The 91,949-nt window shown below is 70.8% G+C and carries 76 protein-coding genes, 2 tRNA genes and 2 pseudogenes; 54 read left to right on the plus strand and 26 right to left on the minus strand.

Translation table 11 applies throughout. The features are described 5' to 3' along the window. The 11 genes from ACFVWD_RS28095 to ACFVWD_RS28145 form a co-directional block, all read left to right on the plus strand. Positions 1–1,087, plus strand: a 1,087-nt coding sequence (locus ACFVWD_RS28095; RefSeq protein WP_389600016.1) for an SPFH domain-containing protein, incomplete at its 5' end; no start/stop codon positions are given. Between the two features lie 154 nt (positions 1,088–1,241). After that, entirely contained in the window at positions 1,242–1,895 is a 654-nt protein-coding gene (locus ACFVWD_RS28100; protein ID WP_389600017.1) for a lytic polysaccharide monooxygenase, read from the plus strand. A 129-nt stretch (positions 1,896–2,024) separates the two neighbouring features. After that, positions 2,025–2,519 carry a DUF3592 domain-containing protein gene (locus ACFVWD_RS28105; RefSeq protein ID WP_389600019.1) on the plus strand — a complete coding sequence of 165 codons (495 nt, stop codon included), beginning with the start codon at positions 2,025–2,027 and terminating at the stop codon, positions 2,517–2,519. A 26-nt stretch (positions 2,520–2,545) separates the two neighbouring features. Next, positions 2,546–4,210: an AMP-binding protein gene (locus ACFVWD_RS28110; protein WP_389600021.1), complete on the plus strand. Its 1,665-nt coding sequence runs from the start codon at positions 2,546–2,548 to the stop codon at positions 4,208–4,210. Between the two features lie 348 nt (positions 4,211–4,558). After that, the gene (locus ACFVWD_RS28115) at positions 4,559–5,755 is read left to right on the plus strand and encodes an MFS transporter (protein ID WP_389600122.1); all 1,197 of its coding nucleotides are present in this window, start codon (positions 4,559–4,561) and stop codon (positions 5,753–5,755) included. Next, positions 5,709–8,936 carry a type I polyketide synthase gene (locus tag ACFVWD_RS28120; RefSeq protein ID WP_389600022.1) on the plus strand — a complete coding sequence of 1,076 codons (3,228 nt, stop codon included), beginning with the start codon at positions 5,709–5,711 and terminating at the stop codon, positions 8,934–8,936. The genes ACFVWD_RS28115 and ACFVWD_RS28120 overlap by 47 nt, the downstream gene beginning before the upstream one ends. Continuing rightward, the gene (locus ACFVWD_RS28125) at positions 8,933–14,650 is read left to right on the plus strand and encodes a MupA/Atu3671 family FMN-dependent luciferase-like monooxygenase (protein WP_389600024.1); all 5,718 of its coding nucleotides are present in this window, start codon (positions 8,933–8,935) and stop codon (positions 14,648–14,650) included. The genes ACFVWD_RS28120 and ACFVWD_RS28125 overlap by 4 nt, the downstream gene beginning before the upstream one ends. Before the next feature lie 6 nt (positions 14,651–14,656). After that, positions 14,657–15,949, plus strand: coding sequence for a M18 family aminopeptidase (locus ACFVWD_RS28130; RefSeq protein WP_389600026.1), 1,293 nt, complete (start codon positions 14,657–14,659; stop codon positions 15,947–15,949). Between the two features lie 40 nt (positions 15,950–15,989). Then, positions 15,990–16,712 carry a thioesterase II family protein gene (locus ACFVWD_RS28135; RefSeq protein WP_389600028.1) on the plus strand — a complete coding sequence of 241 codons (723 nt, stop codon included), beginning with the start codon at positions 15,990–15,992 and terminating at the stop codon, positions 16,710–16,712. A gap of 5 nt (positions 16,713–16,717) precedes the next feature. Beyond that, positions 16,718–17,566: a mycofactocin-coupled SDR family oxidoreductase gene (locus tag ACFVWD_RS28140; RefSeq protein WP_389600030.1), complete on the plus strand. Its 849-nt coding sequence runs from the start codon at positions 16,718–16,720 to the stop codon at positions 17,564–17,566. A gap of 213 nt (positions 17,567–17,779) precedes the next feature. Then, positions 17,780–20,326, plus strand: a complete 2,547-nt coding sequence (locus ACFVWD_RS28145; protein ID WP_389600031.1) for an amino acid adenylation domain-containing protein — start codon at positions 17,780–17,782, stop codon at positions 20,324–20,326. A 33-nt stretch (positions 20,327–20,359) separates the two neighbouring features. Here the strand turns inward: ACFVWD_RS28145 and ACFVWD_RS28150 are convergent. The 6 genes from ACFVWD_RS28150 to ehuB form a co-directional block, all read right to left on the minus strand. Beyond that, positions 20,360–20,433: transfer RNA gene (locus ACFVWD_RS28150), tRNA-Lys, on the minus strand. A 102-nt stretch (positions 20,434–20,535) separates the two neighbouring features. After that, positions 20,536–21,294, minus strand: a complete 759-nt coding sequence (locus ACFVWD_RS28155) for an IclR family transcriptional regulator (RefSeq protein WP_389600032.1) — start codon at positions 21,292–21,294, stop codon at positions 20,536–20,538. Positions 21,295–21,510: 216 nt separating this feature from the next. Next, positions 21,511–22,326, minus strand: coding sequence for an ectoine/hydroxyectoine ABC transporter ATP-binding protein EhuA (ehuA, locus tag ACFVWD_RS28160; protein ID WP_389600033.1), 816 nt, complete (start codon positions 22,324–22,326; stop codon positions 21,511–21,513). After that, positions 22,316–22,966 carry an ectoine/hydroxyectoine ABC transporter permease subunit EhuD gene (gene ehuD / locus ACFVWD_RS28165; protein WP_389600035.1) on the minus strand — a complete coding sequence of 217 codons (651 nt, stop codon included), beginning with the start codon at positions 22,964–22,966 and terminating at the stop codon, positions 22,316–22,318. Before ehuD ends, ehuA begins: the two co-directional genes overlap by 11 nt. Beyond that, positions 22,963–23,682 (minus strand): ectoine/hydroxyectoine ABC transporter permease subunit EhuC, encoded by a 720-nt coding sequence (gene ehuC / locus ACFVWD_RS28170; RefSeq protein ID WP_389600037.1) that lies wholly within the window; start codon positions 23,680–23,682, stop codon positions 22,963–22,965. The genes ehuD and ehuC overlap by 4 nt, the downstream gene beginning before the upstream one ends. Continuing rightward, a complete protein-coding gene (gene ehuB, locus ACFVWD_RS28175; protein WP_389600039.1) occupies positions 23,679–24,608 on the minus strand; it encodes an ectoine/hydroxyectoine ABC transporter substrate-binding protein EhuB in 930 nt (309 codons plus the stop codon). Before ehuB ends, ehuC begins: the two co-directional genes overlap by 4 nt. Positions 24,609–24,715: 107 nt before the next feature. Between ehuB and ACFVWD_RS28180 the strand changes: the two genes are divergently transcribed. After that, positions 24,716–25,210: a DUF3830 family protein gene (locus tag ACFVWD_RS28180; protein WP_389600041.1), complete on the plus strand. Its 495-nt coding sequence runs from the start codon at positions 24,716–24,718 to the stop codon at positions 25,208–25,210. 20 nt (positions 25,211–25,230) lie between these two features. Here ACFVWD_RS28180 and ACFVWD_RS28185 read toward each other — a convergent pair whose 3' ends face one another. Then, positions 25,231–26,646 (minus strand): amidase, encoded by a 1,416-nt coding sequence (locus ACFVWD_RS28185; protein WP_389600042.1) that lies wholly within the window; start codon positions 26,644–26,646, stop codon positions 25,231–25,233. Between the two features lie 29 nt (positions 26,647–26,675). Continuing rightward, entirely contained in the window at positions 26,676–27,599 is a 924-nt protein-coding gene (locus ACFVWD_RS28190; RefSeq protein ID WP_217566777.1) for a D-2-hydroxyacid dehydrogenase, read from the minus strand. A gap of 308 nt (positions 27,600–27,907) precedes the next feature. Between ACFVWD_RS28190 and ACFVWD_RS28195 the strand changes: the two genes are divergently transcribed. The 3 genes from ACFVWD_RS28195 to ACFVWD_RS28205 all read left to right on the plus strand — a co-directional run bounded on the left by ACFVWD_RS28195 (position 27,908) and on the right by ACFVWD_RS28205 (position 30,845). Beyond that, a complete protein-coding gene (locus tag ACFVWD_RS28195; protein WP_389600124.1) occupies positions 27,908–28,723 on the plus strand; it encodes a decarboxylase in 816 nt (271 codons plus the stop codon). Next, the gene (locus ACFVWD_RS28200) at positions 28,720–29,451 is read left to right on the plus strand and encodes a decarboxylase (protein ID WP_389600044.1); all 732 of its coding nucleotides are present in this window, start codon (positions 28,720–28,722) and stop codon (positions 29,449–29,451) included. The genes ACFVWD_RS28195 and ACFVWD_RS28200 overlap by 4 nt, the downstream gene beginning before the upstream one ends. A 299-nt stretch (positions 29,452–29,750) precedes the next feature. Next, positions 29,751–30,845, plus strand: a complete 1,095-nt coding sequence (locus tag ACFVWD_RS28205) for an LLM class flavin-dependent oxidoreductase (protein ID WP_389600045.1) — start codon at positions 29,751–29,753, stop codon at positions 30,843–30,845. 53 nt (positions 30,846–30,898) lie between these two features. On the opposite strand, the gene ACFVWD_RS28210 is transcribed toward ACFVWD_RS28205, so the two are convergent. Next, on the minus strand, positions 30,899–32,968 hold the full coding sequence (locus ACFVWD_RS28210) for an EAL domain-containing protein (protein WP_389600047.1): 2,070 nt from the start codon (positions 32,966–32,968) through the stop codon (positions 30,899–30,901). A 365-nt stretch (positions 32,969–33,333) separates the two neighbouring features. Here ACFVWD_RS28210 and ACFVWD_RS28215 point away from each other — a divergent pair, with 365 nt between their 5' ends. Beyond that, the gene (locus ACFVWD_RS28215; protein WP_389600125.1) at positions 33,334–35,004 is read left to right on the plus strand and encodes a M6 family metalloprotease domain-containing protein; all 1,671 of its coding nucleotides are present in this window, start codon (positions 33,334–33,336) and stop codon (positions 35,002–35,004) included. A gap of 69 nt (positions 35,005–35,073) precedes the next feature. On the opposite strand, the gene ACFVWD_RS28220 is transcribed toward ACFVWD_RS28215, so the two are convergent. From ACFVWD_RS28220 to ACFVWD_RS28250, 7 genes are all read right to left on the minus strand, one after another. Then, positions 35,074–35,147, minus strand: a tRNA-Lys gene (locus ACFVWD_RS28220). Beyond that, positions 35,138–35,773, minus strand: a complete 636-nt coding sequence (locus ACFVWD_RS28225) for a bifunctional DNA primase/polymerase (RefSeq protein WP_389600049.1) — start codon at positions 35,771–35,773, stop codon at positions 35,138–35,140. The genes ACFVWD_RS28220 and ACFVWD_RS28225 overlap by 10 nt, the downstream gene beginning before the upstream one ends. Positions 35,774–35,967: 194 nt before the next feature. Next, positions 35,968–36,351: a hypothetical protein gene (locus ACFVWD_RS28230; RefSeq protein WP_101404994.1), complete on the minus strand. Its 384-nt coding sequence runs from the start codon at positions 36,349–36,351 to the stop codon at positions 35,968–35,970. Between the two features lie 171 nt (positions 36,352–36,522). Next, complete coding sequence (locus tag ACFVWD_RS28235; protein WP_389600050.1) at positions 36,523–37,857, minus strand: AAA domain-containing protein; 1,335 nt, start codon at positions 37,855–37,857, stop codon at positions 36,523–36,525. Further along, positions 37,854–39,458: a hypothetical protein gene (locus ACFVWD_RS28240; protein ID WP_389600052.1), complete on the minus strand. Its 1,605-nt coding sequence runs from the start codon at positions 39,456–39,458 to the stop codon at positions 37,854–37,856. Before ACFVWD_RS28240 ends, ACFVWD_RS28235 begins: the two co-directional genes overlap by 4 nt. Next, positions 39,449–40,636, minus strand: coding sequence for a hypothetical protein (locus ACFVWD_RS28245; protein ID WP_389600127.1), 1,188 nt, complete (start codon positions 40,634–40,636; stop codon positions 39,449–39,451). Before ACFVWD_RS28245 ends, ACFVWD_RS28240 begins: the two co-directional genes overlap by 10 nt. After that, entirely contained in the window at positions 40,587–41,585 is a 999-nt protein-coding gene (locus ACFVWD_RS28250; protein ID WP_389600054.1) for a phosphatase PAP2 family protein, read from the minus strand. The genes ACFVWD_RS28245 and ACFVWD_RS28250 overlap by 50 nt, the downstream gene beginning before the upstream one ends. A gap of 275 nt (positions 41,586–41,860) precedes the next feature. On the opposite strand from ACFVWD_RS28250, the gene ACFVWD_RS28255 reads away from it, so the two are divergent. Continuing rightward, positions 41,861–42,457, plus strand: a complete 597-nt coding sequence (locus tag ACFVWD_RS28255; RefSeq protein ID WP_389600056.1) for a histidine phosphatase family protein — start codon at positions 41,861–41,863, stop codon at positions 42,455–42,457. A gap of 20 nt (positions 42,458–42,477) precedes the next feature. Here the strand turns inward: ACFVWD_RS28255 and ACFVWD_RS28260 are convergent, their stop codons facing one another. Beyond that, complete coding sequence (locus tag ACFVWD_RS28260) at positions 42,478–43,926, minus strand: hypothetical protein (RefSeq protein ID WP_389600058.1); 1,449 nt, start codon at positions 43,924–43,926, stop codon at positions 42,478–42,480. Between the two features lie 285 nt (positions 43,927–44,211). On the opposite strand from ACFVWD_RS28260, the gene ACFVWD_RS28265 reads away from it, so the two are divergent. Continuing rightward, positions 44,212–44,658 carry a hypothetical protein gene (locus ACFVWD_RS28265; RefSeq protein WP_389600059.1) on the plus strand — a complete coding sequence of 149 codons (447 nt, stop codon included), beginning with the start codon at positions 44,212–44,214 and terminating at the stop codon, positions 44,656–44,658. 74 nt (positions 44,659–44,732) lie between these two features. Next, entirely contained in the window at positions 44,733–45,650 is a 918-nt protein-coding gene (locus ACFVWD_RS28270) for a spermidine synthase (RefSeq protein ID WP_389600061.1), read from the plus strand. Positions 45,651–45,731: 81 nt separating this feature from the next. Here the strand turns inward: ACFVWD_RS28270 and ACFVWD_RS28275 are convergent, their stop codons facing one another. Continuing rightward, on the minus strand, positions 45,732–46,259 hold the full coding sequence (locus tag ACFVWD_RS28275) for a hypothetical protein (protein WP_389600128.1): 528 nt from the start codon (positions 46,257–46,259) through the stop codon (positions 45,732–45,734). A gap of 119 nt (positions 46,260–46,378) precedes the next feature. Between ACFVWD_RS28275 and ACFVWD_RS28280 the strand changes: the two genes are divergently transcribed. From ACFVWD_RS28280 to ACFVWD_RS28290, 3 genes are all read left to right on the plus strand, one after another. Next, a complete protein-coding gene (locus tag ACFVWD_RS28280; RefSeq protein ID WP_168508839.1) occupies positions 46,379–47,080 on the plus strand; it encodes a response regulator transcription factor in 702 nt (233 codons plus the stop codon). After that, positions 47,077–48,453, plus strand: coding sequence for a sensor histidine kinase (locus tag ACFVWD_RS28285; protein ID WP_389600062.1), 1,377 nt, complete (start codon positions 47,077–47,079; stop codon positions 48,451–48,453). Before ACFVWD_RS28280 ends, ACFVWD_RS28285 begins: the two co-directional genes overlap by 4 nt. A 206-nt stretch (positions 48,454–48,659) precedes the next feature. Next, on the plus strand, positions 48,660–50,135 hold the full coding sequence (locus ACFVWD_RS28290) for a cellulose binding domain-containing protein (RefSeq protein WP_389600064.1): 1,476 nt from the start codon (positions 48,660–48,662) through the stop codon (positions 50,133–50,135). A 17-nt stretch (positions 50,136–50,152) separates the two neighbouring features. Here ACFVWD_RS28290 and ACFVWD_RS28295 read toward each other — a convergent pair. The 5 genes and pseudogenes from ACFVWD_RS28295 to ACFVWD_RS28315 all read right to left on the minus strand — a co-directional run. Continuing rightward, positions 50,153–50,314: pseudogene (locus tag ACFVWD_RS28295) on the minus strand (hypothetical protein); the annotation flags it as partial. A 63-nt stretch (positions 50,315–50,377) separates the two neighbouring features. Continuing rightward, positions 50,378–51,814, minus strand: a complete 1,437-nt coding sequence (locus ACFVWD_RS28300) for a GH1 family beta-glucosidase (protein ID WP_389600066.1) — start codon at positions 51,812–51,814, stop codon at positions 50,378–50,380. Positions 51,815–51,947: 133 nt separating this feature from the next. Beyond that, complete coding sequence (locus tag ACFVWD_RS28305; protein WP_067380947.1) at positions 51,948–52,856, minus strand: carbohydrate ABC transporter permease; 909 nt, start codon at positions 52,854–52,856, stop codon at positions 51,948–51,950. 12 nt (positions 52,857–52,868) lie between these two features. After that, on the minus strand, positions 52,869–53,879 hold the full coding sequence (locus ACFVWD_RS28310) for a carbohydrate ABC transporter permease (protein ID WP_389600130.1): 1,011 nt from the start codon (positions 53,877–53,879) through the stop codon (positions 52,869–52,871). A gap of 5 nt (positions 53,880–53,884) precedes the next feature. Further along, positions 53,885–55,216: an ABC transporter substrate-binding protein gene (locus tag ACFVWD_RS28315; protein ID WP_389600068.1), complete on the minus strand. Its 1,332-nt coding sequence runs from the start codon at positions 55,214–55,216 to the stop codon at positions 53,885–53,887. Between the two features lie 432 nt (positions 55,217–55,648). On the opposite strand from ACFVWD_RS28315, the gene ACFVWD_RS28320 reads away from it, so the two are divergent. Both ACFVWD_RS28320 and ACFVWD_RS28325 read left to right on the plus strand, forming a co-directional pair. Continuing rightward, on the plus strand, positions 55,649–56,704 hold the full coding sequence (locus tag ACFVWD_RS28320; protein ID WP_389600070.1) for a LacI family DNA-binding transcriptional regulator: 1,056 nt from the start codon (positions 55,649–55,651) through the stop codon (positions 56,702–56,704). A 36-nt stretch (positions 56,705–56,740) separates the two neighbouring features. Then, positions 56,741–57,571, plus strand: coding sequence for a serine/threonine protein kinase (locus ACFVWD_RS28325; RefSeq protein WP_389600072.1), 831 nt, complete (start codon positions 56,741–56,743; stop codon positions 57,569–57,571). Between the two features lie 2 nt (positions 57,572–57,573). Here ACFVWD_RS28325 and ACFVWD_RS28330 read toward each other — a convergent pair whose 3' ends face one another. Further along, positions 57,574–58,089, minus strand: coding sequence for a GNAT family N-acetyltransferase (locus ACFVWD_RS28330; protein ID WP_389600074.1), 516 nt, complete (start codon positions 58,087–58,089; stop codon positions 57,574–57,576). Positions 58,090–58,493: 404 nt separating this feature from the next. On the opposite strand from ACFVWD_RS28330, the pseudogene ACFVWD_RS28335 reads away from it, so the two are divergent. Next, positions 58,494–58,643: pseudogene (locus ACFVWD_RS28335) on the plus strand (AraC family transcriptional regulator); the annotation flags it as partial. Here ACFVWD_RS28335 and ACFVWD_RS28340 read toward each other — a convergent pair. Continuing rightward, positions 58,625–58,852, minus strand: coding sequence for a hypothetical protein (locus ACFVWD_RS28340; RefSeq protein WP_389600131.1), 228 nt, complete (start codon positions 58,850–58,852; stop codon positions 58,625–58,627). The pseudogene ACFVWD_RS28335 and the gene ACFVWD_RS28340 sit on opposite strands and share 19 nt — an antisense overlap. Positions 58,853–58,872: 20 nt before the next feature. Continuing rightward, positions 58,873–59,109, minus strand: coding sequence for a DNA-binding protein (locus tag ACFVWD_RS28345; RefSeq protein WP_389600076.1), 237 nt, complete (start codon positions 59,107–59,109; stop codon positions 58,873–58,875). A 493-nt stretch (positions 59,110–59,602) separates the two neighbouring features. Here ACFVWD_RS28345 and ACFVWD_RS28350 point away from each other — a divergent pair, with 493 nt between their 5' ends. The 29 genes from ACFVWD_RS28350 to ACFVWD_RS28490 form a co-directional block, all read left to right on the plus strand. Further along, complete coding sequence (locus ACFVWD_RS28350) at positions 59,603–60,532, plus strand: ParB N-terminal domain-containing protein (RefSeq protein ID WP_389600078.1); 930 nt, start codon at positions 59,603–59,605, stop codon at positions 60,530–60,532. A 385-nt stretch (positions 60,533–60,917) separates the two neighbouring features. Then, entirely contained in the window at positions 60,918–62,189 is a 1,272-nt protein-coding gene (locus tag ACFVWD_RS28355) for a TrpB-like pyridoxal phosphate-dependent enzyme (protein WP_389600080.1), read from the plus strand. Between the two features lie 48 nt (positions 62,190–62,237). Further along, positions 62,238–63,275, plus strand: a complete 1,038-nt coding sequence (locus tag ACFVWD_RS28360; RefSeq protein WP_389600082.1) for a BtrH N-terminal domain-containing protein — start codon at positions 62,238–62,240, stop codon at positions 63,273–63,275. Further along, entirely contained in the window at positions 63,272–65,344 is a 2,073-nt protein-coding gene (locus ACFVWD_RS28365; RefSeq protein ID WP_382238553.1) for a molybdopterin-dependent oxidoreductase, read from the plus strand. Before ACFVWD_RS28360 ends, ACFVWD_RS28365 begins: the two co-directional genes overlap by 4 nt. Beyond that, the gene (locus tag ACFVWD_RS28370; RefSeq protein WP_389600084.1) at positions 65,337–66,026 is read left to right on the plus strand and encodes a class I SAM-dependent methyltransferase; all 690 of its coding nucleotides are present in this window, start codon (positions 65,337–65,339) and stop codon (positions 66,024–66,026) included. The genes ACFVWD_RS28365 and ACFVWD_RS28370 overlap by 8 nt, the downstream gene beginning before the upstream one ends. Further along, complete coding sequence (locus tag ACFVWD_RS28375) at positions 66,023–66,700, plus strand: hypothetical protein (protein ID WP_389600085.1); 678 nt, start codon at positions 66,023–66,025, stop codon at positions 66,698–66,700. Before ACFVWD_RS28370 ends, ACFVWD_RS28375 begins: the two co-directional genes overlap by 4 nt. Then, positions 66,687–67,673: a BtrH N-terminal domain-containing protein gene (locus ACFVWD_RS28380; protein ID WP_389600087.1), complete on the plus strand. Its 987-nt coding sequence runs from the start codon at positions 66,687–66,689 to the stop codon at positions 67,671–67,673. The genes ACFVWD_RS28375 and ACFVWD_RS28380 overlap by 14 nt, the downstream gene beginning before the upstream one ends. Next, on the plus strand, positions 67,670–69,040 hold the full coding sequence (locus ACFVWD_RS28385) for a phenylacetate--CoA ligase family protein (RefSeq protein WP_389600089.1): 1,371 nt from the start codon (positions 67,670–67,672) through the stop codon (positions 69,038–69,040). Before ACFVWD_RS28380 ends, ACFVWD_RS28385 begins: the two co-directional genes overlap by 4 nt. Further along, positions 69,037–69,285, plus strand: coding sequence for a ferredoxin (locus ACFVWD_RS28390; RefSeq protein WP_389600091.1), 249 nt, complete (start codon positions 69,037–69,039; stop codon positions 69,283–69,285). Before ACFVWD_RS28385 ends, ACFVWD_RS28390 begins: the two co-directional genes overlap by 4 nt. Before the next feature lie 7 nt (positions 69,286–69,292). Beyond that, on the plus strand, positions 69,293–70,759 hold the full coding sequence (locus tag ACFVWD_RS28395; RefSeq protein ID WP_389600092.1) for a hypothetical protein: 1,467 nt from the start codon (positions 69,293–69,295) through the stop codon (positions 70,757–70,759). 11 nt (positions 70,760–70,770) lie between these two features. Then, positions 70,771–72,273, plus strand: coding sequence for a 4-hydroxyphenylacetate 3-hydroxylase family protein (locus tag ACFVWD_RS28400; protein WP_389600094.1), 1,503 nt, complete (start codon positions 70,771–70,773; stop codon positions 72,271–72,273). After that, positions 72,270–75,305, plus strand: coding sequence for a flavin reductase (locus ACFVWD_RS28405; protein ID WP_389600096.1), 3,036 nt, complete (start codon positions 72,270–72,272; stop codon positions 75,303–75,305). The genes ACFVWD_RS28400 and ACFVWD_RS28405 overlap by 4 nt, the downstream gene beginning before the upstream one ends. Then, a complete protein-coding gene (locus ACFVWD_RS28410; RefSeq protein ID WP_389600098.1) occupies positions 75,302–76,363 on the plus strand; it encodes an AMP-binding protein in 1,062 nt (353 codons plus the stop codon). The genes ACFVWD_RS28405 and ACFVWD_RS28410 overlap by 4 nt, the downstream gene beginning before the upstream one ends. A gap of 69 nt (positions 76,364–76,432) precedes the next feature. Beyond that, positions 76,433–77,371 (plus strand): carbon-nitrogen hydrolase family protein, encoded by a 939-nt coding sequence (locus ACFVWD_RS28415; RefSeq protein WP_389600100.1) that lies wholly within the window; start codon positions 76,433–76,435, stop codon positions 77,369–77,371. Then, positions 77,368–78,156, plus strand: coding sequence for a carbon-nitrogen hydrolase family protein (locus tag ACFVWD_RS28420; protein WP_389600101.1), 789 nt, complete (start codon positions 77,368–77,370; stop codon positions 78,154–78,156). Before ACFVWD_RS28415 ends, ACFVWD_RS28420 begins: the two co-directional genes overlap by 4 nt. A 1-nt stretch (position 78,157) precedes the next feature. Further along, complete coding sequence (gene mfnA, locus ACFVWD_RS28425) at positions 78,158–79,339, plus strand: tyrosine decarboxylase MfnA (protein WP_389600103.1); 1,182 nt, start codon at positions 78,158–78,160, stop codon at positions 79,337–79,339. Further along, a complete protein-coding gene (locus tag ACFVWD_RS28430; RefSeq protein ID WP_351423406.1) occupies positions 79,336–80,190 on the plus strand; it encodes a carbon-nitrogen hydrolase family protein in 855 nt (284 codons plus the stop codon). The genes mfnA and ACFVWD_RS28430 overlap by 4 nt, the downstream gene beginning before the upstream one ends. Beyond that, the gene (locus tag ACFVWD_RS28435; RefSeq protein ID WP_389600105.1) at positions 80,187–80,966 is read left to right on the plus strand and encodes an ABC transporter permease; all 780 of its coding nucleotides are present in this window, start codon (positions 80,187–80,189) and stop codon (positions 80,964–80,966) included. The genes ACFVWD_RS28430 and ACFVWD_RS28435 overlap by 4 nt, the downstream gene beginning before the upstream one ends. After that, on the plus strand, positions 80,959–81,933 hold the full coding sequence (locus ACFVWD_RS28440) for an ABC transporter ATP-binding protein (RefSeq protein WP_389600107.1): 975 nt from the start codon (positions 80,959–80,961) through the stop codon (positions 81,931–81,933). Before ACFVWD_RS28435 ends, ACFVWD_RS28440 begins: the two co-directional genes overlap by 8 nt. Continuing rightward, entirely contained in the window at positions 81,930–83,309 is a 1,380-nt protein-coding gene (locus ACFVWD_RS28445) for a coproporphyrinogen-III oxidase family protein (protein WP_389600108.1), read from the plus strand. The genes ACFVWD_RS28440 and ACFVWD_RS28445 overlap by 4 nt, the downstream gene beginning before the upstream one ends. Next, a complete protein-coding gene (locus ACFVWD_RS28450) occupies positions 83,299–84,003 on the plus strand; it encodes a class I SAM-dependent methyltransferase (protein ID WP_382080648.1) in 705 nt (234 codons plus the stop codon). Before ACFVWD_RS28445 ends, ACFVWD_RS28450 begins: the two co-directional genes overlap by 11 nt. Further along, the gene (locus ACFVWD_RS28455) at positions 84,003–84,842 is read left to right on the plus strand and encodes a carbon-nitrogen hydrolase family protein (RefSeq protein ID WP_351423420.1); all 840 of its coding nucleotides are present in this window, start codon (positions 84,003–84,005) and stop codon (positions 84,840–84,842) included. The genes ACFVWD_RS28450 and ACFVWD_RS28455 overlap by 1 nt, the downstream gene beginning before the upstream one ends. Positions 84,843–84,848: 6 nt before the next feature. Further along, positions 84,849–86,342, plus strand: a complete 1,494-nt coding sequence (locus ACFVWD_RS28460) for a B12-binding domain-containing radical SAM protein (protein ID WP_389600110.1) — start codon at positions 84,849–84,851, stop codon at positions 86,340–86,342. Beyond that, positions 86,339–87,100, plus strand: coding sequence for a DNA alkylation repair protein (locus ACFVWD_RS28465; RefSeq protein WP_389600112.1), 762 nt, complete (start codon positions 86,339–86,341; stop codon positions 87,098–87,100). Before ACFVWD_RS28460 ends, ACFVWD_RS28465 begins: the two co-directional genes overlap by 4 nt. Further along, positions 87,097–88,137, plus strand: coding sequence for a DUF4872 domain-containing protein (locus ACFVWD_RS28470; RefSeq protein WP_389600114.1), 1,041 nt, complete (start codon positions 87,097–87,099; stop codon positions 88,135–88,137). Before ACFVWD_RS28465 ends, ACFVWD_RS28470 begins: the two co-directional genes overlap by 4 nt. A 15-nt stretch (positions 88,138–88,152) precedes the next feature. After that, entirely contained in the window at positions 88,153–88,566 is a 414-nt protein-coding gene (locus tag ACFVWD_RS28475; protein ID WP_351423431.1) for a pentapeptide repeat-containing protein, read from the plus strand. Continuing rightward, positions 88,563–90,350 (plus strand): carbamoyltransferase, encoded by a 1,788-nt coding sequence (locus tag ACFVWD_RS28480; RefSeq protein WP_389600116.1) that lies wholly within the window; start codon positions 88,563–88,565, stop codon positions 90,348–90,350. Before ACFVWD_RS28475 ends, ACFVWD_RS28480 begins: the two co-directional genes overlap by 4 nt. 80 nt (positions 90,351–90,430) lie before the next feature. Then, the gene (locus ACFVWD_RS28485) at positions 90,431–91,417 is read left to right on the plus strand and encodes a BtrH N-terminal domain-containing protein (RefSeq protein ID WP_389600118.1); all 987 of its coding nucleotides are present in this window, start codon (positions 90,431–90,433) and stop codon (positions 91,415–91,417) included. A 198-nt stretch (positions 91,418–91,615) separates the two neighbouring features. Further along, positions 91,616–91,949, plus strand: a 334-nt coding sequence (locus tag ACFVWD_RS28490) for a hypothetical protein (RefSeq protein ID WP_389600120.1), incomplete at its 3' end; no start/stop codon positions are given.

Here is a 91,949-nt window from a genome sequence, read left to right on the forward strand (position 1 = left end):
GCTCATCCACAACGAGGCGACCACCGAGATCCCCGTTCATCTGCTCTTCCGGGACGACCCCGAACCGGTGTCCGTGCCGCTCTCGCCCGCCGTGGTGGGGCGGCGGCGCGGCACGGGCGAACAGCCCCGGATCCGGCGTCCCCTGCTGGGCCGGGCCCCGCGCCCGGTGCCGGAGGTCGACCCCGAACTGGTGGAGCGCCCCGCACGGGTGCTGCCCGGAGTGGCGGGTGTGCTGGCCGGGGCCTGCGGGGTGGCCGGATGTGTACTCACCACCTGGTGGTCGGGTGTGCTTCCGCACAGCGCGGGGAGGGTGATCGGGCTGCCCTGGTACGCGGGCGCCGGGATCGGCCCCGCGCAGTGGGCCGCGTACGCCGGGGCCGGCGCGCTCGGACTGTTCGGGTTCGGCGGGCTCTCCCGCGGCCGGACCGGGCGGGCCTGGGTGCTCGGCCTCTTCGGCCGCTACCGGGGCACGGTCCGGCGCACCGGGCTGTTGTGGATCAACCCGATGGTGCTGCGGCGCAGGGTCGACGTACGGCTGCGGCACTGGCGCAGTGAGCCGATGTCGGTGGTCGACGCGAACGGGGTCGCGCTGCGGGTGGTGGTGCTCGTGGTGTGGCGGGTCAAGGACACCGCGCGGGCCGTGCTCGGCGTCGAGGACCACGAGACGTATCTGCGCGAGTGCGTGGAGGCGGCGATGTCGCGGATGCTCTCGCAGCTGCCGGCCGAGGCGCCGCCCGCCGTCATCAAGGACGTGGCGACTCTGCGCAACACGGACGTGGTCGGCGAGGTGCTCACCGGGATGATCGCCGCGGACACCGCGCCGGTCGGCCTGGAGGTGTTCTCGGCGCAGCCGACCCGGATCGAGTACGCCCCCGAGGTCGCGGCCGTGATGCAGCGCCGCCGGATCGCGACCCTGGACGCCCAGCACCGCGACACCGTGCTCACCTCCGTCGTCGACTCCGTCGAGGACACGGTGACCCGGCTGACCATGCGCGGGCTGGTCGAACTCGACGACTACGAGCGCAAGGCACTGGTGAAGGACCTGACGGTGGCGTTCTACACGGGGCACAGGGAGGCCTCGCCGTGACGGGGACCGACAACGGGGCCGTGACGGGGACCGACAGCTTGGTAATTGGTCTGGACATGTTCAAGTCGCGGCAATAATCTGGGACTTGGTCTAGACCTGAAAATCGCGCGCACGGCTCACGAGAACCTCCCCCACGTCCTCCAGGAGCGGCAGCATGCGCATACGGACGACCAAGACCCATGCGGCAAGGGTCCGTGCCACCAGGAAAGCCAAGTTGTACGCCGCTGTCGTGGGCCTCGCCACGGCGGGCACGTTCGTGCTCTCCACCGGCGGAGCCGACGCCCACGGCTACACCGACCAGCCCCTCAGCCGGCAGAAGTTGTGCGCCGCCAACGGCGGCAGTGTCGCGGGCTGCGGCGACATCCAGTGGGAGCCCCAGAGCGTCGAGGGCCCGAAGGGCTTCCCGGCGGCGGGTCCCGCGGACGGACAGATCTGCTCCGCGAACCACACCAACTTCGGCCAGCTCGACCAGCCCAAGACCCCCTCGGGTGCGGCCTGGCCGACGACCAAGGTCACCGGCGGGCAGAGCTACACCTTCCGCTGGCAGTTCACGGCCGTGCACGCCACGACCGACTTCAAGTACTTCGTCACCAAGTCCGGCTGGAACCAGAACCACGCACTGACCAGGGCGGACCTGAACACCACCCCGTTCCTGACCGTCCCGTACAACGGGCAGCGCCCGCCGTCCACGCTCAGTCACACCGGCACGCTGCCCTCCGGACTGAGCGGTCACCATGTCATCCTCGGCGTGTGGACGATCGCCGACACCGCGAACGCGTTCTACTCGTGCGCGGACGTCACGTTCTGAGTGCGTCCCGACCGGAAATGTTCTGAGCCTCTCTTGAGGAGCTCGCGCACCCCCCACGGGTAGGTTCCACGCACGTCGACATGACCATGACGGCGTGCGTGGAGCTGTACCGGACAACGGGGGAATGTCGTGGACGTGTTCTTCTATGCCGTGCCAGGGCTGATCATGGCCGTTGCCATATTCATGGCGGTCGCGGTGATCCGTCGCTCACTGGACATGAACCGGGCCTGGAGCAGCGGGCTGACCGCCGAGGCGCGCTGCTTGCGGTCCTTCACGACGACCAGCGGCGGCATGGGCGACACCTCTGTGAGTACGACCCTGCACCACGTGTACGAGTTCATGACGCGCGACGGCCGCACGGTCCGCTTCGAGGAGCCGAACGGCCCGGCGACGATCATCGAGGGCGACATCGTCCCCGTCCACTACATCGCCGAGCGCCCGGAGAAGGCCACGGCTCACACGCCGAGCCGGGGCAAGCTGGCCGCGGGAACCGTGGGCATCCTGGTCTTCTGCACGGTGATCGTCCTCTTCTGCATCGGCTTCATGGTGGGCGTCCACGGGTTCTTCTCGATGGACGACTCGTCCGGCGGAGACGACTTCGAAGGCACGGGCCTCCCCTTCTGACAGCCCGTCAATTATCGTGCGCCCCCATGGGGTCCATGAGGCGTACCGTCGCGGAACTCGTACAGGAACGGTGGGGCGACCACCGGCCGGGACTGTGGTTCGAGGGGCGGGTGCTGAGCCATCACCGGGTGGCCGCGGGCGCCGCGGCGCGGGCGGCGCTCCTCGCCGACCTGCTGCCGCCGGGCGCCGCACCGCACGTCGGGGTGCTGCTCGACAACACCCCCGAATATCCGCTCTGGTTGAGCGCGGCGGCCCTCTCCGGTGCCGCCGTCGCCGGGATCAACCCGACCCGGCGCGGCCCCGAACTGGCCCGCGACATCCTGCACACCGAGTGCCGTGTCCTGGTCACCGAGCGGACCCACCTGCCGCTCCTCGACGGCCTCGAACTGCCCGGCGTACGCGTCCTGGTCACCGGCACCGAGGCGTACGGGGAACTCCTCGCGCCGTACGAGGGCGCGAAGCCGGACGCGGCGCCCTCCGTGTCGCCGGACGCCCGCCTCCTCCTCTACTTCACCTCCGGCTCGACCGGCGCCCCCAAGGCCGCGATCTGCACCCAGGGACGGCTGGCCGCCGCCGGGCGCTCGCTCGTCGAGCAGTTCGGGGTGCGCCCGGACGACACGCACTACATCTGCATGCCGATGTTCCACGGCAACGCGGTGATCGCCGACTGGGCGCCCGCGCTGGCGGCGGGCGCGGGGATCGCGCTGCGGCGGCGCTTCTCGGCGTCGGGGTTCCTCGCGGACGTACGGGCCTGCGGGGCGACGTACTTCACCTATGTGGGCCGCGCGGTGCAGTACCTGCTGGCCACGCCCGCCCGCGGCGACGACCGTGACAACCCGCTGCGGATGGGCTTCGGGACGGAGGCCGGGGCCGTGGACGCGGCCGCCTTCGAGAAGCGCTTCGGGGTACGGCTGGTGGAGGGGTACGGCTCGTCCGAGGGCGGCGCCGCCATCCAGTGGACGCCCGGCGCCCCGGCGGGCGCGATCGGGCGGGCGGCGCCCCGCGACGACCTCGCGGTGGTCGACCCGGAGACAGGGGCCGAGTGCCCGCCCGCCGTCTTCGCCGAGGACGGGAGGCTTCTCAACGGGGACGAGGCGATAGGGGAGTTGGTGAACCGCGGACCCAACCCCTTCGAGGGCTACTGGTGCAACCCCGCCGCGGACGCCGACCGCCGCCGCGAGGGCTGGTACTGGACCGGCGACCTCTTCTACCGCGACAGCGACGGCTTCCTCTACTTCGCCGGGCGGGCCGACGACCGGCTGCGCGTCGACAGCGAGAACCTCGCCGCCGCGATGATCGAGAACATCCTCACCCGCCACGAGGACGCCGCCGCCGTGGCGGTGTACGCGGTTCCGGACCCGGTGGCCGGGGACCAGGTGATGGCGGCGATCGCGCCGCGTGAGGGGGCCGGATTCGACCCGTCGGCCTTCGCGGCCTTCCTCCTCGCCCAGCCCGACCTGGGGACGAAGATGGCACCCCGCTTCGTCCGGATCGTGAAGCGGATGCCGGTCACCGCCACCAACAAGATCCACCGGGTGGGGCTGCGCCGCGAGGGCTTCCGCTGTGCCGACCCGGTGTGGTGGCGGCCGCCGGGGGAGTCCGCGTACCGCAGACTGCGCGAGCCGGACATCGACGGGCTGCTGGCCGAGTACCGGGCGCGCGGACGCGAGAAGTTGCTGCCGACCGGGTAGATTCCGGGCGCGCTTCCCGCGCGGGGGGTGCCCGCCGGCCGGAACTTTCGGCGACCCGGCGGACGTCCCGTCTCAGGGAGTCCCGGGACAGAGGAATCCCCTCCGCCCCACAGGGGGAGGATGCCTCCGGACACCTGTGCCGTCCGCGCCGAGGAAAGCCGAAGAAAGAGGGAACATGCGTCACCTGATCCGGGTCGTGAACATCGCCGGTGCCGCACCGCCATCCGGCGCGTGGGGGCGGGCGGCGGTCCGGGGACGGCTCGTGGCGCGGCACCGGTGACGGCCGAGGGGCGCTACCGCGTCCTGGTCGCCGGCTACTCCGTCTCCTCGTACGGCACCTTCCTCAACATGGTGGCGCTCAACCTGTTCGTCTACGCCACCACCCACAGCGCACTCGCCATCGGACTGTTCATGGCGGTGCGGCTGGGCGCGGGGTTCCTGGCGGGGACGGTCGCGGGGCGCGTGCAGGCCCGGTTCGGGGTCAAGCCGGTCATGCTGTGGGCCAATATCGCCCAAGCCATTGTCATGTTCCTGCTGGTAGTGACGCCGGACGGGGGACTGCGGACCGGCGTGCTGTTCACGGTGTCCGCGGCCGTCGGGGCGTGCAGCACCGTGTTCATGGTCGCGCTGCGCAGCTCCATCCCCGACCTGGTCGGCGCGGACCGGCGCGCCTGGGCCAACTCACTGATGGTGGGCGGGCGTTCGCTGGCGATGGTCGCCGGGTTCGCCTCGTCCGGTGTGGTGGTGCCCTGGCTCGGCTTCACCGCCGCGTTCCTGGTGGACGCGGCGAGCTTCGTGGTGTGCGCGGCGGCGGTCGCGTGGCTGCCGGGCATCGAACGCGCCCCCGAGCCCCCGCGGGCGCCCGACGAACCCCGCGAGAAGCGCGGCGTGTGGGCCGCGACGACGGCGCTGGCCACCGTGCCCGCGCTCGGCCTCATGATGTGTCTGCGCACCGTCGACGCCCTCGGCTCCTCCTCGCACAACGCGGCCCTGCCCGTCTACTCCAGCACGCTCCACCCGGACGACCCGGCCGCGTTCGTCAGCCGCTTCTGGCTGTTCTGGGCGCTGGGCAACGTCCTGGCCCAACAGGTCATCCAACGCTGGGCCAAACGCTCCGGACGGGCCGTCGGCGCACTCGGTTTCGGTCTCGGCACCATCGTCATGTCCTCCGCGTTCATCCTCGGCTTCGCCGGGTTCCCGATGGCGGCGACCGTGCTGATCGCCCTCGTCGCGGGCGCCGCGGACGGGCTCACCGAGGTGTCGTACACCTCGCATCTGCAGACCCTGCCGGAGACCCTGCGCGGCCACGCCTTCGGGCTCACGGCGACGGTCGAGAACCTCGGCTTCGGGATCGGCATGATCGGGGTGTCGGCGGCTCTCGAATCGTTCTCCGCGTTCACCGTCGTGGCCTGGTCGCACGGCCTCGCCATCGTGGTCGCGGGGATCTACCTGCTCCGGTTGTACGCGGTCCACGGCGCCGGCAAGGAGGGGACGAGCGGTGCGTACGGCAGTCGTCGGGATGGCGCTGAGATTTCCGGGAGCTGACACCCCCGACGGGTACTGGCGGGACATCCGGGCGGGCGTGACGCATGTACGGCGGTTCACCGACGCCGAGCTGGCGGCGGCCGGGTTCGCCCCCGAGGAGTACGGCGCGCCCGACTTCGTGGCCGCGAGCGCCCCGCTGCCCGGCATCGACGGCTTCGACGCGGCCTTCTTCGGGATGAGCGCCCGCGAGGCCACGGTCACCGATCCGCAGCAGCGGCTGTTCCTGGAGTGCGCGCACCACGCCCTGGAGGACGCGGGGTACGCGCAGCCGCGCGCCGGGGTGCGGATCGGGGTGTGCGGGAGCACCGGCTACCGGCTGTACTCGCTGCACAGCTACCTCGCCAACAACCTTGCGGAGGAGTCGGGTTCCGGCGACTGGCAGCGGCAGAAGCAGGCGCAGGTCGGCAACTACCCCGATTTCGCGGCCCCTCGGGCGGCCCACCGGCTCGGACTGACGGGTCCGGCCCTGAACGTGGCCACCGCCTGCTCGTCGTCCCTGGTGTCCGTCCATCTCGCCCGCCAGGCCCTGCACTTCGGCGACGCGGACCTCATGGTCGTCGCCTCGGCCGCCCTGCACGTGCCCCAGGTCACCGGGCACCGGCACGTACGCGGCTCGACGATCTCGCGCTCCGGGACCGTGCGCGCCTTCGACGCCGACGCGGACGGCACCGTCGGCGGCAACGGCGTCGCCGCTGTCGTCCTCAAACCGCTGGAGAGGGCGCTCGCCGACGGCGACACCGTGTATGCGGTGATCGCCGGGTCCACCGTCACCAACGACGGCGCCGACCGGGCCGGGTTCGCCGCGCCGGGCTCCACCGGCCAGCGCGACGCCGTGCTCGGCGCGCTGCGCGCGGCCGGGGTGCCCGCCGACTCCGTCGGCTACCTGGAGGCGCACGGCACCGGCACGCTCAAGGGCGACCCGATCGAGTTCGCCGCCCTCACCGAGGCGTTCCGGCTGCACACCGACCGCACCGGCTTCTGCGCGCTGGGCTCCACGAAGTCGGCGATCGGCCACCTGGACAGCGCGGCCGGTCTTGCGGGGCTGATCAAGGCGGTGCTGGTGCTGCGGCACGGGGAGATACCGCCGCTGGTGAACCACACCCGCCCCAACCCGGCCCTGGACGTGACCGGGAGCCCCTTCGTCCTGCCCACCCGCGCGCTGCCCTGGCCCGCCGAGGAGGGCCGCCCGCGCCGGGCCGGGGTGCACTCCATCGGGATGGGCGGGACGAACGCCCACGTGATCCTGGAGGAGGCGCCGACCCCGGCCCCCCGCCCGCCGGACCGTGGGCAGGCCCCCGCACTGCTGCCGCTGTCCGGCCACACCCCCGAGGCGCTCCTCGCCTCCGCACGGGCCTTCCGCGACCATCTCACCGAACACCCCGGGACCGACCCCGCAGACCTGCTCCTCACCACCGCGCTCGGGCGACGGCATCTGGAACACCGGCTGGTGGTCACCGCCGCGGCCGGCGACACGGCGGCGGCGCTGGACGCCTTCGTGCGGGGCGAGGCGGGGGCGTACGCGCACGGCGTCGCCGGGGCGGAGGCGGGCGGCGGACCGGTGTTCCTCTTCACCGGCCAGGGCAGCGGGTACGACGGGATGGGCGCGGCGCTCGCCGAGCGGTTCCCGGTGGTGGCCCGCACGTTGGAGGAGTGCGCGGGGATCCACCGGGACGAGACGGGCGAGGAGGGATTCCTCGACCGGTTGCTGGGCGGCGCCGACGGTGGTCCTCCGGAGGCGGCGCGGGCCCGGGCCCCGGAGGGAGTGCGGTCCTGGGACCCGGAAGGAGCGCGGGTCTGGGACACCGCCTTCGCTCAGCCGGCGCTGTTCGCCCTGCAGGTCGCGCAGGCGCGGCTGTGGCGGCGGTTCGGCGTCGAACCGGTCGCGGTGGCCGGGCACAGCGCCGGGGAGTACGCGGCCCTGTGCGTGGCCGGGGCGCTGACGCTGGAGGACGGGCTGCGGCTGGTCTGCGAACGGGGGCGGCTGATGCGCGACGGCGCCCCGGCTGGGGGCATGCTCGCGGTGTTCGCCGCCGAGGACGTCGTACGGGCGCTGGTCACCGAGGTCGACGGACTCGAACTCGCCGTGGTCAACGGGCCGGGGCAGTACGTCGTCGGCGGACCGCCCGAGGCGGTGGCAGCCGCCCGCGCCCGGCTCGCGGAACGCGGCACGCCCGCGGAGCCTCTGCCGGTGGACCGCGCGTTCCACACCGCCCTGCTCGACCCGGTCCTGGCGGAGTTCCGGGACGCCTGCGGAAAGATACGACTGCGGCCCACCAGGACCGAGTTCGTCAGTGGTCCGGACGGGGTCCGGCACCCGGCGGGCTGGCTGCCGGACGCCGACCACCTCGTACGGGGGACGCGGCGGCCGGTGGACTTCGCCGCCGTACTGCGCACGCTGGAGCGGACACCCGGGCGGCCGGTCCAACTGGAGATCGGCCCCGACGCGCCCCTCACCGGGCTCGTCCGGCGCGCCCGGCCGGACACCGCCACCGTCCCCACCCAGCGCCGCGACGACCGTGGCCTGGGCACCCTCTGGGCGGCCGTCGCCCGGCTGCACTGCGCGGGCCACCGGCTCGACTGGGCGGCCCTGCTCGACGGCTGTGACGCCCGCCGGATCCCGCTGCCGCCGTATCCCTTCCAGCACCGGACGTACTGGACAGGACCGCCGCCCACCCCCTTGGCCGACGACCGCAGGACGGAGGACGGCATGACCGAACAGGCCGTACTGGAACGGGTGCTGGCACTCAGCGCTCGCCATCTCGGATACGCGCCGCAGGAGATCACGGCGGAGCGGACGTTCGTCGGGCTCGGCGCGGACTCGCTCCAGCTCATAGGAATGGTGCGGCAGCTGGAGGCCGAGTTCGGGATCGAGATCGGAATGCGGGAGATCCTGGAGGAGGCGGGGACCCCACGGCTCGCGGCCCGGTTGATCGCGGAGCGGACGGGGCAGGGGGCGGCCTCCGCGGGTGTCACCCCGGACGACGAGCCCGTGCATGTCACCCCCGCCGACGAGCCCGTCCACGCCACCCCCGACGAGGAGCCCATCCACGCCACCCGTGCCGAGGTCGAGGAACTCGCCCGCCAGATACGCCAACTCGCCGAGACCCAGACCAGAATGCTCGGTCAGCTCTCCGAGGCCGTGGCCCTGCTCACCGAGGGCCGCAAGGCGGTCGGAGAATGACCACGGCCCGGACCAGCCCCGAGTCGCAGGCGAGCGCCGAGGCCGTCGCCCGAACCGTCGCCGCCTCCGGACGGCTCGACGAACTCCTGACGGCGGCCCGTCACCGCACCGAGCCCCCCGCCGAGCCGCCCGCCGGGCAACCCGCCGAGCCGCCCGCCGGGCAACGCGCCGAGCCGCCCGCCGGGCAACGCGCCGAGCCGCCCGCCGGGCAACCTCTCCCCCACGGCCCCCACGGCCCCCACGGCCCCCACGGCCCCCACGGCCCCCACGGCCCCCACATCACCCTCCCCCCTGACTCCGGCATGTCCGGCACCGGTGCGAGCGAGGCCCAGCGGGCCCACGCCGACGACCTGGTCCGCCGCTTCACCGAGCGGACCCGCACGTCGAAGGAGCTGGCCCAGCGGCACCGGACGGTGCTGGCGGACAGCCGGGCCGTGGTCGGCTTCCGGCGGGCGACGAAGGAGATGCAGTACCCGATCGCGGCCCGCTCGGCGCACGGCGCCCGGCTGACGGACGTCGACGGCAACGACTACACCGACATCACCATGGGCTTCGGCGCGCTGCTGCTCGGCCACGAGCCCGCGCCGGTGACGGAGGCCGTCCGCCGTCACCTCGCCGACGGACTGCGCCTCGGCCCGCGCTCCGAGGACACGGGCGTGGCCGCCGAACTGCTCGCGGAGCTCACCGGCATGGAGCGGGTGGCGTTCGCGAACTCCGGCACCGAGGCCAACTCCGCCGCCCTGCGGCTCGCCCGCGCGGCCACCGGACGCGACCGCGTGGTCATGTTCCGCGGCTCCTACCACGGCCACATCGACTCGGTCCTCGGCCGCCCGGGTCCCGACGGCCGCCACGCCGTCCCCGTCTCGCGCGGCATCCCCGCGAGCGCGGTGTCCGAACTCCTCGTCCTCGAATACGGCAGCCAGGAGAGCCTGGACGTCGTCGACGAACTCGGCGACACGATCGCCGCGGTCCTCGTCGAACCGGTCCAGTGCCGCAACCCCGCCCTGCGCCCCGTCGCCTTCCTGCGCGCGCTGCGGGAGCTGACCACCCGGCGCGGAATCGTCCTCCTCTTCGACGAGATGCTCACCGGCCTGCGCCCCCACCCCCGCGGCGCCCAGCACCACTACGGCGTCGTCCCCGACCTCGCCACCTACGGCAAGGCCCTCGGCAGCGGTCACTCCATCGGCGCGATCGCGGGCCGCGCCGACCTCATGGACGGCATCGACGGCGGCTTCTGGCGGTACGGGGACGACAGCCGCCCGACGCGCGACACGACCTTCTTCGGCGGTACGTACATCCAGCACCCCCTGTCGATGGCCGCCGCCCGCGCCGTCCTCACCCACCTCAAGGAGCAGGGCCCGGGGCTCCAGCAGACGCTGAACGCCCGCACCGACGCGCTCGCCGCCGACCTCGACGACTTCTTCCGCGCCGAGGAATTCCCCCTGGAAACAGCCCACTTCGGGTCCATGTTCCGCTTCACCCACCGCGCCGACATGGAACTGCTCTACCACCACCTCCTCCTGCGCGGGATCTACGTCTGGGAGTGGCGCTCCTTCTACCTCTCCACCGCGCACACCGACACCGACGTCGAACGGATCGCGGACGCGGTGAAGGACTCACTGCGGGAGCTGCGCGTGGGCGGCTACTTCCCGACGACGGGCCGCCGCAGCCGAAGTCACGGCCATGGCAACGCCTCCGAGCGGCCCGCCCCCGACTTCGGCCTCTACTTCTTCGGCGACCACCCCGACGGCGAGGACAGCGCCCAGGCCTACGAACGGCTGATCGAGACCGCACGCTTCGCCGACACCCACGACTTCAGCACGCTCTGGCTGCCCGAACGCCACTTCCACTCCTTCGGCGGCCTCTTCCCCAACCCGTCCGTCCTGGCCGCCGCGCTCGCCCGGGAGACCCGCCGCATCCGTCTGCACGCGGGCTCGGTGGTCCTCCCGCTGCACGACCCCGTGCGGATCGCCGAGGAGTGGGCCGTGGCCGACAACCTCTCCGGCGGCCGGGTCGGCATCGGCTGCGCGAGCGGCTGGCACGCGAACGACTTCGCCCTCCACCCCGACCGCTTCACCGACCGCACCGAGATCGCCTTCCGACACCTGGAGGACGTAAGGCGGTTGTGGCGCGGCGAGAGCGTCGCGCGCCGTACCGGCGAAGGGCACCCCATCGACGTACACCTGCACCCGCGGCCCGTGCAGGAGCTGCCGCCGATGTATCTGGCGACGTCCGGGCGGCGTGCCTCGTACGAGGAGGCGGCCCGCCGCGACCTCGGGATCGTCACCAACCTCATGAACCAGACGGTCGAGCAGCTCGCGGCGAACATCCGCCACTACCGTCGGCTGCGCGCCGAGAGCGGCCTCGACCCCGACGCGGGCCGCGTCACCGTCCTGCTCCACACCCACCTCGCCGAGGACCACGCCGCCGCCCGGGCCGCCGCGCGCGAGCCGATGAGCCGCTATCTGCGCTCCTCCCTCCAGATGCGTTCCGCCGCGAGCGCTCTCGGCGGACGCCCCGAGGACGTGGCCGACGCGAGCGAGGCCGACCTCGCCTACCTCTTCGACCGCGCCTACGACCGCTACTGCGACCAACGGGCCCTGATCGGCTCCCCGGACACCTGCGCGGCCACCGTCGACGCGCTGCGGGCCGCGGGTGTCGACGAGATCGCCGCCCTGGTCGACTTCGGACTGCCGCCGGAGGAGATGCGGGCGGGCCTGGAGCAGCTGGACGTCCTGCGCCGCCGCTACCACGAGCCCCCGACGGAGGTACGCGAACGGCGGGCTGCCGCGACCCCCGCCCAGCGCCGCCTCTGGCTCGCCGCCGCACTGATCGCCAACCCGGCCGCGTACAACGAGATCCAGGGCGTACGGCTGCGGGGTCCGCTGGACGTCGAGGCGCTGCGGACCGCCGTGGACGGCCTCGTCCGCCGCCACGACGGGCTGCGGACCGCGTTCGTGGCCGGGGGAGACGGGGTCTTCCAGGTCGTACGGGAGGACCGGGACCGGGCGCGTCCGGCCCTGATCGTCGACGACGTCCGGGGCCGGGACGCCGACGAGGTGATCCGGGCCGCCCTGCGGGAGGAGAGCACCCGCGCGTACGACCTCGCGTCGGGGCCGCTGTTCACGCCCCGGCTGCTGCGGCTCGCCGACGACGACCACGCGCTGATCCTCGGCATGCACCACCTCGTCACCGACGGCCACTCAGCCGGGCTGGTCGCCGCCGACCTCGGGGAGTTCTACCGGGCGGCGGTGGAGGGGCGCGCGCCCCGGTTCGAGCGGCCCGCCGGGAGCACGCTCGACACGATCGCGGCGACCGGGGGAGCGGACGACCTGGACTGGTGGCGCGCCCACCTCGGGGACGGGCCGGGCGCGCCCGCGCTGCCTACGGACCGGCCGCGCACCCGTACCGTCACCGGACGCGGCGGGGCCGTGGGGCTGCGGCTCGGCCCGGAGCGGGCGGGGCGGCTGCGGGAGTGGAGCGGGCGGCAAGGGGCCACCCTGTTCGCGACGCTGCTCACCGCCTGGCGGATCGTGCTGCGCCAGTACGCCGGACAGGACGACTTCGTCATCGGGTCCACCTTCGGCCGCCGCACCCCCGAGACGCGTGACACCGTCGGCTTCCACGTGTCCCTGCTGCCGCTGCGCGGGGCCCTGACCGACGGCACGACACTCACCGACGCCGTACGCGCCACCCGGGACACGCTCTTCGCCGCCGACGCCCGCCAACACGTCGACCTGGACGCCCTGTCGGCGTCCCGCCACCCCGACCCGGGCAACCCGCGCCCCCTCGTCACCGTCTCCGCGGACCTCGACACCACGCCCCTGACCGCCCTCGCCCTGCCGGGCCTGCGCGCCACCCCTCTCGACGGCGGCACCGAGTCGGCACCCCTCGAACTCGCCCTCATGGCGACCCGGCTCCCCGACGGAGACCTCGACCTGCGCCTGCGCTACGACGCCGACCTGTTCGACGAGGAGACGGCACGGGGGTGCCTGGACCGTCTGGAGAGCGTGCTGACCACCATGGCGGCGGGCGCCGCGGAGACGGTCGGCGACCTGACACCGGGTTTTGCCACCCCGGGCACCCCCGACGGTGCCCACCGCCTCCGTACCCTCTGGCAGCACACACTCGGCCCGGTCGGTGATCTCACCCTGGACGCCAACTTCTTCGAACTCGGGGGGAATTCGATCGGCGCGATCAGACTGGTGAACCGGGTCCGGGACGGCTTCGGCGTGGAATACCCCTTGGCGGACTTCTTCGCCGACGCCACGCTGGGGGCGATGACCGCCCGGCTCGCGCCACCCCGGGGCGTGACCGTGGTGGACACGGCGCCCGTCAGCGACCAGCAGGCCCGCATGATCGCGGGCGTCCTGGGCATGCCCCGCCCCGAGGTGTGGAACATCCCCACCCGGATCCGTTTCACCGGCCCCCTGGACGTGGCCGCCCTGCGCACCGCGGTGGCCGGGCTGCTCGACCGCCACCACGGACTGCGGTGCCGCTTCGTCCCCGGAGACGGGCCGTCGGTGCCGTCGTACGGAACGGACGACGGCACCGGCTGGCGGCAGGAGGTTCTCGACGTGCCGCCCCCGGCCCTTCCCGTCGAGGACCTCACCGGCATCGCGGCGGAGTCCGAACGGCTCGCGCGCGCGGAGGAGTTGTGCCGGGAGGCTGCCGCGACGCCCATCACGGTGACCGGCGGTGTCCTGCCGGTCCTGCCCGTCCTGCGGCTGCTGCGCGTCGCGCCCGACCGGTGGACGCTGATGTTCGTCGTGCACCACATCTGCGTCGACGGCTGGTCCCTCTCCCTCCTCCTGGACGAGCTCGCCGCGCTCTACACGGCCGCCGCCGCGGGCCGCCCGCACGGTCTGCCCGAACCGGCGGCGCAGTGCACGGACTACGCCCGCTGGCAGCGCGAGCACGCCGACCCGGCCGAGGAGGCCCGCAGGACGGCGTACTGGACCCGGTATCTGGAGGGGATCCCGGCCACGGTCGAGATCCCCGGCGACCGGGCCCGGCCCGCCGTGCCGAGCGGACACGGCGACACCCTGCGCGGTAGCGCGTCCGGTGAACTGCGCAGAGCCGTCGAGAAGTTGGCGGCGGCCCGGCACACCACGCCCTTCGGGGTCGCGGCCACGGCGCTCGGCGTACTGGTCGCCCGCCGGTCCGGGGTGCGGGACATCGCGATGGGCACGCCGTACGCCCACCGCGAGCGCAGCGCCTTCGAGTCGATGGTCGCGCTGACGTCGACCGGCGTGGTCGTCCGGGTGACGCCCGACCCGGACGAGACCCGCGGCGCCCTCGTGGAGCGCACCGGTGCCGGCGCCCTGGAGGCGACGGCCCACGTCCTGCCGACCGCGCGGATCGTGCGCGCCCTGCGCGAGAGCGGCGCCCGCGCGGTGCCCGAGCGCTTCCCGCTGACCATCGCCTTCCAGAACTCCCTGGACACGGACATCGAGATCCCCGGACTCGACGTCGAGGTCGACGACCTCGCCCCGCCCGTGTCCCGCGGTGACCTCTCCTTCGGTCTCGCCCCGCGCCGCGACCCGGCCAAGGGCTACCGCACCTTCCTGGAGTACTCCGCCGATCTGTGGGACCCCGCCACGGCTCAGGAGCTGCTCGACGACTGGCAGGCCGTCCTCGCCGAACTGTGCACTCGGCCGGACGCGCCCGTCGATTCACTCCTCAACCCTCTCCAGCCCCTCCGAAAGGCGTGAGCGCCCATGTCCCCCACACATGACCGCAGTCACAGCGACGATCTGCTCTCCTTCATCCGCTCCAGCCCCTCGCCCTACCACGTGGTCGCGAACGCGGCCCAACGCCTGGAGAAGGCGGGCTTCCAGGAGCTGCGCGAGACCGACGACTGGACGGCCGGTGCCGAGGGCGGCCGGTACGTCGTCCGCGCCGGAGCACTGCTCGCCTGGTACGTACCCGCGGGCGCCCCGGCCCGCACCCCGTTCCGGATCGTCGGCGCCCACACCGACTCCCCGAACCTGCGGATCAAGCCCGAGCCCGACACCGGCTCCGCGGGCTGGCGGCAGATCGCCGTGGAGATCTACGGCGGTGTCCCCCACAACACCTGGCTCGACCGCGACCTCGGCATCTCGGGCCGGCTGACACTGCGCGACGGAGCCAGCCGCCTCGTCTGCGTCGACCGGCCGCTGCTGCGCGTGCCCCAGCTCGCCATCCACCTCGACCGCGCCGTCAACGAAGGCGTCGCTCTCGACCCACAGCTGCACATGACCCCGCTGTGGGGGCTCGGCCCCGCCCGGCCCGGCGCCCTGCTCGCCCGGGTCGCCGCCGAGGCGGACACCGACGTCGCCGAGGTCCTCGGCTGGGACCTGATGCTGCACGACATCCAGCCGCCCGGCTACCTCGGCGCCGACGAGGAGTTCCTCGTCTCACCGCGTCTGGACAACCAGATCTCCGTGCACGCGGGCGTCACCGCACTGGTCGCCGCCGCCACCGCCGCCCGGCCGCCCGCCCACATCCCGGTGCTCGCCGCCTTCGACCACGAGGAGGTCGGCAGCGGCTCCCAGTCGGGAGCCCAGGGCCCCCTGCTGGAGCGGGTGCTCGGCCGGTCCGTCGCCGCGCGCGGCGGCAGCGCCGAGGACTTCAACCGGGCCCTGGCCGGCGCCTTCTGCGTCTCCGCCGACATGTCGCACGCCGTGCACCCCAACTACGCCGAACGCCACGACCCGGACCACCACCCCCTCCCCAACGGCGGCCCCGTCGTCAAGGTCAACGTCAACCAGCGGTACGCCACCGACGGCACCGGAGTCGCCGCCTTCGCCGCGGCCTGCGAGCGCGCCGAGGTGCCCTGGCAGCCGTTCGTCTCCCACAACGCCATGCCGTGCGGCACCTCGATCGGCCCGATCACCGCGGCCCGGCTGGGAGTCGCCACCGTCGACGTGGGCGTACCGGGGCTGTCGATGCACTCCGCGCGGGAGCTGTGCGGGGCGCAGGACCCCGGTCTGCTGGCCCGGGTCCTCACCGAGTTCGTCACCACGGGCTGAGCCCGGGCCCCTTTGTATCCGGAACCGAGACTCGGGAGCGATGTCAGCAGTGGAAGAGACCCACCTCGTCTGTCTGCCCTTCGCCGGGGCGGGCGCGTCCTTCTTCAAGCCGTGGCAGGACCGGGCGCCCGCGGACCTGCGCGTCCTGCCGGTGCAACTCCCCGGCCGCGAGGAGCGGTTCGTGGAGGAGCCCCACACGGACGCGCTACGGGCGGCCGCCGAGGCGCACACCCAGGTGACCCGGCAGCTCCCGGAGGGCGCGCGGGTGGCGGTGTTCGGGCACAGCCTCGGCGCGGTGCTCGGCTTCGAGCTGGCACACCGGCTGGAGGCCGAGCCCGGCGTCCGCCTCGACGCCCTCGTCGTCAGCGGCGCGCCGGGCCCGTGGAGCGGCCGCGCGGACCGGGCGAGCGGTCTGCCCGACGCGGAGTTCCTGGCTCGGGTGCGCACCTTCGCGGGGTACGCGCACCCGGCCCTGGAGCACCCGGAGATGCGCGAGCTGCTGCTCCCGCTGCTGCGGGCCGACGTACGGATGCACGAGACGTACCGGCCCGCCTCCGACCGCCCGCTCGCCGCCCCGGTCCTCGCCCTGCGCGGCCGCGACGACGAGCTGGTGAGCGCGGCCGAGGCCGCCGAATGGTCCCGCGCCACCACCGGAAAGCTCACCACGGCGGAGCTGGACGGCGGCCACATGTACCTGACGGAGAACCCGGGCGCCCTCCTGCGCCTGATCGGGGCCGAACTCCGCGCCGGACGCGCCCGGTGAGCGCGGTGAACCCTGTGAGCTCGGGCGGTCCCAGGCTCTCGGGCAAGGTCGCCCTCGTCACCGGCGCGGCCCGCGGCATCGGCCGGGCGACCGCCGTCGCGTTCGCCCGCGAGGGCGCCGATCTGATGCTCGTGGACATCGCGGCGGACCTCCCGGGTGTGCCGTATCCGCTGGGCTCCGAGAGCCAGTTGGCGCACACGGCGGAGCTCTGCCGGGAGACGGGCGCCGCCGTCCGTACGGCCCGGGTCGACGTACGGGACCTGGCCGCGGTGGAGACGGCGGTGAAGGAGACGACGGCCCGCTTCGGACGGCTCGACGTCCTCGTCAACAACGCCGGGATCGCCGCCCCCTCCGGCCGGGCCGCCCACGAGATCGAGGAGCACGAGTGGCAGCTGATGCTGGACGTGGACCTCTCCGGGGCCTGGCGCACGATCCGCGCGGCGGGCGCCCTGATGACCGCGCGGGGCGCCGGCTCGATCATCAACATCGCCTCCACGGCCGGGCTGGTCGGCTACCGCCACTTCGCCGGGTACGTCGCCGCCAAGCACGGCCTGATCGGCCTGACCAAGGCGGTCGCCCTCGACTACGCGCCCCGCCGGGTGCGCGTCAACGCCATCTGCCCCGGCTCGGTCCGCGACGACCCCCGTGTGGAGGGCCGGATGCTCGCCGAGATCGCCCGCGCCCTGGACGTGCCGGTCGCCGAGCACGAGCAGACCTTCGTCCAGGCCCAGCCCATGAACGCCCTCGTCGAACCGGACGACGTCGCCACCGCCGCCCTCTGGCTCGCCTCCGACGAGTCCCGCCAGGTGACCGGCACCGTCCTCACGGTCGACGGAGGCTTCTCGGCCCGCTAGGCCCTGTCGTCAAATTCCCGTCTGCCCCGCGACGCCATGCACGTACTCTCGCCGCACCGGGCACAGACCCAAGTACATCCAGTACGAGGGCCTGTGCCCGGCACGCCGACAGTACGCACCTGACGCCGCAGGGCCCGCCCTCCGGGCGGACGACGGGAATGTGACGACAGGACCTAGGCCCTGTCGACCTAGCCCCACGGTTGGAGACCGAACGTGACGTGTCACGCCCTCGCCGCGCGCCTTCCCGCCGCCGTCGATCCCGGGCCCCTCCTCGACGCGGCCGTACGCGGCTGGTGGCCCGAACTGCCCGAGCGGTGGCCGGTGTTGTGGAGCGACACGGTGCCCGCGCGGTTCGCCGCACACCGGCTGCGCACCGAACTCCACCGGCCGCTGGACCCATCGGGCCCGGCGTTCCGCGCGGTCCTGCTGCGGTACGAGGACGGGGGCACGGGATACGAGGACGGGGGCGCCCACCTTGTGCTGGTGGCCGACCACGCGGTGCTGGCCCCGGCCGCGCTCCAGGACATCGCGTATGTCCTGCTCGGTCACCGCCCGGCCACCGAAGTGACCGCTCCCCTCGGCTGCGACGAGCCCCCGAAAGGCCCACACAGGCCCAGTATCGACTGGGCGACGGGCGAGGAGGGGGCCGGTGACCGGACGGGCGTGGTCACCGTCCCGGTACCGGCCGGGGCCCCTGCCGCGGCCCTGGTCCTCGCACGCTACGAGCACCGCGACCCGGGGGAAGGACTACCTGCGTACGCCACGGTCCTCGACGAGGTGGGCCCGGTGGACCCCGCCTTCAGTCACCGACTCCCGTTCCAGTCGGCCCCCTTCCCCCTCACCCTCGTCCCGCGCGGGACCACCGTCGATCTGCACCACCAGCTCCGGCACATCGACGAAGCCTCCGCCCGGGCCTTCGTCCGCCACCTCACCCACGTGCACGGTCAGCTGGGCCACCGCCCCCTCGCGGAGATCGAACTGATCCCCCGCGAAGAGGCGGAGCGCCTGCTCCCGCCGCCCGCCGGCATACTCGGGCCCGCTGTTCCCACCCGTATCGACACCGCCTTCGACGCCCGCGCCGACCGCCACCCCGACGCCCCCGCCCTCACCCACGACGGCACCACGACGACGTACGGGGCACTGCGCGAGCGTGCCGAGCGCCTCGCCGCCGGACTGCGCGCCGCCGGGGTACGCCCCGGTGACCGGGTCGGCATCCGGCTGGAGCGGGGCGCCGACCTGGTGGCGACGATGCTCGCGGTGCTGAAGGCGGGCGCGGCGTACGTACCGATGGACCCGGCGCACCCCGAGGAGCGCCTCGACCGCACGGCGCGCGACGCGGGCGTACGGCTGGTGGTCCGGGACACCGCGCCCTACCTGGGCGCCGCGCGGACCGACCGGCTGCCGCAGGGCTCCCCGCGGGATCCCGCCTACGTCATCCACACCTCCGGTTCGACCGGTCGCCCCAAGGGCGTCGTCGTCCCCCACGCCAATGTCCTCGCCCTCCTCGACGCCACCCGCGAGGACTTCGCCCTCACCGCCGACGACACCTGGACGTTCTTCCACTCCGGCGCCTTCGACTTCTCGGTGTGGGAGATCTGGGGCGCCCTGCTGAACGGCGCCCGGCTGGTGGTCGTGGACCACTGGGTGGCACGCTCGCCGGAGGACTTCCACGCGCTGCTCGTACGGGAGTCGGTGACCGTCCTCAGCCAGACGCCGTCGGCCTTCGGGCAGTTGCGGGCGGTGGACCGGAGCGCGAAGGAACGGCTGTCGGTGCGGCTGGTGGTGCTGGGCGGGGAGGCGCTGGACACCCGGCCGCTGCTCGGCTGGTTCGACCACTACCCGGAGGACCGCTGCCGCCTGGTCAACATGTACGGGATCACGGAGACCACCGTCCACGTCACCGCGGCGACCGTCACCCGGCGCGAGGCTCTGGCGGCCTCCCGCTCGGTGGGCCGCCCGCTGCCCGGCTGGTCGGTGTCGGTGCGCGACGAGCGGGGGCACCCGCTGCCGACGGGCGCGGCGGGGGAGATCTGGGTGGGCGGGGCCGGACTCGCCCTCGGTTACCTGGGGCGGCCCGAGCTGACGGCCGAGCGGTTCGTGAACGATCCGTACGGACCTGGCCGGTGGTATCGCAGCGGTGACCTGGGGCGGCTGCGCGCCGACGGTTCACTGGAGTACCTGGGGCGGATCGACAGCCAGGTGAAGGTACGCGGATACCGGATCGAGCCCGACGAGATCCGGGCGGTGCTGCTGGAGGACCCGGTGGTCACGGCGGCGGCGGTGGTGCTGAGCGGGGATGCCTTCGAGGACGCGGCGGGGGTGCGGATCGACGCGTATGTCGTGGCCGACGGGGACACCGGCGACGTACGCCGTCGGGCCGCCCGGCTGCTGCCCGACCACATGCTGCCGACGACCGTCACCTGCGTACCCGCGCTGCCGCTCACCCCGAACGGCAAGCTGGACCGCGACCGGCTGGCGGCGACGGCACCCACGAGGCCCGTACCGGTGCCCGCGCCCACCGGAGACGTGGTGACGCCCCCCACCGGAGACCTGGTGACGGCCCTCGCCGGAGTCTGGGAGGAGATCCTCGGTGTCCCCGTCGGCCCGGACGACAACTTCTTCGAGCTCGGCGGGAACTCGCTCTACGCGATCCGTGTCGGCACCGCCCTGCGGGAACGCGGGCTGCCCGCGCTCCCCATGCGGCTGCTCTACACGACCCCGACGGCCCGCGCCCTCGCCGAGGCGCTGGGACATGTTTGAAGGCCCCCCACAACCGTGGAGGGCCTTCTCATGTGCGCCGCCAGGGACTCGAACCCCGGACCCGCTGATTAAGAGTCAGCTGCTCTAACCAACTGAGCTAGCGGCGCATGACTCCCGCCTCCCGCTCTCGCGGTCGGCGACAAAAGAAATACTACCTGGTCCGGACGGGTGCTTTCGACCACCCAGGGCCTGATCCAAAAGAGCAGGTCCTAGATGGCCAGGGAGAGCAGGACGGGGGTGGCTCCGCGGTTGAGGGTGTCGGCGGCGCGGCGCAGGCGGTGGGCGTGTTCGATCGGGAGGGAGAGGGCGAGACAGCCGACCGAGGAGCCCGCGGTGATGGGGACGGCCGCGCAGACCGTGCCGATCGCGTACTCCTGGAGGTCGAGCACCGGCACCGTGGCCGGCTGGGCGTCGAGCCGGGACAGCAGCAGCCGCTCGTTGGTGATGGTCCGCGAGGTGAGGCGGGCCATCTTGTGGCGGGAGAGATGGTCGCGCCGGGCGTTCAGGTCGAGCTGGCCGAGGAGGCTCTTGCCGACCGCGCTGGCGTGGGCCGAGGAACGGAAGTCCACCCATTCGTTGACCGCGGGGGTCGCGGGACCCTCGGCGCACTGGGTGACGTGCACCTCACCGTCGATGTAGCGGCTGATGTAGATCGCGGCGCCGACCGAGTCGCGCAGCCGGTCGATGGTCTGCTGGAGCTTCTCGCGCAGCGCCTGGTCGCGACCGCGGGCGGAGCCCAGCCGACCGAGGGCGGCACCGGCGACGTACGCGCCGTCGATGACCTGCTCGACGTACCCCTCCCGGCGCAGCATCCGCAGCAGTACGGTCAGGCGCTCCGTGCCGAGGCCCGTCTGGCGGGCCAGCTCGACGTCGGTGACGCCGCCGGAGTGCCGGGCCACCGTCTCCAGGACGCGCAGGGCGTCCTGGGCCGAGTGGTACGGCGCGGTCGGCTCGTTCATCAGCGCCACGGTTTCCCCCTGCGCTTTTTGGGCCATCGGTCCGGACAGCTGAGCTCCTCCACGATAACTGTCAAACGCTCGGTGGGGAGGGGCTGTTGGCGAGAAAGTCGGCGCGCTCCGGTTCGCTCAACAGGAGTGCGACACTCTGGCATATGCCGAGGTCATGGCCCAGTGGGCATGCCACGCGGTCCGGACCTCGCACCTTGTCGCGTTCACTGCTTGTAGTCAAAGGATCGCGCTGAGGAATTCCCGGGTCCTTTCGTGCTCCGGATCGGTGAAGATCCGGTCGGGCGAACCGGACTCGATGACATGGCCGGAATCGAACATCAGCACCTGGTCCGAGATGTCGCGGGCGAAATTCATCTCGTGGGTCACACAGAGCATGGTGATGTCGGTGGTGCGGGCGATGTCACGGAGGACGTCGAGGACGCCCGTGACCAGCTCGGGGTCGAGCGCGGACGTCACCTCGTCCAGAAGCAGCACCTGGGGCCGCATCGCCAGCGCCCGTGCGATCGCCACCCGCTGCTGCTGTCCGCCGGACAACTGACTCGGGTAGGAGTCGCACTTGTCCGCGAGACCCACCATCTCCAGCAGCTCCCGGGCCCGCGCCTCGGCCTCGTCCCTGGACAGCCCGAGGACGGTGACCGGTGCCTCGGTGATGTTGCGGAGCACCTTCATGTTCGGGAAGAGGTTGAACTGCTGGAAAACCATCCCGATCTTCTTGCGGACCTCCCGGATCTGCTTCTCGGGGGCCGGGTGGAGCCGCTCACCGGCGACCGTGATCGTGCCCTCGTCGGGCTTGGCCAGGGTCATCAGCAGCCGCAGGATCGTCGTCTTGCCGGAGCCGGACGGGCCGATCAGGGTGACGTGCTTGCCGGAGTCGACGCGGAAGTCGAGGCCGTCGAGGACGGTGTTGTCCCCGAAGCGCTTGGTGACCTTGTCGAAACGGATCAGCTCGCCGCCGTCCACCGGCGGATTGGCCGTGTTGTCGGCTTTCTCCGCAGGGTTCGTAGAGGTGTCGAGGGGGGTGTCAGCGGACAAGACGTCGCTCCAGGGCTCGCAGAAGGAGTGAAGCCGGACAGGAAATGAGGATGAAGGCCACGCCGATGACCGTGAGCGGCTCGGTGAACTGGAAGTGCTCCTGCGAGTACAGCCGCGCCTCACCGAGCATCTCCAGCACGGTGATCGCCATCAGCATCGGGGTGTCCTTGAGCATCGAGATGACGTAGTTGCCGAGTGCGGGCACCACCCGGCGGATCGCCTGCGGCAGGATCACCGCGGTCCAGGTGCGCCGCAGCGGCAGATTGAGCGCGGTGGCCGCTTCCCACTGGCCGGCCGGCACGCCCTCGATACCGGCCCGGTAGACCTGCATCGTGTACGTCGAGTAGTGCAGCCCGATCGCGACGACACCGGTGGTCAGCGCGGAGAACGTGATGTTCCACTCGGGCAGCACGTAGAAGAGGAAGAACAACTGCACCAGCAGCGGGGTGTTGCGGATGAACTCCGTGACGACCCCGACCGGCCAGCGCACCCAGCGGGTGGGTGTGCGCATCAGCAGCGCCCACACCAGACCCAGGGCGAAGGAGATCACCGAGCCGAGGGCCAGTGCCTGCAGGGTGACCAGCAGTCCGTCCCAGAAGTGCGGCATGAAGTCGCGCACCGCGCCCCAGTCCCAGTTCATGCGGCACCTCCCGTCGCACCGACGCCCGTGGCTTCCGCGCGCCGCAAGGTTCTTGTGGCGGGCTGGGGCGCCTTGCCGATCCCGGCCTTCAGCCGCCGCTCCAGCGCCCGCATCAGCCGGGTGATCACGAAGGCGATCGCGAAGTAGATCAGCAGGACGTACGCGTAGATCTCTGCGCTCTCCTGGAGCGCGAGCCGCACGAGGTTGCCGCTGAACGTCAGATCGCCCATGCCCATGATCGACACCAGGGCCGTGCCCTTGAGCAGTTCGACCAGCAGATTGCAGAAGGAGGGGATCATCTCGGGTACCGCCTGCGGCAGCAGGATCAGCCGCATCCGCTGCCAGGGCGTGAAGCTGAGCGCGATGCCGCCCTCGCGCTGGGCGGGGTCGACGGCGTTCAGGGCGCCGCGCACGATCTCACTGCCGTACGCCCCGTAGGTCAGCCCCAGCGCCAGCGTGCCCGCCCACATCGGGACGAGCTGCCAGCCGAAGGCGAGCGGCAGCACGAAGTACACCCAGAAGATCATGATCAGGGCGGAGGTGCCGCGGAACACCTCGGTGTAGACGCCCGCGAGGAAGCGGACGATCCACCGCCGCGAGGTGCGCGCGACACCGACGGCGAACGAGACGGCACCGGCCACCAGCGAGCTGAGGAACAGCAACTGGACGGTGACCCAGACACCTTTGAGTACGAGTTCCCAGAGTCCCGAGGTCATCCGCGGCAGAGCTCCTTCGCGGTCATGTCGGTCATCTCGGCCCGGGTGAACCCGAAGGGCCGCAAAATGCGGAACAACTCCCCGCCGGCCTTCAGCTTCTTCAGTTCCACGTTGAAGGCGTCGCGCAGCCGCGTCTCGGCGGAACGGAACGCGAAGCCGCCGCCGTCGACGTGCGGTTTGCCTTTCACCAGGGGCGTGAACGGCTTCGTGCTCTCGGCCTTGCGGGACTTCCTGGCCACCTCGCGCGTGGTCAGCGCGGTCCCGGCGAAGACGTCGACACGGCCTGCCTCGACCGCGTTCAGCCCGGCGACCTGATCCGGCACGATCAGGATGTCGCTCTCCTTGTACCCGGCCTCGACGGCGTACTGGATCTCGGCGTACCCGGTGCCGGTCGCGAATCTGGCCTTCTTCGCCACGACGTCCTTGTAGTCGTGCAGGCCCTTCGGATTGCCCTTGCGCACGATGAAGGCGTCCAGCATCTGGTAGTCCGGGTCGGCGAAGACGACCTGCTGACAGCGTTCCGGGTTGATGTACATCCCCGCGGACACGACGTCGAACTGCTGTGAGTTGAGCCCGGGAATGAGCGAGCCGAACTCGGTCGGCACGGGCTGCACCCGGTCGACGCCCAGCCGCTTGAAGATCACCTTGGCGAGTTCGGGTGCCTCGCCGGTCAGTTCACCGTTCCTGTCGATGTAGCCGAACGGGATCTCACCGGCTATGCCCAGCCGTACGACGCCCTGCGCCTTGAGCCGGCCGAGGAGATCACCGCCGTTGTCGGACGCGGTGGCGACCCGGGTGCAGCCGGCGGCGCCCAGCGCGCCGACGGCACCGAGCGCGGAGACACCCGCGAGCAGCGACCGCCGACTCGGACTTCGCTTCTCCGTGTCGGTCCCGTCATTCCCGTCATTCCTGAGTGGTGGAGCCATGGCCGCGCGGCTACCCGAGAGCATGCGAAGTATTCGGATCGATTTCGGCCCCGTACGACGGTGAGTGACGTCGAGGCACCCTTGACTGCGGGGAGACCATGGAATGCATGGCTGATCGATTCATCGAGGTCTCGCTGGTCAAGCGAGGAATCCACTGCACGGCGAAACTGCTGGACGACCGGGCGCCGATCACCTGCGCGGCGGTGTGGGACGCGCTTCCCCTGGGCGGCGACGTCTACCACGCGAAGTACGCACGCAATGAGGTCTACGCCCTTTTCCCGCCTTTCGCGAAATCGGAGCCACCACTGGAAAATCCGACAGTTACCCCCATTCCCGGAGACCTCTGTTATTTCGCCTTCGCGGGCACGGAACTGGGCACCAAGGCCTACGGCTACGACACCGACGTACGCCCCGGCACCACGGTCGTCGACCTCGCCCTCTTCTACGAACGCAACAACCTGCTGCTCAACGGGGACGTGGGCTGGGTCCCGGGCATCGTCTGGGGCCAGGTGACCGAGGGCCTGGAGGCGATGGCCGAGGGCTGCAACGACCTCTGGCGCTCGGGCGCCCAGGGCGAGACGCTCAGCTTCCGCAGGGCGTAGGGCGTGGTGGGGCGTGGGGCTCAGGGGCGTCCCTGGAACCCCGTCGGCGGAGCCACCCCCGCGGTGCCCGTCTCGTACAGGGCGTGTGCCGTGCGCAGGACGAGGTCGTCGCGGTGGCGGGCGGCGACGATCTGCAGGCCTACCGGGAGGCCGTCGCCGTCCGTGCCGACCGGGACGCTCGCGGCGGGCTGCTGGGTCATGTTGAAGGGGTACGTGAACGGGGTCCACCCCGTCCAGCGGCGGTGGCCGGAGCCCGGCGGCACCTCCACCCCCGCCGCGAACGCCGTCAGCGGCAGGGTCGGCGTTACCAGCACGTCGTACGACTCGTGGAAGCGCCCCATCCGCCGTCCGAGCTCCATCCGGACGTCCACCGCCGCCAGGTAGTCCAGCGCGCTGGACCGGGCGCCCCGCGCGCAGATCTCCCGCAGCCCCGGGTCCAGCGACTCCCGCTGCCGCGGCCCGAGCCGCTGGGCCACCCGGGCCGCACCGCCGAACCACAGGACGTGGAAGGCCTCCACCGGGTCGGTGAGATCGGGGTCGGCCTCGGTGACGTACGCGCCGAGCCCCGCGAGCCGCTCCACCGCCCGCCGCACCGCCGCCGCGACGGCCGGCTGGACCGCGACCTGTCCGCCGAGGGACGGCGAGTACGCGACCCGCAGCCCGCGCACCCCACCCTCAAGGGCCTCGACGAACGACCCGTCCACCGGCCCGAGCGCCGACCAGTCACGGGCGTCCGGACCGCTGATCACGTCCATCATCAGCGCCGCGTCGGCCGCGTCCCGTGTCATCGGCCCCACGTGCGAGAGCGTCCCGAACGCGCTCGCGGGGTACAGCGGCACCCTCCCGTACGTCGGCTTCAGACCGAAGATCCCGCAGAACGCGGCCGGGATGCGCACACTGCCGCCCCCGTCCGTGCCCAGCGCCAGCGGTCCCGCCCCGAGCGCGACGGCCGCCGCGCTGCCGCCGCTGGAGCCGCCCGCCGTGCGCGTGACGTCGTACGGATTGCGGGTGACCCCCGACAGCGGCGAATCCGTGACGCCCTTCCAGCCGAACTCGGGTGTCGTCGTCTTCCCGAGGAACACCGCCCCGTGCTCGCGCAGCCGGGCGACGGACGGCGCGTCCTCGTCCCAACTCCCCTGTGGATCAACGGTCTTGGAGCCACGCAGGGTCGGTCCGCCACGCAGCAGCAGGATGTCCTTGACGGAGACCGGTACCCCGTCCAGCAGCCCGGCCGGCTCACCCCGCCGCCAGCGGTCCGCGGACCGCGCCGCCCGCGCGAGGGCCGCGTCCGCGTCGAGACGTACGAACGCGTTCACGGCCCGCTGGATCTCCACGGCCCTGCGCAACGCCGCCCGCGTGGCGTCCACGGGGCTGAACTCGCCCTTGCGGTAGCCGTCGAGGAGTTGTACCGCGGTCAGCTCGACGAGTTCCGGCATCGGCCCCTCCAGAGGAAGTCGAGGAAGTCTCAGTGTCCCGGTACGTATCCGCGCTTCTTGTCGACCACGTTCGGCAGCGGTCTGCCCGCCTCCCAGCGCTCGTACATCTCCACGAACTGCGCCCCGAGTTCGTCCCGCCAGCCGACCGTGTCCCCGCTCATGTGCGGCGACACGATCAGCCCAGGGACACCCCACAGCGGGCTGTCCGGGCCGAGCGGCTCGTCCTGGAACACATCGAGGGCCGCGCCCGCGATCCACCGCTTCGACAGCGCCTCGGCGAGCGCGTCCTCGACGACCAACTGTCCCCGGCCGACGTTGATGAAGCGCGCCGAGGGCTGCATCATCCCGAAGCGCCGCGCGTCGAACATGCCGTACGTGGCCTCCGTGAGCGGCGCCGCCGACACCACCCAGTCGGCGCGCGCCATCAGCCGGTCGAGCTCCTCGGGCCCGTGGATCCCGGTGCGCGCGGTACGCCCCACCAGGGCCGTCGTCACCTCGAGCGCCTTGAGCGTCTTGACGATCGTCCGCCCGATCGGCCCGGAACCGACCACACACGCGCGCGTGCCCGCCACCCGCTGCGACTCCCGGTGCCGCCACTCCCGCTGCCGCTGCAGGTCCCACGTCCTCGGCAGGTCCTTGGCCATCGCGAGGACCAGCGCGGCGACGTACTCGGCGATCGGCCGGTCGAAGATCCCGCGCGCGTTGGTCACCACCGTGTCGGACGCGGCGAGTTCGGGACACATGAGGTGGTCGACGCCCGCACTCGCCGTGTGCACCCAGCGCGGCCGGGGACCCTCGCCGGGCCAGGCGCGGCGCACCGCGTGCGAGGTGAAGTCCCAGACCAGCAGTACGTCCGCGCGCGGCAGCCGCTCGGCCAGCGTCGACTCGTCGGCGTGCTCGATCCGCACCCGGCCGGTGAGTCTGCCGAGGCGCGGGAGCGGCTCGGCGTCCAGGACGAGGAGGGTGGTGCGGGATCCGGCGCCGGACCCGGATGCCGGGGCCGACGCGGATACGGGGCGGGGCGGGCGAGGGAAACCGTTTCGCAATGCGAGTCCGCTTTCCTGAGAGTTCCGAAGAGTCCCGAAGGGTTTCGGAGGCTTCCTGAGTTCCTGAGAGGACGAACCCGCGGGGCGGGTGGGGGTGGCCGGAGCCGTCTGAGATGCGCGGATTGACCACGCTCGCACCCGAACCTACCTTCGTCAACACGGACGCACACACGGTCCGTTGCCCCTTCGTCTCCCTTCGTGAGGCCGGTGCTGCCATGGACGTCTCCTTTCTCGGCGGCCCCCGCCCACAGCGCGGGATCGGCGTCGTCGCCCCCTTCGACTTCGCCCTCGACCGCGAGCTGTGGCGCTGGGTCCCCGACGACGTCTCCCTGCATCTGACCCGCACCCCGTTCGTGCCGGTCGAGGTGAGCCTGGACCTGGCCCGCCTGGTCTCCGAGCACGAGACGCTCGGCGACGCGGTCCGCGCGCTGAACGCGGTCGCGCCCGAGGTCGTGGCGTACGCGTGCACCTCCGGAAGCTTCGTCGGCGGGGTCGCGGGCGAGCGGGCGATGTGCGAGGCGATGACCCGGGCGGGGGAGGTGGCGTCGCTGACCACCTCCGGCGCACTGCTGGAGGCGCTCACCGAGCTGGCCGCCCATCGCATCGCTCTCGTCACCCCCTACACGGTCTCGGTGACCCAGTCCCTGGAGGAGTACCTCGCCGAGGCGGGCGTCCATGTCACCGGGCGCGCCTTCATGGGCCTGACCAGGCACATCTGGAAGGTTCCGTACCGTGATGTGGTCGACATGGCCCGACGCGCGGTGCGGGGCGAAGGGGCCGACGCCCTCTTCATCAGCTGCACCAACCTGCCGACGTACGACGTCATCCCCCAGCTGGAGGCGGAACTGCGCATACCGGTGATCTCGGCCAACCAGGTGACGATGTGGGCGGCACTGCGTCACCTGGGTACCCGGGCGGTGGGTCCCTATCAGCGGCTGATCTGGGGGCACCTCCCGAGTCCTTCAGACTGTGGGGGACAGTCCGCCCGCGGGGGACCCGTACTGCCGGAAGAACAGGAAGGTTGGGCATGACCGCACTCGGATTCCTCTACCCGGGCCACTCGGCCGAGGACGACTACCCGCGCATCGAACAGCTCCTGGGCAGCGACGTCCGCCTGCAGCTGGTCCACACGGACATCGGGGAGGACGCCCACCGGATCGACGCGCTGCGCGAGATGGGCTCGGCGGCCCGGCTCTCGGCGGGTGTCGAGGAGCTGCGGCTGTCCGGCGCTGAGGCCGTGGTCTGGGCGTGCACCAGCGGCAGCTTCGTGTACGGCTGGGAGGGCGCCCACGAGCAGGTACGCGCCCTGGCCCGGGCCGCCGGGCTGCCCGCCTCCTCCACGTCCTTCGCGTTCGCGCACGCCGTCCGGGAGATCGGGGCCCGGAGGGTCGCGATCGCGGCGACCTATCCGCAGGACGTGGCGGACCTTTTCGCCGCGTTCCTTCGGGAGGCGGGGGTGGAGGTCGTGTCGAGCAGGGCCTCCGGGATCATCACGGCGGCGGAGGTCGGGACCTGGGGGGAGGCGGAGGTCCTCGACCTCGCCCGGGCCGGCGACCACCCCGACGCGGACGCCGTCCTTGTCCCCGACACGGCCCTCCACACGGCGGCGCACCTGCCGGCCCTGGAGAAGGACCTCTCCAAGCCGGTCCTCACCGCCAACCAGGTCACGGTCTGGGAGGCCCTACGCCTCGCCGACCGCAAGGTGAACGCCCCCACCCTGGGCACCCTCTTCACAAAGGAGCCCATCATCCAGGTGTAACGCCCAGCGTTCGAGACCGAGGCCCGCACCATTCAGCCCGTCCGGCGTTTGAGGACGAGCCCTTCGGGCGATGCGGGGGTCCAGGGGGCGCAGCGCCCCTGGCGGGGTGGAAGGGGCGGAGCCCCTGGGGATGATGGGGTCCCCCCTGCTCGAGCGAAGTCGAGAGCTTGGGGGAGGGTAGGGGCGGCGGGGGCGAGAGACCCTCCCCGCGTACCGGGGCGCGGTGCCGGGAATAAGCGGGGACTGTCTCCTGTTGGCGCTCAGAGGACAGCAACACGTACGCAACAGGAGGCACCCCGGTGGACGACACGGACGAGATCCGAGGCACCGCGCAAGGCACCGCGCCCGTACCCCTCTCCGTACTGGACCTGGTCACCGTGGGCGCCGGCCGCACCGCGACCGACGCCCTGCGCACCAGCGTCGCCATCTCCCGCCTCGCAGAGTCCCGCGGCTTCCACCGCTACTGGGTCGCCGAACACCACTCCATGCCGGGCGTGGCCTCCTCCTCACCCGCGGTGATCCTCGCGCACCTCGCCGCCCACACGACCCGCATCCGCCTGGGCTCGGGCGGCGTCATGCTCCCGAACCACGCCCCCCTGGTGATCGCGGAGCAGTTCGGCACGCTGGAAGCCATGGCCCCGGGCCGAGTGGACCTGGGCCTGGGTCGGGCCCCCGGCACCGACGGCGCCACGGCCGCCGCCCTCCGCCGCACCGACCGCCTGAACGAGGGCGCCGACGACTTCCCCGAGCAGCTCGCGGAGCTGACCCGCTTCCTGGACGACGACTTCCCGGCCGGCCACCCCTACGCCCGCATCCACGCGGTCCCGGGCCCCGTCCAGTCGACCTCCCCGGGCGGCGTACAGTCCCCGCACCGCCCCCCGATCTGGCTCCTCGGCTCCTCCGGGTTCAGCGCCCGCCTGGCCGGCGTCCTCGGCCTCCCCTTCGCCTTCGCGCACCACTTCTCGGCCCAGAACACGATCCCGGCGCTGGATCTCTACCGTGAGTCCTTCCGGCCGAGCGCCGTGCTGGACGCCCCCTACGCCCTGATCGGCGTCTCCGCCCTCGCCACGGACGACGAGAAGGAGGCCCGCCGCCAGGTCAGGGCCGCGGCCCTGAACATGGTCCGTCTGCGCACCGGCCGCCCGGGTCTCGTCCCGACCCCCGAGGAGGCGGAGGCGTACGACTTCAGCCCGATGGAACGTGAGTTCGTCGACTCCTGGAACGCCAACGTCATCCACGGCACCGCGGACGAGGTCCGCGCCGGCCTCGACGACCTCCAGAAGCGCACCGGCGCCGACGAGCTGATGCTCACGGGCAACGCCCACGGCGGCGACGTACGCCTGCGCTCGTACGAACTGATCGCGGACGCGTACGGGCTGCCGAAGGCGGACTAGGTCCTGTCGTCACATTCCCGTCTGCCGTCGAGCTCTCTGTCAGAAGCTCTCCGTCAGGAGCTCGCCGTCAAGAGGGCGGAGATACGATCCGGCGCCACCGGGCGGGAGTACAGCCAGCCCTGCCCGGTGTCGCAGCCGATCCCGCGCAGCCGGGTCGCCTGGGAGGCGGTCTCCACGCATTCGGCGGTGACCGTGAGGCCGAGCCGGTGGGCGAGTTGGATGAGGGCCTCGACGATGACCTCGTCGGCGGGGTTGGGGTGGGCGCCGCCGTCATCGCCGTCGGGCCCCTCGTACTGGAAGCCGCGGACGAAGGAGCCGTCCAGCTTCAGCACGGAGACCGGCAGTCGGCTGAGGTAGGCGAGGTTGGAGTAGCCGGTGCCGAAGTCGTCGATGGCGATGCGGACGCCCATGTCGCTGAGGGCCTGGAGAGCCTGGAGGGGCCGCCCGGCCGAGCCCATCACCGCCGACTCCGTCAGCTCCAACTGGAGCAGATGCGGGGCGAGACCCGTCTCCGCGAGGATCTCCGCCACGTCCGCGACCAGGTCGGAGTCCCATACCTGCCGTACGGCGACGTTGACGCTGACGAAGATCGGCGCCGCGTCCGGGTGGTCCAGCTGCCAACGGCGGGCCTGGCGGCAGGCCGTGGCCAGTACCCAACGGCCGAGCTGCACGATCGAACCGTCTTCCTCGGCCAATCCGATGAACCGATTCGGCGTCAGCGTGCCGAACTGCGGATGGTTCCAGCGGACCAGTGCCTCGACCCCGAGCACCCCGCCGTCCTCCATGCCCACCAAGGGCTGGTACTCCAGGGCGAATTCGTTCCGGTCGATCGCCGCCCGGAGCGTGGAGGAGAGCGCCTGACGGGTCATCCGGTGGGCGTTGCGCTCCGGGTCGAACAGTGTCCAGCGGCCCTTGCCGTCCGCCTTCGCCCAGTACAGCGTGGTGTCCGCGGCCTGCATCAGATGGGTCGCGGACGTCCCGGCGGCGCGCCGCTCGACGACCCCGATCGACGCGGAGACCGACAGCCGCTGCCCGGAGAGATCGAAGGGCGCCTGCAATGACTTCAGGACGGACTCGGCGAGGTCGGCCAACTGGTCCGTCCCCGTCGAGTCCTCGACCAGCAGGGCGAACTCGTCGCCGCCCAGCCGGGCGACCAGGGGAGTGGCCCCCCGGGCGTAACCCGCCTCGTCGGCACAGCGCGTCAGCCGTTCGGCCACGGCCGCGAGCAGCCGGTCGCCGACCCGGTGGCCGAGCGTGTCGTTGACCGCCTTGAACCCGTCCAGGTCCAGATAGCAGAGCCCGATCCGGCCGGTGCCGCCCTCCTCGTACGCCTCCGCCTCCAGGGCGGAGGAGAGCCGCTCGAAGAACAGCGTGCGGTTGGGCAGCCGGGTCACCGGGTCGTGCATCTGCAAGTGCCGCAGCCGCGCCTGGAGTTCACGGCGGGCGCTGATGTCCGCGATGGACAGCAGCACCGCCTCCTCCTGCGCGGGCAGCGGCGCGACCGTCACCTGCACCCAGAGCGAGTGCCCGTCGGGGTGCTTGAGGCGGCGGGTGCAGCGCAGCCGGGCCTGCCGGCCGCGCAGTACCTCGCGGTACGCGTGCCAGGCGCGGGCGTCGGAGGCCAGATCCACCAGATCGGCCGCGATCCGCCCCACGAGCGCGCCCGATCCGGTGCCGAACAGCGCGCCGAGCGACTCGTTGGCGGTGACGACCAGACCCTCGCGGTCGACCACGGCCATCGGAAGGGGCGCGGCGCCGAAGGCGGCACGGAACGCACCGGGAGATGTCGGGGTCCCGGCGGGCGGGACGAGCGCGGCATCGGGGACGGACTCGGAAATGCCAGGAATTGACTCGGGCGTGTCGGGGATGGACTCGGGCGTGTCGAGGGGGGACTCAGGCGTGTCGAGGGTGCCGAGGGGTGTTTCCGCCGGGGCGTACGAGCCGGGAGAGGCACCGGCGCAAGGGGATGCGCCGGGGGGTGAAACAGCAGAGACGGATGCGCTGGGAGGCACCCCGGCGTACGTACGAGGAGACGTACGCGGAGATGTGTCGATGTGACGCTCTGTGACGGCCGACCGGATGAGATCTGCCGTGGGCGTCGGCCCTTCGGACGTTCCGCTCACCGCTCGCTCCCGCAGTGCACTCGTTCTTCGTATGGGTCTCTCGGGTGGTCGGCCGGTGCTGGACGGCCGAACAAGCCGTGTCCGTGCAGGAAAGTGTGCCGATCATAGAGGCTGGTTCCGGAGCCTTCCAGCCACAGTCCAGTGTCCCGGAACAACCACCGGTTCTGACAGATCGTTTCTGCCTGCATCTGGACGGGTTCCTGCGCCTGGCGATCGCATGTGACGTTCCGTGAGTGTTCGGGGTGTCGTTCGGGGTTTCGGCTGCTCACGGCTCCTCACTCTTCTGGTGCAGGCAAACAGGGCGAAGCGTAACGAAATACCCCAGGCTGGGTGCGGTGTCCCGAAAACCGCATCCGGAGGTCGACGTGCCGCGTCAGCGCCCCCTGCGGGGTCTCGCCCGAGAGGCCCTGCGGCGTCGAAGCCGTGATGTGCCGCGGGTTCCTGACGCCCTGACGGTTCTCGGCGTGCCGTGGGTCCTCGCTCGTCCGGGTGCGCTGCGGGCCTTCGCCCGTCCGGGCGTGCCGCGCTGGCGCAGCACCGCGGCCGTGTTCACCTCCATGTCGGCGCTGGCCGCGACTTCCCTGATCACGGGCCCCGCGCTCGCCGAACCCCTCTTCTCCCCCTGCGCCCTGAAGCGGACCGAGGCCCACCACTCGGAAGGCCTGGACACCTGGAACGCCGACTATCCGCGCCCCACCCGCCCCCTCGACGCGGTGCTCGTCTATCTGTCCTTCCCGGACTCCCGGCCCCGCACCACGCCCGCCGAACTGGCCGCCGACTACTTCCCGGCCACCAGCCAGTTCTTCGAGCGCGCCTCGTACGGCAAGTTCACACTGCGCCCGCATCCGCAGCGCGACTGGATCCGGATGCCGCACACCTCCACCTCGTACGCCATAAAGCGCGACTGGAACGCCGCGCGGCGCGGCGACTATCTGCGTGACGCGGTCGCCGCGGCCGACCGGAAGGTCGACTTCTCCCGCTACGACATCGTCTACTTCGTGGCCGACCCGGACGCGCCGGGCGTCGACTCCGACGCGACGAAGGTCGTCAACCTCGACACCCCCATCGAAGCCGACGGCACGGACATCCGCCGTGTCGTCACGGTCTTCGAGAAGCACCCGCCGGACCACCTCGTCCTCGCCCACGAGACGGGGCACGTCTTCGACCTGCCCGACCTCTACCACCGCCCCACCGACGGCAAGGGCGACTGGGACACCTACGTCGGCGACTGGGACCTCATGGGCAGCCAGTTCGGCCTCGCCCCCGACCTGTTCGGCTGGCACAAGTGGAAACTGGGCTGGCTGGAAACGCGCCAGGTGGTCTGCCTGCGGGAGCACGGGACCGCGAGGCTGACCTTGGAGCCGCTGGGGTCGGGTCCGGTGACGGGCGGGGCGGGGACGGCGGCATCAGGGGCGCCGGTCTCCGTCGCGGGCGCCCCTGCCCTGGCCGGTCCGGCACCGGCTTCGGGCTCCGGGAGGCCGCCCTCGGACTCGGAGGGCTCCGCCTCGGGGCCCGGGGGCTCGATTCCCGGACCCGGGGGGTCCGCCGCGGGCTCCGGGGCGCCGGTCTCAGGCCCCGTCTCCGACCCCGTCTCCGGGGGGTCTGTCCCGGGCTCCCGGGCGCGGATCTCGGCCTCGGCCCTGTCGGCCTCGCGGGCGGTCCTGCCCACCTCGGCACCGGGGGCGCGCATCTTCGGTTCCGGCCGCGGTACCAAATTGGCGGTCGTCCGTACGGGTCCCGACAGTGCGCTGGCCTTCGAGGCGCGCACCTCGACGGGCAACGACGGCGCCACCTGCACACAGGGCGTCCTGATCTACCGCATCCGCAGCGAGGCCGACTCCGGCGGCGGCCCGGTCGAGGTCATCGACGCCCACCCGCACTCCGAGTCCTGCTGGGGTGAATCGGTCTACCCGCCCCTGGCGGACGCGCCCGTCGGGCTCGGGGAGAGTTTCACGGTCCCCGGCGAGAAGGTGCGCGTCGAGGTCGAGGACCGGACGGCGTCCGGGGCGTGGACGGTGAAGATCACGACAGGCTGAGCCCCTCGCCCGCGCGGAGGCGTACACGCAAGAAGCCCCTCGCTTTCGCGAGGGGCTTCTCACCGTCTGTGCGCCGCCAGGGACTCGAACCCCGGACCCGCTGATTAAGAGTCAGCTGCTCTAACCAACTGAGCTAGCGGCGCCTGCTGACGTCGTAGACCTTAGCATCCTGATCGGCGGGAGGAAAAATCGATATCCGCACCGCGGCGGAGGCGGCCGTGCGGGCCGCCCGGACGGCTGCCCACACCAGGATCTCGGGACCCGGAAGCCACGGATGCCGGGTGTCGGGGGCCACCAGCCAGCGGGACGTGAGGTGGGCGACGGGGCTCAGGGCGGGCACGGTCACGGCGTCGCCGACCCCGTGGCAGAGCAGCGGAGGAATGGCGTGGACGCGCCCGGATTCCCCCGACTCACCCGCCCCCCACTCCTCCCACTCCAGGAGCGACGGCAGGCGCTGTGCGGTGCCCGGCGCGCTGAACAGCAGCATCCGCCCGCGGTGCACGGCCACCGGGCCCGAGCCCGGCCCCTCGTCCCACAGCCGGTCGAGCATCCGCCGGCCGAAGATCGCGGGTACGTTGACGATGTCGAAGGCGGTGCCGCAGGGCAGGACGACCGGGGCGGTCGGGTGTTCCTCCCAGAGGGTGAGGGTGCTGCGCGGATACGTTCCTGCCGAGGCGAGCCAGGCGGCTCCGTCCGGGGTGACGCCGCAGACGTCGAACCGGTCGGGCAACGGGGCGGCGGAGCTTGCCGAATTCCGTGTGCTGCTCATGCCGGTCAGATCTACCGTCGGTAAGCATCCGCCCCCCGAGAGTTGCGAGAACCCGGGACAGAATGCCGGGGAGGGGAGTACCTTGCCCCCTTGGCATATGCCAGGCTTCCGGGCTTTCAGGGGCGCTTGGAACTGCGCGACAAGCCCAGGCGGCGGGGGCGAGAGAACCCGGCGGCTACACGGAAACGTACGGCTCACGCATGGTCGCCCACCCCATGCCCGAGCCCCCGCCCGTCCCCCTCGACCCCTCGCAACAGATCCCGCCCGAACTCGACCATCTTCTTCGCATAGTCCTCGGTCCACTCGGCCCGCTCCGCGATCGCAGCCGGCGTAAGCCGGTCGAACCGCCGGGGATCAGCCAGCTGCGCGGCGGCGATCGCCTGGAACTCGAGCGCCCGATCGGCCGCGGCGCGAAACGCGAGCGTCAGCTCCGTGGCCCGCGCCAGCAGCGCCCGAGGATCGTCGATCGACTCGAGATCGAAGAAGTGCTCCGGATCACCGGCCGCCTCCGCGGGCTCGAAGAGCAGGGGCGCGGGGCGTAGCCGCGGTTCGTTCCGACGCGGCGTGGGCTCCGCCATGTCTTCTCCTCCTCGTACGGTTCAGGGGCCCGCTTCGTGGGTGGGCCACCGTCCATTCTCCCCCGTCCGCGCAAGTAGGCCCGTGTGAGCGGACCCGCACAACCGTGCAAGCCGGACCCACGGGTATCACCCACGGATCCGCTATGGATCCGCTGTGGACCCGAGGTGGATCTACGGTCGCCACATCACCCGATGCTCCGCCAAATGCGACAGCACCGCGTGATTGGCCTCCCAGCCGTCGGGAAATTTCACGGTGACCCCCAGCTGGACCGGCTCCGTCGACGGATGGTCGTCCAGCAGTTCCGTCACTCCCGCCCGGCACACCACGATGCACGCGTGCCGATGCCGCGAGGCGAGGACGCACAGCCGCCCCGTCTCCAGGTGGAACGCGGTCGCGTCGGGCCGCCCGGACAGCGGATGCAGCACCACGGTGACGTCGAACTCCCGCCCCTGAAGCCGATTCGCCGTGTCGACGGTGACGTCCGCGACCCCGAGGTCGGCGAGCGCCGCCCGTACGGCCGCCGCCTGGTCCCGGTGCGCCGTGCCGACGGCGATCCGGTCGGCGGTCAGGGGCACCGGTTCCTCCGCCCGCTCCGAGGTGGCCGCACCGCCCCGGTCCAGCAGCCGTCGTACGACCTGGGCCACCGCGCGTACCGCCTCCGGGTCCGTACGCGGCGTGTGCCGGGCCGGCAGCTCCAGCAGCCCCCAACCCGCCTCCGCCGCCTCGTCGATGACCCGGTCGGGACCCGAACCGTCCGACACCACACCGAACTTCAGCCGCCGGTCACCATGGCCGGTGCCGCTGCGGAACGGCGTGTACGGGTAGAACGCGTCCGAGACGAGCGGCGCCGCGGAGGCCGGCAGCCGCCAGGACACCGGGAGGCGGTGCTGCGGCAGTTCGGGGTTGTGGGCCAGCAGTGTCGTCACCGCGGACGCCGACGGGTCGTACGACAGCCCCGCCCACTGCTCCGAGCCGACGATCGCGAACGGGTCCAACTGCCCGGGGTCGCCCACGAACAGCGCCCGCTCGAAGAGCCCCGCCACGGCCAGCAGCGCGTCCGACCGCATCTGGTAGGCCTCGTCGACGATCGCGTGCCGCCACGGCTCGACCCCCTTGACGTGGGCCCACTTGGCGGCGGTCGAGACGACCACGTCCAGTCCGGCCAGATCGCCGGCCTTCGTGGACTTGCGGACGTTCGGCAGGTCGTCCAGAGCCTTGTCGTAGGGGTCGGGATCGCTGCTGTGCAAGCGCCCTACCGGCAGCTCCCCGTTCTTCTCGGCGAGTCGCAGCACCAGGTCGTCGACCTGGGCGTTGGTCTGCGCGATGACCATCAACGGGTGTCCTGCGGAGGCGAGTTCGAGCGCCGCGCGGACGACGAGGGTGGATTTCCCGGCGCCCGGGGGAGAGTCGACCACGACGCCGCGGTGCGTGCCGTGCAGGGTGTCGTTCAGGATCGCGTCGGTGGCGCGGCCGGCCGCGGCTCCGGGATCGAAGGCCGTGGTCACAGGATGTCATCCTCCGTCACCGGGTCGGGCTGCGGTACCGCGTCGGGCTCGCCCGGCGGTCCGCCGTGCGTCCACGGGGTCTCCTCCGGGTCGGGCAGCTTCGCGCCGCCCCGCTGTTCGTGCTCGAAGAGCGTGAAGCAGAGGAGGTCCCCCTTCTCCGGCACGGACCCGGTCTCGGGTTCCTTGCCGCGCCCCATCTTGTCGACGATCCGCAGGACCACCAGCCCGTCGCCCTCCGATGACTCCTCGTACCCGACGAACTCGGCCGCCTGCGGCTTCCCGCCCAGCGACCGGTACACCTTCGTCCGCTCCCCGAGGTGCGGCCGGTCGTCCGTGCGCACGGTCACCAGGGGGCGGGGGCTCGGCCGCTTGCTCTCGCTGTACGCCATGACGACGTCCGTGACCTCACCCGCGAAGGCCTCGCCGACCAGCCGCCGCCCGGCCATGACCAGCGGATCGTCGAGGGCTTCCTGCGCGTCCAGGCGGGCCTGCTCGCGCTCGCGCGTGGCCAGCTTGTTCGCGGCGGTGACCGCGTCGTCGCGGCGTGGCTGTGGGGGCTCGCCCGCGGTGATCCGGTCGCGGTGGCCGGTGAACGACCAGCGGTCACGGGTCCACCGGTCGGCCGCGTGGGTGCCCTCGGGGAGCGTCCGCAGCAGGTCGAGGCCGCGCCACACCGCGTCCCAGGTGGGCCGGGTGATCTGCTCGACGAGGGTGCGGATCTCCCGCTCGGCGGCGGTGAGTTCACCGAGCCGGTCGTCCGCCTCCAGGCCGTCCTCGGCGGCGGCGAGGGCGGTCCGCGCGCGGTCGTAGCGCTCGATGGCGGGAGCGAGCAGTTTGTTGTCGAAGGCGGGGTCGGTGGCCGGTCCCGCGGGCGGGCACACGAGCTGTCCCCGGGCATCCCGCCGCAACTCGGCCCGCAGCGCGGCCTGCGCGCCCGACGCACCCTCCGGGGGGTCGATCCAGGCGAGCAGCGCCCCCAGGTGCTGGTCCTCCAGGCTGCTCTGGCCGGTCGCCCAGTGCCGCGACAGCACGTCGGTGAGGGCGAGCAGCAGGGCGGAGCCGGGCACCCGGGCCCGCTCCCCGAAGTGCGTCAGCCACCGCCCGAGCAACGGCACCCGGGGCGGCGCCGGATGGGGCGCCTCCGGCTCCTGCTCCGCGGTGCGCCGAAACCGCATGGAGCGGCCGAGGAGCCGTACGAACTCCACACCCGCGCGGCTCGGTACGATCAGCTGTGGGGCGTCCGCGCACAGTTCGACCTCGACCTTGACGCGCTTGCCGGTCTCGGGGTCGGTCTCGCTGCGCTCGGCCGCCTCGACGTCGTCGGCGTAAGTGTCCACGTACGGCAGTACGACATCGGCCAGCTCCGCGAGGAACGCGAACCGCAGGTCGCGGTCCCGGGGTTGCGGCACGACCAGCAGGCGGGGCGCGTCCCGGTCCGTGCCGACCAGCGCCCCGAGCGGGGCCCCGGCCTCACCTGCGGTGGTCAGCGGTACGAACACCAGGGGCCGCTCGGTGAGGTGCCGGTGGCGCACGGTGGCGACGGGCCGGGCCCGCCCGCTCTCGACGGCCTCCAGCCGGGCGAGGGTGGCGATCAGCGACACGGGGCCACCTCCGGGAGGACTTCGCCGGCCGGCTCCTGTCGGCCGGTGGGTGGTGTGGCGTGCCCCCGCAGGGCCTCCGACAGCAGCGTCGCGGCCCTGCGCAGGGCCACGACCGCCGGGTCGTCGGGGTCCCCGGCCGCGCCGTGGGCCGCCGCCAGGACCTCACCGATCGTCGTCAGCCCGCCCAGCTCGGAGCGGAGCGACCGCCCCAGGGCCGTCACCACGCCCTCGGCGCGGGAGCGGTCGCGGCAGTGGAAGGCGAGCTCGCAGGCGGCCAGGCACTCGGGGGCGTAGGTCGCGGAGACGGATTCGACGGCGGCCGTCAGGTCGGCGGCCGGGAGGTCGGGGGCGAAGCAGGTGCCCTCGGGGAGGCTGTCCGCGATGTCCTCGACACGCGTGAGGCGGGCCAGCTGGCGGCGGGTGACCGCGCGCTGCTTGCGGATGTCGACGGCGGACGCGGTGGGCAGGTTGGAGAAGTCCTTGGGGCAGACCAGCAGGACCCGGTGGCGAACGTCGGGACCGGCGTCGCTGTCGCCGAGGCGTGCCGCCACCTCCTCCAGCGCGAGCACGTACACCGCGGACTGGCGGGCGGCGGCGCCTACCTTCGCCGGGTCCGCGGAGCCGTCCAGCATCGGGAAGGACTTGATCTCGACGACCGTCCAGCTTCCGTCCGGGTGGACGACGACGGCGTCCGGCTCCAGGAAGGCGGGGGAGCCCGCGACGTCGAGGGCGAGCATGGGGTGGTCGAGCAGGGTCCAGGCGCCGGCCGTGGTGGCCTCGCGCAGGGCGAGGGCCGTACGGGCCGCGCGCCCCTCGGGGCCGACCGCGCTCAGGTCGGGGACGACACCGGCCGCGGGCGGCTCGGCGCCCGGGTCCAGCTTCTCGTGCACCAGCCGCAGCAGCTCCGCGCCGCCGTCGGCCTTGACCCGCGCCTCGAACGCGTTCCCCCGCATGAAGGCGAACTGGGACTGGCCGAAGGCGGACGGTGAGCCCAGCGCGTCCGCCAGCTTCGCCTTGTCGACACCCGCGCCGTCCAGCAGGGCGCGCCGCTCGCACCCGGGGTTCGCGGCGAGCGCCGCGAGGGCCCGCGCGTCCAGCGCCTTGGGCGCTACGGCGGGACCGCGCAGCTCAGCGAGCCGCTGTCGCAGCGCCTTCTCCCGCGTCCGCGGGGGAGGCACCCGGCTCGGCTTCGTGCCCGGTTCGGGACTCGCGCTGTCGGGGAATTCGCTCACCCGTGGAAGTCTGGCATCCGCCACTGACAATTGAGGAACGTGCGCCGTGCGAGGCGCCCGCGACCCACGGGATGCGGGCACTCAGCAGCCCCCGCACGCGGTCCGCGAGCCGCATCACGTACGGGGTCAGCAGCAGCCCGATCCCCATCACGGTGGCGCCCGCCACCGCGTCGAGGAAGTAGTGGTTGGCGGTGCCCATCACGACGATCGTGGTCAGCAGCGGATAGGCGATGCCCGCGAGCCGGACGACGGGCGTGCGGCCGTAGCGCCACAGCATCACTCCGCACCACAGCGACCAGCCCACGTGCAGGCTGGGCATCGCCGCGTACTGGTTGGTCATGCCGCCGAGGCCGCGCGGCGCGCTCGCCTCGCCGCCCCACCAGCCGTACGAGCTGTACTGGGCCATCGTGTCGACGAAGCCGTGGCCCGCGGAGAGCAGCCGGGGCGGGCAGGTCGGCATCAGCGTGAAGCCGATCAGGCCGATCAGCGTGGATGTCATCAGCCAGGTGCGGGCGGCGCGGTAGCGCACGGCCCGGGAGCGGAAGAGCCAGATCAGGATCGCGGGGGTCACCAGGTAGTGCAGCGACGCGTACCAGAAGTCGGCGGGGACGCCGAGCCAGGCCTCGCTGGTGAACAACCGGTTCAGCGGGTGCTCGGCGTTGAGGTGGAGGACCTTCTCGATGCGCAGGATCTCCAGGCCGTGTCCGACGGCGTCGTCGGTGTCGCCCCGGGCGAGCAGTCGGCCCGCCGAGTACGACGCGTACACCATCACGAGCAGCGGCAGCTCGGTCCACCAGCGCAGCCGGGTGTGCGATGCGGCGGCGCGCAGTTCGGTCCACCGGCGGAGCCGGGCGCGCGGTGCCGCCTCGGTTCGCCGTGCATCGGTCTGCGGCATCCGACCGTCCTCCCCCATCTGCTTGCGTGGTCTGCTTGCGTGACCTGTGGTTGTTGCTTGCGTGACCAGCCGATTGCGCCCCGGTGACGCGGCCATCCGATTTTACGGTGTATGTGAACGGCTTAAGGAGGCGCCCCCTGGTCGTCAAAGACGCAGAGATCGCCCGCCGGGTTGCCCGACGCGGGGGTGAGACATGATGGGATCACCCATCTCTCAGGTCCGCGTCTCTTCCTCGTCCCGCACGTCCTCCACGCGAACCGGAAAGGCTTCTCTTCATGGCACCGCGCATCCTGCTGGCCCGGCACGGTCAGACGGAGTGGTCACTGTCCGGCAAGCACACCGGCAGGACCGACATCCCGCTCCTGGAAGAGGGCCGGCGCGGTGCCAAGGTGCTGGGGGAGCGACTGCACCGGGCGCCCTTCGACGGGCTCTCGGGGGTCGAGGTGCGCACCAGTCCGCTGGCACGCGCGCGTGAGACGTGCGAACTGGCCGGCTTCGGCGAGCGTGCCACCACCTGGGACACGCTCATGGAGTGGGACTACGGCGCGTACGAGGGCATGACCCCGGCCGAGATCCAGGCGGTCCGCCCGGGCTGGTTCATCTGGCGCGACGGCGTCCCCGAGGGGGAGACCCTGGAGCAGGTCACCGCGCGCGCGGACGAGGTCGTCGCCTGGTCCCGCGCGGAGGACCGGGATGTGCTGGTCTTCGCGCACGGGCACATCCTGCGCTCGATCGGCGCCCGCTGGCTCGGCCTCCCGCTCGACTTCGCGGCCCGTATCCGCCTCAACCCGACCTCGCTGTCGGTGCTCGGCTGGGCCTACGGAGAGCCCGCGATCGAGGCGTGGAACGACTGCGGGCACCTGACCGCGTAGGCGCCGGCCGACGGCCGGGATCACGGGATGCGCGGCAGACTCGCGTGGCGCTCGAGGAACGCCGACACACCCGACGCCCGGCGGTGCGGCAGCAGTACGCGCGCGGTGCCCGCCAACATGGTCTGGATACGCGACGACTGGACCTCGCCCAGCAGGTCGAGGACGCGCAGACCCGCGACGGCGGCCTCGTCGGGGCGGCCGCCGCGCGCGAGGTCGTCGGCGAGCTCGGCCGTGTAGAGGGCGATGTTGCGGGTGAAGTGCGGGTCCTGGAGGTGCGCGGCGCGCCGGGCGTGCCGGGCCGCGCGGGTCCAGTCGCCCAGAGTCGACCAGCACTGCGCCTCCAGACCCTCCAGTTCGGCCTCTCCGTAGAAGGTCATCCACTCGGGATCGGTCTCCGAGGGGCCGCGTTCGAAGAGCGTCTGCGCGCGGACGAGCGCCTGCTCGCACCCCGTGCGGTCGGCGAGTCCGGCCCAGCCGCCCGCCTCGCGCAGCGCGAGCAGCGAGAGCAGTCGCGGGGAGCCGAGCGGGCGCGCCGCGCGCTGTGCCGCCTGCGCCGCGCGCACCGCCTCGCGGGGGCGCCCGGCGTCGCGTGCCAGGAACGCCGTGTTGCAGAAGGCGTGCGCCTCGAGGGCCGGGTCGCCGGACATCCTGGCGGTCGCCAGCGCCTCGGCGTAGTGCGAGCGCGCGTCCTCGAAGCGCCCGGAGTCGTGTGCCAACCAGCCCACCGAGATCGCCAGTTCGCCCGCCCCCGCGTAAAGCCGGTCGGCGGTGGTCTGCCGGGTGGTGCCCGCGTCGAGCAGCTCGTAGGCGGTCCGCAGCGGTGCGGCGGCCCGCCGGTAGAGGCCGTCGGCCCCGTGCCGGTCGTCGAGCAGCCGGATCCGGCGGACGGCCTCTTCGAGGGCGCCCGCCTCGGAGGTTCCCACCCGGTGGACACGGCGGTCCGCGGCTGCGGCCGGAGCGCCGAAGGCGACTCCGAAGGGGCCCAGTGAGGCCGCCGCCACGGTGGCGGTGCCTCCAGTCATGAATGCGCGACGTTGCACGTCGCTCTCCTCGTGGTTCTCGTGCGTGTCATACGGGTCCTGCGTGTCATACGTCTCGTGCGTCTCCTCCGTCTCACCGGTGGCGTACGTCGGGCTCGTGGTGTGGGGAGGGGGCGCTTCGTCCGTGCCGCGCGCCCCTCGGCCGCGTACGGACGAGCGGGGCGAGAAGCCCAGGTCGGTCAGCGTGCGGCCGGGGAACATGTGCAGGAACACCCGTTCGTAGGCGTAGTTGGGGCAGCGGATCTCGCCTGCCTCGACCCGCCCGATGTAGCGCGCGTCACAGCTGACCCGCTCCCCGATCTCGCGCGCGGCCCTCCGTACCGCCGCGGCGAACTCGCCCGGCGAGCGCTGTGCGCGCAGTCGCCGGAAGGCGAGATTCGGCCGTGGTGGCCGGGGGGACTGGGACGAGGTCACCGCTGACGACGCCATGGCCGGGCCCTCTCTTGCGAACCGTCGAACCATGCCGGACTCAAGGAGAGTTGTCCGTGTTGCGGCGTGTGTCGCCTTGTCCCGGCGGAGCAAGAACGTACCTGCTGTGACGGCGCCGCCACGCTGGGTTTGGCTACAAAACGGATATCTCATCCACGATCTGCCATGAACTGCCATCCTTTGCGGCTGAGTTATGCCGTAGCCGTTGACGTTCTGACGCGTTGAACCCGGTGGACCGGGAGCGCACCCGAACTCCCGACCCACTCGTGCAGGAGGAGGGGTTCCGTGTTGGAGGCCGGGATGGAAAGCACCGAGTTTCGTACGCGGCTGTCGACCGCCGAGCACAGGCCGTCCCCCGAGTGCGACGCCGCACCGGAGCCGGTCGCCGACTGCGACCTCGTGACGGTTCCGGCGCGCCAGGGGCTGGAGGCGGTCGACATCCTCCGCCGCGGCGCCTGCGACTCCGTCGGGCCCGTCCTGCTCGACGACGGCTGCGACACCCTCGGCTTCCTGGTGCCGCCCGGCACCGCGGACGCCTGGGACGTGCCGGGCAGCACCTGCACCCAGACCAACGGCCGCGGCCTCAGCCTGGTGGCACCCGAGCCCCCGGTCGAGGGCTCGGACTGGCTGCTGCCGCCCGGCACCGCGGACCTCGCGACCGACCCGGCCGTGCTGCGGGCGGCACTGGGCGAGGCGGCCCGGCTGATCGAGGCCGCGGACAACTGCCGCTGACACCGGAAACACCGGGCGGCGCCCTCACGGGTTGCCGCTGCGCCGACCTCCCTGTACGCCCTGATAATGGCAGGATGGGAAGGTCGAGGAACAAGCGGTCCGACGACGCGCGGGGCGCGGTGCGTGACGCGTCGCGCGGTTCGCGCCGTGGGCAGGCGTCCGCCGACGCCGTCGTCGAGACGGTCGAGGGCGGCCTCGCCGAACTGATACCCGACCGGGACCGCCCGCGCGCCTGGACCCTCCTCATCGACGGCGCCCCCCAGTCCCACGTCGACCTCGACGACCCCGCCCATCTGAGCTTCGAGTACCAGCGCCGCCTCGGCCATGTCATCGACCTCGTGGCCCCGCCCGGCAAACCCGTGCACGCCGTCCACCTCGGCGGCGGCGCCTTCACCCTCGCCCGCTACACCGCCGCGACCCGCCCCCGCTCCACCCAGCAGGTCGTCGAACGCGACGGGGCCCTCGTCCAACTGGTCCGCCGCGAACTCCCCCTGGACCCGAACGCCCGTATCCGCGTGCGCTCCCTGGACGCCCGCGAAGGCCTCGCCAAGGTCCCCGACGGCTGGGCGGACCTGGTGATAGCGGACGTGTTCAGCGGCGCCCGCACCCCCGCGCACCTCACCTCGGTCGAGTTCCTCACCGACGTCCGCAGAACCGTCAAACCCGGTGGCCTGTACGCCGCCAACCTCGCCGACGGCCCCCCGCTGGCCCATCTGCGCGGCCAGATCGCCACCGCCGCGACCGTCTTCCCCGAGCTCGCCCTCATCGCCGACCCCACGGTCCTGCGCGGCAAACGCTTCGGCAACGCCGTCCTCGTGGCCTCCGGCCACCCCCTGCCCCTGGCCGAACTCACCCGTCGCGCCGCCTCGGACCCCCACCCGGCCAGACTCGAACACGGCAAACAGCTCACCGACTTCACCGGAGGAGCGGTGCCGGTACTGGACGCGGCGGCGGTGGCATCCCCGGCCCCGCCGGCTTCCGTGTTCCGGTGAGTGTGACGCGCCCCAAAGGGGCGCGGGGAACGGCGCGCCCAGCCACAACAAACCCGCACCCGACCCGCAAAGCCTGCGCAGCTAATACGTGCCGATCTCCACCCGCGGCGGCCCGTCGTGCCACGTACAGAACACCGACACCCGATCCGCCCCCGAAGCGAACTCCACCCGAATCCACGACTCCGTCTTCCACACCTGCATCGACCACCCCGAACCGGGCGTGGCCGAGACGAGCGTCGCGGAGGTGGTACCGAGATCGAAGACGGCCCGCCCCCCGTCGGTGTCGTAACTCTTGACCTGCCCGGCGGGTCCGGAGGCGCTCGGACTCGGGTCGGCGGAGGGCGATTTCGAGGGGGCCGGCGTCGCGGTCGGCCGCGGACTCGTCGTCGGTTTCGAGGCGGATGGACTCGGGCTCGCCGGGGGCCGACCCGTCGACGAGGCAAGCGGCTTGGACCCCTGTGTCGTCGCCCTGCCCACCGTGATGGGCAGCGCGCGCGGCGGATCGTAGGCCGTCCCCGTCATGACCGTGTGGACGCCCCACCACGACAGCGTGACCGCCGCGCCCGTGGCGAGCGACCAAGCCAGTACGTGTACGAATCCTCTGAGCATCGCGGGCCATACTGCCTCACGCGCCCCATGGGTGTCTCCCATGTCTCCTGACAGAACGGCGGCCCGAGTTATCCACAGGCACCGGACCGGCATCGCACAGATGGCGTACGGTGCGGCGCATGGCAAGTGTGCTCGTGGTCGAGGACGACCAGTTCGTACGCAGCGCTCTCATCCGGCATCTGACCGAAGCCGCGCACACGGTGCGCAGTGTCGGCACCGCCCTTGAGGCGCTGCGCGAGGTTGCCCATTTCTCCTTCGATGTCGTCATCCTGGACCTCGGACTGCCTGATCTGGACGGGGCCGAGGCGCTGAAGATGCTGCGCGGCATCACCGACGTCCCGGTGATCATCGCAACCGCGCGGGACGACGAGACGGAGATCGTCCGCCTGTTGAACGACGGGGCGGACGACTATCTGACCAAGCCGTTCTCGGTCGAGCACCTGTCCGCGCGGATGGCCGCCGTCCTGCGCCGCTCGCGGGCGACGGGCGATACACCCCCGTCGCCGGTCATCAGGGTCGGCGGCCTGTCCATCGACCCGCTGCGCCGCCAGGCCGAGCTGGACGGCGCCCGACTGGACCTCACCCGGCGCGAGTTCGACCTGCTCGCGTTTCTCGCCGGGCGGCCCGGTGTCGTCGTCGCGCGCAAGGAGCTGCTCGCCGAGGTGTGGCAGCAGTCGTACGGGGACGACCAGACCATCGACGTCCATCTGTCGTGGCTGCGCCGGAAACTGGGCGAGACGGCGGCGCGGCCGCGCTATCTGCACACTCTCCGCGGGGTCGGCGTGAAGCTGGAACCCCCGGGCTTGGAGCCGCCGCGATGAGGTGGGCACTGGTCAAGGTGTGCGTGGCGGTGACCACGATGGTCGTGGTGGCCTTCGCGGTCCCACTGGGGCTCGTCATCAAGGAGATGGCCAGGGACCGCGCCTTCTCGAACGCCGAGCGGCAGGCCGCGGCCATCGCGCCCGCGCTGTCCATCACCACCGACCGGGACCAGTTGGAGCGGGTCGTCGCCTCCGCCGGCTCGGACGACGGGATGGCCGTGCACATACCGGCGGGCGACGGCGCCAAGGCGGTCGACATCGGACGGCAGCGCGCCGCCGCCAAGGACATCGCGACCACACGCAACATCGGCCGGGCCTCCACCGCGGAGGTTCCCGGCGGTTCCATCCTGCTCCAGCCCACCGCGCTGAGCTCCGGCGAGATCGCGGTCGTCGAGGTGTACGTCCCCGAGTCCGAGGTCAGCAACGGGGTCGGCACCGCCTGGGCGGTGCTCGCCGCGGTCGGGGTCGCGCTCATCATCGGCTCGGTCGCGGTCGCCGACCGGCTGGGGGTACGGATGGTGCAGCCGGCGCAGCGACTGGTCGAGGGCGCGCATGAGCTGGGTGAGGGGAAGCTCGGCGCAAGGGTGCCCGAGGAGGGGCCGAACGAACTGCGGCTGGCGGCGGTGGCGTTCAACTCGATGGCGGATCAGGTCGTACAACTCCTGGCGAACGAGAGGGAGTTGGCCGCTGACCTCTCGCACCGCCTGCGGACCCCGCTGACCGTGCTGCGCCTCAACACGGCCTCGCTCGGTGACGGGCCGGCCGCAGAGCAGACGCGGGCGGCGGTGGCGCAGTTGGAGCGGGAGGTCGACACGATCATCCGGACGGCCCGGGAGGCCAAGCCGCAGACGGCGGCGATAGGCATCGGTGCCGGGTGCGACGCGTCCGAGGTCGTCCGCGAGCGGATGGACTTCTGGTCGGCGCTCGCCGAGGACGAGGGGCGCAAGGTGCGGGTCGCGGGAGTGGACCATCCCGTACGGATACCCGTCGCCCGGGCCGACCTCGTCGCCGCCCTCGACGCGCTCCTCGGGAACGTGTTCCGGCACACCCCGGAGGGCACGGCCTTCGCGGTCGACGTGCACAAAAGCGAGGACGCGGTGATCGTGCTGGTGTCGGACGCGGGCCCGGGCATCATGGACCCGGAGGCCGCGATGGCACGGGGGAAGGGTTCCGGGAGCGACGGTTCGACCGGCCTCGGCCTGGACATCGTGCGCCGGCTCGCGGAGTCGACGGGCGGGGACGTGCGGATCGGTTCGTCGGTGCTGGGCGGCACCGAGGTGCGCATATGGATCCAGCTGGACGGGCGGGCTCCGGTGCGGCGCGGGCACAGGGGGTCCGTGCGGCGTCGTAGGCGAGGCGTGGGCGTGAGCTGACGCGGATCGGCGCGATTCGGGCGTGGGCCCGGCGTGGGCGGTGCGTGCGGCCAAATTGGTCTCTACCTTTAACCGTCCCCGATGCCTTCCTTAAGCGCACCATAAGATCGCCGACGTGCGTCCCGATCAGGCGGTTTGCCCGATTCCGGATCGCTAGCGTGCTGCCGCACCCCACCCCCCGTGAACCGCGAAGGCAGGCACACGCGATGAGCACTACGCACCGGCGCAAGGTCAGTGGCAGGAACAAGGCGATAGGCGGGATCGTCGCCGCGGCCGTGGTCGGCGGTGGCGCCTTCCTGTTCTCCGGGACCGCGCTGGCGGCCGGCGTCGGTGCCGCGTACACCAAGACCAGTGACTGGTCGACGGGTTACACCGCGCAGTACGTCATCACCAACGACACCGGCCAGGCGAAGGGGGACTGGACGCTGGAGTTCGACCTGCCGTCGGGCACCGGGCTCAGCTCGCTGTGGAACGGAACTTCGACGGTGAGCGGGCAGCACGTCACCGTCAAGCCGCCGTCCTGGGACAAGGACGGGCTGGCGGCCGGCGAGTCGGTCACCGTCGGCTTCGTCGTGAACGGCACGGCGGACCCGAAGGGCTGTGTCATCGACGGCGCCAAGTGCTCGGTGGACGACGGCGCGACGCCGGAGCCGAGCGGCCGCCCGACCCAGTCGCCGACCCCGACCCCGACACCCACCGCCACTCGGCCCCCCACGTCGACCCCGACCCCCACGTCCACCCCCACACCCACTCCTTCCGCCTCGCAGACCACCGGCAGTGGCACGACGACCGGCGCGGGCTTCGCGCCGTACGTCGACACCTCCCTCTACCCGGCCTTCGACCTGGTCGGCAGCGCCACGGCCACCGGCGTGAAGGACTACAACCTGGCCTTCATCACCGACGGCGGCGGCTGTACGCCGAAGTGGGGCGGGGTGACCGACCTCGCCAGTGACGGCGTGGCGTCGCAGATCGGCGCGCTGCGGGCGAAGGGCGGCGACGTCCGGGTGTCCTTCGGCGGCGCCTCGGGCTCGGAGCTGGCGACGACCTGCTCGTCGGCGGACGCGCTGGCGGCGGTGTACGGGAAGGCCGTGGACGCGTACAACCTGACCAAGGTCGACTTCGACGTCGAGGGCGGCGCGCTGCCGAACGCGACCGCGAACACGAACCGGGCGAAGGCGATCGCGAAGCTCCAGCAGCAACACCCGAACCTGGACGTGTCCTTCACTCTCCCGGTCATGCCCGAGGGCCTGACCCAGGACGGCGTGAACCTGCTCTCCAGCGCCAAGTCCAACGGTGTGAAGATCTCCGCGGTCAACATCATGGCGATGGACTACGGCCCCTCGTACAACGGCGACATGGGCACCTACGCCGAGCAGGCCGCCACCGCCACCCAGGCCCAGGTGAAGAGCGTCCTCGGGCTGTCGGACAGCGCGGCGTGGAAGGCCGTCGCCGTCACCCCGATGATCGGCGTCAACGACGTCGCCTCCGAGATCTTCAAGGTCGACGACGCGGCCCAACTGGTCGACTTCGCCAAGTCGAAGGGCCTCGGCTGGCTCTCCATGTGGTCCGCCGCCCGCGACAAGCAGTGCCCGGGCGGTGCGAAGAACTCCGCCGACGCGACCTGCAGCTCGATCGCGCAGGACGCGGGCGCGTTCTCGAAGGCGTTCGGCACGTACAAGTAGCCGACCCCGCCAGGGGGTCACCCATCGCGGCGGAACAGGGCCGTCCAGAGCGCCCAGGCGATGGCCGTAGGGGAGAGGCCGACCGCGTCCAGCTGAAAGCCCGCGGCGACCAGATGAAGCGCGTTGCGCCCCGGCGCGCATCCCAGACCGAGGGCGCGGCACACCCCCAAGTGCCGCGCCCCCTCCCCCGCTTCCCCCGGACAGAAGGACTCTGTGGCCTGCTCGCCTCAGGGCCGAGTGACCTACTCGGCGCCGGCCGGCGTCGTCGGCGGCAGGGAACCCGTCCGGGCCACCTGCCCGTACCAGTGCGCGCTGGACTTGGGCGTACGGGCCAGGGTCGCGTAGTCGACGTACACCGCTCCGAACCGCTTGTCGTAGCCGTACGCCCACTCGAAGTTGTCCATCAGGGACCAGAGGTAGTAGCCCCGCACGTCCGCGCCGTCGGCGATCGCACCGCGCACTGCCGCCAGATGACCGTGCAGATACGCGATGCGCTCGGGGTCGTGGACGCGGCCCTCCGGGTCCGGCTTGTCGTCGTAGGCCGCGCCGTTCTCCGTGATGTACAGCGGCAGACCCGGGGCCTCCCGCGAGTAGCGCATGATCAGGTCGTGCAGGCCGGTCGGGTCGATCGTCCAGCCCATCTCCGTACGCTCGCCCGGGGTTTGGTGGAACGCGACATCGCCCGCACCCGGCCAAGGCGAATAGGCGCTCGCCCCGTGCCCGTCCGCGCGCGGGCCGTCCGCCGACTTCTGCGCCGCCGACACCAGCGCCGGGGTGTAGTAGTTCAGACCGAGCGCGTCGAGCGGCTGCTTGATCACCGCGAGGTCGCCGTCCAGGACGTACGACCAGTCCGTGATCGAGGAGGTCTCCGCGAACAGGCCCTCCGGGTAGGCGCCGTGCAGCATCGGGCCGTGGAAGACGCCGTTGGCCAGGTTGTCGATGCGCCGGACGGCCGCCAGGTCCGCCGGGGACGGGGAAAGGGGCCTGACCACCGACGAGTTCAGGCTGACCGCGACCGTGTTGCGGGCCGGCATCACGGACCTCAGGGCGGTGGTGCCCAGGCCGTGCGCCAGGTTCAGGTGGTGGGCGGCCTTGAGCGATGCCGCCGCGTCCGTACGGCCCGGCGCGTGCACACCCGAGCCGTAGCCCAGGAACGCGCTGCACCACGGCTCGTTCAGGGTGATCCACTGCTCCACACGGTCGCCCAGCGCCTCGCCCACGATCTGCGCGTACTCGGCGAAACGAAACGCCGTGTCGCGCTCCGGCCAGCCGCCCGTGTCCTCCAGATCCTGCGGGAGGTCCCAGTGGTAGAGGGTGATGGCCGGCTTGATGCCGTGCGAGAGCAGTTCGTCGACGAGGTTGCGGTAGAAGTCCAGGCCGCGCTGGACAGCGGGGCCGCGGCCCGTCGGCTGCACCCGGGACCAGGAGACCGAGAAGCGGTACGCGGACAGGCCCAGCTCAGCCATCAGGGCCACGTCGTCGCGGTAGCGGTGGTAGTGGTCGACAGCGATGTCACCGGTCTCACCACCGGCCGTCTTGCCGGGCGTGTGGCTGAAGGTGTCCCAGATGGAGGGCGTACGGCCGTCCTCCCGTACCGCCCCCTCGATCTGGTAGGCGGAGGTCGCCGCGCCCCAGAGGAAGGCGGGGGGAAAGGTCACGGGCGATGCGGACTCAGGCATGGAAGCGCTCCCATAGGAGGTCGTGGAGACCGACAGTAAGAAGAAAGGGGGGAGGGGCGAGGGGGAGGGAAGAGGGGGAGGAGGGGCCGGGGCGGCGATGGCCCGGCTCCCCTTGTCCCACCGGCGAACGAGGTCAGCCCTTGACGGCGCCCTGCATGATGCCGCCGACGATCTGCTTGCCGAACAGGGCGAAGACGAAGAGCAGCGGCAGCGTGCCGAGCAGCGCGCCCGCCATGATCAGGGACTGGTCGGGAGTGAAACCGCGGCCGAGGCCCGCGACCGCGACCTGCACGGTCGGGTTGCCGGTCTGGGTGAGCACCAGGAACGGCCACAGGAAGTCGTTCCACGTCTGCACGAACACCAGCATGCCGAGCACCGCCATGGCGGGCCGGGCGGCCGGGAACACCACATGCCAGATCACCCGCCAGCTGCTCGCGCCGTCGACACGGGCCGCCTCGATCAGCTCGTCCGGCAGCGCCTGGATCAGGTACTGCCGCATGAAGAACACCCCGAACGCGCTCACCAGCGACGGGAAGATCACCGCCTGGAGCTGGTCCGTCCAGTCGAGCTTGGCGACCATCATGTAGAGCGGGATCACGCTGAGCTGCGGCGGCACCATCATCGTGCCGACGACGATCAGCATCAGGGCGCCGCGGCCCTTGAAGCGCAGCTTGGCGAAGGCGAACCCGGCGAGCGTCGACAGGAAGACCACGGTCACCGCGGAAACACCCGCCACGAACGTGGTGTTGACGAACGCCTCGCCCAGGTTGGCCTCCGTCCAGGCGACGTCGAGATTGTGGAAGAGGTTCGAGCCGAACCAGAACGGCGGCGGGGACTGCGCCAGCCGGTTGGTGTCGCGGGAGGCGGCGATCGCGGTCCACACCAGCGGGCCCAGCGAGCCGATCGTGAACAGCGCGAGGATGACGTACGCGAGGGGTCCCGCATGCATCTGCCCGCCCGCGCGCGCCGACTTGGGGCGCCGCAGACGCTTCGGCGGTTCGGGTACCGCGTCCGCCGGGGGTTTCGTCAGGGTCGTCGTCACGGCCGGTTCTCCTTAACTACTGGCGCGCAGCCGGCGCGAGATGACGTAATTGACTATCCCGATCACGATGAGGATCAGGAACATCGTCCAGGCGATCGCGGAGGCGCGGCCCAGGTGCTGGTTCACCCAGCCCTGCTCGTAGAGGTACAGACCGAGTGTCTGGAACTGGTGCTCGGCGCCGCCGGACGCGCCCTTGTTGGCGTCGAACAGCAGCGGTTCGCCGAAGACCTGGCTCGCTCCGATGGTGGAGACGACGACGGTGAACAGGATCGTCGGCCGCAGCGACGGCAGGGTCACGTGGAAGAACTGCTGCCAGCGGTTGGCCCCGTCCAGGGCCGCCGACTCGTACAGGTCCTGCGGGATCGCCTGCATCGCCGCCAGGTAGATCAGCGCGTTGTAGCCGGTCCAGCGCCAGATGACGATCGTCGAGACGGCGATCTGCGAGGGCCACTTGTCGTTCTGCCAGTCGATCTTGTCGAAACCGATGGCGTGCAGCGCCCAGTTGATCATGCCGTAGTCGCGGCCGAACAGCAGCACGAACACGAGCGAGGCGGAGGCGATCGACGTCGCGTACGGCGCCAGCATCATGACCCGGTAGAAGATCGAGCCGCGCAGCTTGTAGTTGAGGATGTGGGCGAGGCCCATCGCCATCAGCAGCTGCGGGACGGTCGAGATGATCCCGATGGTCAGGGTGTTCTTCGCCGCGTTCCAGAAGAAGTCGTCGTCGAAGATGCGGGTGTAGTTGCGCAGGCCCGCCCACTGCATGTCGGTGGGCGCCGTCAGCTCCACCGTGTGCAGCGACGCCCAGCCCGTGTAGATCAGCGGGAACAGGCCGAACGCGAGGAACAGCAGGAAGAACGGTGAGACGAACGCGTACGGGCTCCACCGTATGTCCCGCTGCCAGCGGCGGGACAGCCGGTTGCGGCGCCGCTGTTCCTTCTCGTCGGGTACCGCGGCGGGCGGACGGCCCGGGGCCGCGCCCCCCTCGGCGGGGGGCGCGGCGGTGTCGTGCCGGGTGGCCATACCGGTCACTTCTCCAGGTTGTTGTCGATGGTCTTGGTGGCCGTCTTCCAGGCCTCCGCGGCCGACTTGCCCTTCGTGACGAGGATGACGCCGTTGTCGGTCAGACCCTGCTGGATGATCTGGTCCTTCGGGCCGATCACCTGGGTCGGGATCGCCTTGGCGGCCTCGGCGAAGACCGTGCCGATCGGTGTGTCACCGGTCATCGTGTTCTTCGCGCCGGTCACCTGGGGCAGGCTGTAGGCACCGGGTGCGCTCGGGAAGCTGCCCTGCACGTTGAACAGCTTGGCCTGCTGGGCGGGCGCGGTCAGCCAGGTGACCAGCTTCTCGGCCTCCGTGACGTGCTTGCCGCTCTTGGGCACGGTCAGGAAGGTGCCACCCCAGTTGCCGGACTTGGGCGCGGCGGCCACGTCCCACTTGCCCGCGGCGTCCGGCTTCGACTTGCCCTTGAGGTAGCCGAGCATCCACGGCGGGCAGGCCACCGCGGCGAACTTGCTGTTGGCGATCGTCGTGTCCCAGGCCGGCTGGAACTGCGTCTGCGCGCCGACGAGTCCCTCCGAGGCGGCCTTCGCGGTCAGGTCGAAGGCGGACTTGATGGCCGGGTTCGTCTTGTAGATGACCTTGCCGGAGGAGTCGTAGAACTTCTCCTGTTCACTGCTGATGACCGCGTTGAGCAGACCACCGGGGGAGTCCATGAAGGTGGTGCCGCTGGGCGCCTTCTTCTTGTACGTCTCACCGGCGGCGACGAGCTTGTTCCAGTCGCCCGCCCACAGCTGCCCGACCTTGTCACGGTCGGTGGGCAGGCCGGCCTGCTGGAAGAGGTCCTTGCGGTAGCAGATCGCCATCGGACCGATGTCGGTGCCCAGTCCGATCGTCTGGCCGTCCTGGGTCGTGGCCTGCTGCCACTTCCAGTCCAGCCAGTTGCTCTTGCTCACGCCCGAGACCTTGGACAGGTCCACGAGCTTGCTCGCCTGGGTCCCCACGACCTCGGCGATGTTGCCGACCTCGACGGCCTGGACGTCCTGCAGGCCGCTGTTGGTGGTGAGGTGGTTGACGAGCGCCGGGTAGTAGTTCTCGTTGCGCTCGACGACATTCTCGGCGATCTTGATGTTCGGGTTGAGCTTCTCGTACTCGGCGTAGAGGCCGGCCTCCTTGAACCCCTGAGTGCCGAAGAGACCCAGGGTGATCGTGGTCTTGCCCTTGCCTCCGCCCGTGTCGCTGCTGCTCCCACCGCTGCTTCCACCACTGTCGTTGGCACAGCCGGCCAGCAGCCCTGTGGTCAGCGCGGCGACGGCCGCGAGGGCCCCCAGACTGCGGGACCGACGGGTGATCGTGCGCATTGCGTCCTCCTGTTGCCTGACGTGCCGACCCCCCGGCCAACTGCACTGTTGGGCCCGTTGATTCTTGCTGCGGCTCGGGCGGGGAACGTGCGGGATGTGTATGTGTCAGGTACCGTGGGAGCGCTCCCACAGGTGATGTGTTGAAGAGTCGTCGGTTCGCGCGGGGGTGTCAAGGGAGCCGACGCGGAGAGATGCGTTCAGTTATCGGCCTGTTAACTAACTCCGGGGAGCGGGAGGGAAGGGGTGCGGTGGACGGTTGAAGTGGCTCGTGCCAGTGGGGTATTGGCCCCGGCGGGACGGTCGATCGACGGCTCCTGGCCGAGATCGGCACGGAACCTCGTTCACGTACGGGTTGCCGAGGTCCCGGTGGTGAACGGGGCTGTTAGATTCCAGGCCAGTCGCGGAGCGCGCGACGTCGACGGGAGGCGGACCATGGCAAGCCACGGAGCGCGGGGCCGGGGAGGAGGCCGGCCGACCTTGGAAGAGGTCGCCGCACGCGCGGGCGTGGGCCGCGGCACGGTGTCCCGGGTGATCAACGGCTCCCCGAGGGTCAGCGACGCGACCCGCGCGGCCGTCGAGGCGGCGGTCGCCGAACTCGGCTACGTCCCGAACACGGCGGCACGCGCCCTCGCCGCCAACCGCACGGACGCGATCGCCCTCGTCGTCCCCGAGCCGGAGACCCGCTTCTTCGCGGAACCGTACTTCTCGGACATGCTGCGCGGCGTCGGCGCGGAGCTCTCCGACACCGAGATGCAGCTGCTGCTGATCTTCGCGGGCAGCGACCGGGAACGGCAGCGCCTCGCCCAGTACCTGGCCGCGCACCGCGTCGACGGCGTACTCCTCGTCTCCGTCCACGCCGACGACCCGCTTCCCGATCTCCTCTCCCAGCTGGAGATCCCGGCCGTGATCAGCGGTCGCCGCTCGGCGGACGAGACACTGCCGTCCGTGGACTCCGACAACTACGGCGGAGGCCGCATGGCCGTCGAGCACCTGATCGCCCGGGGACGCCAGAGGGTCGTCCATCTGGCGGGGCGTCTCGACGTCTTCGGCGCCCAGCGCCGCGTCGACGGCTACCGCGAGGGTCTGCGCGCGGCCGGACGCGAGGTGGACGACCGGCTGATCATCCCGGGCGACTTCACCGAGGAGGGCGGCCGGCGCGCGATGACCGAGCTGCTGGCCCGCTGCCCGGATCTGGACGCCGTGTTCGCGGGCTCGGACGTGATGGCGGCGGGCGCCCGCCAGGTCCTGCGCGAGGTGGGCCGCCGCATACCTGACGACGTGGCCCTCGTCGGTTACGACGACTCCGCCATCGCCCGCCACATGGACCCGCCCCTGACGAGCGTGCGCCAGCCGATCGAGGAGATGGGCCGCGCCATGATCGACCTGCTGCTCGGGGAGATCGCCGACCGCCGGCCCGCGGTCTCGCGCGGTCTGGAGAAGCGGCAGGTCGTGCTGCCGTCCGAACTGGTGGTGCGGGCCTCGTCCTAACGCGCGGAAAGGCTTCGATAGGGCAATCTGATCGGTATGGTCCTCCATCCGTTGCTCGGAGTCGATGAAGTGCCCGCCATGGAGCCCTACCTGGGCAGGGTGGGGGAGGTGTTCCAAGCGTTCCCGGAGCAGGACTCTGGGTGCGTGTCGTACGGCGTCCGTCTGCTCGACGGGGCGCGCTGGTTCGTCAAGGAGGCGGTGACCGACCGCGGCCGGCACTCGCTCGAACGGGCCTGGGCCTTCCACCGGGCCGTACGGCACCGGGCGATCGTCCCGCAGGTCCACCGCATCGCCGTGCGGCGCGGCGGCGCGGCGGTGGTGATGCCCTGGCGGGAGGGCGAGGTGCTGTATCCGGCCATGGTGGGCGGACCGCGCGACCGTACGGGCCCCGGCAGCCCCATGGCCCGCTTCCGCGCCCTGCCGATCTCCTGCGTCCTCGCCGCCTTCGAACGTGTCCTCGACGCCCATCTCGCGGTGGAGGTCGCCGGGCATGTGGCGGTCGACTTCTACGACGGCGCGCTGCTGTACGACTTCGGGGGCGACGTCGTCCACCTGGTCGACCTCGACGAGTACCGGCCGGGCCCGTTCGTGGTCGAGGAGGAACGCCTGCCGGGTTCACGCCGGTTCATGGCCCCCGAGGAGTTCGTGTGCGGGGCCGTGATCGACACCCGTACGACCGTCTTCACCCTGGGCCGCACCGCCCGGCTCCTGCTGGACGCGGGCGACGAGGAACGCGCCTGGCGGGGCACCCCGGCCCAGCAGGCGGTGATCGTCCGGGCGACCCGGTCCGACCCCGAGGAACGCTTCGAGGACGTCCACCGGTTCGCCGACGCGTGGCGGGCCGCCAATCACCCGCACGGGGGCTGAGGTCACCGCCGTAGCGGCAGCTCCCACCGGACTTCGCCGTCCTGGTACCGGTCGGTCGGGCCCAGCCCGGCGGCCGCGGCGACGGCCGCGGAGGCGCGGTGGTCGGGGTGGACGTGCGCGACGACCGTACGGACGCCGGGCTCCTCGCCCAACCGGCCGACCAGCCCCCGCGCCGCCTCCCCGGCGAACCCCCGCCCCTGCCAGGGCGTGCCCACCACCCAGGCGATCTCCGCGACCTCCCCGGTGACCGTCGCCTGGACCGTACCGACGAGACATCCCTCCTCGCGCGGCCGCAGGACCCAGTTGCACCAGAGGACGGCCGGGTCGGGGGAGCCCGCGGCGAGGCGTTCATAGCGTGAACGCAAGGCCTCGGGAGTGGCGGGTGCGCCGCCGATGAACGTGTGCAGCGCCGGGTCGGACAGCACCTCGGCCATTTCCCCGGCGTGCTCGACACGGAGGGGCAGGAGATCGAGGCGGGCGGTGCGCAGGGCGTGGGTGGGCAGGTGGGGTGGGGGCATGGGGTGAGCCTAGAGGGCGCGCCGGACACGCACGGACTCGGCCGTACGGCCGAGCGGCTCGCCGTACGACTGAGGCCCGGTCCGCTTGTGCGGACCGGGCCTCAGTCGATCAGGGTGAGTGACGGGACTTGAACCAGTTTCGTATCGCTGTCGAGACCTGCGTCTTTGCTGTATAGGTGGGCAAATCCGGGCATGACAGGTGACGGGTGATGGCGCTGGATGACGCTGTGCGGCATCCGGTTTGGCCATGGCCAAACGCTCCCGTTGAGGACGATGGGTACGACCGCACCCTCGCCTGGCTGCCCAGGGCCGGACTGATTCCGGTGCTGGGCCTGGACGACCTCACTCCGGCGCCAGAGCCGGTGCTCGCGGCCCGGTGCCGCGCACATGCCCGGGGCACCACCATCGCCGCGCTGTGCGGGCTCCTCGAACGCACCGACCTGCCCATACCGGAGGTCGCCCGCCGGTCCGGTTTCGGCAGCGAGGTCACCATGCGGCAGCACTTCACGTCGCGGCTCGCCACCAGCCCGCGCGCCTACCGGGCGTCGTTCGCCGCACCGGACAGGCCCTGCAGACAGCGGTGCAGGGAGGTCTTCGGAATCGGGTTTGTCGCTGATCTCCCCGTAACTTGCGCGCTGCCCTTCAGCAGGCGCGCGTACAGACCGGCGGCTGTCACCGCCATCGTCATGGCGCCCGTGTCGCGGCGGGCCGCAGTTGTGGCGGGCGCGCAGGCCATCTGCGGAACGACCTCTACCGCAAGCAAGTCCGCAGCGCCACCGGGTCTCAGGTCGTTCGCCTCATATGGGTGCGAGGCAGCGGACGCAGGGCGCCGAGTGGGTGTGCGCCAACGGTCTGGGCGCCGGCTGAGCGGATGGCGGCGCTCGGCTCCTTGTGGAAGAGGTCAACGATCCGCTGCAAGTCGCCTTCGGTGAGGACACGCCCTCCGAGCTTGGTGTGGGGCAGCTTCTTGACGTGGCGACGTAGCCAGGCCTCCTCCACTTCGAGTGCGGTAGTGGGCATATTTCATGTCCGCCTACGGGGAGCCGATCATTCCACTGTGGGGAGTCGATCATTCCACTGTGGGGAGTCGATCATTCCGTCCGCGAGGAGCTTTACACTCCCATTGTTTCCTATTCAACGATCAAGATGTCATCGACGTATCCAACAGGACCGCATGACAAAAGTCTTGCATCGACTCGATCCTCCTGACAATGTTCGATGGTCGGTTCTCAGCATTGCGTCACGGGGGAGACTCGATGTACCACGCCTTTCTGATTGCTCATGACAGCTTTTCCTTTCCTCGACCCGTGGTTCGCCGCGCTGCCTGACAGCATCCGCAGCTGGATGCGTCGTACGACAGCTGGTAGGTCCGCCGGGAGTTCGCCAAGGAGGAAGAGCGATGGACCACACCTCTGCATCCACACAGAAGTCGATACAACACCGCTTACCTCGTCCAGATTCGTACCTCGGTGGACGCTTTTCAGGGATCATCCAGGTACCGATTAGCCGAATCATGGTCGCAGGCTCACTCCGTACCGGCGGGGAGGATCCACGGCACATCGATGCGCTCGCCGAAGTGTGCTCCGAACTCCCGCCGATCGTGATCCATCAGAAGACAATGACCGTCATCGACGGTGTGCACCGGCTCAGGGCGGTGGAGAACAGCGGCGCCACACACATAAGTGCCGTGCTCTTCAACGGTGACGAGCGAGAAGCCTTCGTGCTCGCGGTCAAGCTGAACAGCAACCACGGACTGCCGCTCTCCCTGGCCGATCGCAAGACCGCGGCCCTCCACATGCTTGCCTACTTCCCGGAGTGGTCCAACCGGCGGCTGGCCGGGGTCGTCGGCCTGTCGGACAAGACCGTCGCAGCTCTCAGGCGGCGGTCGGGTGCGGAAATTCCGCACCCGACCGCCATGCGAGTCGGGCGGGACGGGGTGGCCTACCCGCTTGCGGCAGCCGAAGGCCGCAGCCGCGCGCTGGCGTACCTCGCCGCGCATCCGGACGCGTCCGCACCGGAGTTGGCGCGCGCCGCGGGCATCTCGCTCACCACGGCGAAGGACGCGCGCAAGGGGGCGCGCGCCGGTCAAGGGGAACCGCAGACGACGGAGCAGCCGAACGACGGGTCGGCCCGGGAGGACGGAGCCGGCCACCCTGCGATCGTGAAACGTCCCAGGGCGCACCCGGAGTGCGCGGACCTGTCACTGGCGGTCCGGCGGTTGCGGGCCGATCCCTCGCTTCGGTTCACCGAGGTGGGCCGGAAGCTGCTGCGGACACTGGACCCCTCGGCCGCGCAGCCGCACGACTGGGCGGCGATGGCGAGCAGCCTCCCGATGCACTGCGCGCCATTGATCGCCGAGCTGGCACGGCACCACGCCGAGAGCTGGCAGCTCCTGGCGGAATCGTTGACGGAACGGATCAATTGCCGGAACACTGACGTATAGATGTTCGGCCCGTTCGGAAGGCCCCGTTGCTGGCGCCTTCGATTCGGCGCCTTCGATTCGGCGCCTCCGGTTGATTCCGTGGATATCGTCTCCTCGCTTCTTCCAGACTTTTCCGCCAAACGCTGACGCAACAGATTCGGCAACACTCGTGGCCTTTTCGCCCGGGAGGATTCGCTGATTTCGATCCGGCGGCGGCCGGGGCGACTGATCGTGTCGACATTGCGACCCAAGGTTCAACGATTGCTCGGCACTCGATCGCTTTTGTACGATGGCTCGCACGATTTCGAAGCGGGGGAACGTGACTTCGTATAGCCCAAGCCATGCTGGGCACGAGCAATCGCCCGTGCCCCAACCCACTACTCGTAGCGGTCCGTCATTACCGGCGATGCCGACACACTGGTACAACTTCCTGGGAGACCTGCCCGCTCCCATGCCCGAGGTCAGGGACTCCGGCAGCCCCACCGCCGCGGAGATATCCGCGAAAGTCCGGCCGCGAGTCCTCGTAGAGCACAACAGTCCGCGCGAGCAATGGATCGCGATACCCGAACCGGTCGTCGAGCGACTGCGGCAATGCGGCCGGCCGACACCGCTGCACCGGGCGCACCGGCTGGAGCAGCACCTCGGGACGGGCGCGAGGATCTACTTCAAGCGCGAAGACGTCCTTCCCACCGGCAGCTTCAAGCTGAACACCGCGATGGCGCAGGCGTATTACGCGGCCGAGGAGGGGCGGACCACGCTCGTCACCGAGACCGGCGCCGGGCAATGGGGCATGAGTGTCGCGCTGGCGGCGAAGATGTTCGGCCTCAAGGCCGAGATCTTCATGGTGCGGTGCTCGCTGGAGCAAAAACCCTACCGGCGTCACTACATGGAGCTTCTGGGGGCCAAGGTGCGGCCCTCGCCGTCGGCCCACACGGCGATCGGACGGAAGATCCTCGGGGAGGTGCCGGACCACCCCGGCAGCCTCGGCACCGCGATCAGCGACGCCATCGAACATGCTTTGGGCGATCCCGGTGCCGCGTATCTCGCCGGCAGCGGAATGCCGCACGTCTACCTCCATCAAACGCTGCTCGGGCTCGAGGTCGCCCAGCAGCTGAAGGACATCCACGGCGAGGACCTCGGCGTCGACGGGCGCGGCGACCACCTCATCGCGTGCTCGGGCGGCGGCAGCAATCTCTGCGGTCTGATCGGCCCGCACCTGCGGGCCAGGGCCGACGGGGCGGACCTGCGCTTCCTCGCCGCGGAATCCACCGCGGCGCCCCGGCTGACCCAGGGCGTCTACGAGTACGGCCGCACCGACCTGGGCGGATTCACGCCCGAGGTGCTGGGCTACACGATGGGGGAGAGCTTCATCCCCGCGCCCAACCACGTCGGCGGCCTGCGCAACCACCACAGCTCCGCCCTGGTCAGCCTGCTGCGACGTGAGGGCGTCCTGGACGCCGTCGCCTTCGAGCAGCGGACGGCGCTCGACGCCGGCCGGCTGCTGCTGCAGACCGAGGGCCTGCTGCTCGCCCCCGAAGCAAGTCACGCGGTCGCCGCGGCCCTTGAGGTCGTGGCCAAGGCCGACGCGGAAAACCTCGAACCGGTGATCGTGGTCCTGGCCAGTGGCTCCGGCTTCCTCGATCTGCAGGGCTACCACGAGGTTCTGCTCGACGCGTAGCCGCACCACCCCTCACGGCATCTTCGCACCCTGCGATTGGGAAGCCCTATGCGCTTGGCGACATTTCAGCCCCAGCTCGGCGTGCATTGCGAGACGACCACCCTTCGCAACATGATCAGCCATGCCGGTGCCGACATCTCCGAACCCATGTTGTTCGGCCTCGGCCAGGGGATCGACTTCCAATACTGGGATGCTCCGGATCCCGGGCGCAGTACGCCCATGCTCACGGGACGGATCGGTCCTGCGCTGCTGTCGCGCAACGCCTGCGCGGCCCTGGGTGTGGAATTGCGTGAATCGCGGGCGCCCGACGCGGAAGCGGCGCGCGCCGCGGCGGCGAAGCTGCTCGAAGCGGGACATGTCGTGGGAATGTCCGTCGACATCTTCTACCTCGACTACTTCTCCTCCCGCAGCCATTTCGCGTCGCACTACATCGCGCTGTACGGGCTCGACGACTCCCTCGCTCACGTCGTCGACACCGATCAGCAGGGCGGGGTGCAGACGCTCCCGGAGGAGTCGCTGCGCCGCGCCCGCGCCTCCGACGAGGGGTTCATGCCGTCGCCGAATCTGCAGATGTACGTGGAGCAGCTGCCGGCGCGGCTGACCTCCGACACCGATGCGGTGCTGCGCGAGCAGATCTGGCCGGCCATCCTGCTGACCGCCCAGCGTATGGCCGGGGAGAGCGGACCGCGGTTCGGCATCGGCGCCCTGCGGCGGGCCGCCTCCGAGATCGCCGAATGGAGCGACACCCTTGCCTGCGCGGACGAGACGGTGCAGGGTGTCGGCCGCTTCTGGCGCTTCGCGGGAACCGGGGGAGCGAACTTCCGCAAGCTCTACCGCGAGTTCCTGCTCGAAGCACGCCGACGCTACGGCGACAGTGAACTCGACCCGTTCGTCGAGGACTTCGGCGACGTGCAGCAGCAGTGGGACCAGGCGATCGAGAAGCTGATGGCCTACCGCGGCGCGAACGACGGGCGACGGCAGCTGGAAGCCGTCGCGGCCCGGCTGCACGCGATCGCCGACGCCGAGCAGTCCCTCTTCGAAAGGCTGCTCGTGCCGGCCGCCAAGCGGGCGGGTGAGCAGACGTGACGACCACCCAGGTGAAGTCCGTCTGCCGGATGTGCCACGGCGGATGCGGCGCCATCGTCGACCTAGTCGACGGCGTCCCCACCGACATCCACGGGGACCCGGACAACCCGACGAGCGAGGGCTACTTCTGTATCAAGGGCAAGGCCTCACTCGACCTGCTGCGCAGCCCGGAGAGGTTGACGACGCCCCTCGTACGGACCGGTCCGCGCGGCTCGGGGACGTTCGAGCCGGTCAGCTGGGAGGCCGCCCTCGACCGGATCGGCGGCGAGCTCGCCGCGACCATCGACCGGCACGGGCCCGAGTCCGTCGTCCTTGCCCAGGGCACCGACCGCAACTACCAGGAGTGGGTGTTCCGGCTCGCGAACGCCATCGGCACGCCGAACGTGGTCGGCCCGGCGCACGTGTGCTTCTACCCCCGCGTCATGGCCTCGATCATGACGTACGGCGGATTCACCTTCTGCGACTACGACGGCGATCCCGAGGTGGTCCTGCTCTGGGGCAGCAACAAGCCCAACACCCACTCCGACGGTGTGATCGGCGTCAAACTGCTGCGCGCCGTGGAACGGGGCAGCCGCGTCATCACCGTCGACCCGCGACGCACACAGACCGCGGCCCGCTCCAGCCTGCACCTCGCCGTCCAGCCCGGAACCGACTGCGCACTGGCCCTCGGCATGATCAAGATTGTCATCGACGAGGGCTTGTACGACCGCGACTTCGTCACCGCGCACACCTCCGGCTTCGACGAACTCGCCGCGCACGTCAAGGCGTACGACCTCGACCGGGTCGCGCGGATCACCGGCCTCGCACCCGAGCTCATCCACGAGGCGACCCGCTCCTACGCCCTCGCATCCCGCGCCTGCATCGAGGCCGGAACCGGCCTGTCGCAGAACGAGAACTCCTTCGACACCCACCGCGCGATCGCCCTCCTCGCCGCGATCTGCGGCAACATCGACGCCCCCGGCGGCGACGTGATCTGGGACCCGATGCCGATCGAGGGCCGGCGCGCCTTCCCCCGCTCGGACCTGCTCTCCGAGGAGCAGGCGAAGAAGCGGATCGGCGGCGACAAGCACAAGATCCTGTCGATGTCCGGCTGGGTCGCGCCGGGAGACCTGCACGAGGCCGTCGTGACCGGGTCGCCGTACCCGATCACCTCGATGGTGATCTTCGGCAGCAACATCCTGGCCTCGCACGAGAACACCGCGCTGGTCCGCGAGGCAATCGCCAAGCTGGACCTGGTCGTCGTGTGCGACCTGTTCATGACGCCGACCGCCCGGCACGCCGACGTGATCCTGCCGACCTCGAGCTGGCTCGAACGGGACCAGATCGTCGAGTTCAACTCCTACATCGCGGCCCGGCAGAAGATCGCCACCGTCGACGGCTGCCGCTCGGACGAGGAGATCATCCTCGAACTCGCCGAACGGCTCGGCCTGAGCCGGCACTTCTTCCCCTCCCTGGAGGCCGCGCTCGACGCCAAGCTGGCCGGCCTCGACCTCACCTGGGAACAGTTCACGAAGATCGGCTACATCCGGAACGAGAAGCGCTATCACAAGTACCGCGAACGCGGATTCGCCACCCGGTCCGGACGGGTGAATCTGATGAACAACGGGCTGCGCGCCATGGGTTACGAGCCGTTCCCGTCCTTCCGCACGCCGCCGGAGACGGACCCGGACCTGCCGTACGTCATGACCAGCGCCCATCCACGCCAGTTCTACAACACCGAGTTCCACCAGCTGCCGACCACCTCGCGCAGTCAGGCTGCGGCACAGGTGACCATCCATCCCCGAACCGCACAGCGGGAGGGGCTGACGGACGGCGAAGAGGTGGACCTCTTTTCGCGGGCCGGTGCGCGCGGGGTGCGCATGACGGTCAGGATTTCCGATTCCGTCGCACCGAACGTCGTGATGGCGGATGCCGGCTGGTGGTATCCGGGGGAATCCTCGATCGACGACTCGCTCAGATCCTCGGTCAATCTCCTGACGAACAACGACCGTTCCGACGTGCATATGGGGAGCGCGACGATGAGAGGCGTAGCAGTGGGAATCCGGCGGGCGGAGTCCGGCCGTGGCTAGCGCGCGAGGCACCGTCGCCGCCCGCGTGCCCGAAACCGACGAGGGCCTGCAGGGCGACGAACTGGCCCTGAAGTACGACGAGATGCAGCGCCACATCCGGGACAACGGCTGGCTCCAGGAGAAGGTCGACGACATCCTGAAGGCAGGGATCGACTCCGGGGAGGTCCTGGAACTCGGATGCGGGCCCGGGTACTTGGGCCTGGATTGGCTCAAGCAGGCCCAGCATTCCGCCCGGCTCGTCGGCCTCGACATCTCGCCGGCGATGCTCCGGCGGGCGAGCGCCAATGCGCAGGGATACGGCGTTACCGAGCGCTGCGCCTACGAATGCGGCACCGTGCTGGCGCTGCCGTTCGAGGACGACCGCTTCGATCACGCCATCAGCGCCTCCTCCCTGCACGAATGGGCGGACCCGGTGACCGCCCTGTCGGAAATGCACCGCGTGCTCAAGCCAGGCGGACGGTATGTCATCTCCGATCTGCGCCGGGACGTCGACCGGACGACGTTCCAGTTCATGAAGGCGAACATCGCGGCCGACATGCGGCCCGGTTTCCGGACCTCGATCCGCTCCTCGTACGTCAAGAGCGAAGTCGAGGAAATCCTCGAAGGCACCGCACTGGCGACGGCCGTCGTGACCGAGGTGCAGATGGGAATCGTCGTCACCGGCAGGAAGGAAGCACCATGAACTCACTCGCGGGAATGATGCCGGCCATCACGGCCACTCGTGACGGGCGCTTCCCCGACCGTCCCGGCTTCGACCGCTCGTGGGAGGAGATCCTTCAGACGTCGGACACATGGCGGGACCTCGACTGCGGGCAGTACCTGTCCGCCTGGTGCGGCCACGCCCCGGACGACGTCGTCGAGAAATTCGCCGGGGTCAACCACGTCGGCATCTACATGGGCGACTACGGCAACGACGACGAGGTGTTCGCCTGGAACGCCTACCTCAGCGACCTCCAGGCCGCCGGACAGATCACCACCGTCGAGATGGGGCCGTCGTACATCTCACCCCGGCAGTACGGCACACCGGGATGGTGGAACTCGATCGTCCTCGCCGACGGACGCGCCATCGAGATGTTCGCGTGCCGCCGCTACGGCCCCTGGGCGGAGCGTTCCGCCGACGAACGCGGACGGCTCATGTCGCACGTCGCCATCGATGTGCACACCGACGCCGACGTCCGCTACGTCCTGGAGTCCCTCGACCGGGACGTCGACCATCTGGAGAACATCGCGTTCACCGAGGCCGACGAACTCGGCCACACCTACGGGCATTTGCGCAACAACGACAGCAGCACCGTCCTCGAGATCGTGTACGAGGCGGCGCGCGGCGGGGCGGGGCACGGCGATGGCGGTCATTGACATCTCGCCGTACTCCGGTGAGCACTGCGAATCCACCGCGCTGCTCAACATGCTCCGCAACCACGACATCGAGATCAGTGAGCCGCTGATCTTCGGGCTGGGGCAGGGCCTGTCGTTCCTGTACTGGCACTCGAAGCAGATGCCCAACCCGTTCCTGGCCGGCCGGGTCAAGCCGGACCACCTCATGCGCAACGTGGTCGACGCCCTCACCCTTCAGTTGCACGCGCAGGAGACGTCGTCCCCGGCGAAGGCCGAGGCCACCCTGCTCAAAGCCCTCGACGAGGGCGACGTGGTGGGACTCAAGCTCGACCGCTACCACCTCGACTACGCGCACGAGAACCACCACTTCGCCGCGCACTACGTCGCCTGCATCGGCTACGAGGACGACCGGTTCGTCCTCGTCGAGACCCGCTCCCTCGGCGTTCAGTCGACCTCGCGGGACAGCCTGACGCGGGCCCGGTCCGCCAGGGGGCCGATGTGCTCGCGCAGCCTGTCGGTCCGGGTGGACCCGCGCGGATACGACGAGTCCATCCTCGCCAAGGCATGCCAGTCCTCGGTCCTGGCCACCGCCCAGGAGTTCCTGAACCCGCCGATCACCAACATGGGCTTCAAGGGCATCGCGAAGACCGCCTCGCTCATGCCGACCTGGCACGACCGGCTGGAGCGTCCCAACGAGGCGATGAGCATCGTCGGCACCAGCATGGAGGAAGGCGGCACCGGCGGCGGTCTCTTCCGCACGCTGTGGGCGCAATTCCTCGAAGAGGCCCACGAACTGACCGGCATCGACGCCTACGACGAGCTTGCCGTCGAATACCGCCGCATCTCCAAACGCTGGACCGAGGTGGCGAACCTGCTGCGCGACGCCGACGACACCGGCGCCCGGCAGGCACTCGACGAGGCCGCGTCCATCGTCAACTCTCTTGCGCAAGCCGAGCGTTCGGCGATGAGTCGGCTGCAGGAGGCGTCCCGATGACCACGATCGCCCGGCCGACCGGCCACGACCCGCGCAGCACCCTGCACCACACCCTCGTCTCCCGCGTCGACATCGCGCACAAGGTCGCCGCGGTGATGTCCCTTGACCGGCAGGCGCTCGACGCCTGGGCGGCGCAGGCGCTCGCCGCGACCGTGGAGCACGCGTGCCGCAACTCACCGTTCTACGCCGACTTCGTACCGGCCGATGCCGCCCGAGCGGTCGCGCAGGGCCGTCCGCACGCCTTCGAGGCCCTCCCCTTCACCACCCGCGAACACCTCTCCGCCGCCTACCCACTGGGCATGCTCGCCGTGCCGCGCCGTGAGGTCATCCGGTTCGACGAGAGTTCCGGCACCGGCAACGGACGGCCCATCGCGGCGTTCTTCACGATGGCGGACTGGCTGGAGAACAACCTCACCGTCGCCCGCCTGCTCGCCGCCGTGCTGGACGAACGGGACGTCGCGGCCATCGCCGTCCCCTACGAGCTCGCCGGCGTGGGCCAGGACCTCGACCGCGCCATCGAGATCCTCGGCTGCACCATCGTGCCGCTCGGCGCGGCCTCACCGTCCTGCACCCCGGATCGGATGGTCGACGCCCTGCAGCGCTCGGGCGCGACCACCCTGGTGTGCTCCGGAACGCGCGCCCTGTACCTCGGTGAGATCGCCCGCCGCCGCGGCATCGACCCGCGTCGCGACCTCGCCGTCTCGAAGATCCTCATGGCGGGGGAGGGCGCGTCGCCCGCCAAGAAGCGGCGCCTGGCCGACCAGTGGGACGCCGTCGCGTACTCGATGTTCGGCATGACCGAGACCAACACCCTGGCCATGTTCTGCCCGCAGCGCCAGCTGCACCTGGTTGAGACCCGCTCCTTCTTCGAGGTGGTGGATCCGGCGTCCGGCGAGCGGCTGCCGGACGGCTCCGTCGGCGAGCTGGCCGTGACGACGCTGGCGAGCCGCGCCATGCCGCTGCTGCGCTACCGCACCGGTGACGTCTGCCGGATCGAGGCGGCGCCGTGCGGCTGCGGCTCCCCGCTGCGCCGGCTGCAGCACCGCGGCCGGATCGGTGACCGGATCCCGGTCGGGGACCGCTGGACCTCCCAGCTGGAGATCGAGGACATCGTCCTGGGCGCCATGACCACCGCGCCGTACTACTTCGCCTTCGACACCGACGGCGACGCCCTGGAGATCGCCCTGCCGCCGTCGAGCGACGACGAGGCGACCCGGACCTCGATCGCGGCCGATGTCCGGGACCGTCTCGGCGCGGCCACACGGTTCGGCCGGCTGGACACCGACCGCTTCGAGACGGCGCTGCGCACCTCGGCCAAACCGGTGATGCGCAACTTCAGCGCCTACGGGGGAGGGGGCGCGCGGTGAGGGTCGAACTGCCGCTTCCCAGCCGCCTTCCGCTCGAAGGGCGCTTCGAGATCGACGACACGTGCATCGACTGCAAGCTCTGCAACGACCTGGCGCCCGAGAACTTCGACGCAGACCTCGACAACGACGTCCACTACGTGTGCAAACAGCCCGAGACGCCCGACGAGCTGGAGCGGGTCCTCGACGCATTCGAATCCTGCCCCACCGAATCGATCTGGTACGCAGCGGGGCCTAGTGAGGAGTGATGGCGCAATGTCAAGCCCGGACGACCCGGTAACGGCCGACACGTGCGCCGGCCGGCGGCAGGTGACCGAACTGGGGCCGGTGGCCGAGAGCTACGACCAGCTGCACCGCATCGACCTGCTCGGCGAGGCGCGGGCCGCGCGAGCGGTGCCGGAGGGCACGTACGACTCGACGGTGTGCGCGGTCTTCCAGGCGTCGGAGGTGGGCCTGCTCAACCTGGCCCGGCTGGCGAGCAGGACCCAGGCGCGCATACTCGCCGGCGACATCCCGGCCGCCTCCCGCTACGTCCAATGGGCGGTCGGCTTCCACCGGTTGCTGCGCAGGCTCGGCACGGTCATGTTCGCCGCCCGCAGCGTCTTCGGCACCAACGTCTCCGCCACCACGGCCCTGAGCATCTCCGAGTCCGCCGGCTACGCCGCCTACGTGGACGCGCTGCGTGGGCTGGAGGACGCGGCCAAGGGATCGCTGCTGGCCGGCGCGCCCGAGCTCACCCGCATCACCATCGCCACCAGGAGCATCGACGACTCGCTCTACCGCCTGCTGCACGGCATCCGGCTCGGGTGCCACGACGCGACCAAGTGGGAGAGCGACCTGACCGCCGTACCCGTCGGGGTGTGCCGCAGCACCGACGAGCTGATCTCCGCCGAGACCCTGGCGCGGGCGGTCGCCGCCACCGAGCTCAACACGGACACCCTGCACGGCGAGTTCGTCGCCCTGCACCAGATCCCGGAGATTCTCTGCGCCGAGGCCAACGACCACCTCGAGGTCGCCATCCGGGCGATCCGGGCCTTGGAGCTGAGCCGGGCCGCGCAGCACCTGACGGCCTGCCGGTGGCTGCTCGATCCGGTGGTCGAGGCGCAAAGGGTGATGGCCGAGCACCTGGCGACCGGCGAGTACCACGGGTTCCGGACCAATCTGGGACCCGCGAGCGGCACGCACTCGCTGTCGATCAAACAGCACATGTTCCGGGACCTGTTCAAGCACATGTGGAACGGCCTGGAGGCCTGGCTGTCCTCGCTCGGCGGGTCCTCTCTGGAGGAGACCGTCCAGGACATCGACGCACGCCGCCACGACGACCCGGAGGCGTGGCTGCGCTACACCGTCGTCGACCAGGCGTTCCAGCTGCACTCCGCCCACCAGCAGTGGCGGCACGAGCATCTGCACATGCCCCGCAACTGCCTGGGCAGCGGCGGCACCAAATCCATGATCGGTATCCCGGACGGGCCCCAGGCGGTCTACAAGATGCGGGACGCGGCCAACGCCCAGCACTCCCTGGCCGCCATCCACAGGGCGCGCCGCACGAGCCTGGCGAACGCCGTGCCGGACTCCCCCCTGGCCAAGCTCATCACCGATCCCAGCTCGCTGGACTCCGAGTTGATGCGAGTCGTGGGTGAGGCGACCCGCGAGTACTTCCCCCAGGTGCAGGAGCAGAGCTATCAGCCGTTCCGGTCCGGTGCGGCCGAGCGGAACCCGTAGGAGCGCGGACGGTGACCATCCGAGAACCTGACGCCTCCCACAGCGTCACGCCCACTGACGACACAGCCCTGCTGCCCGGCTCCTCCGGCGGAGCCTGGCGAGGCCCGGAGTACGTGGCCAGCCTCAAGGACGAACGGGAAGTCTGGTGCGACGGACGCCGCATCGACGTGACCGGGGACCCGGCCTTCCGGCCCATGCTGTCCACGCTGGCCGGCCTCTACGACGCCCAGCATGAGCCTGGCCGGGCGGAGACGATGCTCTACCGGTCGGACACCTCCGGCAACCTGGTCAGCCTGTCGTACCTGGCACCGACCGACCGCGACGAGCTGAGCCGCAAGTGGGCCAACTCCCACCGGTGGGTGGAGGCCTCCTACGGCCAGCTCTCCCGGGTGCCCGACTTCATGTCGAACGTCGTGGTCGGCCTGTACGACTTCCGGCACGAACTCGCCAAGGTGGACCCGGAGTTCGGGCGCAACGCGGAGAACTACTACCGCTATTGCCGCGAGAACGACCTCACGCTGACCCACGGCCTGGGCGACCCGCAGATCGACCGTTCCGCGACCCCCGCCGACCGGCCGGAACTGGGGCTGAGGGTGGTGCGGCGCGACGCCGACGGCATCGTCGTGCGCGGTGCCAAGCAGATCGCCACCCTGGCGCCGTACGCCCACGAGGTGCTCATCTACCTCTCGCCCGCCAACTACCTGCGCGAGGACCCCAGTTACGTCTGCTGGTTCGCCGCCCCGCTGGCCACGCCGGGCCTGCGCGTGCTGTGCCGCAGGTCCTACACCGACGGCTCCGACGGCCTGTCCGCGCACTACGACGAGCAGGACGCCATGCTGGTGTTCGACGACGTGTTCATCCCGATGAACCGCGTCTTCCTGCTGGAGGACTCCCACACGGCCGTCCGCGGCTTCGGCGAGCTGAACAAGTGGTCGCTCTACACCGGCCAACTCCGCTACTACCACCGGCTGCGCACCATGCTCGGCGTCGCCTCGCTGCTGGCCCAGGCGATCGGCGTCGAGAAGTTCCGTCAGGTCACGGACCTGCTCGGCGAACTCACCTCCTACGTCGAGATCGTGCGGCTCGGACTGGCCGCCGTCGACGCCGAGTGCCGGCCCACCCCCTCGGGTCTGCTCGCCCCCGGCTCGACGGCCGCGCTCGACGCCGTCGCCGGCGGCTTCTCCACCCGCGCCTCCGCGATCATCCGGCAGATCGGCGCCTCGGGCCTGATCATGCAGCCATCGGAAGCCGACCTGAGGACGCCCGAACTGCGCACGGTGCTGGACACCTACCTGTGCGGCCGTGAGATGGGGGTGGAGGAGAAGGCCCGGCTCTTCCGGCTCGCCGCCGATCTCGTCGTCGACCGCTTCGGGATGCGCCAGGAGCTCTACGAAACGTGGAACCGCGGTGACCCCGCCCGGGTCCGCTCGATGCTCTACGCCCGCTATCCCGACCTGGAGCACTGCGAGACCCAGGCCCGAAAACTGGTGGAAGGGCGGAGCGACCACACATGAGCGTCGACCGTATTCGACTCGAAGGCGTCACGACCCACAACCTGCGCTCGGTCGACGTCTCCTTCCCCAAGGGACAACTGGTCGTCGCCGCGGGCGTCTCGGGATCGGGCAAGTCGTCTTTGGTCATCGACACCCTCTTCGAACACTCGAAGACGCTGTACCTGGGTGCGCTGTCCAGTAAGTCCCTCGACATGGGCGACGGCGACTACCAGTTCGACCGGATCGCGGGGGCGCAGCCGCCGGTGGCCCTGCGCCAGCGCGACGGCGGCTCCTCCAACCCCCGCTCGACGGTGGGCACCCTCACCGGCCTGGACGGGCTGTACCGGCTGCTGTTCGGGGCCGGCTCGCGGCCGGTCTGCCCGGCCTGTCTCGGCCCGACCGGCGCGGACCTGTTCTGCGACGACTGCGGCTGCTTCGCCGAACCGCACACCGCGAAGCACTTCAGCCCCAACCGCAAGGAAGGCAAGTGCCTTGCGTGCGACGGCATCGGCGAACTCGTAGGCTTCTCCCTGGACAAGATCATCCCGGACCGCTCCAAGACGCTCACCGAGATCTGGGACGGCGCCGACCCCGGAACGTTCGCAGTGCCCAACATGCGCAAGGCCTTCGAGGCGATGGCCGCGGACACCGGCCTGGACCTCGACCTGCCCTTCGAGAAGCTGAACCCGGAGCAGACCGAGCGGGTGCTGCACGGCTCGGACACCGTCTACACCCTCAAGATCCGCAAGGTCACCAACGACTTCCGCTTCGAGGGCATCCTGGGCTTCCTGGAACGCGCCTACAAGAACGCCTCGACGGCCGCCCGCAAGAACGCCTTCGCCAGCTACCTCGGACGGGAGATCTGCTCCGCGTGCGACGGAGGGCGGCTGCGTCCCGAATCGCTCAGGGCGACGGTGGCCGGGCACACCTTCCACGACTTCCAGAGCGACGAACTCGCGCACTCGATCACCCGGTTGCGCGACGCGCTCACCTCCGGCGACCTGCCGCCGCAGGTGCGCGAACTCGCCTCCGCCATCGTCAAGCAGAGCGCGAACATCGACGACGTCGGCCTGGGTCACCTTCAGCTGCGACGGCCGGTCACCACCCTCTCCGGCGGCGAACTGCAGCGGCTGCTGCTGGCGCAGCACCTGGCCAGCGACCTGACCGGGGTCATGTACGTCCTGGACGAACCGACCGCCGGCCTGCACGAGGCCGACACCGGGAAGATCCTCACCTCCCTGCGGCGGCTGCGCGATCTCGGCAACACCGTCATCGTCATCGAGCACGACGAATCGGTGATCCGGGCCGCCGACTGGATCGTCGAACTGGGGCCCGGGGCCGGTTCCCGCGGCGGCGAGATCGTCTTCGAGGGCCGGTTCAACGACCTGCTGAACTGCGCCGGCTCCCCGACCGCGACCGCGATGCTGTCGACCGGGCCGGCACGGGCGAGGACCGACCTCCCCGGCGCACAGTGGCTCCGGGTATGCGGCATCACCCGCAACAACGTCGTGGACGTCACCGCAAACCTCCCGCTCGGCGGGCTGACGTGCATCTCCGGCGTGTCCGGCGCGGGCAAGAGCTCCCTGGTGGCCGGCATCCACGACGCTGTCTCCCGGGCCATCGCCCAGCGGTCGACAGGCGCGGCGGCCGACAGCGACTGCGTCGACGGAGCCGACGGCCTGGACGACGTCATCCACGTCGAGCAGCGCCCGATCGGCCGCTCCAGCCGGAGCACCCTCGCCACCTACATCGGCATCAGCGACCACGTTCGCGACGCCTTCGCCGCCGGCGCCGATGCGGCCGAACGCGGCCTGGGACGCGCAGAGTTCAGCCCGAACGTGGCCGGCGGGAGGTGCGAGTCCTGCAAGGGACTCGGACTGGCCGAGATCGAGATGACCCTGTTCAAGAGCGAGTTCATCGTCTGCCCCGAGTGCGACGGCCGCCGCTTCCAGGAACACGTCCTGGAGGTGCGGCTGGATGGCAAGAACATCTACGACGTGCTGTCCATGACCGCTGAGGACGCACTGGACTGGTTCGACGCCACGAGCTATCCCAAGGTCGCCCAGGCGCTCGGCGTGCTCAACGAGTTCGGCCTGGGCTACCTGCAGCTCGGCTGCTCGACCACCACCCTCTCCGGCGGCGAGGCGCAGCGCCTCAACCTGGCCGGCGAACTGCTCAAACAGCGCCGCAGCCGGACCCTGTTCATCTTCGACGAGCCGACGCGCGGCCTGCACGCCGCCGACATCCGTCACCTGCTGGCCCTGTTCGAGCGGCTGATCTCCACCGGCAACACCATCGTGGTCATCGAGCACAACGTGAAGGTGATCGCTCTCGCCGACTGGGTGATCGACCTCGGACCCGGCGCGGGCCGCGACGGCGGCCGGCTGATACACAGCGGAACCCCCGAGGACCTCGCCGCCAACCCGGCGAGCGTGACCGGCCAGTTCGTACGCCGGCTGCACGACGGACCCGGCGCGATCACACCCGCGCCCGCACCCGCCGAGGGCGCGCAGCCGAGTGCGCCACCGGACCTCGGCGTCATCGGCGACCTTCTGCCGCGCGCCGTCACGGTGGTCGCCGGCACGGCCAGGCAGTCCGGGCAGAACGGGCCGACCCCGTACGGACTGGTGATCGGCTCGCTCACCGTCGTTTCCGACGAACTCGCCCTGATCGGCTTCCTGGTGCGCTCGCGCAGCACCAGCTGGATCGCCATCGCGGACACCGGCCGGTTCTGCGTCAACATCCTCGGCGAGGACCAGAAGGACCTGTCCGAAGCGTTCTCGCAGGGCAGGCCGGACGGCCGCTTCGACACCCTGTCGTGGACGCCGTCCGCCAACGGCTGCCCCCGCCTGTCCGGCGCCGTCGGCACGATCGACTGCACCGTGAATTCGAGCTACCAGATCGGCGACCACCAGTTCGTCCTGGCCACGGTCGTCAACGCTGACATCGACGCGGGCACCGAGCGCCGGCCACTGCTGCGCACCGCACGGGACGACAGCACTCTCGACGAGCACGGGTGGCGCCGCTTCGCCCGGGAAACGGAGGCCAGGTGACGACGACCACGCCCATCGCCACCCACTACGAGCAGTTCCTGCACCTGCTCACCCGCGACACCCGCGACACCGGCGACACCGGAGACACGGGCGACGCGGCGGCCGGCCGCGATGCGCTCCGCGCACGCTACGGCGAACGAATCGACGCCACGGGCGCCACACAAGCCATCGTGATGAGCCGCGACGAGTGGATCCTCAACCAGATCGACCTCGCCCTGGCGCTGGGCCGGCTGCTGAGCGAGGACGACGTCGTGGTCTCGGCCGTACCGTACGAACTGTCCTTCGTCGGCGCCGAGATGGACCGCGTGATCGAGATGGTCGGCGCGTCGGTGATCAGCGTCGGGACCAGCAGGACCATCTGCCCGATGCCGCGGCTGCTCGGACTGATCGAGCAGTACCAGGTGACGGCCCTGGTGTGCGCGCCGAGCTTCGCCGCGGAGCTGGCGAGCCTCGCCCTCGCGCGGGGGCAGCGGCCGCAAGACACGACGATCCGGACGGTCATCTGCGTGGGGGAGGCCTGCTCCACCGAGCGCCTCGATCGCATCGGCGCCGCCTGGGCGGCGACGACCTCCACCCTCTACGGGACGCCGTCGACGCCGACGGCGGCCGTCCCCTGCGAGCACGGCGCACTGCACCTGTGCGTACAGCGGCTGCGGGCCGAGGTCCGCGGCCACCCGCGCGGCGAGCTGTTCCTGGACGGCTCACCGACCGGCGAACTCGTCGAACTGCTGCCGGCGGAGCGCGGATGTGACTGCGGCGCCGCGAGCCGGGTCCTGGTCCCGCTCGGCAGCGTGGCCGCGGCGCTGCCCGGACCGGACGCTCCCGTCTCGGCGGTGGACGTGGAGCGGATCGTCTTCCGCCACGCCGGGCTCACGCCGCACTTCGCTTGCGCCGTCCAGGACGGAGCCTTCCACGTGACCTGCGCCGTGGAGGAGGCGGAATCGCCGGCCGGCGGCGCTCTGCAGCGGGTGATCCGCGGCGAGATCGGCGACGCGCTCGGCGTCGCGGCCGAGGTCACCGTCGTCGACGCGAAGGACTGGAGCACCGCCACGTCATGACCTGCACCCGGCCGCGGCGAATTGTCGCGGCGGCCGATCCACCGGTGGCATCCCGAGGAGACAAGACGTATGAGGGTAGCGGTAGTACAGACCCAATGGGTCGACGACCCTGAGGACGGCCTGCGCAACGCCCATCAGGCGATCGAGGACGTCTGCCGCGGCGGCGACATCGACCTGGTGTGCTTTCCCGAGTTCCTGCTCGGCCCGCCGTGGTACATGCCGGGGCAGGACGGCCTGAAAGGGCGGACCGACACACCGATCCCGGGGCCGGTCGTCGACGGCTTCCAGTCCCTGGCCCGCACGCTCGGCGTGCACATTCTGCTGGGCTCGATCGTCGAGGACACACAGGACGGCATGTACCGCAACACGTCCCTGCTGATCGGCCGGCAGGGCGTCATCACCGGACACGCCGTCAAGGCGCACGCGTTCGGCAACGAGATGGTGGTCTGCCGCCAGGCGGACTCCCTCGGCGTCATGTCCACCGAGTTCGGGAAGATCGGCATCGCCGTCTGCTCGGACTTCTGGATCCCGGAGGTCATCCGGATGCTGGCACTGGCCGGCGCGCGGACCATCTTCGTGCCGGGCGGAACGCTGGGGCAGAACCAGCCACTGATGGTGAACGCGCTGCGCACGGCGGCGTACCTGAACGACGTCAACATCGTCTACGCCAGTTCGGTCGGCGTCGTCCGCGGCAAACGCGGCGACCGGCTCGTGGAGATCCACTTCGCGGGCACCAGCCTGGTCGTCCTCCCCCAGGGCGTGATCGCACAGGCCGGCAGCGACAAGCCGGAGGTACTCGTCGTCGACATCGACGAGCCCGCCCCCGGCGACGGCCGCCGCTGGCAGCAGCTGCGCAGGCCGGAGGCCTACCAGAGGCTGCTCACCCCGTACGTCGGAGCCGACCGGGACCTCGCCGAGGAACTGCGGGCGAGCCTGACCGGGGGCGGCGGCCCGGACCGGGGCCGAACCGTCGCCGCGACCAGTGCCAGTGAGGGGACCCGTCCGTGACCATCTTCGTAGCGCAGCACGCCCGCCGGGCGACCCCCGAGGCGACGGCCGCCGCCGTGCTCGACGACCTGGAGAGCCGGGTGGGCCACGACGCCTCCTTCGTCGTCCTGCCCGAGAACGTCTTCACCACCGGCGACGACGTCTCGGCACTGCCGCAGCAACTGCGCGAGCGATGCCTGGAGCGCCTGACGGCCCTGGCACGGACCCGGGGCACCTACGTGCTCACCGGCTCCTGGCCGGAGGAGCGGCCGGACGGCGCCCTGATGCAGGTGGCCCGGCTGCTGGACCCGAACGGATCGGTGTGCGCCCAGGTCGAGCGGGAGGTCCTGCCCGACGGGACGACCGGCACCGGTGAGGACTTCCCGGTCGTCGAGACGCCGTTCGGCCACGTCGGCGTGCTGCTCGGCACCGACTTCTGGCTGGTCGAACCGCCGCGTATCCAATGCCTGGCCGGGGCGGACCTGCTGCTGGTGGCCGGGTCCCTCGACGGCACCCAGCAGGCCGCGCAGCGCGCCGCGGTGTGGGGCATCGCGACCATCAACACCGTCGCGGTCGCCTTCGCCGGTTCGCTGAGCGAGCGCTGCGGCGGGGGCAGCGCCGTGGCGCTGCCCGAGGGATTCGCCGCCGAGGCCGGCACCGACGAGGTCATCCTCCAGGCTCCCTGGGACGTCGAGAAGATCCGGCACCTGCGCGAACCCGATCTGCGCTTCCAGCAGACGCTCTGGTTCGGGCTGTGGGCACGCCGGACCGAGCTCTACACCGACCTCACGGTGCAGGGGAGCTGAGATGCGCAACGCCGGACTTCCCGCCTCCGACGTCCGAGGACGGATCGCGACCGAGCTGGCGGACGACGTGCCGTGGAACCGGGTGCTGAACTCCATCTGCACCGAACCCCACCCGCTGGGGGTGGAGATGGCGTCCGCCGCCGCGCACACCAATCTCGGCGACGTGCGCATCTTCCGCGGCACCAAGCGGATCGAACGCAAGGTCGTCCGGCTGCTGCTCGATCTGCTGGGCAACCCCGGCGGATCGGGGAACCTGGTGTCCGGCGGAACCGAGGCCAACCTGATCGCGATGCTGGTGGCCCGGGAATCGGCCCGCGCCCGGGGGAAGTTGACCGACCGGCCCGAAGTCGTCGTCAGCAGCACCGTGCACTTCTCCTTCACCAAGATATTCGGCCTGCTGGGCCTGACCCCGGTTGTCGTCCCGGTCGACGACGCCCTGCGACTGCCGGTCGGCGAAGTCGCCCGGCGCATCGGCGAGCACACCGTCGCGGTCGTCGCGACCGCGGGCAGCAGCGAGTTCGGGGTGGTCGACGCGGTCGACGAGATCGGACCGGCGGTGTCCGGACGGAACGTGCACCTGCACGTGGACGCGGCCACCGGTGGCTTCATCATCCCCTTCGCCCGCGAACTCGGCCACGACCTGCCCCAGTTCGACTTCACTGTCGACGGTGTCGACTCGATCACCATCGACCCGCACAAATACGGACTGGCCAACGTCCCGGCCGGCGCCATCCTGTTCAAGGGTGCCCAGGACGCCGGACGCTTCGCGTTCGACTCGTTCTTCGTCGACACGCCGGTGCACAACACCCTGCTCGGCACTCGCCCGGGCTCCGCCGCGATCTCGACCTATGCGGTGCTGGAGCACCTGGGGCGCGAGGGCTTCACGGACATCACCCGCACCAACTTCGAGGTGACCGAACACCTGGTGGCCGGAGTGCGCGCGGCCGGACACGAGTTGGCCATCGAACCGCAGCTGAACATCGTGGTGGTCAAGATGCCGCACGCGGTCCGGATCTCGCAGCTGCTGGAGTCCTGGGGCTGGATCGTCTCCACCTCCAAACGCTTCGGCGAAACCCTGCGGCTGGTCGTCACCCGGCACGTGACGGCAAAGATGGTGGACGAGTTCCTCCCGGTGCTGGAACGGGCGCGTGAACACGTCGCTGCCGAGGTGGCGCTGCGATGAGCCTCTTCCGCGGCCCCGGTACCCGGCTGGCCGCCCTGCAGATGCGGATCGAGCCCGGGCAGCGGGAGGAGAACCTGGCGCGGGCCGCCAAGCTGCTGTCCACCGCGCGGGAACGCGAGGCCGACCTGGCGTGTCTGCCGGCGACGTTCGCCACCGGCCTGAACTTCCCCACCCTGCGCACCGACGCGACCGCCGAGGACGGCCCGGTCGTGCAGTTCCTCGCCGAGCAGGCGCGCACCCTGGGGATGCACATCGCCGCGGGTGTGCTGCTGTCGGCCGGACGCGACGTCTTCGACGCCGCCGTGCTCGTCGGCCCCGCCGGTGAACCGCTCGGTTGGTATCGCCGCTCCTGCGTGTGGGCGGGCGAGTCCGCGTACGTCTCCACCGGCTCGCCGGGCGAGGTGATCGACACACCGGTCGGGCGGATCGGCCTGCAGGTCAGCTACGACCTGCGGTTCCCCGAGGCGAGCCGGCACTACCTCGCCCAGGACGCCGATCTCGTCGTCTGCGTGGCCAACCTCTTCGGCCCGTTCTCGCACCCCCTGCGCTCGATCTGCCGCGCGCGGGCCGCCGACAACGAGTGCGCGCTGGTCTTCGCCAGCGGCGTCGGGGAGAACCGCTTCGCGAACATGACCTACCTCGGTCACAGCATGATCGTCGACGGTCTGGTGCAGGACGCCCGGCAGGACCCGGAGGCGGACATCCTCGCCGAGGCCGGCCCGGGCCCGCACGAAACGGTGATCGACGCGGAAGTGCACTGGCGGCAGCGGCGCAGGGCCCGCGCCGCCCTGCCGTTCCACGACGACCTGCGGTCGACCTGGACCACGACCCACGGGAGCCGCGCTCGATGAGTGCCATGCGTGTGCAGCCGGAGTCCAGTTGGCTCGGCGACGTCCTCGGGCTCGTCGCCATCGACATGCGGCAGTTCTTCGACAACCGCCTGTTCGCGATCTCGACGCTGCTGACCTCGGTGTCGATGGTGCTGGCGTTCGGGGCGGCGACCGACCAGATGGTGAGCCCGGCACCGACGGCGGCCAACTACTTCGGATTCGTCTTCCCCGGCATCATCGGCGCCGGGATCATGTTCAGCTGCACCTACACCGTCGGCTACACGGTCATCATCGACCGCAACCGACGGACGATCGAGGACCTGATCCTCTCGCCCCTTTCGTACTCGGGGTTCCTGCTCGCCAGGCTCGTCGGTGTCGTGCTCAAGTGCCTGTTCCAGTTCGCTCTGGTGGTCGTGCTCGGCGTCGGCGTCTTCGACGCCCGCATCGAGTCGGTGCCGCTGTTCCTGCTCGGCTTCGTCACCGCGTGCACGGCCTTCGCCGGGCTCGGCATCCTCGTCGCCGCCTACACCAACGAGATCTCCTTCCCGGCGGTCGTGAACATCATCGTCATCCCGCTCATGTACTTCGCCGGGATCTTCTTCCCGCTCGGCAACCTCGGGACCCTGGGCGACGTCTTCGCCAAACTCCCGCTCGCGGTGCACGTCGAGATCTTCCGCGCCGCCACCTCGCCGGACTTCTCGGCCTCCGCCTCCTCGACAGCCCTCGCGGTGGCGTACTCGTTCCTGGCCGTCGGTATCGCCGCATGGTCATTCCGCAGGAGGATCGGCCATGGCTGACCCCATGAGCGCCGCCACACCGGTGCTGTCGGTCTCCCGGCTCGCCTATCGGGTGAGCCCCGACTTCGCGCTGCGCGGAGTCGACTTCTCGGTGGCCGCCGGCGAGGGCGTGGCCATCATCGGCACCAACGGCGCCGGGAAGACCACCCTGATCCGGCTCGTCGCCGGCCTGCTGCGCCCGGCCGCCGGCGAGGTGCGCATCTGCGGCACCCCGCCCCGCCGTTGGGGGCAGGTCAGCCGCCACATCGGCTACGTCCAGCAGGCCAAGGACCTGCCCGACGGCGTCACCGTCGAGACGTACACCAAGCACCAGCTCAAACTCCGCCGGGCCGATCCCGGCCGGTACGAGGAGCTGATCGCGCTGGCGGACCTGGAGCAGTACCGCCACCAGTACGTCCGTTCCCTGTCCGGCGGCAGCCAGCGCAAACTGCACGTCATCTGCGCCGTCGCACACCGGCCCGACCTGCTGATCCTCGACGAGCCGACCACGGGCCTGGACCCCACGGCCCGCGAGACGCTGCTGGAGCTGCTGCGGAGCCTGAAGAAGGACGGCGTCGGCGTGCTCTTCGCCAGCCATCACCGCGACGAACTCATCGCGCTGGCCGACTCGGTGGTGGTCCTGCACCAGGGCCACCAGGTAGAGGACGCCTCGCTCGACGCCGTCACCCGGTGGGGCGAGCGCTCCAGCCTGATCCTGGAGGCCTTCAGCGAGGCGCACCTCGCGCCGCTGCACGTCTGGGCCGAGCAACAGGCCACGACCCGCGGCCTGATCCGTGCCGTCCACACCGTCGAGCACGGCGTGAAGCTCGACCTGCCCGACGGTGATCACCAGAACACGCTGGCCGCGATGGTCGCGCGTGCCCACGCCGCCGGCCTTCCCCTGCGCTCCGCGTCCTACTTCCAGCCCACCCTGGCGGACGTCGTCCGTTCCATCGTCGATCAAGTCGAACTGGGGGACCCCTCATGAGCATCACCACCACGACCACGAGCATGCCGTTCTGGAAGGAATATCCCGAACGCGACAGCGAGTGGGTGCGGCAGTACCCGACCAAGCACGTGCCGGTGAACGAGGAGGAGGTGTTCGCCCGCAAGCCGATGGGGGTGTACGTCCACATCCCGTTCTGCAACCGGCTCTGCTTCAGCTGCCCGTACATCAAGCACCAGACCGACCGGGACCTGACCCGCACCTACCTGGAAGCGCTGAAGGCGGAGATCACCAACTACGCCGGCCGACCCTACATCCAGGACCATGTCATCACCCTCGGCTACATCGGCGGCGGCACCCCGACCGCGCTGACCGCACCGCAGCTCGACGAACTGCTGGGCCACATGTTCGGCAGCCTCAACGTCGAGGAGGACGCCGACTTCTCCATCGAGACCACCCCGGTCGACATCAGCGAGCGCAAGGCCAACGTCCTTCTGGAACGGGGCATTCGGCGCATCAGCCTCGGCGTGCAGACCTTCGTGCCGGAGGAACTGAGGGACATCGGCCGCCCGAACGACCCGGAGATGCTCAAGGAGAGCATCAGGCTGCTGCGCCGGAGCGGATTCGAGAACATCAACATCGACCTGATGCACGGCATCAACGGGCAGACGATGGAGAGCTGGGAGCACAGCCTCGACGTCGCCATCGACCTCGGGGTCACCTGCATCTCGTTCTACACGTACATGGAGTTCGCGCAGGTCTCCACCAAGCGCAGGAAGCTGCCGCCGGTCCCGGAGAAGGCCGTCGTCGACGAGATGTTCCTCTTCGCCGCCGACAAGCTCTCCAAGAGCGGCTTCCTGGGCTACTACGGCGACTGCTTCGCCAAACCCGGCTACCAGCCCAAGTACGGCGAGACGTCGTGGAGCGAGGACATCCCCATCATCCCGCTCGGCCCCACCGCGACCGGGCACCTGCGTGACCACTGGTACTTCAACGAGCCCGACATCGGCCGCTACATCCAGACGGTGATGGAGGGCCGGCTACCGATCTCCATGGGCAAGCACATCACCAAGTCCGAGGCGATCCGCCGCTCCATGGTCCTCGGCGTCAAGGCCGGCCGGGTCAACCGCGAGCGGTTCCGCCGCATCCACGGCGTCGACTTCATGGAGATGTTCCGCGCCGAGATCGACGACCTGGTCGAGAAGGAACTGATCACCGCCGACGAGGACGGCATCGAGGTGACCGGCCCCAAGGGCTGGTACTACCTGGACAACATCTCCAAGGCGTTCTACTCGCCGGAGTACCGCCGCTACCCGCAGCATCTGGGGGCGGACATCTCCAACTTCATCTCCTCGCAGCCGATCCCGCTGCAGATCACCGCCCGGCCCAAGGCCGAGGAGGTCGGCCATGACCACTGAGACCCGACTGCTCAACCTCAGCGACCGCGTGCCGCAGCCGGCACCGCACGACGACATCGACAAGGTGCGCTTCTACGACCTCGGCATGCGCCGATCCGCGCTGATGGCGTACAAACGGCCCAGCGACCGCATCCTGGCCCACGTCCGCGAGGGGATGACCGACCTGGTCGAGGTCGGCTTCAACACCGGCCTGCTGTCGCTGCACGTGGCCGGCAAACTGCCGGACCTGGCCGTGTCCGGGGTGGAGGAGAACCAGAACCTCGTCGACGTCGCCGAGGACAACCTGACCCTGGCCGTGTGGGCGAACACCGCGGGCGACGTCGAGTTCGAGATGGCCAAGCTGAGCCGGCTGCCGTTCCCGGACGACTCCGCGGACATCGTCTTCTCGTTCTCCTCCCTGCACCGCTGGCGCCGGCCGGTGGAGACGCTGAAGGAGTGCGCCCGTATCTGCAAACCCGACGGCGTCGTGATCATCGAGGACATGAACCGGCACGCCGAGGAGGGGCACATCACCTTCATCCTGCAGTTCGTGAAGGAGGGCGGCGAGGAGTTCATGCGCTCGCTGCAGGCCGCGTACACCCGTGAGGAGGCAGCCGATTTGCTCAAGGAGGCCGGCCTGACGGACTGGCAGGTGGTCGAGGAGGACCTCGGTCTGGTGATCTCCTCGCGTCCCCTCGAGCCGGTGAGCCTGTGATGCCCGGGACCTCCATCGCCGTCATCCAGATGGAGTCCAAACTCGGCAAGCCGGCCCAGAACCTGCGCCGGGCCGAGCACTACATCAGCGAGGCCGTCGAGCAGGGGGCGGACCTGATCTGCCTGCCCGAGGCCTTCTCCACCTCCGGCAACATCCTGGAGGTCGCGGACGTGTCGGTGCCCGTCCCGGGGCCGGAGACCGAGTTCCTGTGCGAGCAGGCCAAGCAGGCGGGCGCGCACATCGTGGCCGGTCTGCTGGAGCGCGGCGAGGACGGCAAGTACTACAGCACCTCGGTGCTGGCCGGCCCGGAGGGAACCCTGCTCGGCAGCTACCGGCGCGTGCACTGCCACGAGCTGGAGGCCCGCTACCTCTCCGGCGGAACGCAGTACCCGGTCTTCGACGTGGAGTTCGGGCGCATCGGCCTGATGCAGGGCTACGACATCAACTTCCCCGAGGTCGCGCGGGAGTACTGCCGCCGCGGAGTCGACATCATCGTGTGCTCCGCGCTGGTGCCCGAGATGTTCGCGTACGTGGCGAACATGCGCCTGCCGGTCCGGGCGGTGGACGCCGAATGCGTCGTCGCGTTCGCGTCCGGCATCGGCACCAACCTGTACGCGGGCTTCGGCTACATGGGGCGCAGCCAGATCCTGGCGGACCCGCTGTTCCTGGAGGCCGAACGCTTCGACTTCGTCGACGGCGACGAACGGATGGTGGACCTCGGCAAGGAGCCGGGCGTCGGCGTCGTCGACATCGACCTGGACCGCATGCGCCGCTACCGCACCAAAGCCACCCTGCGCGGCGATCTGAAACCGGCGACGTACTGGCAGCTCGGAGAGTGAAGTCCCATGCGAGTGCTGCTCATCTCCACCAACAAGATCCGGGTGCCGCGCCCGGCACTGCCGATCGGCATGGCCTACATCAGCGCCGCGCTCAAGCACGCCGGACACGACGTCGACGTCCTGGACCTGCTGTGGGAGTCCCGAGAGCTCAAGGCCGTCCGGGAAAGGCTGACCAGCAACACCTACGACGTCGTCGGCATCGCCGTACGCAACCTGGACAACCTGACCTTCATCGACCCGGTCTTCTTCGGCCCGATGACCGAGAAGATCGTCCAGTGCGTACGCAAGTACACCAGCGCCACGGTCGTCCTGGGCGGATCCGGCTTCTCGGTCGAGCCGCTGTCGTTCTTCGAATTCGCCCAGCCGGACTACGGCATCGCCGGTGAGGGTGAGGCCGGCATCGTGCAGCTGCTGAACTACCTTCAGGGCGGCGGACGCCGGGAGTCGATCTCGGGACTGTGCTACCTCGACGACGGCAAGTTCTGCCAGAACCAGTCCAACTCCGCTTTCGATCTGGGGGCGTTGGAGCCCGACCGGTCCGTCTACGACCCCCGGTACTTCGAGGAGGGCGTCTCGGCGGCCTCCGACCTCACCCGCGACCACCAGCCGGCCATCGAGACCCTGCAGACCAAGCGGGGCTGCAAGCTGTTCTGCTCGTACTGCATCATCCGCAAGACCGAGGGCAAGGGCGACCGGTTCAAGGACCCGGCCGAGGTCGTCGGCGAGATCCAGCGGGCCATGGCGGAGAACCCGGCCGTGCGGGAGTTCGAGATCGTCGACGCCACCTTCAACTACCCCATGGAGTACGCCGCCGAAGTGTGCGAGGAGATGATCCGCGCCAGGCTCGACGTGCCCTGGTACTGCCAGTTGACACCGAACGCGGTCACGCCGGAGTTCGTCGAACTGCTGCACGCGGCCGGCTGCATCCGGGTGGACCTCGGCACCGACGCCTTCACCGACGAAGCCCTGTCGGACCTGATGAAGGGCTTCGACATGGCGCGGGTCCTGGAGATCGACCGCCTCTTCACGGCCAGCCCGATCGAGCACACCCACTGCATCTTCCTCGGCGGGCCGGGGGAGACCCCGCAGGCACTGAGGGAGTCGATCCGGTTCACCGAGCGGTTTTTGAACCCGGCTCAGATCTACGCCAACCTCGGCATCCGCATCCTCAGCGGCACCAAGCTCCAGCGCCAGGCCGTCAAGGCCGGCATCCTGCGGGAGGGGCAGGGCACCTTCGTCCCCGCCTTCTACGTCGAGCCGGCGATCCTCGAGGACCGCGAGACGCTCGACTTCGTCCGCGACGCCTACCTCAGCCACAAGAACTGGTACCTGTGGTGGGGCCTGGGCGGGCAGAACCTGGCGGACCGCTCGAAGGACACCATCCGGGCCGTGGTCGAGATGCAGCAGGAGTACGACTACGTCATGCAGGGCAAGCCGCGCCTGGAACGCGCGCCGCGGCCGACCACCCAGCCGCTCAAACTCACGATCGGCACCTCATGACGGATGTCGCGGCGGCCGCCGACGTGTTGCTCAAGACGCTCGCCTCCCGGGCGGATCCGGAATTCGCGGCGGGCATGCAGCGGTACTTCCCCCACGACATCCGGGCGCTCGGAGTCGGCAACGCCGCCGTCGTCGAGATCGCCACCGACTACTTCCGAGCGCGGCGCGACGTCCCCGCGCCGACGCGACTGGCCCTGGCGGAGGCGGTGCTGGCGCGCGCCGAGTACCACGAGGAGGTGCTGCTGGGCTTCGCGGTCCTGCACAAGGTCGCCAGGACCGGATGCGGCGGCGAGCTGCTGGACCGCTGCGAACACTGGCTCGCGACGTACGTGTCCAACTGGGCGCAGTGCGACGACCTGTGCCTGAAGCTGCTGTACCCGTTCTTCCTCGGGCACCTGGACCTGATCCCGCAGACCCGGCGCTGGGTCGAGTCCGCCTCGCCGTGGGCCAGACGCGCCGCGAACGTGGCGGTCGTGAAGTTCGTCCGGCGCAAGGTGGGCCGGACGCTCTTCGAGCTGCCGACGTCGCACGTCTTCGGCAACTGCGTCCGGCTGATGCACGACGACCACGTCTACGTGCAGAAGGGCTGCGGCTGGCTGCTCAAGGTCACCGCCGAGGTCCATCCCGACGAGGTGGCCGAGTTCCTGCGCGCCTGGCACACCGACATGCCTCGCGACACCTTCCGGTACGCGGTGCAGAAGATGGACCCGCCGCTGCGCCGGTCCTTGATGGCACTGGGACAGGGGGTGACGCGATGACCGCGACCGGCCGCTACGTCCACCGGCGTGGCATCCACTGCGAGACGGCCTGCCAATGCGCCCTTCTCGCGGCCGCCGGACACACGGTGGACGAAGAGGTCGTGTTCGGGCTGGACGCGGGATTCGGCTTCTCGTTCTTCCCGGCCAACGGCAACGCCCCGGACATCGCCGTCGGCAAACAGGCGATCATGCCGCTCCGGGCGGCGCGGCTGATGGGCGTCGAGGTCACCCTGCACACCCCGAAGTCCGCCGCGGGCCTGGCCAGACTGCTCGAGTCGGCGCCGGCGGTCATGACCCGGGTGGACCTCGGTCTGCTCCCGTACTGGGGCCTGGACGGGCGCTCCTCCTTCGGCGGGTACTTCGTCAACGTCGTCCGCCCCCTGGGCACCGACGCCTTCGAGGTGTCGGACCCGGCGTTCGACGACCCTGTCTCCGTCACCGCGGCCGAGCTGCAGGCGGCCCGCACCAGCCGCGACTCGCCGCCGCTGAACCCGGAGGGGAAGGTGTACGTCTTCGGCGCGCCGCGCAGAACACCGCGGCTCGACCTCGTCGGCCCGGTGGCCGTGCGCAACCTGTGCCGCGAGATTCTCAGGCCCGGCAGCCGGAACCTGGGCATCCCCGGGATGAAGCTGCTGGCCACGACGGCACCGTCCTGGCCGCAGTCCAAGCACGGCGAGGTCGAGGACGTGGACCTGGCCGGCCAGGTGGTGCGCACCGACGCCCTGGCGCGCCAACTCCTGCACCTGGGAAGGCAGATCGAGTCGTTCGGCACCGGCGGCGGACTGTTCCGCCCGATGATCGGCCGCTACCTCACGCAGATGGCCGGCAGCACCGGCGACGCACGCTACGCCGACGCCGCCGAACGGTTCCACGAGAGCGGCCGGCTGTGGTCGACCCTGGGCTCCGCGCTGCTGGCAGCCGGGGCCACCGCCATGGCGCGCGCCGATCTCAAAACACTCGTGGACGCCGTGGCCGACACGGCACGGTCCGCGATGGACATCGAGAAGCGGGCGCTCACCGCGCTCACCACCCTGTAGCCGCGAGGTCGAGACATGCCCACCGAGGACGAGTCGGTACTGCTCCAGGGCCCCGAACGCTGGAACGAGCATGCCCGAAGGCGCCGGGCGCAGGGCCCGTTCCGGCCCGACCTGCGCAAGGCGGCGCTGCACGGCGCCGACCTGCGGGGCGCCGAACTCGCCGGCGCGGACCTCACGGATGCCGTGCTGAGCGAGTCGTATCTGATGTCCGCCGACCTCAGGGGCGCGAATCTGGAAGGCGCCAACCTGTGCGAGGCGTACCTCATCCTCACCGAGCTGAACGACTGCCGGCTCGTCGGCGCGAACCTGGACGGCGCGGACCTCAGCGGCGCCGATCTGACCGGCGCCGAACTGGATGCGAACTTCCGGCGGTCGGCCGTGATTTCGGACTACCTCACGATCTGGCCTGGCGAAAGGAGCCCCTCGTGATCATTCTGGGCTACAACGGATTCGGCAAGTCTGCGGAAATCTTCGGGCGCCTCTTTCGCGCCACCGGCATCGACCGCCACCTGCTGTACGGCCACGACTCCGCCGCCGCCCTCCTCATCGACGGGAAGCTGGTCGCCGCCGTCGAGGAGGAACGGCTCAACCGGGAGAAGAAGACCTCGAAATTCCCGGTCAACGCGATGCGCTGGTGCCTGGAGTCGGCCGGGATAACCTTCGACGACGTCGACACCTTCGCCTTCTCCTGGCAGTTTTCCCAGGATGTGCTGAACAAGATGATCGCCGAGATCACCGAGGACAGTACGGCGACCGTGGAGGCGAAGTTCGCCCGCCTGCAGCGCCTGGCCGAGACCCATACGGCGCTGTTCAGCGAGGCGGCGACCCAGGCCGACTTCCTCGAATACACCGGCCACCGGCTGAGCCCGGAGAAATTGGTCCGGGTCCCGCACCACATCGCGCATCTGATGACCGGATATCACCTCTCGGGCGGCGGGGACGCGGCATTCCTGGTCAGCGACGGCCGCGCCGAATGGCTTTCGTCGATCATGGGCGAGGTGCGCGACGGCGAGACGAAGATCTTCGACGACGTCACCATCGACTCACGGCACTCGCTGGCGATGCTCTTCTCCGTGGTGACGCGCTACCTCGGATTCGTCCCGAACAACGACGAGTACAAGGTGATGGGGCTGGCCGGCTACGGCCCGCCACCCGAGCCGAACCCGTTCCTCACGGACGTGGTCGAGGTCTGCCCCGACGGCACCTACAGGATTCCCTATCCGGCCAACGCCGTACCCGCCTACTACGAACTCTTCGACCGCGTCTTCGACGGAGACCCGGAATGCCGGGAGGAGTTCGACTACCGGGTCCGCGTGGCCAGTGCGGCACAGCACATGCTCGAGACGGTGACCGCCGGACAGATCCGCACCCTCGAAGCCCGCAGCGACCTCCCCCGCGTGATCTTCGAGGGCGGACTCGCCCTGAACTGCGTCAACAACAGCAAGCTGCTGGAGCGTTCACGCTTCGCCGAGTTGGACGTCAGCTTCGGCGCCAGCGACGTCGGCGTGGCCATCGGCGCGGCCCTGTTCGCCGGCCGGCAGGCCGGCACACCGCCCCGGGCCGGCAGGTCACCGTACCTGGGCCCGAGCTACGGCGACCAGGAGATCCAGACGGCCCTCCAGCAGTACGCCGACCAGGTCACCTGGCGGGAACTGGACCCCGAGGACGTGCCCCGGGAGGCCGCGACCCTGATGCAGGAGCGATGCGTCATCGGATGGTTCCAGGGGCGTCTCGAGTACGGGCCGCGCGCCCTGGGCAACCGCAGCATCCTGGCCAATCCGAGGTTTCCCGACATCAAGGACATCATCAACGAACGCATCAAGCACCGTGAGCAGTTCCGGCCCTTCGCCCCCGTGGTCCTCGAACACCTCGCGCCCGACGTCTTCGAACTCGGCAAGAAGACGTCCTCGCCGTACATGACCTTCGTGGTCCCGGTGCGGCCCGAGTACCAGGAAAAGATCCAGGGCGCCTGCCACGTCGACGGCACCTCGCGGATCCAGACGGTCACCGAGGACAGCAACCCGCTCCTCGCCGAACTGCTGCGTCAGTTCACCGAGCTCACCGGGATTCCTTGTCTGATCAACACCTCGTTCAACGTCGCCGGCGAACCCATCGTCTGCTCACCCGCCGACGCTCTGGCCTGCTTCCTCAAGACGGAGATGGATCATCTGTTCCTCGGCAACTTCCTGGTCTCGCGTACTTCGAGCGAGTGAACGCCTTTCCGGCCCCGGACGCCAACCGCCCTTAAGGAGGCTGCGCTACGATCCACGCGGAGAAAGGGAGAGGTGAACAAGTGTCGCTTTTAGAGGCAGACCCGTTCGTCGGTAAACACTGCGAGTCGACCACCCTCGTGAATCTGCTGCGGCAGCAAGAGATCGACTTGTCGGAGTCGCTGGTCTTCGGCATTGCCGGTGGCCTGTCGTTCATCTACTGGCGGACGAAGCAGATGCCGACGCCGTTCGTCGGCGGCCGCATCAAGCCCGACACACTGTCCGCCAATCTCGCCGACGCGCTGAACCTTCGGCTGTCCGTGCACGAGACCTCCTCGGTGAAACGGGCGAGGGAACAACTGCTGGAAGAGCTTGAATCCGGAACCGTCGTCGGCCTCAAGCTCGACCGCTACCTCCTCGACTACTCCACCGACGACTTCCGGTTCGCGGCACACTATGTCGCCTGCGTCGGACACGACGACGACCGTTTCGCCCTGGTCGAAACGCAGCCACTCGGCCTGCAATGGGCCACCGGCGAATCCCTCACGACCGCACGCAACGCGCGCGGCCCGATGAGTTCACGCAACCGCGCATTCACCCTCACCCGTCAGAAGGGCGGCCTTCCCGATCTCGGGAAGGCCGCCCGCAAAGGCATCAAAATGGCGGCGGAGAACATTTTGAATCCTCCGATTTCCAACTTCGGATACAAGGGCATGCACAAGGTCGCCGACCTCATGCCGCAGTGGCTCGACGACCTCGACTCGCCTGCGGACAGCCTCCCCGAGATCAGCACGATCATGGAAGACGCGGGAACGGGCGGAGGCCTGTTCCGCGCGATGTGGGCGGACTTTCTGGCGGAGACCGCCGAACTCACCGGCGTCGGCGCCTTCCAGGAGATCTCGGACGCCTACCGCGAGGTGTCGAAGAAGTGGACCGGGGTGGCCGGGCTCCTGCACGAGGCCGGAGTCGCGTCGTCGCGGGAATCCCTCCACACCGCGTCAAAGTTGGTGCATGAGGCCGCCGAGGAGGAGCAGCACTTGATGAGTCGTCTCATGGAACTGTCGAGCTGAGACCCGCGCCTCCGGCCCACAGAGGGACACCCCACCAGCGCCCACCTCGGCCAGGCCCTCACCCCGTAGCCCGCACCGCACCAGCACGCCGACCGGGGCCCTCCACCACGGAGGACCCCGGCCCCGTGTGCACGTGTGGGCACCGTGGCCATGGGCGCGGCTTACCGGGATCCACTGGATCCTGACCAGCTGTCACCCGTGAGCGTCCGGGCCCGCCGAGAGCATCTCGCCGGCGGCCGGCAGACCCCCGGGCAGGCGCGGATCACCGGCCTCCTGGACCGCCGACCCGAGTCGCGAACCGGGAAGCCCGGCATGCGGGCCTGGTCCGCTCTGGCCGCACTCGACGACTGCGCGGACGCCGTCGCGGACGAGGACCCCAACGTCACCTCGCAGCTGCTGACCCCCGACACGGTCACCCTGTCAGGTCTCCCGGTGCCCGCTCAGAACAGTTCTAGGTCCTCGCCGCTGGTGTCCGCGATGACTGGCCGGAACTGGGCAGGGAGGCCGTCCAAGCGGTCAGGACCGGCCGCGG

This window comes from Streptomyces sp. NPDC058086 (assembly GCF_042885015.1).
Taxonomy (GTDB): Bacteria; Actinomycetota; Actinomycetes; order Streptomycetales; family Streptomycetaceae; genus Streptomyces.

Coding starts and splice junctions, on each gene's coding strand:
- ACFVWD_RS28225 (WP_389600049.1), bottom strand. CDS start 35,773: ATGAGCAGCACACGGAATTCGGCAAGCTCCGCCGCCCCGTTGCCCGAC.
- ACFVWD_RS28200 (WP_389600044.1), top strand. CDS start 28,720: ATGACCGCACTCGGATTCCTCTACCCGGGCCACTCGGCCGAGGACGAC.
- ACFVWD_RS28385 (WP_389600089.1), top strand. CDS start 67,670: ATGACCACGATCGCCCGGCCGACCGGCCACGACCCGCGCAGCACCCTG.
- ACFVWD_RS28250 (WP_389600054.1), bottom strand. CDS start 41,585: ATGCCGCAGACCGATGCACGGCGAACCGAGGCGGCACCGCGCGCCCGG.
- ACFVWD_RS28445 (WP_389600108.1), top strand. CDS start 81,930: ATGAGCATCACCACCACGACCACGAGCATGCCGTTCTGGAAGGAATAT.
- ACFVWD_RS28450 (WP_382080648.1), top strand. CDS start 83,299: ATGACCACTGAGACCCGACTGCTCAACCTCAGCGACCGCGTGCCGCAG.
- ACFVWD_RS28430 (WP_351423406.1), top strand. CDS start 79,336: ATGAGCCTCTTCCGCGGCCCCGGTACCCGGCTGGCCGCCCTGCAGATG.
- ehuD (WP_389600035.1), bottom strand. CDS start 22,966: ATGAACTGGGACTGGGGCGCGGTGCGCGACTTCATGCCGCACTTCTGG.
- ACFVWD_RS28185 (WP_389600042.1), bottom strand. CDS start 26,646: ATGCCGGAACTCGTCGAGCTGACCGCGGTACAACTCCTCGACGGCTAC.
- ACFVWD_RS28275 (WP_389600128.1), bottom strand. CDS start 46,259: ATGCTCAGAGGATTCGTACACGTACTGGCTTGGTCGCTCGCCACGGGC.
- ACFVWD_RS28115 (WP_389600122.1), top strand. CDS start 4,559: ATGGTGGCGCTCAACCTGTTCGTCTACGCCACCACCCACAGCGCACTC.
- ACFVWD_RS28330 (WP_389600074.1), bottom strand. CDS start 58,089: ATGCCCCCACCCCACCTGCCCACCCACGCCCTGCGCACCGCCCGCCTC.
- ACFVWD_RS28380 (WP_389600087.1), top strand. CDS start 66,687: ATGGCGGTCATTGACATCTCGCCGTACTCCGGTGAGCACTGCGAATCC.
- ACFVWD_RS28465 (WP_389600112.1), top strand. CDS start 86,339: ATGACGGATGTCGCGGCGGCCGCCGACGTGTTGCTCAAGACGCTCGCC.
- ACFVWD_RS28455 (WP_351423420.1), top strand. CDS start 84,003: ATGCCCGGGACCTCCATCGCCGTCATCCAGATGGAGTCCAAACTCGGC.
- ACFVWD_RS28405 (WP_389600096.1), top strand. CDS start 72,270: ATGAGCGTCGACCGTATTCGACTCGAAGGCGTCACGACCCACAACCTG.
- ACFVWD_RS28395 (WP_389600092.1), top strand. CDS start 69,293: ATGTCAAGCCCGGACGACCCGGTAACGGCCGACACGTGCGCCGGCCGG.
- ACFVWD_RS28460 (WP_389600110.1), top strand. CDS start 84,849: ATGCGAGTGCTGCTCATCTCCACCAACAAGATCCGGGTGCCGCGCCCG.
- ACFVWD_RS28135 (WP_389600028.1), top strand. CDS start 15,990: ATGTCAGCAGTGGAAGAGACCCACCTCGTCTGTCTGCCCTTCGCCGGG.
- ACFVWD_RS28350 (WP_389600078.1), top strand. CDS start 59,603: ATGGTCGCAGGCTCACTCCGTACCGGCGGGGAGGATCCACGGCACATC.
- ACFVWD_RS28130 (WP_389600026.1), top strand. CDS start 14,657: ATGTCCCCCACACATGACCGCAGTCACAGCGACGATCTGCTCTCCTTC.
- ACFVWD_RS28195 (WP_389600124.1), top strand. CDS start 27,908: ATGGACGTCTCCTTTCTCGGCGGCCCCCGCCCACAGCGCGGGATCGGC.
- ACFVWD_RS28345 (WP_389600076.1), bottom strand. CDS start 59,109: ATGCCCACTACCGCACTCGAAGTGGAGGAGGCCTGGCTACGTCGCCAC.
- ACFVWD_RS28360 (WP_389600082.1), top strand. CDS start 62,238: ATGCGCTTGGCGACATTTCAGCCCCAGCTCGGCGTGCATTGCGAGACG.
- ACFVWD_RS28255 (WP_389600056.1), top strand. CDS start 41,861: ATGGCACCGCGCATCCTGCTGGCCCGGCACGGTCAGACGGAGTGGTCA.
- ACFVWD_RS28475 (WP_351423431.1), top strand. CDS start 88,153: ATGCCCACCGAGGACGAGTCGGTACTGCTCCAGGGCCCCGAACGCTGG.
- ACFVWD_RS28285 (WP_389600062.1), top strand. CDS start 47,077: ATGAGGTGGGCACTGGTCAAGGTGTGCGTGGCGGTGACCACGATGGTC.
- ACFVWD_RS28270 (WP_389600061.1), top strand. CDS start 44,733: ATGGGAAGGTCGAGGAACAAGCGGTCCGACGACGCGCGGGGCGCGGTG.
- ACFVWD_RS28435 (WP_389600105.1), top strand. CDS start 80,187: ATGAGTGCCATGCGTGTGCAGCCGGAGTCCAGTTGGCTCGGCGACGTC.
- ACFVWD_RS28470 (WP_389600114.1), top strand. CDS start 87,097: ATGACCGCGACCGGCCGCTACGTCCACCGGCGTGGCATCCACTGCGAG.
- ACFVWD_RS28110 (WP_389600021.1), top strand. CDS start 2,546: ATGGGGTCCATGAGGCGTACCGTCGCGGAACTCGTACAGGAACGGTGG.
- ACFVWD_RS28375 (WP_389600085.1), top strand. CDS start 66,023: ATGAACTCACTCGCGGGAATGATGCCGGCCATCACGGCCACTCGTGAC.
- ehuC (WP_389600037.1), bottom strand. CDS start 23,682: ATGACCTCGGGACTCTGGGAACTCGTACTCAAAGGTGTCTGGGTCACC.
- ehuB (WP_389600039.1), bottom strand. CDS start 24,608: ATGGCTCCACCACTCAGGAATGACGGGAATGACGGGACCGACACGGAG.
- ACFVWD_RS28180 (WP_389600041.1), top strand. CDS start 24,716: ATGGCTGATCGATTCATCGAGGTCTCGCTGGTCAAGCGAGGAATCCAC.
- ACFVWD_RS28230 (WP_101404994.1), bottom strand. CDS start 36,351: ATGGCGGAGCCCACGCCGCGTCGGAACGAACCGCGGCTACGCCCCGCG.
- ACFVWD_RS28280 (WP_168508839.1), top strand. CDS start 46,379: ATGGCAAGTGTGCTCGTGGTCGAGGACGACCAGTTCGTACGCAGCGCT.
- ACFVWD_RS28415 (WP_389600100.1), top strand. CDS start 76,433: ATGAGGGTAGCGGTAGTACAGACCCAATGGGTCGACGACCCTGAGGAC.
- ACFVWD_RS28260 (WP_389600058.1), bottom strand. CDS start 43,926: ATGGCGTCGTCAGCGGTGACCTCGTCCCAGTCCCCCCGGCCACCACGG.
- ACFVWD_RS28315 (WP_389600068.1), bottom strand. CDS start 55,216: ATGCGCACGATCACCCGTCGGTCCCGCAGTCTGGGGGCCCTCGCGGCC.
- ACFVWD_RS28440 (WP_389600107.1), top strand. CDS start 80,959: ATGGCTGACCCCATGAGCGCCGCCACACCGGTGCTGTCGGTCTCCCGG.
- ACFVWD_RS28300 (WP_389600066.1), bottom strand. CDS start 51,814: ATGCCTGAGTCCGCATCGCCCGTGACCTTTCCCCCCGCCTTCCTCTGG.
- ACFVWD_RS28320 (WP_389600070.1), top strand. CDS start 55,649: ATGGCAAGCCACGGAGCGCGGGGCCGGGGAGGAGGCCGGCCGACCTTG.
- ACFVWD_RS28290 (WP_389600064.1), top strand. CDS start 48,660: ATGAGCACTACGCACCGGCGCAAGGTCAGTGGCAGGAACAAGGCGATA.
- ACFVWD_RS28100 (WP_389600017.1), top strand. CDS start 1,242: ATGCGCATACGGACGACCAAGACCCATGCGGCAAGGGTCCGTGCCACC.
- ACFVWD_RS28125 (WP_389600024.1), top strand. CDS start 8,933: ATGACCACGGCCCGGACCAGCCCCGAGTCGCAGGCGAGCGCCGAGGCC.
- mfnA (WP_389600103.1), top strand. CDS start 78,158: ATGCGCAACGCCGGACTTCCCGCCTCCGACGTCCGAGGACGGATCGCG.
- ACFVWD_RS28310 (WP_389600130.1), bottom strand. CDS start 53,879: ATGGCCACCCGGCACGACACCGCCGCGCCCCCCGCCGAGGGGGGCGCG.
- ACFVWD_RS28325 (WP_389600072.1), top strand. CDS start 56,741: ATGGTCCTCCATCCGTTGCTCGGAGTCGATGAAGTGCCCGCCATGGAG.
- ACFVWD_RS28355 (WP_389600080.1), top strand. CDS start 60,918: ATGCCGACACACTGGTACAACTTCCTGGGAGACCTGCCCGCTCCCATG.